This window comes from Ciceribacter lividus (assembly GCF_003337715.1).
Classification (GTDB): Bacteria; Pseudomonadota; Alphaproteobacteria; order Rhizobiales; family Rhizobiaceae; genus Allorhizobium; species Allorhizobium lividum.
Window position 1 is genome coordinate 340,837 of record NZ_QPIX01000003.1, and the last position, 103,348, is coordinate 444,184.

103 protein-coding genes and 2 pseudogenes (1 of these 105 cut by a window edge) are annotated in these 103,348 nt (G+C 64.7%); 61 read left to right on the top strand and 44 right to left on the bottom strand.

Annotated features, from left to right (window positions below; genetic code table 11):
• Window positions 1–288, top strand: partial view of a catalase/peroxidase HPI gene (katG, locus tag DFR48_RS07830; RefSeq protein WP_114362598.1) — the end only. It extends 1,884 nt beyond the left edge of the window; the window shows 288 of its 2,172 coding nt (coding positions 1,885–2,172); its start codon lies beyond the left edge, outside the window; it ends in the stop codon at window positions 286–288.
• A 170-nt stretch (window positions 289–458) separates the two neighbouring features.
• On the opposite strand, the gene DFR48_RS07835 is transcribed toward katG, so the two are convergent.
• Window positions 459–1,412, bottom strand: a complete 954-nt coding sequence (locus DFR48_RS07835; protein WP_112689173.1) for a LysR substrate-binding domain-containing protein — start codon at window positions 1,410–1,412, stop codon at window positions 459–461.
• A gap of 207 nt (window positions 1,413–1,619) precedes the next feature.
• Between DFR48_RS07835 and DFR48_RS07840 the strand changes: the two genes are divergently transcribed.
• Both DFR48_RS07840 and DFR48_RS07845 read left to right on the top strand, forming a co-directional pair.
• The gene (locus tag DFR48_RS07840; RefSeq protein ID WP_114362599.1) at window positions 1,620–1,919 is read left to right on the top strand and encodes a DUF1127 domain-containing protein; all 300 of its coding nucleotides are present in this window, start codon (window positions 1,620–1,622) and stop codon (window positions 1,917–1,919) included.
• A gap of 217 nt (window positions 1,920–2,136) precedes the next feature.
• Window positions 2,137–4,602 carry a methyl-accepting chemotaxis protein gene (locus tag DFR48_RS07845; RefSeq protein ID WP_114362600.1) on the top strand — a complete coding sequence of 822 codons (2,466 nt, stop codon included), beginning with the start codon at window positions 2,137–2,139 and terminating at the stop codon, window positions 4,600–4,602.
• Between the two features lie 49 nt (window positions 4,603–4,651).
• On the opposite strand, the gene DFR48_RS07850 is transcribed toward DFR48_RS07845, so the two are convergent.
• The 12 genes from DFR48_RS07850 to DFR48_RS07905 form a co-directional block, all read right to left on the bottom strand.
• Window positions 4,652–5,554 (bottom strand): DUF937 domain-containing protein, encoded by a 903-nt coding sequence (locus DFR48_RS07850; protein WP_114362601.1) that lies wholly within the window; start codon window positions 5,552–5,554, stop codon window positions 4,652–4,654.
• 125 nt (window positions 5,555–5,679) lie between these two features.
• On the bottom strand, window positions 5,680–7,053 hold the full coding sequence (locus tag DFR48_RS07855) for a glutamate--cysteine ligase (RefSeq protein WP_114362602.1): 1,374 nt from the start codon (window positions 7,051–7,053) through the stop codon (window positions 5,680–5,682).
• A gap of 140 nt (window positions 7,054–7,193) precedes the next feature.
• Window positions 7,194–7,931: a 16S rRNA (uracil(1498)-N(3))-methyltransferase gene (locus DFR48_RS07860; RefSeq protein ID WP_114362603.1), complete on the bottom strand. Its 738-nt coding sequence runs from the start codon at window positions 7,929–7,931 to the stop codon at window positions 7,194–7,196.
• 21 nt (window positions 7,932–7,952) lie between these two features.
• On the bottom strand, window positions 7,953–9,458 hold the full coding sequence (locus DFR48_RS07865; protein ID WP_114362604.1) for an inorganic phosphate transporter: 1,506 nt from the start codon (window positions 9,456–9,458) through the stop codon (window positions 7,953–7,955).
• A 175-nt stretch (window positions 9,459–9,633) separates the two neighbouring features.
• The gene (locus tag DFR48_RS07870) at window positions 9,634–10,134 is read right to left on the bottom strand and encodes an NUDIX hydrolase (RefSeq protein WP_374591000.1); all 501 of its coding nucleotides are present in this window, start codon (window positions 10,132–10,134) and stop codon (window positions 9,634–9,636) included.
• 164 nt (window positions 10,135–10,298) lie between these two features.
• A complete protein-coding gene (locus DFR48_RS07875) occupies window positions 10,299–11,075 on the bottom strand; it encodes an HAD-IIB family hydrolase (protein ID WP_114362606.1) in 777 nt (258 codons plus the stop codon).
• Window positions 11,057–12,397: a glycosyltransferase family 4 protein gene (locus tag DFR48_RS07880; RefSeq protein ID WP_114362607.1), complete on the bottom strand. Its 1,341-nt coding sequence runs from the start codon at window positions 12,395–12,397 to the stop codon at window positions 11,057–11,059. Before DFR48_RS07880 ends, DFR48_RS07875 begins: the two co-directional genes overlap by 19 nt.
• Before the next feature lie 142 nt (window positions 12,398–12,539).
• A complete protein-coding gene (locus DFR48_RS07885; RefSeq protein ID WP_114362608.1) occupies window positions 12,540–13,223 on the bottom strand; it encodes a LutC/YkgG family protein in 684 nt (227 codons plus the stop codon).
• A gap of 5 nt (window positions 13,224–13,228) precedes the next feature.
• Window positions 13,229–14,659, bottom strand: coding sequence for a LutB/LldF family L-lactate oxidation iron-sulfur protein (locus DFR48_RS07890; protein WP_114362609.1), 1,431 nt, complete (start codon window positions 14,657–14,659; stop codon window positions 13,229–13,231).
• A gap of 10 nt (window positions 14,660–14,669) precedes the next feature.
• A complete protein-coding gene (locus DFR48_RS07895) occupies window positions 14,670–15,449 on the bottom strand; it encodes a (Fe-S)-binding protein (RefSeq protein ID WP_114362610.1) in 780 nt (259 codons plus the stop codon).
• Complete coding sequence (locus DFR48_RS07900) at window positions 15,446–16,300, bottom strand: FadR/GntR family transcriptional regulator (protein WP_245415546.1); 855 nt, start codon at window positions 16,298–16,300, stop codon at window positions 15,446–15,448. Before DFR48_RS07900 ends, DFR48_RS07895 begins: the two co-directional genes overlap by 4 nt.
• 90 nt (window positions 16,301–16,390) lie before the next feature.
• Window positions 16,391–17,071, bottom strand: a complete 681-nt coding sequence (locus DFR48_RS07905; protein ID WP_114362612.1) for a hypothetical protein — start codon at window positions 17,069–17,071, stop codon at window positions 16,391–16,393.
• Between the two features lie 232 nt (window positions 17,072–17,303).
• On the opposite strand from DFR48_RS07905, the gene DFR48_RS07910 reads away from it, so the two are divergent.
• Window positions 17,304–18,578: a DUF3422 family protein gene (locus DFR48_RS07910; protein WP_114362613.1), complete on the top strand. Its 1,275-nt coding sequence runs from the start codon at window positions 17,304–17,306 to the stop codon at window positions 18,576–18,578.
• Window positions 18,579–18,584: 6 nt separating this feature from the next.
• On the opposite strand, the gene DFR48_RS07915 is transcribed toward DFR48_RS07910, so the two are convergent.
• Window positions 18,585–19,481, bottom strand: a complete 897-nt coding sequence (locus DFR48_RS07915) for a LysR family transcriptional regulator (RefSeq protein ID WP_114362614.1) — start codon at window positions 19,479–19,481, stop codon at window positions 18,585–18,587.
• Window positions 19,482–19,617: 136 nt separating this feature from the next.
• Here DFR48_RS07915 and DFR48_RS07920 point away from each other — a divergent pair, with 136 nt between their 5' ends.
• The 5 genes from DFR48_RS07920 to DFR48_RS07945 all read left to right on the top strand — a co-directional run bounded on the left by DFR48_RS07920 (window position 19,618) and on the right by DFR48_RS07945 (window position 24,794).
• Window positions 19,618–21,051, top strand: a complete 1,434-nt coding sequence (locus DFR48_RS07920; protein WP_114362615.1) for an FAD-linked oxidase C-terminal domain-containing protein — start codon at window positions 19,618–19,620, stop codon at window positions 21,049–21,051.
• 238 nt (window positions 21,052–21,289) lie between these two features.
• Complete coding sequence (gene glcE, locus DFR48_RS07930; RefSeq protein WP_114362616.1) at window positions 21,290–22,498, top strand: glycolate oxidase subunit GlcE; 1,209 nt, start codon at window positions 21,290–21,292, stop codon at window positions 22,496–22,498.
• Complete coding sequence (locus DFR48_RS07935; RefSeq protein ID WP_114362617.1) at window positions 22,495–22,893, top strand: DUF4870 family protein; 399 nt, start codon at window positions 22,495–22,497, stop codon at window positions 22,891–22,893. The genes glcE and DFR48_RS07935 overlap by 4 nt, the downstream gene beginning before the upstream one ends.
• A 70-nt stretch (window positions 22,894–22,963) precedes the next feature.
• The gene (glcF, locus tag DFR48_RS07940) at window positions 22,964–24,268 is read left to right on the top strand and encodes a glycolate oxidase subunit GlcF (protein WP_114362618.1); all 1,305 of its coding nucleotides are present in this window, start codon (window positions 22,964–22,966) and stop codon (window positions 24,266–24,268) included.
• A 64-nt stretch (window positions 24,269–24,332) separates the two neighbouring features.
• A complete protein-coding gene (locus DFR48_RS07945) occupies window positions 24,333–24,794 on the top strand; it encodes a hypothetical protein (protein ID WP_114362619.1) in 462 nt (153 codons plus the stop codon).
• Window positions 24,795–24,831: 37 nt separating this feature from the next.
• Here the strand turns inward: DFR48_RS07945 and DFR48_RS07950 are convergent, their stop codons facing one another.
• The 3 genes from DFR48_RS07950 to DFR48_RS07960 all read right to left on the bottom strand — a co-directional run bounded on the left by DFR48_RS07950 (window position 24,832) and on the right by DFR48_RS07960 (window position 27,298).
• Window positions 24,832–25,497, bottom strand: a complete 666-nt coding sequence (locus DFR48_RS07950) for an outer membrane protein (RefSeq protein ID WP_114362620.1) — start codon at window positions 25,495–25,497, stop codon at window positions 24,832–24,834.
• A gap of 226 nt (window positions 25,498–25,723) precedes the next feature.
• Window positions 25,724–26,416, bottom strand: a complete 693-nt coding sequence (locus DFR48_RS07955; RefSeq protein ID WP_170141823.1) for a L,D-transpeptidase — start codon at window positions 26,414–26,416, stop codon at window positions 25,724–25,726.
• 135 nt (window positions 26,417–26,551) lie between these two features.
• Window positions 26,552–27,298, bottom strand: a complete 747-nt coding sequence (locus DFR48_RS07960; RefSeq protein ID WP_114362621.1) for a L,D-transpeptidase — start codon at window positions 27,296–27,298, stop codon at window positions 26,552–26,554.
• A 217-nt stretch (window positions 27,299–27,515) separates the two neighbouring features.
• Here DFR48_RS07960 and DFR48_RS07965 point away from each other — a divergent pair, with 217 nt between their 5' ends.
• Entirely contained in the window at window positions 27,516–28,148 is a 633-nt protein-coding gene (locus DFR48_RS07965; protein WP_114362622.1) for a DNA-3-methyladenine glycosylase I, read from the top strand.
• Between the two features lie 4 nt (window positions 28,149–28,152).
• On the opposite strand, the gene DFR48_RS07970 is transcribed toward DFR48_RS07965, so the two are convergent.
• Window positions 28,153–28,857, bottom strand: coding sequence for an HAD family hydrolase (locus tag DFR48_RS07970; RefSeq protein WP_114362623.1), 705 nt, complete (start codon window positions 28,855–28,857; stop codon window positions 28,153–28,155).
• A 95-nt stretch (window positions 28,858–28,952) separates the two neighbouring features.
• A complete protein-coding gene (locus DFR48_RS07975; RefSeq protein WP_114362624.1) occupies window positions 28,953–29,960 on the bottom strand; it encodes a YeiH family protein in 1,008 nt (335 codons plus the stop codon).
• Between the two features lie 108 nt (window positions 29,961–30,068).
• Here DFR48_RS07975 and DFR48_RS07980 point away from each other — a divergent pair, with 108 nt between their 5' ends.
• Entirely contained in the window at window positions 30,069–30,974 is a 906-nt protein-coding gene (locus tag DFR48_RS07980; protein WP_114362625.1) for a LysR family transcriptional regulator, read from the top strand.
• A 21-nt stretch (window positions 30,975–30,995) separates the two neighbouring features.
• Here DFR48_RS07980 and DFR48_RS07985 read toward each other — a convergent pair whose 3' ends face one another.
• Both DFR48_RS07985 and DFR48_RS07990 read right to left on the bottom strand, forming a co-directional pair.
• A complete protein-coding gene (locus DFR48_RS07985; protein ID WP_114362626.1) occupies window positions 30,996–31,751 on the bottom strand; it encodes a hypothetical protein in 756 nt (251 codons plus the stop codon).
• The gene (locus tag DFR48_RS07990; protein ID WP_114362627.1) at window positions 31,751–32,194 is read right to left on the bottom strand and encodes a GyrI-like domain-containing protein; all 444 of its coding nucleotides are present in this window, start codon (window positions 32,192–32,194) and stop codon (window positions 31,751–31,753) included. Before DFR48_RS07990 ends, DFR48_RS07985 begins: the two co-directional genes overlap by 1 nt.
• A gap of 194 nt (window positions 32,195–32,388) precedes the next feature.
• Between DFR48_RS07990 and hisS the strand changes: the two genes are divergently transcribed.
• The 4 genes from hisS to DFR48_RS08010 all read left to right on the top strand — a co-directional run bounded on the left by hisS (window position 32,389) and on the right by DFR48_RS08010 (window position 36,537).
• A complete protein-coding gene (gene hisS / locus DFR48_RS07995) occupies window positions 32,389–33,915 on the top strand; it encodes a histidine--tRNA ligase (protein ID WP_114362628.1) in 1,527 nt (508 codons plus the stop codon).
• A gap of 198 nt (window positions 33,916–34,113) precedes the next feature.
• Window positions 34,114–35,235 (top strand): ATP phosphoribosyltransferase regulatory subunit, encoded by a 1,122-nt coding sequence (locus DFR48_RS08000; RefSeq protein WP_114362629.1) that lies wholly within the window; start codon window positions 34,114–34,116, stop codon window positions 35,233–35,235.
• Window positions 35,232–35,927 (top strand): ATP phosphoribosyltransferase, encoded by a 696-nt coding sequence (gene hisG / locus DFR48_RS08005; protein ID WP_114362630.1) that lies wholly within the window; start codon window positions 35,232–35,234, stop codon window positions 35,925–35,927. Before DFR48_RS08000 ends, hisG begins: the two co-directional genes overlap by 4 nt.
• Window positions 35,928–35,934: 7 nt before the next feature.
• The gene (locus tag DFR48_RS08010; RefSeq protein ID WP_114362713.1) at window positions 35,935–36,537 is read left to right on the top strand and encodes a class I SAM-dependent DNA methyltransferase; all 603 of its coding nucleotides are present in this window, start codon (window positions 35,935–35,937) and stop codon (window positions 36,535–36,537) included.
• Between the two features lie 64 nt (window positions 36,538–36,601).
• On the opposite strand, the gene DFR48_RS08015 is transcribed toward DFR48_RS08010, so the two are convergent.
• The 5 genes from DFR48_RS08015 to DFR48_RS08035 all read right to left on the bottom strand — a co-directional run bounded on the left by DFR48_RS08015 (window position 36,602) and on the right by DFR48_RS08035 (window position 41,072).
• The gene (locus DFR48_RS08015) at window positions 36,602–37,045 is read right to left on the bottom strand and encodes a DoxX family protein (RefSeq protein ID WP_114362714.1); all 444 of its coding nucleotides are present in this window, start codon (window positions 37,043–37,045) and stop codon (window positions 36,602–36,604) included.
• A gap of 159 nt (window positions 37,046–37,204) precedes the next feature.
• Window positions 37,205–37,648, bottom strand: coding sequence for a hypothetical protein (locus tag DFR48_RS08020; protein ID WP_210205975.1), 444 nt, complete (start codon window positions 37,646–37,648; stop codon window positions 37,205–37,207).
• An 853-nt stretch (window positions 37,649–38,501) separates the two neighbouring features.
• The gene (gene groL / locus DFR48_RS08025; protein WP_114362632.1) at window positions 38,502–40,142 is read right to left on the bottom strand and encodes a chaperonin GroEL; all 1,641 of its coding nucleotides are present in this window, start codon (window positions 40,140–40,142) and stop codon (window positions 38,502–38,504) included.
• Window positions 40,143–40,208: 66 nt separating this feature from the next.
• Window positions 40,209–40,505, bottom strand: coding sequence for a co-chaperone GroES (gene groES / locus DFR48_RS08030; RefSeq protein WP_114362633.1), 297 nt, complete (start codon window positions 40,503–40,505; stop codon window positions 40,209–40,211).
• A 225-nt stretch (window positions 40,506–40,730) separates the two neighbouring features.
• Window positions 40,731–41,072: a hypothetical protein gene (locus DFR48_RS08035; RefSeq protein ID WP_114362634.1), complete on the bottom strand. Its 342-nt coding sequence runs from the start codon at window positions 41,070–41,072 to the stop codon at window positions 40,731–40,733.
• A 257-nt stretch (window positions 41,073–41,329) separates the two neighbouring features.
• Here DFR48_RS08035 and DFR48_RS08040 point away from each other — a divergent pair, with 257 nt between their 5' ends.
• From DFR48_RS08040 to DFR48_RS08075, 8 genes are all read left to right on the top strand, one after another.
• On the top strand, window positions 41,330–42,181 hold the full coding sequence (locus tag DFR48_RS08040) for a TIGR01459 family HAD-type hydrolase (protein WP_114362635.1): 852 nt from the start codon (window positions 41,330–41,332) through the stop codon (window positions 42,179–42,181).
• Between the two features lie 27 nt (window positions 42,182–42,208).
• Complete coding sequence (locus tag DFR48_RS08045; protein WP_114362636.1) at window positions 42,209–43,189, top strand: bifunctional riboflavin kinase/FAD synthetase; 981 nt, start codon at window positions 42,209–42,211, stop codon at window positions 43,187–43,189.
• A gap of 143 nt (window positions 43,190–43,332) precedes the next feature.
• Window positions 43,333–43,749: a YeeE/YedE family protein gene (locus DFR48_RS08050; RefSeq protein WP_114362637.1), complete on the top strand. Its 417-nt coding sequence runs from the start codon at window positions 43,333–43,335 to the stop codon at window positions 43,747–43,749.
• Window positions 43,750–43,760: 11 nt separating this feature from the next.
• Window positions 43,761–44,204, top strand: a complete 444-nt coding sequence (locus DFR48_RS08055; protein ID WP_114362638.1) for a YeeE/YedE family protein — start codon at window positions 43,761–43,763, stop codon at window positions 44,202–44,204.
• A gap of 233 nt (window positions 44,205–44,437) precedes the next feature.
• On the top strand, window positions 44,438–47,452 hold the full coding sequence (gene ileS, locus DFR48_RS08060) for an isoleucine--tRNA ligase (protein ID WP_114362715.1): 3,015 nt from the start codon (window positions 44,438–44,440) through the stop codon (window positions 47,450–47,452).
• Between the two features lie 141 nt (window positions 47,453–47,593).
• Entirely contained in the window at window positions 47,594–48,223 is a 630-nt protein-coding gene (locus DFR48_RS08065) for a hypothetical protein (RefSeq protein WP_114362639.1), read from the top strand.
• A gap of 78 nt (window positions 48,224–48,301) precedes the next feature.
• Window positions 48,302–48,784 (top strand): GNAT family N-acetyltransferase, encoded by a 483-nt coding sequence (locus DFR48_RS08070; protein WP_114362640.1) that lies wholly within the window; start codon window positions 48,302–48,304, stop codon window positions 48,782–48,784.
• Between the two features lie 114 nt (window positions 48,785–48,898).
• On the top strand, window positions 48,899–49,654 hold the full coding sequence (locus DFR48_RS08075; RefSeq protein ID WP_170141824.1) for a GGDEF domain-containing protein: 756 nt from the start codon (window positions 48,899–48,901) through the stop codon (window positions 49,652–49,654).
• A 10-nt stretch (window positions 49,655–49,664) separates the two neighbouring features.
• Here DFR48_RS08075 and DFR48_RS08080 read toward each other — a convergent pair whose 3' ends face one another.
• Complete coding sequence (locus DFR48_RS08080) at window positions 49,665–50,123, bottom strand: nucleoside deaminase (RefSeq protein WP_114362642.1); 459 nt, start codon at window positions 50,121–50,123, stop codon at window positions 49,665–49,667.
• 68 nt (window positions 50,124–50,191) lie between these two features.
• Here DFR48_RS08080 and DFR48_RS08085 point away from each other — a divergent pair, with 68 nt between their 5' ends.
• The 3 genes from DFR48_RS08085 to DFR48_RS08095 are packed head-to-tail and all read left to right on the top strand — an operon-like array spanning window position 50,192 to window position 53,466.
• The gene (locus DFR48_RS08085; protein ID WP_114362643.1) at window positions 50,192–51,991 is read left to right on the top strand and encodes a pseudouridine synthase; all 1,800 of its coding nucleotides are present in this window, start codon (window positions 50,192–50,194) and stop codon (window positions 51,989–51,991) included.
• A 6-nt stretch (window positions 51,992–51,997) separates the two neighbouring features.
• Window positions 51,998–52,558, top strand: a complete 561-nt coding sequence (rsmD, locus tag DFR48_RS08090; protein WP_112689269.1) for a 16S rRNA (guanine(966)-N(2))-methyltransferase RsmD — start codon at window positions 51,998–52,000, stop codon at window positions 52,556–52,558.
• Between the two features lie 26 nt (window positions 52,559–52,584).
• Entirely contained in the window at window positions 52,585–53,466 is an 882-nt protein-coding gene (locus tag DFR48_RS08095; protein ID WP_114362716.1) for a patatin-like phospholipase family protein, read from the top strand.
• A gap of 6 nt (window positions 53,467–53,472) precedes the next feature.
• Here DFR48_RS08095 and DFR48_RS08100 read toward each other — a convergent pair whose 3' ends face one another.
• Complete coding sequence (locus DFR48_RS08100; RefSeq protein ID WP_114362644.1) at window positions 53,473–55,290, bottom strand: monovalent cation:proton antiporter-2 (CPA2) family protein; 1,818 nt, start codon at window positions 55,288–55,290, stop codon at window positions 53,473–53,475.
• Window positions 55,291–55,400: 110 nt separating this feature from the next.
• On the opposite strand from DFR48_RS08100, the gene DFR48_RS08105 reads away from it, so the two are divergent.
• The 6 genes from DFR48_RS08105 to lpxK all read left to right on the top strand — a co-directional run bounded on the left by DFR48_RS08105 (window position 55,401) and on the right by lpxK (window position 61,274).
• Window positions 55,401–56,747, top strand: coding sequence for a TldD/PmbA family protein (locus tag DFR48_RS08105; RefSeq protein WP_114362645.1), 1,347 nt, complete (start codon window positions 55,401–55,403; stop codon window positions 56,745–56,747).
• Window positions 56,748–56,780: 33 nt separating this feature from the next.
• The gene (locus DFR48_RS08110; RefSeq protein ID WP_114362646.1) at window positions 56,781–57,590 is read left to right on the top strand and encodes a 3'(2'),5'-bisphosphate nucleotidase CysQ; all 810 of its coding nucleotides are present in this window, start codon (window positions 56,781–56,783) and stop codon (window positions 57,588–57,590) included.
• A gap of 62 nt (window positions 57,591–57,652) precedes the next feature.
• Window positions 57,653–57,904: a DUF4170 domain-containing protein gene (locus DFR48_RS08115; protein ID WP_112689279.1), complete on the top strand. Its 252-nt coding sequence runs from the start codon at window positions 57,653–57,655 to the stop codon at window positions 57,902–57,904.
• 160 nt (window positions 57,905–58,064) lie between these two features.
• On the top strand, window positions 58,065–59,384 hold the full coding sequence (waaA, locus tag DFR48_RS08120) for a lipid IV(A) 3-deoxy-D-manno-octulosonic acid transferase (RefSeq protein ID WP_425359241.1): 1,320 nt from the start codon (window positions 58,065–58,067) through the stop codon (window positions 59,382–59,384).
• 20 nt (window positions 59,385–59,404) lie between these two features.
• The gene (locus DFR48_RS08125) at window positions 59,405–60,112 is read left to right on the top strand and encodes an HAD family hydrolase (protein WP_114362648.1); all 708 of its coding nucleotides are present in this window, start codon (window positions 59,405–59,407) and stop codon (window positions 60,110–60,112) included.
• A 118-nt stretch (window positions 60,113–60,230) separates the two neighbouring features.
• Window positions 60,231–61,274 (top strand): tetraacyldisaccharide 4'-kinase, encoded by a 1,044-nt coding sequence (gene lpxK / locus DFR48_RS08130; protein ID WP_114362649.1) that lies wholly within the window; start codon window positions 60,231–60,233, stop codon window positions 61,272–61,274.
• 13 nt (window positions 61,275–61,287) lie between these two features.
• Here lpxK and DFR48_RS08135 read toward each other — a convergent pair whose 3' ends face one another.
• Both DFR48_RS08135 and mutL read right to left on the bottom strand, forming a co-directional pair.
• A complete protein-coding gene (locus DFR48_RS08135) occupies window positions 61,288–61,518 on the bottom strand; it encodes a DUF2093 domain-containing protein (RefSeq protein ID WP_114362650.1) in 231 nt (76 codons plus the stop codon).
• 66 nt (window positions 61,519–61,584) lie between these two features.
• On the bottom strand, window positions 61,585–63,384 hold the full coding sequence (gene mutL, locus DFR48_RS08140; RefSeq protein ID WP_114362651.1) for a DNA mismatch repair endonuclease MutL: 1,800 nt from the start codon (window positions 63,382–63,384) through the stop codon (window positions 61,585–61,587).
• A gap of 316 nt (window positions 63,385–63,700) precedes the next feature.
• On the opposite strand from mutL, the gene DFR48_RS08145 reads away from it, so the two are divergent.
• Window positions 63,701–65,389 carry a response regulator gene (locus tag DFR48_RS08145; RefSeq protein ID WP_114362652.1) on the top strand — a complete coding sequence of 563 codons (1,689 nt, stop codon included), beginning with the start codon at window positions 63,701–63,703 and terminating at the stop codon, window positions 65,387–65,389.
• Window positions 65,390–65,514: 125 nt separating this feature from the next.
• Window positions 65,515–66,909, top strand: coding sequence for a putative bifunctional diguanylate cyclase/phosphodiesterase (locus DFR48_RS08150; RefSeq protein ID WP_114362653.1), 1,395 nt, complete (start codon window positions 65,515–65,517; stop codon window positions 66,907–66,909).
• A 104-nt stretch (window positions 66,910–67,013) separates the two neighbouring features.
• Here the strand turns inward: DFR48_RS08150 and DFR48_RS08155 are convergent, their stop codons facing one another.
• Complete coding sequence (locus DFR48_RS08155) at window positions 67,014–67,901, bottom strand: SMP-30/gluconolactonase/LRE family protein (RefSeq protein ID WP_245415547.1); 888 nt, start codon at window positions 67,899–67,901, stop codon at window positions 67,014–67,016.
• Window positions 67,902–68,315: 414 nt separating this feature from the next.
• On the opposite strand from DFR48_RS08155, the gene DFR48_RS08160 reads away from it, so the two are divergent.
• Complete coding sequence (locus DFR48_RS08160; RefSeq protein ID WP_425359238.1) at window positions 68,316–69,059, top strand: LuxR family transcriptional regulator; 744 nt, start codon at window positions 68,316–68,318, stop codon at window positions 69,057–69,059.
• A gap of 427 nt (window positions 69,060–69,486) precedes the next feature.
• Window positions 69,487–70,626: an iron-sulfur cluster carrier protein ApbC gene (gene apbC / locus DFR48_RS08165; protein WP_114362655.1), complete on the top strand. Its 1,140-nt coding sequence runs from the start codon at window positions 69,487–69,489 to the stop codon at window positions 70,624–70,626.
• A gap of 88 nt (window positions 70,627–70,714) precedes the next feature.
• Here the strand turns inward: apbC and DFR48_RS08170 are convergent, their stop codons facing one another.
• Window positions 70,715–71,188 carry an Hsp20/alpha crystallin family protein gene (locus DFR48_RS08170; RefSeq protein ID WP_114362656.1) on the bottom strand — a complete coding sequence of 158 codons (474 nt, stop codon included), beginning with the start codon at window positions 71,186–71,188 and terminating at the stop codon, window positions 70,715–70,717.
• A gap of 264 nt (window positions 71,189–71,452) precedes the next feature.
• Between DFR48_RS08170 and DFR48_RS08175 the strand changes: the two genes are divergently transcribed.
• The 8 genes from DFR48_RS08175 to DFR48_RS08210 all read left to right on the top strand — a co-directional run bounded on the left by DFR48_RS08175 (window position 71,453) and on the right by DFR48_RS08210 (window position 78,620).
• Window positions 71,453–72,427, top strand: coding sequence for a magnesium transporter CorA family protein (locus DFR48_RS08175; protein WP_425359242.1), 975 nt, complete (start codon window positions 71,453–71,455; stop codon window positions 72,425–72,427).
• Window positions 72,428–72,443: 16 nt separating this feature from the next.
• Window positions 72,444–74,342 (top strand): potassium transporter Kup, encoded by a 1,899-nt coding sequence (locus DFR48_RS08180; protein ID WP_114362658.1) that lies wholly within the window; start codon window positions 72,444–72,446, stop codon window positions 74,340–74,342.
• 162 nt (window positions 74,343–74,504) lie between these two features.
• On the top strand, window positions 74,505–75,674 hold the full coding sequence (locus tag DFR48_RS08185) for a cell wall hydrolase (protein WP_114362659.1): 1,170 nt from the start codon (window positions 74,505–74,507) through the stop codon (window positions 75,672–75,674).
• A 267-nt stretch (window positions 75,675–75,941) separates the two neighbouring features.
• Window positions 75,942–76,325, top strand: coding sequence for an AtpZ/AtpI family protein (locus tag DFR48_RS08190; RefSeq protein WP_114362660.1), 384 nt, complete (start codon window positions 75,942–75,944; stop codon window positions 76,323–76,325).
• A 44-nt stretch (window positions 76,326–76,369) separates the two neighbouring features.
• Entirely contained in the window at window positions 76,370–77,122 is a 753-nt protein-coding gene (locus tag DFR48_RS08195) for a F0F1 ATP synthase subunit A (RefSeq protein WP_114362661.1), read from the top strand.
• A gap of 68 nt (window positions 77,123–77,190) precedes the next feature.
• The gene (locus DFR48_RS08200) at window positions 77,191–77,418 is read left to right on the top strand and encodes a F0F1 ATP synthase subunit C (protein WP_046796018.1); all 228 of its coding nucleotides are present in this window, start codon (window positions 77,191–77,193) and stop codon (window positions 77,416–77,418) included.
• Between the two features lie 79 nt (window positions 77,419–77,497).
• Window positions 77,498–78,130 carry a F0F1 ATP synthase subunit B gene (locus DFR48_RS08205; protein ID WP_114362662.1) on the top strand — a complete coding sequence of 211 codons (633 nt, stop codon included), beginning with the start codon at window positions 77,498–77,500 and terminating at the stop codon, window positions 78,128–78,130.
• A gap of 4 nt (window positions 78,131–78,134) precedes the next feature.
• On the top strand, window positions 78,135–78,620 hold the full coding sequence (locus DFR48_RS08210) for a F0F1 ATP synthase subunit B (RefSeq protein WP_112689312.1): 486 nt from the start codon (window positions 78,135–78,137) through the stop codon (window positions 78,618–78,620).
• A gap of 99 nt (window positions 78,621–78,719) precedes the next feature.
• On the opposite strand, the gene DFR48_RS08215 is transcribed toward DFR48_RS08210, so the two are convergent.
• Both DFR48_RS08215 and DFR48_RS08220 read right to left on the bottom strand, forming a co-directional pair.
• Window positions 78,720–79,412: a ribonuclease HII gene (locus DFR48_RS08215; protein WP_114362663.1), complete on the bottom strand. Its 693-nt coding sequence runs from the start codon at window positions 79,410–79,412 to the stop codon at window positions 78,720–78,722.
• Between the two features lie 220 nt (window positions 79,413–79,632).
• Window positions 79,633–80,790, bottom strand: a complete 1,158-nt coding sequence (locus DFR48_RS08220; protein ID WP_114362664.1) for a PA0069 family radical SAM protein — start codon at window positions 80,788–80,790, stop codon at window positions 79,633–79,635.
• Between the two features lie 129 nt (window positions 80,791–80,919).
• Here DFR48_RS08220 and DFR48_RS08225 point away from each other — a divergent pair, with 129 nt between their 5' ends.
• On the top strand, window positions 80,920–81,444 hold the full coding sequence (locus DFR48_RS08225; RefSeq protein ID WP_114362665.1) for a glycosyltransferase family protein: 525 nt from the start codon (window positions 80,920–80,922) through the stop codon (window positions 81,442–81,444).
• Window positions 81,445–81,453: 9 nt separating this feature from the next.
• On the opposite strand, the gene DFR48_RS08230 is transcribed toward DFR48_RS08225, so the two are convergent.
• From DFR48_RS08230 to DFR48_RS08250, 5 genes are all read right to left on the bottom strand, one after another.
• Window positions 81,454–82,488, bottom strand: a complete 1,035-nt coding sequence (locus DFR48_RS08230) for a glycosyltransferase family 4 protein (protein WP_114362666.1) — start codon at window positions 82,486–82,488, stop codon at window positions 81,454–81,456.
• Window positions 82,489–82,617: 129 nt separating this feature from the next.
• Window positions 82,618–83,163 carry a molybdenum cofactor biosynthesis protein B gene (gene moaB, locus DFR48_RS08235; protein WP_114362667.1) on the bottom strand — a complete coding sequence of 182 codons (546 nt, stop codon included), beginning with the start codon at window positions 83,161–83,163 and terminating at the stop codon, window positions 82,618–82,620.
• Window positions 83,160–84,077, bottom strand: a complete 918-nt coding sequence (locus DFR48_RS08240; protein WP_114362668.1) for a 4-(cytidine 5'-diphospho)-2-C-methyl-D-erythritol kinase — start codon at window positions 84,075–84,077, stop codon at window positions 83,160–83,162. Before DFR48_RS08240 ends, moaB begins: the two co-directional genes overlap by 4 nt.
• Before the next feature lie 3 nt (window positions 84,078–84,080).
• Window positions 84,081–85,901, bottom strand: a complete 1,821-nt coding sequence (locus tag DFR48_RS08245) for a tetratricopeptide repeat protein (RefSeq protein WP_114362669.1) — start codon at window positions 85,899–85,901, stop codon at window positions 84,081–84,083.
• A gap of 120 nt (window positions 85,902–86,021) precedes the next feature.
• Window positions 86,022–87,038, bottom strand: a complete 1,017-nt coding sequence (locus DFR48_RS08250) for a polyprenyl synthetase family protein (protein ID WP_114362670.1) — start codon at window positions 87,036–87,038, stop codon at window positions 86,022–86,024.
• Window positions 87,039–87,145: 107 nt separating this feature from the next.
• Between DFR48_RS08250 and DFR48_RS08255 the strand changes: the two genes are divergently transcribed.
• Together DFR48_RS08255 and DFR48_RS08260 are read left to right on the top strand one after the other, a co-directional pair.
• A complete protein-coding gene (locus DFR48_RS08255; RefSeq protein ID WP_114362671.1) occupies window positions 87,146–87,376 on the top strand; it encodes a putative signal transducing protein in 231 nt (76 codons plus the stop codon).
• 4 nt (window positions 87,377–87,380) lie between these two features.
• Window positions 87,381–88,169 carry a tRNA1(Val) (adenine(37)-N6)-methyltransferase gene (locus tag DFR48_RS08260; RefSeq protein WP_114362672.1) on the top strand — a complete coding sequence of 263 codons (789 nt, stop codon included), beginning with the start codon at window positions 87,381–87,383 and terminating at the stop codon, window positions 88,167–88,169.
• A gap of 9 nt (window positions 88,170–88,178) precedes the next feature.
• On the opposite strand, the gene DFR48_RS08265 is transcribed toward DFR48_RS08260, so the two are convergent.
• A complete protein-coding gene (locus DFR48_RS08265) occupies window positions 88,179–89,525 on the bottom strand; it encodes an Nramp family divalent metal transporter (protein WP_114362673.1) in 1,347 nt (448 codons plus the stop codon).
• A 172-nt stretch (window positions 89,526–89,697) separates the two neighbouring features.
• On the opposite strand from DFR48_RS08265, the gene DFR48_RS08270 reads away from it, so the two are divergent.
• Complete coding sequence (locus DFR48_RS08270) at window positions 89,698–90,567, top strand: S49 family peptidase (RefSeq protein WP_114362718.1); 870 nt, start codon at window positions 89,698–89,700, stop codon at window positions 90,565–90,567.
• A 29-nt stretch (window positions 90,568–90,596) separates the two neighbouring features.
• Window positions 90,597–90,788 (top strand): hypothetical protein, encoded by a 192-nt coding sequence (locus DFR48_RS08275; RefSeq protein WP_114362674.1) that lies wholly within the window; start codon window positions 90,597–90,599, stop codon window positions 90,786–90,788.
• 12 nt (window positions 90,789–90,800) lie between these two features.
• On the opposite strand, the gene DFR48_RS08280 is transcribed toward DFR48_RS08275, so the two are convergent.
• Entirely contained in the window at window positions 90,801–91,271 is a 471-nt protein-coding gene (locus tag DFR48_RS08280) for a nuclear transport factor 2 family protein (protein ID WP_114362675.1), read from the bottom strand.
• A 75-nt stretch (window positions 91,272–91,346) separates the two neighbouring features.
• On the opposite strand from DFR48_RS08280, the gene DFR48_RS08285 reads away from it, so the two are divergent.
• Window positions 91,347–91,913 carry a TetR/AcrR family transcriptional regulator gene (locus tag DFR48_RS08285; RefSeq protein ID WP_114362676.1) on the top strand — a complete coding sequence of 189 codons (567 nt, stop codon included), beginning with the start codon at window positions 91,347–91,349 and terminating at the stop codon, window positions 91,911–91,913.
• A 38-nt stretch (window positions 91,914–91,951) separates the two neighbouring features.
• A pseudogene (locus DFR48_RS08290) lies at window positions 91,952–92,059 on the top strand (glycine--tRNA ligase subunit alpha); the annotation flags it as partial.
• A gap of 20 nt (window positions 92,060–92,079) precedes the next feature.
• Here DFR48_RS08290 and DFR48_RS08295 read toward each other — a convergent pair.
• Entirely contained in the window at window positions 92,080–92,811 is a 732-nt protein-coding gene (locus DFR48_RS08295) for a glycosyltransferase (RefSeq protein ID WP_114362677.1), read from the bottom strand.
• A 237-nt stretch (window positions 92,812–93,048) separates the two neighbouring features.
• Between DFR48_RS08295 and DFR48_RS08300 the strand changes: the two genes are divergently transcribed.
• The 9 genes from DFR48_RS08300 to DFR48_RS08340 all read left to right on the top strand — a co-directional run bounded on the left by DFR48_RS08300 (window position 93,049) and on the right by DFR48_RS08340 (window position 102,287).
• On the top strand, window positions 93,049–93,981 hold the full coding sequence (locus tag DFR48_RS08300; protein ID WP_114362719.1) for a glycine--tRNA ligase subunit alpha: 933 nt from the start codon (window positions 93,049–93,051) through the stop codon (window positions 93,979–93,981).
• Window positions 93,978–94,718, top strand: a complete 741-nt coding sequence (locus DFR48_RS08305) for a DUF4328 domain-containing protein (protein ID WP_170141825.1) — start codon at window positions 93,978–93,980, stop codon at window positions 94,716–94,718. Before DFR48_RS08300 ends, DFR48_RS08305 begins: the two co-directional genes overlap by 4 nt.
• A gap of 90 nt (window positions 94,719–94,808) precedes the next feature.
• Window positions 94,809–95,360, top strand: coding sequence for a LemA family protein (locus DFR48_RS08310; RefSeq protein WP_114362678.1), 552 nt, complete (start codon window positions 94,809–94,811; stop codon window positions 95,358–95,360).
• Between the two features lie 42 nt (window positions 95,361–95,402).
• Complete coding sequence (aroA, locus tag DFR48_RS08315) at window positions 95,403–96,659, top strand: 3-phosphoshikimate 1-carboxyvinyltransferase (RefSeq protein ID WP_114362679.1); 1,257 nt, start codon at window positions 95,403–95,405, stop codon at window positions 96,657–96,659.
• A gap of 6 nt (window positions 96,660–96,665) precedes the next feature.
• On the top strand, window positions 96,666–98,597 hold the full coding sequence (locus tag DFR48_RS08320; protein WP_425359239.1) for a DUF2207 domain-containing protein: 1,932 nt from the start codon (window positions 96,666–96,668) through the stop codon (window positions 98,595–98,597).
• A gap of 74 nt (window positions 98,598–98,671) precedes the next feature.
• Window positions 98,672–98,953: a type II toxin-antitoxin system RelE/ParE family toxin gene (locus DFR48_RS08325; RefSeq protein WP_114362680.1), complete on the top strand. Its 282-nt coding sequence runs from the start codon at window positions 98,672–98,674 to the stop codon at window positions 98,951–98,953.
• A gap of 24 nt (window positions 98,954–98,977) precedes the next feature.
• Window positions 98,978–99,274 carry a HigA family addiction module antitoxin gene (locus tag DFR48_RS08330; protein ID WP_114362681.1) on the top strand — a complete coding sequence of 99 codons (297 nt, stop codon included), beginning with the start codon at window positions 98,978–98,980 and terminating at the stop codon, window positions 99,272–99,274.
• Between the two features lie 113 nt (window positions 99,275–99,387).
• Window positions 99,388–101,655, top strand: coding sequence for a glycine--tRNA ligase subunit beta (gene glyS, locus DFR48_RS08335; RefSeq protein ID WP_114362682.1), 2,268 nt, complete (start codon window positions 99,388–99,390; stop codon window positions 101,653–101,655).
• A 137-nt stretch (window positions 101,656–101,792) separates the two neighbouring features.
• Window positions 101,793–102,287 carry a 2-thiouracil desulfurase family protein gene (locus DFR48_RS08340; protein ID WP_114362722.1) on the top strand — a complete coding sequence of 165 codons (495 nt, stop codon included), beginning with the start codon at window positions 101,793–101,795 and terminating at the stop codon, window positions 102,285–102,287.
• 88 nt (window positions 102,288–102,375) lie between these two features.
• On the opposite strand, the gene DFR48_RS08345 is transcribed toward DFR48_RS08340, so the two are convergent.
• Complete coding sequence (locus DFR48_RS08345) at window positions 102,376–102,717, bottom strand: hypothetical protein (RefSeq protein ID WP_114362683.1); 342 nt, start codon at window positions 102,715–102,717, stop codon at window positions 102,376–102,378.
• A gap of 100 nt (window positions 102,718–102,817) precedes the next feature.
• On the opposite strand from DFR48_RS08345, the pseudogene DFR48_RS08350 reads away from it, so the two are divergent.
• Window positions 102,818–102,946: pseudogene (locus DFR48_RS08350) on the top strand (2-thiouracil desulfurase family protein); the annotation flags it as partial.
• An 87-nt stretch (window positions 102,947–103,033) separates the two neighbouring features.
• Here the strand turns inward: DFR48_RS08350 and DFR48_RS08355 are convergent.
• Complete coding sequence (locus tag DFR48_RS08355) at window positions 103,034–103,327, bottom strand: hypothetical protein (RefSeq protein ID WP_114362684.1); 294 nt, start codon at window positions 103,325–103,327, stop codon at window positions 103,034–103,036.
• Window positions 103,328–103,348: the final 21 nt, after the last annotated feature.

Consider the following 103,348-nt stretch of genomic DNA (forward strand, 5'->3'; position numbering starts at 1 on the left):
GTGTTCACCGACCGTGTCGGCGCGCTGACCAACGACTTCTTCGTCACCCTCACGGACATGGCCTATTCCTGGGTGCCGACCGGCAGCAACAGCTATGACATCCGCGAGCGCAAGAGCGGTGCGACCAAGTATACGGCGACCCGTGTGGATCTCGTCCTCGGCTCAAACTCGATCCTGCGTGCCTATGCGGAGGTCTACGCCCAGGACGACAACAAGGAAAAGTTCGTGAAGGACTTCGTTGCCGCCTGGGTGAAGGTGATGAACGCCGATCGGTTCGACATCGCCTGATGGAAGCATCCCGTGCGCGGCCCGCCGCCAGGGGCGCGCACGGGCAGCCGGCCCGTGGAGAGCGGTGGCCCCCCCGCCGCACTCGGGTTGCCGGCCGGAAACGGGAACAGCCGGGGTTCGCCCCGGCTGTTCCCGTTCTGCTGTCGATGTCCGTCTATATATGTCTGCGCTTACCAGCCGGGGATCATGTGGCCGGCACGCAGCCGCGGATAGTATCGCGGATAGGTTTTCACGTCGCCGTCGAGATCGTCGTCGACTGCCGACGGCGTGATGTTGTCGAGGCAGGCGGTGATGTGGTCGGTGATGGCGTTCATCAGCGAGGTCGAAAGCCCCGGCCGCTTCATCAGGCCGATCTGCACCGGCGGTAGCGGCGGAAAACCATCAGCCTGCGTCAGCACCTTCATGCCGGTGCGCAAGGCCGACTCCGGCAGGACCGAGACCGCCATCCCGGCAAGCACGGCGGCAGCCACCACGGTCGAGGACCAGCTCGTGAACAGGATCTGGTAGTCGCGGCCATCTGCATCGAGTGCCGAGCAGGCGAGCTGGCGCCAGTTGCAGTCGCGCCGCCCGACGGCGAGCGGCACCGGCGCGTCGTCGCGCAGCGGATGGTTCGCCGACGCGACCCAGCAGAGCGGTTCCGTGCGCACCACGTCCGAGCTGCGTGCGCGCGGATTGTGGGTGACAAGCGCAATGTCGAGTTCGCCGCGGGCCATCTTTTCGGCGAGGTCCACCGAGGGTTCGCAGACGATGTATAGCTCGACGTTCGGATGCGTCTTGGCGAAGCGTCCGATGATCTCCGGCATGTAGCGGTCGGCATAGTCGTCCGGCGTGCCGATCCTCAGCGTACCCTCGAGCCGGTTGTCGTCGAAGGCGGCGATCGCCTCCGAATTCAGCCGGATGATCCGCCGGGCGTAATTGAGGAGCTTTTCCCCTTCCGCCGTAAGCCGGTTGCCGCGGCCGTCTTTCATGAAGAGCTGCTTGCCGATGCGTTCCTCGAGCCGCCGCATTTGCATGGAGACGGCCGACTGGGTCTTGAAGACACGCGCTGCGGCCTTCGTGAAGCTTCCGGTGTCCACGATCGCGATGAAGGTCTGGAGCTGGTCGATATCGAGCGGAGCTGACATGGGGGAAATTCCATCAGATGGATTGATGATAACTATTAGAAACATTCGTTGGACTGATCAATAGCTTTTCAGCATCATCGTCCTGCAAATCAACCGGGGCCGACGACATCGGCTCCCCCCAACCTCCATACCCCGCTGGTCGGCTCTACCCTTCTCCGGGTACGAGCCCGCCTCTATTCGTGCCGAAATCGAAAGGACTTTGTCGCCATGAGCACGACCGAACGGATGACAGAACTCGATCTTGCAGTCTCCCGGCCGACGCTTGCCGCGCGTCTCGCCGCAACCTGGCAAGCGATGAAATCCGTTCTGCGCGCGCTGCGGAACCGACGAGCCGCGAACCGCCTTGCCGACCTCGACGATGCGCTGCTGCGCGACATCGGGCTTTCCCGTGCCGACGTCGAGAGCATTCTTCGGACCTCCGGCATTGCGGACGATCCTTCGCGTCTCCTCGCCCGCACCGCGCGCAATCGCGCCACCCGTTCGTTGCAGCCGGTGAAGTCCGAATGACCCTCTCCCAATCCCCGCAGGGTGACTGCCAATAACCCTGCCGACTTGCCCGGTGACCATCCCAGTCCCGGGCTTTTTTTTGTGCATTGGGATCTTCGCGCCCGGCCTCCCACAGGTTTTCCGTTCGCGGTAAGAGATTTCTAACTTCCGCACGAGATTCTCTTTAGCATTGCCAGCGGACCCGGGTTCTCCGGGCACGGTCACGGAGCCTTTTCAAATGCGGATTTCCAGGAAGCTTCCTCTCGCGGCGGCGGTCTTCACCATCGTCGCCATCAGCGCATCGGTCGCCTTGACGCTCTTTCTCGAAAGCCGTGCGCTGCGCCAGCAGGTCTACCAGATGCTGGAAGCGACGGCCGACGGAAGGCGCAACGAAGCGAAGGGCTATCTCGAAAGCGTAAGCCTCGATATCGCGGCGATCGCCTCGAACGTCACCACCCAGCAGGCGCTCTACGGCTTCACCGGAGCATGGAAATTCCTGGGAGAGGACCCGGCCGCCGAGCTCCACCGCCGCTATATCGACGAGAACCCGAACCCCGTCGGCGAGAAATACAAGCTCGACAGCGCCAAGAAGGATGCCTTTGACCGCGCCCACAAGCAGTACCAAGCCTATTATCTCAACCATCTGCAGGCGCAGGGCTACGACGACATCCTGATGATCGATCTCGACGGCAACGTCGTCCATTCGGTCCAGAAGGAGAAGGACTACGGCACCAACCTGACGAAGGGACCCTACAAGGATACCGGCCTCGCGGAAGTCTTCTCGAAGATCGTCGCCGCCAAGGATCCGAACGCCGTCGCCATGTCCGGCTTTGCCGCCTATGCGCCCTCGAACGGCGCACCTGCCTCCTTCCTTGCCGTTCCGATCACCATGAATGGCCGCACGATCGGCGTCATCGCCTACCGCCTGCCGAACCACCGCCTCGATACCCTTTTTGCCAACCGCAAGGGTCTCGGCGAAACCGGCGAAACCGTTCTGGTGGACTCCACCGGCGCATTGCTGAACGACAGTGCGCTCACGTCGGAGAAGGACGTCCTTTCCGCGAAGGTCGACACGGCGATGCTGCCGGTGGTCATGGAAGGCCGGGATGCCTTCGGTACCCTCTCCGGTTATCGCGACATGACCAGCCTTGCCGCCGGCGTGCCGCTCGAATTCGCCGGCACCCGCTGGGCGGTCTTCGCTCTCATCGGCGAGGATGAAGTCGCGGCGAACCTCCGCGACACGGCACTGGTTTCCGTGCTGTTCGGCGCTCCGATCGTGCTGCTCGGCATCGTGATCGCCGTCCTCTATTCGCGTTCCCTGACCCGCCCGATCACCCGCCTCGTCGGGTCCATGGGTGCGCTTGCAAGCGGCAACACGGCGATCGCGCTCGAAGGGGAGGAGCGGCAGGACGAGATCGGCGAAATGGTCCGCTCGGTCGCAGTCTTCCGCCAGGCTGCACTCGAGAAGCGGACGCTCGAAAGCGACGCCGAGACCCGCCGGCTCGCCGACGAGAAGGAGCGCCGGGACCGCGACGCCGAACGTGCCGCCGAGCAGGCGCGCATGACCGAAGCTGTCGAAATCCTCGGCAATGCACTGCAACGGCTGGCGAGCGGCGACCTCACCGCGACGATCGACAAGCCGTTTGCGAGTGGGCTCGACCGCCTGCGTGTCGACTTCAACGCCTCGCTCGAACGCCTGTCGCGGACGATTTCCGCCGTCCACTCCAATGTTCACGAGATCAACGCCAAGAGCGTCAAGGTGCGGGCTTCGACGGAGGATCTGTCGCGCCGCACCGAGGAACAGGCGGCAGCGCTCGAAGAAACCACCAATTCGATCCGCCAGATCATGGAGGCGATCCGCCAGTCCTCAGAGCGCGCCGAGACCGCGTCCCGGCTTGCCGGGACGGCCCGCAACAATTCCGACCGTTCGGCGGGGATCGTCGGCGAGGCGGTGAACGCGATGGCGCGCATCGAGAGCGCCTCGTCGGAAATCTCGAAGATCATCAACGTCATCGACGAGATCGCCTTCCAGACCAACCTGCTCGCGCTCAATGCCGGTGTCGAGGCGGCGCGCGCGGGCGAAGCCGGCAAGGGTTTTGCCGTCGTCGCGCAGGAAGTCCGTGAACTTGCCCAGCGTTCCGCCCAGGCGGCCCGCGAGATCAAGGCGCTCATCATCAAGTCCGGTGACGAAGTCGCAAGCGGCGTCGGGCTCGTCAAGGAAAGCGGTGACCTGCTGTCCTCGATCGCCGGCCAGGTGGTCGAGATCAACGACCACATCCACTCGATCGCCACTGCGGCGCGGCAGCAGTCGGAGGGACTGAAGGAGATCAATTCGGCCGTCGCGCGGATGGAGGACGTCACCCATCAGAACGCCCGCGCCGCCGAGCAGACCGACCGCGAGATGACGACACTCTCGAACGACACCCATACGCTTTCCGATGTCGTCGGGCAGTTCAACGTCGACCGGAGCCTCGCGTCGCAGGGCGCGACCGGCCTCAGGCAGGCTACGAGTACTGGCCCTGCCGAGCCGCGGGTCTTCCAGGCGCCGTCGCCGCGTCCGCGTGTGACGCCGGCCAGCCAGACCTCCCGTCCCGTCAGTTCGCCGGCCCGTGCGCTTCTTGGAAAGATCACCAACCGGCTGAACGTGAAAACCGGCGCTTCCGGCGCCGAGGCTTCCAGTGGCGGGGACTGGGAAGAATTCTGAGACCAGCGTGGCGGCTTCCGCCACCTATGCCTGAATCGGGACGAAAGGATCAGCCTTTGCCGTTCGGCGGCACATCGCCTTGCGGCGCCGGCTCCCCTTGCGGGGTCTCATGCGTCTGGTCGAGATAGCTGTCGAAGATCTGCTCCATGCTCTTCTGGTAGCTCTTCTGCACTTCGAGCCCGCTGTCGAACATGGCGTTCACCATCGTCGTGAACTGCTCGGTCGCCTGACCCTTCGGCTTTTCGGCAGGCTTGGCGGCCTCGCCCTGTGGCGTCGGGGCCGGCCCGGCATAACCCGCCATCATCTCCTGGAAAGCCCTGGTGAAAGGATTGTCGAAGAAGGGGTTGGCGGTCGGTGCGGGTTGCGGCTGGGCGGGCTTGACGCCGAACATCGTCTGCATCGCCTGCGTGAACGGATTGTCGAAGAGGTTCGGCTCCTTCGGCTTTGCCTTCGGTGCAAAGCCCATGCCTTCGAGCCACTGCCGGGTCATCGCTCCCATCGGCGAGTTGGCGAAGGCCGTGGCGTCGAACTGGCCGGTGGTCTGCTTGGAAAGCCCGCCCATGATCGTGTCGGCCATCACCGGCATCATCTTCTTGAAGATGTCCTGGCTGATGCCGGTGAACTGCGCCGCCTGGGCGGCGATTGCGCGCGAAACCTCCTTTGAGCCGAAGAGCTGTTCGAGCACGGTGTTGCCGTCGGCGATGCCCTGCGGCGTAAACGCCGCGGTCATGTCCTCGAAGTATTTCGCATAGTTCCCGGATGCCATCGCGCTGAGGAGCGCCGTCATGTCGTAGGGATTGGTGGTGTTGCGCTTGAAGCCGGAGGAAAAGGCCGGCATCAGCGCCGCCACCGCCTGCGCAGCCTGCTCCTGGGCGAGGTTGAACTGTCTGGCCACCGCTTCCATGGCCGTCCCGTTCTGCGCCTGCAACATCATCTCGAACAGTGGTAGCATGGATGGCGGCCCTCCGGTTGCATGCAGCGCGTCGTTCCCGCACTATAACCGGAAAAAGCCGAGCGCAAACCGCTTTTTAGCGGCGCCCGGCCGGGTGGGGCGGGGTGCGGCCGATGGCGCCTGCTTCAGTACTGGTAGTCCTCGAAGACGTGGTCGATATCCCGATTCCACCGACCGCCGTAGAGCGCCAGCATGTCCTCGGCGAGCGTCGTCTTCTTGGCGAGGATTTCATCGAGCGAGGCGAGGAAGACGCTCTCGTCCTGGCCTTCGCTGTTGAGGCGCGCACGCGCCTTGAGGCCCGCGCGCGAGAGATCGACGACCTGCCGTGCGACGTCGAGCACGCTATGGCCGGCAACTTCGGCGGCCAGCGCCTTGGCCGGCACCGCGTCGCGCATGGCGATGACGTCGGCATGGGTCCAGTTACGGGTGAGGTCGTCTGCCGCTGCAAGGCTCGCATCGTCGTAGAGGAGGCCGACCCAGAAGGCAGGCAGTGCGCAGATTCGCCGCCACGGCCCGCCGTCGGCGCCGCGCATCTCGAGGAAGCGCTTCAGACGGACATCGGGGAAGAGCGTCGAGAGGTGGTTGGTCCAGTCGCCGAGCGTCGGCTCCCAATCGGCGATTTCGCCCTTCAGCGCGCCGGCCATGAACTGGCGGAAGGTGACGTGGGTGCAGTCGTGGTAACGCCCGTCGCGGACGACGAAATACATCGGAACGTCGAGTGCCCATTCGACATAATCGGCAAAGCCGAAAGTCTCGTTGAAGGCGAAGGGCAGGGCGCCGGCACGTGCATTGTCCGTATCCCGCCAGATGTCGCCGCGCCAGGAGAGCAGCCCGTTCGGCTTGCCGTCGGTAAACGGCGATGAGGCGAAGAGGGCGGTCGCGACCGACTGCAGCTTCATTGACACGCGCATCTTCCGGCGCATGTCTTCTTCGGACGAGAAGTCGAGGTTCACCTGGATGGTGCAGGTCCGGTACATCATGTCCAGTCCCTGGCTGCCCACCTTCGGCATGTAGCGCGTCATGATCTCGTAGCGCGATTTCGGCATGCGCGGCGTTTCGGCAAGCGTCCATTTCGGGCTGCCGCCGATGCCGAGAAAACGGATGCCCATCGGCTCGGCGACGTCGCGCAGCACCGAAAGATGCTGGTTCGATTCCCGGCAGGTCTCGTGAAGCGTTTCGAGCGCGCCGCCGGAGAGTTCGAACTGCCCGCCCGGCTCGATGGAGATCGCGCCTTCACCGTCGCCGCCGGCAAGTCCGATGATGTTCTCCCCGTCCATGATCGGTTCCCAGCCGAGCTTCTTCTGCATGCCGTTGAGCAGCGCCGAAATGCTCGCTTCGCCGGAATAGGGGACCGGGCTGTTGTCCGCCCGGAAGAAGGCGAACTTCTCGTGCTCCGTTCCGATCCGGAAAGCCTCCCGCGGCTTGCAACCGTCTGCGAGATAGGCGACCATTTCGTCGACCGACGTGAGCGGAGTGTGATCGGTGGTGTCGCGGGCCATGCAGTGAACCTTGTTGGCGAAGTCGGCCCAAGGAGCGGACCATCGCGTGAATGGACCGGAATGAAGCCGGTGCGCAAGTGAAATTCTCTCAAGCCTTCGTCAAAAAAATCGGAAGCTTGCGGCAGGTCAAGCCCGTCTCGTCAATGCCAGTCGCCGACGGTTGCCTGCACGACGGCAAGCGCCGCGACCGCGGCGGTATCGGCGCGAAGGATGCGCGGCCCGAGCGGGATCGCGGTGACGAAATCGAGGTCGCGCAGCAGGGCCCGTTCCTCCTCGGAAAAACCACCCTCCGGCCCGACGAGCAGGGCGAGCGAGCGCTCGCGGATACCCTGAAGGGCGGCGAGCGGGTTTTGTGTCGCGCTATCCTCGTCGCAGAAGATGATCCGCCGCGTCGCGGGCCAGCGTTCCAGCAGGTCCTTCAGCCGCTTCGGCGCCTCGACCGTCGGGATCGAAAGGACGCCGCACTGTTCGGCGGCCTCGACGGCGTTCGCCTGCAGGCGGTCGAGATTGGTGATCTTGCCCTGGACGTGCTGGGTCATCACCGGCTGCAGGAGCCCCGCACCCATTTCGACGGCCTTCTGCACGAGGTAGTCCATGCGCCCGACCTTCAGGGGCGCAAAGAGGAAGTGCAGGTCGCAGGGCTCGGGCTGCGGGCGCGTCTGTTCCGCCGCGGTCATGACGATGCGCTTGCGCGTCGGGAAGGCGAGGGTCGCCTTCCATTCGCCGTCGCGCCCGTTGAAGAGGAGGAGTTCGGAGCCTTCCGCCATTCGGAGCACGTTGGCGAGATAGTTGAACTGCTCCGGGCTGGTCTCGACCGTCGCGCCGGCAGAAAGCCCCGCGGCGACGAAAAGCCTCTGCATCCGGTAGTTGGCGCGCATGGGTTCCCCGTCTTCCCCTCGTTACACGAAGAGCTGGAACATAACCCAGTAGATCAGCGCCGCAAGCCCCGCAGCCGCCGGGACGGTGATGATCCACGCGGCGACGATCGTCATGAAGTGCGAGCGCCGGACGAGATAGCGGCGACGCATTTCGTCTGAGTTGCGGTCGGTGGCTTCCTCGACGACCCAGCGGTCCGACTTGGCGCGGATGTAGTCCACGCGCCGCTTGGAGTTGCGGGTATACCATTCGCGGAAGAAGCCGACCCCGAAGACCGCACCGACGGCGATGTGCGTCGAACTGACCGGCAGACCCAGCCAGGAGGCGACGATGACCGTGACGGCTGCCGACAGCGAAACGCAATAGGCCCGCATCGGGTTGAGCTTGGTGATCTGCTCGCCGACGAGGCGGATGAGTTTCGGGCCGAAGAGGAAGAGGCCGAGCGAGATGCCGGTTGCGCCGATCACCATCACCCAGATCGGAATCTCGACCTTGGCGGCGATCTCGTGCGCGCGGATGGCGTGAACGATTGCAGAGAGCGGACCGATCGCATTCGCCACGTCGTTCGCACCGTGGGCGAAGGAAAGGAGTGCTGCCGCGAAGATGAGCGGCAGGCGGAAGAGCTTGCGGAGCGACTGGTTGCGGTTTTCGAGCCCGACGGACTGCCGCCGGATGAGCGGCACGCTGAGCGCCCAGCCGATCGCCCCCGTCACAACGCCGACCAGCACGGCGGCGGTAAGGCTGACATGCATCAGCTGCTTCAGCCCTTTCAGCGCCAGATAGGCGCAGAAGGTTCCGATCATCAGCGCGATCAGGATCGGCACCCAGCGTCGGGCGGCCGCGATCTTGTCGTGCCGGTAGATGATGAATTCCTTGATGAAGGCGAGGAACAGGGCGGCGATGACACCGCCGAGCAGCGGCGAGATCACCCAGCTTGCGGCGATCCCGATCATCGATTCCCAGTTGACCGCACCGACCCCGGCAGCGGCAATTCCCGAACCCATCACCCCGCCGACCACGGCATGGGTCGTCGAGACCGGCGCGCCGATCCAGGTGGCGAGATTGACCCAGAGCGCCGAAGAGAGCAGAGCGGCCATCATCGCCCAGACGAAGACTTCGGCGTTCGGCACCTGTGCCGGATCGACGATCCCTTTGGAGATGGTCGAAACCACGTCGCCGCCGGCAATCAGGGCGCCGGCGGATTCGAAGATCACCGCGATGACGAGCGCCGTCGTCATCGTCATCGCCCGCGATCCGACCGCCGGGCCGACATTGTTGGTGACGTCGTTGGCGCCGATGTTCATCGCCATGTAGGCACCGATCGCGGCCGCCGCGATGACCATGACGGCGCCCGGCTGGTTGATCACATAGGCGCCGGCGAAGATCATCGTCGTCACCAGGAAGATCAGGCCGATGCCGACCGGCGCGTAGCCGCGGGAGATGTGCTGGGCTGCCTCCTCGACATAGGCGAATTTGTCGAGATCCTTGTCGAGAGTGGGCTTGACGAGGCTGGGCGGCGACTTGGCCATGACGATACTGCCTTCCTGAGGGGCACCCCCCGAGGGCCGCCCTTCCGCGAAATCCTGTAGATGACGACGAAACGCTGCTGTGACCGTCCGGTTCTGCGCGATGTTCCGAATTCGCCCTTTGCCCTAGTGGCAAAGCGGCGCAGGCGCAATATGACAGTTTTATGACAGCCCGATTTTACGAGCCTTCGACAGGATTCTTGGGCTTGGCGAGTGCACCGGCCGTCTTTTCGGCGAACGCGTGCAGCAACACCTTCAGTTCCGGCTCGCGGACCCGGGCGGCTGCTTCCTCGGGGCTCACCCATTCCAGCCGGCGCATCCCCTTCTCCGGGAAGTCCTTGGTCATTTCCTTGACCTCGAGCGCGTGCACCTGAACCCGGCACGCGACCTTGAGGCCCCCTTCCATGCCCTTGGCATAGCCGTAGTAGCCGATCGGCTCGCGGGAGACCTTGCCCCGCACGCCGGCCTCTTCCCAAGCCTCACGCTCGGCCACTGTATGGGACTTCTTGCCGGCCATCGGCCAGCCTTTCGGGATCACCCATCGGCCGGTGTCGCGGCTCGTCAGCAGAAGGATCTCGATGCCCCCCTGCTTCTTGCGCGGACGGTAGCACAGGGCGGCATATTGCTGGCGCGGCGGCCGCCGCAACATCAACTGCACGTCCGAGGCTATCCGGCTCATGATCGTCAATTCCCGCTGTCTCCCGTCTTCGAAGCTTACGCTCTGGTTGTGTTCGTTCGGTGACCTCTCCGGATTCACACGGCGAATCAGTCAAGCGACCGTTTAACCGTTGATGTTGGATCAACGGCACGTCAGGTCAAGTGTTCCGCTTGTCCACTTTTGGGCTATGCACCGATCGTGTGCCGCCCGATCTCCTGCCAGTAGCGGAGCCCCTCGATGACGCCGTCGGCCCGGGCGCGATCCGCGAGATAGACGTCGTCGCGTTCCTCAGCGAGCCGGCGCAGTACGGTGTGCCCATTCGAGGGAACGATGCCGCGCACGCCGTCGAGTAGGAACATGCCGAGGTCGTTGCCGGTGTCGCCGGCGACGACCGCCTCATGCAGGCCGATGCCGAGCTCTTCGCAAAGCCAGGTCAGCGCCTTGCCCTTGTCGGCGTTGCCGGGCAGCACGTCGAGGTCGCGTCCGCTCGAATAGACGAGTTTCACCGATAGACCCTCGGCGCGCAGTTCTTCTTCCAGTGCCTCGATGCGTTCGAGCGGGGCATCGTGGAAATACCAGCTGGACTTGTGCATGTGCTGATAGCGTTCCGGTTGGCGCCTGATGCCGGGCAGGGACTGCAGCCGCTCCGCGATCCGGAGCGGGTCATAGTCATGGTCGAGCGAAGCGGCATAGGCCGCCGCGATGTCCGGCACTGTCGCGGCGTGCATCATCGTGCCGACGCCGCCGATGAGGTAATCGGCCTCCGGCAGGCCCTCCTCGGCGATGAAAGCCAATATGTCCTCGATAAGCCGGCCGCTGTTGTAGACGAGCAGCGGGCGGCTGTCAGGATCGAGGCTCGCCCAGTAGTCGGAGAACCGCCGGGAGGCGTCACGATCTCCGGCGAGCGTGCCGTCGAGGTCGGAGGAGAAAATCCGCGCTGGGTTCAGTCGCCGTCGTTCCATGGTTCATCCCAGTCCGCGTCATCGAGCGCTTGCGCCACCGGACGGCCTTCGACAAGCGCCACGAGCTGTTGGGCGATTCCGGTCCAGGTGAAGAGGCTGCGGGCCTTGTGGGCGCCCATGCGCGACAGACGACCGTAGAGGCGCGGATGCTTCAACGGTTTCATCATCGTGATGCCGAGATCCTCCTTGTCGAAGGGATCGGCAAACAGCGCGTGCCGGCCGTAGCTGACCGCGCGGAAGAGGCCGCCGTGAACGGTGACCACGGTCGGCGTGCCGCTGGCCATGGCCTCGATCGCCGTCATGCCGAATGGCTCGTAGCGGCTCGACAGCACGAAAAGGTCGGCTGCGCGGTAATGATCCGGCAACTCCTCGTCGGGGATGAAGCCGGAGAAATCCACGCGGTCGGAGAGTCCCAGTGCTTCCACCTGCTCATGCAATTGCTTGAGAAGGGCGCTTTCCTGGGCGTCGAGATTTTCGCCACCGAGCGCCAGCCGAAGCCGTGCGTCGGGAATGCGGCTCGCGAGCACCGAAAAGCCGTCGATGAGGAGGTCGTAGCCCTTGTTGGTGGCAAGCCGCCCGAGGGCCAGCACCACGTGATCGGAAAAGCCGAGCCGCTGCCGGATCATCTGACGCGACGCCTGTGAGACCGGGAAGAACCGGTTGTCGTCGTAGCCGGGCGGGATCATGTGGACGCGGCTGCGCGCGAGCCCGTAATCGTCGAGCAGCATGTCGAGCTGGATCGGTGTGGTGGCGATCACCAGCTGGCAGCTGCGGTAGATGATCAGCTCGTGCTGGATGCGTTCGCGGAAATTGAACTCTTCCTCGAACTTGTCGGCGCGCTCGGGATAATCCGTCTCCATCTGACGCTTCTTCCACATGCCGAGCGAATGCGGCGTGTGGATGTGCGGGATCGAGAGCGCCTCGGAAAGCCGCTGGCCGGCGACGCCGCCGTCCCAATAGTGGCTGTTGACGAAGAGATAGGAAAGGTTCTCGTTCTTGATGAAGCGGAGAGCCTTCTCGCCCCACTCCGCCAGGTGCCGGTGCAGGTACTCCTTCGGGATGAAATCCGGTCCGCCACAGGGAATGCGGATCACCCGCACATTGTCGTCGACGATGTCGACCGGCGGCTGGTCCTCGAAGAGTCGGGTGTAAATGTCGACCTTGTGCCCGAGCTGGCCGAGCTTCTTGGCCAGCTCGAGGACGTAGACCACTTGCCCACCGGTATCGGCGGCGCCGAGTGGCGGATGGGCGGCGACGTAACCGTGAGTCGAGACGAGCGCGATCCGCGGCGTTTCGACCAGTTCGTTGATTGTATTCGTCATCCTGGAACAGTAGAAATTTGGTTCATAAAAGGCAAGTTTCTAATGCCGGAATAAGGAACTTTGTTCCTAAACGAGAACGAAATTTCTATTTTGTACCTGGTGGCGGCAACAAGACAGGATGGCCCGCAGGCCATCCGAAGCTTCACGCGGAAGGTTCGCCGACGATGACGATGTGCAGCGCCCGCGGCCCGTGGGCGCCGAGCAACAGCGTCTGCTCGATGTCGGCGGAGCGCGACGGACCGGTGACGAAGTTCACGGTACGCGGCATCGCGGCCTTGCCGTTTACGGCCCGCAGCCGCGACCAGATCGCTTCCATGTCGCCGGCGATGTCGCGGGCGTCGAGCGCGACGATGTGGTGCTCCGGCAGGAAGGTCAGGGTCACCGGATTGTCCGGGCCTGAAAGGAGCGCGAGCGTTCCCGTCTCGGCGATCGCGCCGAAGGCATGGCTGACGGCGGCAAGGTCGTGGCCGTCGGAGGCGCCGTGGCGGATTTCGAGCGTGCGTTCCTCGCCCCATGGTGCGACGGCGAGCCGTGGATCGTTTCCGATCCGCACGGAGGCCGGCAGGTTGCGGCCTTTCAGATAGTCCGCGACCGCGGCAGGCAGTGCCGAGAGATCGGCGATGCGGGTGGTGGTGGCGTGGTACTTTTCCGCCATCGCGACGAAGAGGTCGAGGCGTGCTGCGCCCGGCAGCTGGCCACGGGCGGGAATGATGCCGCGCGGCGTCTCGGCGAGGCGTGAGGCGACCGCAGAGCGGCGCGCGGAATCGTCCGGCGAAGCCTTCAGCGAGGCGCGGACTTTCTTAAGAATTGCCGATTTGCCGTCCATGACGCTCACGCCTCCTGCCTGTTTGCCTGCCGTTCGGCCCATTGCTGCATGAAGGTCCGGCCTTCCGGTGCGGGCAGGTCGCGGTATTTCGTCCAGCCGGAGGCGAGCGGCAGGGCGCCGATCCTCCGCTTGTCGCCGCCGAGCATCGCGAGCGTCCGGGCACCGAGCGACGCCGCCAGCCGGTAGAGAGCCGGCCGCCTGGCGAAGAAGGCCCAGAGGCCGAGGCCGTACCGGCTCGTCGCCGGCGTGAGGTGCCGCTCGAATTCCCGCTCGCGCCAGTGCCGCATCATTTTCGGCAGCGGGATGCGCATGGGGCAGACGCTCTCGCAACGCCCGCAGAAGGTCGAGGCGTTCGGCAGGTGGCCGGACTGATCGATGCCGAAGAGCGACGGCGTCAGTACGGCACCCATAGGGCCGGGATAAACCGATCCGTAGGCGTGGCCGCCGACCGCGTGATAGACCGGACAATGGTTCATGCAGGCGCCGCAGCGGATGCAGCGCAGCATCTCCTCGAACTCTGTGCCGAGCATGGCCGAGCGGCCGTTGTCGAGCAGCACGACGTGGTATTCGTCCGGACCGTCGGGATCTTCCGGGCGACGCGGGCCGGTGGAGAAGGTGGTGTAAACCGACATGTCCTGGCCGGTCGCCGAACGGGCGAGCAGGCGGAGGATCTGCGCGCAGTCCTCGAGCGTCGGGACGATCTTTTCCAGCGAGGCGACGACGACATGCACCTTGCCGAGCGTCTGGGTGAGGTCGCCGTTGCCCTCGTTGGTGACGATGACAGAAGTGCCGGTCTCCGCGACAAGGAAGTTGGCGCCGGTGATGCCGACATCCGCCTGGAAATAGCGTTTGCGCAGCACTTCGCGTGCCTCGGAGAGCAGCGTTTCCGGCGCCGTCAGGTCGCGGTCGGCCGGCAAATGGGTGTGGACGCGGCGGAAATCGGCCTCCACCTGATCCTTGTTGAGGTGCACGGCCGGCGCGATGATATGGCTCGGATGCTCGCCGCGCAGCTGGATGATGTATTCGCCAAGGTCGGTCTCGACCGGCTCGACGCCCTGGGTTTCGAGGAATTCGTTGAGGTTGATCTCCTCGGTGATCATCGACTTTCCCTTGGTGACCGTCTTCGCGTTCACCTTGCGGCAGATGTCGAGGATGATCCGGCGGGCGTCTTCCGCGCTCTCGGCCCAGTGGACGTGGCCGCCGGCCGCCTTCACCTTCGCCTCATAGGCTTCGAGATAGAGGTCAAGATGGGCGAGCGTGTGGTTCTTGATGTCGCGGGCGTTGTCGCGCAGGAGCTCGAACTCGGGCAGGGCTGCGGCGGCGGTCGCGCGCTTGGCGATGAAGCCGGTCTCGACGTTCTTCAGCGCCTTCTGCAGCTGCGGATCGTGAAGGGCGGTAACGCTGTTTTCCTTGAACTGGGGAGCGGTGAACTGCATCGGCCGACCCTCACTTGCCCGAGCCGGCGATCGGCGCCGTGTCCGTCATCCCGGCGAGAACCTCCGCCACGTGGCGGACCTCGACCTTCGAGCCCTCGCGCCGCAGCTTGCCGGCCATGTTCATGAGACAGCCCATGTCTCCGGCGAGCAGGGCATCGGCCCCGGCGGCCTCGATGTTCTCCGTTTTCTTGCCGACGATCTTGTTGGAGATGTCGGAATACTTGATGCAGAAGGTGCCGCCGAAGCCGCAGCAGACATCGCTGTCGGCCATTTCCTTGAGTTCCAGCCCTTCGACGCCCGCAAGCAGTTTGCGCGGCTGCTTGCTGATGCCGAGTTCGCGAAGACCCGAACAGCTGTCGTGATAGGTGACGCTGCCCTCGAAGGTCGCATCGACCTTCGGCACGAACATCACGTCGCTCAGGAAGGAGACGAGTTCATGAACTTTCTCGGCGAAGGCGTGGCTGCGCGCCTCCCAGGCCGGGTCGCCCTTGAAAAGCTCGGGATAGTGCCTCTTCAGCATGGCGCCGCAGGAACCGGAGGGGGCGACCACGTAGTCGAAGCCCTCGAAGAGCTCGATCACCTGTTTGGCAAGCGCGCGCGTGTCCGCCTTGTCGCCGGAGTTGTAGGCCGGCTGGCCGCAGCAGGTCTGCGCCATCGGAACATGCACCTCGCAGCCGGCATCCTCGATCAGCTTGGCGGCGGCAAACCCGACGCTCGGACGGAACAGATCGACGAGACAGGTGGCGAAGAGGCCGACGCGCGGCCGCACTTTCTGCGGTTCTGGGGTCATTTGGAAATGTCCGTTCCTTCGGTTGTCGTCTGTTTCGATGCACGGCCGGAAGCCGGCTGTGCCGAGCGGCTCAAGAGCCGCAGGCGTGCGACGCGGCCCCGCTCGTCGGCGCGGCTTGCATCCTCGACGGCCTGCATCACGAAATCGATATGGGCCTGGGCTGCCCGCTTGGCGCGCTCGCCGTCACCCGCGACGATTGCCTCGTAGATCGCCACATGCTGCTGCAACAGCCGCTCGCCGGCGTCATCGAGTGCGAACACCGCCTTCCTGTTGAAGAAGATGCCCTGCGAGAGCAGCCGGTAGCAGGCGCGCATCGTGTGCAGCAGGATGACGTTATGGGCGGCTTCGCCGATCGCGTTGTGGAATTCGATGTCGGCGGCGAGTTCACCCTCGGCCGAGCCGCTTTCGTGCGCCCGCCGCATGTCCGCGATGATGCGGGCGAGAAGCGCCTTGTCGGTCTCGGTCGCGCGTCGCGCCGCAAGCTCCGCGGTCAGGCCTTCGAGTTCGCGGCGGTATTCGAGATAGTCGCGCGCGGCGCGCTGATGGCGCGAGATGAGTTCGGTCACGGGTTTCGAGAACACCTGGCCGATGATATCCGCCACGAAGGTGCCGCCACCGTGCTGGCTGACGAGCAGTCCGCGTGCCTCAAGCTCCTTCAGGGCTTCACGAAGAATGGGACGCGAGACGTCGAAAGCCTGCGCCATGTCGCGCTCGCCGGGCAGGCGGTCGCCGTCGCGCAGCACACCGTCGAGGATCAGCTGCTCGATCTGCAGCACCACCTCGTCGGCCGTGCGGCTGTGGCTGATCTGGGTGAAAAGTCCCCGATCGCTCTCGGCATCCGTCTCGGTCACGCCATTCTCCTTCGAGCGCATGTGTAGCAAGTGCCCGAAGGATTGGTCAATTAATTTGTCCAGTTTGAAAGGGCGAGCGTCGAGGGTTCGTCAGCCGAAGGTGAGGAAGAACTTCGAGTACGGCGCCTTCAGCCCGCCGATCGCCGCCTTGGTCGCCGCGGCATCGTTGTTCGTCGCCGCTCCGCGCAGCTTGGCGACGCTCGTCTCGACGGCGCCGAGCAGGGCCTCGAAGTTGCCGCCGGCGTCCCTCGGAGGATGCGCCTTTATGTCGGAGAGGAGGTACTCCAGCACGGCGGCTTCCTCGCGCACCGCGATGGTGTCGGCGGCATCCATGCCGAGAACCTTTTCCATGCGTGCGTGGTAGGCGTTCATGCGGTCGGAAAAGCTGTAGATGTCGTTGCGCAGGTGCAGGTCGCCGATTTCGTCACGAATGCCCTCGAGCGTGGCGTGCGCCTTGGCGAGATCGCCGCCGGCGACCTGGGTCGAGGCGCTCTCTGCGATTGCCGTCACCTTTTTCATCGTGTCGGGAAATGCAGCATCGTCGACGTACTGGGGCGGCGCCGGCAACGCCGCAAGCGCCGACCATGCCTTGGTGAAGCGGTCGAGCGCGGCGGCCGATTCGGAGCTGCCGCCCGTGTTGGTCGCGAAGAGGGCCGCCCGGTAGTCGCCGTAGGCTGTCCGCAGGCTGGTCTCGAAATCCCGGACCTCTCCGGCCATTGCAGGCACGGCGAGGACAAGGGCGACCAGAAGGGCGGGCATTGAACGTTTCATCGGGTATCCTCCTTCAGGGGCATTCGTCGTCGGTGTTTCGCCGCATCGGGGGCAGCGGCGCGCGTTGCCGATATTCTTGGCAGCACTCTCGAAAAACAGCAACAACAACGATGCGCATGTCGCCTAAGTGCGACGAATGTAAGGCCCTGTGGCAAACGACCCCCTGACGGGCGGACGCGACATTTGCTAGAAGGAGCGGATTGGTCGCAGAACCTCAAGCTGGGAGTTGGGATTGGATACCGGAAGACTTGCATTTCCCGCCGCACCGGAGCGGGCAATTGCCCTCGGCGAAATCCACGCCCGGCCCTTTCCTCTCGTCAAGTCGTCACGGGTGATCCTGCAACTCGCCTTCATGATGGACGGCGGCGCAGCCGTGCACCACAGCGTGCTTGCGGAACTGTCGCGGGCCGCAGGCGTGTCGCCGCCCGATCGTGCCTCACGGCATCATGCGATGGCCTGGGGTGCGGGCACGTTGCGCTGGGAACGGCACACCGAATTCTCCGCCTGGCTCTGGGAAGGACCGGCGCCGGAAAATTTCGGCGGCGACATCACCGTCCACCCCTTCGGCAGCGCCTTTTCCGCGCCCGGCCCGCTGATCTCCGGGATCCGGCTGGAAATCCGCCCCGAGGGCAAGGAGGCGACGATGGCGATCGGCAGCTTCGATCCCGCGAGCCTCTGCTACAGTGAAGTGAAGAAGGGGCAGGCAACCGTCGTCACCGACTTCCGGCAGGATGGCGACGGATTGACACGCATCCTGGTCATCGACCGCGGGCTCAACGATGCGGGTCGCGGCGCACTGGTGCAGCGGCTTCTCGACATCGAGACCTACCGGACGCTCGCCATGCTGGGCCTGCCGCTCGCCCAGACCCTTTCGCCGGATATCCGCCGCATCGAGGACGGATTGACCGCCGTCACCCAGCGCATGAAAGGTCATGCGCGGGAGGAAGCTGACTCGATGCTCGGCGAGATCACGCGGCTCGCCGCAGAACTCGAGGCGAACGCCGCGCTCAGTCTCTACCGTTTCGGCGCGAGCAGAGCCTATGACGGCATCGTCCACGAGCGTATCAAGACACTCGACGAAAGCCCCGTGCCCGGCTTCGAGACGATCGGTTCTTTCCTCGAACGACGACTGGCGCCGGCCATGCGCACCTGCCAGTCGGTCGAGGAGCGGCAGGCCAACCTCTCGCGCAAGCTGTCACGTGCCACCGGCCTCGTCCGCAGCTGGATCGACGTGGAACTGGAGCGACAGAATTCCGATCTGCTCGCCACCATGAACCGCCGCGCCGAGATGCAGCTTCGCCTGCAGCAGACGGTCGAAGGCCTCTCCGTCGCAGCGATCTCCTACTATGTCGTCGGCCTGATCGGTTATCTGGTCAAGGCGGTGAGCCATGAGGTCATGCCCGTCGATCCGGGCATTATCACCGGGCTTTCCGTTCCCTTCGTCGTGCTCGGCGTCTGGCTGGTCGTGCGGCGGATCCGCAAGCACCATGTCGACGGTGAGGAATAGGTCGGCTCATCGCTCCCAATAGGGTATTGGCCCATAGAGTTCGGCGAGATAGTCGATGAACAGGCGCACCTTGGCCGGCAGAAACTGTCGACTCGGATAGACCGCCGAAAGCGAGACGTTGCGTGAACCCTCATAGGCCGGCAGCACCTGCACGAGCTTGCCCGCCTTCAACTCCGGCCCGACGTCCCAGGTCGAGCGCAGCGCGATGCCGAGGCCGGAGATGACTGCCTCGCGGATCACCTCGCTCGAATTGGTGACGAGCATGCCGTCCGGCCGGATGTTCAGCGCGCCGTGCGGCCCTTCCAGCCGCCAGGCGTCGTAGTTGTGGGCCGGCAGGCAACGGTGCTGCTTCAGGTCGTCGATCGTCTGCGGCATGCCGTGTTGGGCGATGTAGTCGGGCGAGGCGCAGAGGATGCGCCGCACCGGTGCGAGCCGCCGGGCGACCAGCGAGGAGTCGCTGAGGTCGGCGATGCGGATGGCGAGATCGAAGCCGCCGCCGACGATGTCGGTGAATTCGTCGGAGAGCACGAGGTGGATGGCAAGCTCCGGGTGGGCGTCCATGAACGCCTTGAGGTGCGGCGCGATATGCAATCGCCCGAAGGAGGTCGGAGCGGAGATCTTGAGGGTGCCGCGCACCTCCGACGACCTGCCGGAGGCATAGGCCTCCGCGTCTTCGATACCGGCGAGCACGGCCACGATACGCTCGTAGAAGCCCTGGCCGGCTTCGGTGAGCGAGATCTGCCGGGTGGTTCGCTGCAGGAGCCGGGTGCCGAGCCTGTCCTCGAGCCGTTTGATCCGCTTTGACACCACCGCCGGCGACAGGCCGAGCGCCCGTGCCGCCGTCGACATGCTGCCGGTGGCGATCACCCGCGAGAAGACCTCGAGATCTCCCAGATTGGTCATGCGGTCTCCATTCTTTCCGGTTTTGTCATAAGTCCATAGCATTTGCATGCATTTGGTCAAAGTGGTAAAGAAAGAATACCAGTTGAAGCCGTGGGCAGGGCGGTGTATGCCGATCTTGCCTTGCGAGGGAAGGACCATGACGGAAGCCATCAAGTTTCTTGAGCCCGATGCCGCGATCCTTGCCCGGCGCAAGGAGATCGTCGAAGACCTCGCCGAACTAGTTCCGCCGGAGCGTCTGGTGCATGAGCCGGTCGAGCTCGTCCCCTTCGAGACGGACGGTTTTCTCGCCTATCGTCGCCGGCCGCTGGCGGTCGTGCTGCCGGAGACAACCGCGCAGGTCGCGGCGGTGATGAAGTACTGCCATCGCTACGGCATTCCCGTCGTTCCACGCGGGGCGGGGACCTCGCTTTCGGGCGGTGCCATCCCGCAGGAGGATGCGGTCGTGCTCGGCCTCTCGGCAATGTCGCGCATCCTCGACATCGATTACGCCAACCGTACCGCGACCGTTCAGGCCGGCGTCACCAATCTTTCGATTTCGGACGCGGTCGGCGCCGACGGTTTCTTCTACGCGCCCGATCCGAGCTCGCAGCTTGCCTGCACGATCGGCGGCAATATCGGCATGAATTCCGGCGGCGCCCACTGCCTGAAATACGGCGTCACCACCAACAACCTGCTCGGCGTGAAGATGGTGCTGGTGGATGGCACCATTGTCGAACTCGGCGGCAAGGCGCTGGATGCGGCGGGCTACGATCTTCTCGGCCTCGTCTGCGGCTCGGAGGGCCAGCTCGGGATCGTCACGGAAGCGACGGTGCGGCTGATCGCCAAGCCGGAAGGCGCGCGTCCGGTCCTCTTCGGCTTCGACAGCGCGGAAGCCGCCGGCTCCTGCGTCGCCGACGTCATCGGCGCCGGCATCGTCCCGGTCGCGATCGAATTCATGGACAAGCCGGCGATCGAGATCTGCGAGGCCTTCGCCCATGCCGGCTATCCGCTCGACGTCGAGGCCTTGCTGATCGTCGAGGTCGAGGGTTCCGAGGCCGAGATGGAGGCGATGCTCGCCTCGATCGTCGAGATTGCCCGCCGGCACGGTGTCAAAACGGTGCGCGAGAGCCAGTCGGCGCTGGAAGCGGCGCTAATCTGGAAGGGGCGCAAGTCCGCCTTCGGTGCCACCGGCCGCATCGCCGATTATATCTGTATGGACGGCACGGTGCCGCTCGGGCAGCTCGCCTACGTGCTCAGGAAAACCTCCGAAATCGTCGACCGTTACGGACTTCGGGTCGCCAACGTCTTCCACGCCGGTGACGGCAACATGCATCCGCTGATCCTCTACAACATTAACGATCCCGAGGATGCCGCCCGCGCCGAGACGGCGGGCATGGAGATCCTGAAGCTCTGCGTCGACGCCGGCGGCTGCCTGACGGGCGAGCACGGCGTCGGGATCGAGAAGCGCGACCTGATGCGCCACCAGTATTCCGACCTCGACCTCGCCCAGCAGATGGCGGTTCGCGCAGCCTTCGACCCGGCCTGGATCCTCAACCCTTCGAAGGTTTTTCCGCTGGAGGGACGGGCGTGATGGCAATTGCTGTTGTTCACCCCCCTCTGCCCTGCCGGGCATCTCCCCGACAAGGGGGGAGATCGTCAGCGGCGAACGCTCGCTCCTTGGCGACGCTGGCTCAAGCACGAAACAGGCCCTGTACTGGTGGCCAGAACGTGGCCACTTCACCTTGGGATCGGAAGTCAGCGCGGCGGATGCCACAGCCGATCTCCCCCCTTGTGGGGGAGATGGCCGGCAGGCCAGAGGGGGGTATTTCATGCTGACTCCAGCGACCGAAACCGAAGCTGCCGAAATCATCCGCGACCATGCCGAGCGGGCGGTCCCGCTCGAGATCCGGGGCGGGGGCACGCGCGCCGGTTTCGGCAATGCTGTGCAGGCCGCTGCGACGCTCTCGTCCTCCGGGCTCTCCGGCATTCTCACCTACAATCCGGCGGAAATGGTGATGACGGCACGCGCCGGCACGTCCGTCGCCGAGATCGAGGCGGCCCTCGACGCGAACGGTCAGGCGATGGCCTTCGAACCGCCGGATCATCGGCCGGTCATGGGAACGGCAGGCGAACCGACCATCGGCGGCATCTTCGCCGTCAATGCGTCCGGGCCTCGCCGCATCACCGCGGGTGCTGCGCGCGACAGCCTGCTCGGCGTGCGCTTCGTCAACGGCCATGGCGAGATCGTCAAGGCCGGCGGGCGGGTGATGAAGAACGTGACCGGGCTTGACCTCGTCAAGCTGATGGCCGGCTCCCACGGCACGCTCGGCCTCCTGACCGAGGTCACCTTCAAGGTCCTGCCGCGGCCGAAGATGGCGGCGACCATCGTGCTTTCCGGCCTCGACGACGAGGCCGCCACGCACGCCATGGCGGCGGCGATGGCGCTGCCGGTTGAGGTCTCGGGTGCTGCCCATCTGCCGGAAAGCGTCAGGTCGCGTTTCCTCTCGGGCGGCCTGCCCGATGGCCCGGCGACCGTCCTGCGCGTGGAAGGCCTGGAGGCATCCGTCGCCGTCCGGGTGGAAAAGCTCGCGGCTGCCATGCAACGCTTCGCACCCGCGACCCGCCTCGGACCGGAGGAGACGGCGGTGCTGTGGCGCGAGATCCGCGACGTCAAGCCCTATGCCGACGGCACGATGCGGCCCCTCTGGCGTGTCTCGGTCGCGCCCTCCCAGGGAGAGAAACTCGTCGCGGCGTTGCGGCTCGCGACCGGCGTCGACGCCTTCTACGACTGGCAGGGCGGCCTCGTCTGGATGCGGATGGAGGCGGACCCGGAAGCGGAGATCCTGCGGCGCTACATCCGCGCGCTCGGCGGCGGCCACGCGACGCTCATGCGGGCCTCAGGCGCGGTGCGCGCATCCGTCGCGTCCTTCGAACCGCAGGAACCTGCGCTGGCCTTGCTTTCGCAACGGGTTAAGGCAAAATTCGACCCTGTGGGGATATTGAATCCCGGCCGCATGACGACAGGAGAATCCGCATGACCGAGCCGACCTCGCAGATGCCGCAGACGCCGCCAACGCCGCCGGCCCGCCGGACCGACAACTGGATGGACCCCGGCAAGCTGAATGTCCAGATCATCTATGTCCTTTACCTCGCGAGCTTCGTGATCGGCATCACCGCGGTCGTTGGGGTGGTTTTCGCCTATCTCAACCGCGGCAAGTCCGATCCGTGGCTCGAGAGCCACTACACCTGGGCGATCCGCACCTTCTGGATCGGCATCCTCTATGCCGCGATTTCCGTCGTGCTGACGCTCGCCCTCGTCGGCGTCATCCTGGCGATCGCCACCGCGGTCTGGGTGATCGTGCGCTGCGTTATCGGGCTGCAACGGGTGAGCAACGATCAGCCGATCGAGCGGCCGGAGAGCTGGCTGATCTGACCGGGACAGAACCCGACAAACGAAGGAGGAAGGGGACGGACCTCTTCCTCCATGCGCTGGAGTTTTGAGTTTGCAGACCAATTTCACCGCCGAGCAGCTGGCAGACCCGCGTGTGGCCGAAGCCGAGAATATCCTGCGCAAGTGCGTGCATTGCGGCTTCTGCACGGCGACCTGTCCGACCTACGTGACGCTCGGCAACGAACTCGATAGCCCGCGCGGACGCATCTACCTCATCAAGGACATGCTGGAGAACGGTCGCCCGGCGGACGAGCAGATCGTTCGTCATATCGACCGCTGTCTCTCCTGCCTCGCCTGCATGACGACCTGCCCCTCGGGCGTCGACTACATGCATCTCGTCGATCATGCCCGCATCCACATTGAAAAGACCTACCGGCGCCCTCTGGCGAACCGCCTGACCCGCGGCGTGCTCGCCATGGTGCTGCCCTATCCGGCGCGGTTCCGCTTCGCCCTGACACTCGCCCGCATCGGCAGACCTTTCGCCGGTCTCCTGAAGCGGGTGCCCCAGCTCAAACCCTTCGGCGCGATGCTCGAGCTCGCCCCGCGCGTCTTGCCCGCGAAGGCGGCATCGCCGGCGCCGGGCGAACCTTCCGCCGGGGTGCCGAAGCGTGGTCGCGTCGCGATCCTGGCAGGCTGCGCCCAGCCGGTGCTCGATCCCGGCATCAACGAGGCGACGGTGCGGCTGCTGACGCGTCTCGGCGTGGAGGTGGCATCGCCGCAAGGCGAGGGCTGCTGCGGGGCCCTTGTCCATCACATGGGGCGCGAAGAACAGGCGCTCGATTTCGCCCGCCGCAATGTCGATGCCTGGACCCGCGAGATCGAAAGGGGCGGTCTCGATGCGATCATCATCACCGCCTCCGGCTGCGGCACGACAATCAAGGACTATGGCCATATGCTGCGGCTCGATCCGGCCTATGCGGAAAAGGCCGCGCGCGTCTCGGGGCTTGCCAAGGACGTGACGGAGTATCTCTCGACGCTCGAACTTCCCCGGCTCGAAGCAAAGGGGATCGTCGTCGCCTATCACTCCGCCTGCTCCCTGCAGCACGGCCAGAAGGTAACCATGGCGCCGAAGACATTGCTGGCGAATGCGGGCTTCACCGTCCGTGAACCGGCTGAAGGCCACCTCTGCTGCGGTTCGGCCGGCACCTACAACATCCTGCAGTCGGAGATTTCCGAGATGCTCAAGGCGCGTAAAGTGAAGAACATTGCTGCGACGAAGCCGCAGGTGATCGCCGCCGGCAATATCGGTTGCATGACCCAGATCGGTTCCGGAACCGATCTGCCGGTGGTTCACACCGTCGAGCTCCTCGACTGGGCTTATGGTGGCGAGCGCCCAAGGAAATTAGCCAAATCCTAAGGATGTTTCGTTAAATTCTGCCCTCTGGCCGGGACAGTTTTCCGGTTCCGGAGGAGGTTCGGCAATGTGCGCCAGAATAGCGATTGCTCTTATCGCGGCACTCACGGGCTCGTGCGAGGCACTCGCTGCCCAGCGCATCTACTGCGTCGCCGACGATGCAAACCTGAAGATGTCGCTCGAAAGCGGCTTCAGCGCCGAAAAGCAGGGCGCTCTGGAGCATTTCCGTGGCGTGCTGACGCTGAAGGATTCGAAGGTCCCAGGCCTCGTCGAGACGATGCGTCTCACCTCGTCGATGCTGAAACAGCACTGGATGGACGGCAGCGAGCTGCGCCTGCAGGTCTACACTGAATCACAGAGCGGCCCTTTCGCCACTCTCGAACTGACCGTGGACACCGCGGTCACGCCCGACGACAAGTCCCGCTTCCAGGGCGGCTATACGGTCAAGGTACAGACGGGTACGGACGCTAGCGGCAACCTTCAGACGGCCCTTTCCCGCGACGGACGGGTCGTCTGCGAATTGAAGTAGCCGGCGCTGCCTGTCGGATGCGCCGGCCTTGACGGCTTTACCAGCGGAAGGTGATGCCGGCGTTGACCGCGTTCGTCATGATGTTGGTCTTCAGCGTCGCGCCGCTGTCGATATCCACATCGACCCACGAATAGTTGCCCTTGTATTCGACGAAGGCCTGCCAGCGGTCGGCGATGTCGTAGGCGACGCCGACCTGGGCCTGCACCGTCGCGCCGCCGAGCTGGAATTCGGAGGTGGTGCCGGAGGCGCGGGTCACTTCGACATGCGGGATGTTCACGCCGGCGCCGGCGCCGACGTAGGGCGTGAACCGGGTGCCCTCGATCGGGAAGCGATAGAGCGCGTTCAGCGTCACGAGGTTGAGGCCGTCGGTGAATTCGAAGTGGCTCCAGCCGGTATCGGCGAGCGTGCCGTCGTCGGCATAGACCTTGGCATGGCTGTAGTCGAGCGAGAGGCCGAGGTTCGGCTGGCCGATTTCCTCCATCCACCAGGTGCCGCGAATGCCGTAATAGGGCGGCATGGAGAAGGAGTTGCCTTCCCAGCCGGCGGTGAAATCCGGTCCATCGGAGACTTCGACGTCGCTGTGCGGTGCCGACTGGACGCCGCCGTAGACGGAGATCGCCATCTCGGCACGAGCCGCGGAGGTGAAAAGCAGGAGTGCGGCGATGGCCGCGGAAGAGGACAGGCAGGCGATTTTCTTCGACATGAGGCAACCTGATTCTGCTGTTTGAGCTCGCCCGCATATTAGGAGGTGTCAAAGACCAAGTCTGTTTCTATTTTGCATCACTGCCGGCTGGAATGTTGTTTCCTATAAGGAACTTCGGGATGCCGGCGCCGCCGGCTCATCACGTTTGCGTGTCCAGGCCCCTGAAAAGGAACAAGGCGCACGATTTCTCGCACGCCTTCCGAAAGCCTGATCGTGAAGCGACGCCTCAGCCGCCGAGAATCGTCCGCAGGAGGTCGATGCCGCGGTCCTCGAAGCTCACCTTGCCCTGTCTGTTGCCGGGGCCGACGACGATCACCTTGGTGCCGACCGAGGCGCGCTCGTAGAGGTGCTCGACGTCCTTGTTCATCATGCGGATGCAGCCCGACGACATGTTGAGCCCGATCGTCCAGGGCTGGTTCGTACCGTGGATGCGGAAGATCGTGTCGTGGCCGCCCTTGAAGAGATACATGGCGCGGGCGCCGAGCGGATTGTCGATACCGCCTTCCTGCACGACCGGCAGCATGTGACCCTTGGCGGCTTCACGGGCGCGCATCTGCGCCGGCGGGCGCCAGCTCGGCCACTCTTCCTTGCGACCGATCTTGACGACGCCCGACCAGCCGAAGCCCTCGCGGCCGACACCGACGCCGTAGCGGGTCGCGCGGTTGTTGCCCTCGACGTAGTAGAGGAACTTGTTGTTGGTATCGATGATGATGGTGCCGGGTTTCTCGTCGGTGACGAGCCGCACGACGCGGCGGCGGAATTTCTCGGCCGGCTGCTTCGGCTTTTGCGCCACAAGCGTGACGTCGCTTGCGGCGGCCGCAGGCCTGGCGGCACCGCCGAAGGCGTCGGCCTCGACCGGCGCCAGCATGCCGGTCGCAGCGATGGCGGCTGCGGTAAGCACGGACAAGTATTTCGACATGGTGGACTTCCCCCGTAAATTATACCGGGGAAAAGCCATAGCCGACTCGCTTTGGAATTCAAGTCCAAAGCCGTCGGCCAAAGCAGAAATGGTATGGGATACTACGATAAACTTCGTCTGAGTGGCCAAAAATGGTCAGATGACGATGACGGTCGTGCCGACGTTCACGCGTTCGTAGAGATCGACGACGTCCTCATTGCGCATGCGGATGCAGCCCGAGGAGACGGCGTTGCCGATCGTCCATGGCGCGTTGGTGCCGTGGATGCGGTAGAGGGTCGAACCGAGATACATGGCGCGTGCGCCGAGCGGATTGGCGGGACCGCCTTCCATGTGGGCCGGAATGAAGTGACCCTTCGCCGCCTCGCGGGTGATCATTTCCTGCGGCGGGTTCCAGGCCGGCCACTCGGCCTTGCGGGTGACCTTGTGCTTGCCCGCCCATTCGAAGCCCGGCTTGCCGACGCCGACGCCGTAACGGCGCGCCTTGCCGTCGCCGAGCACGAGGTAAAGGAAGCGGTTGTTGGTGTCGATGACGATGGTGCCGGCGGGTTCGGCTGTCTGGTAGTCGACCATCTGCGGCAGGTAGATCGGGTTGAATTCCTTCGGCGCCGGATTGTTCGGCCGCACCGCGACCGGCTGCGGGGCGACTGCGGCCGGCTGGTCGAAGCTTCGCCGGATCTGCCGGCGCGGGGCAGGGGCGACCGGCTGCGGACGCGGCGCATAGACGACCGGACGGACGGCGCCACCGAGCTGCATCACCCACGGCGCGGTGAGGTCGGGGCTGACGACGACCGGCGGACGATTGCCGTAACGGTCGTTGGCCTCGGCCGCGGGCGCCAGGGGCAGGATGAGGCTCGTTGCCAGGAGAAGCGTTTTCTTGATCATCGGGCGGACTCGCTACAATTAACACCGAGAACTGAAAAAGGGCCGTCCTCCGGCCCCGGATTGCCGCACGGTGCCACCCGGCCGGCGCAGAATTGGTAAATCGCCGTTCATGAAAATGCGGTCTTCTCGATAAACCTTTCGTCAGGGTTAGCAGCCGGTTTTGAGAACTGGTGAACAAATGGTAAACATCGCCGCATTGTGAGGGAGAATCACCGAGATGGACGGAACGGGACTGATCACCGGCGACGACGGGCTCGTGCGCTGCTTCTGGCACGGCAATCTGGAGGATTACCGCCGCTATCACGACGACGAGTGGGGCTATCCGGTCTCCGACGACCGCCGGCTCTTCGAGAAGATCTGCCTGGAAGGCTTCCAGTCCGGGCTCTCCTGGCTCACCATCCTGCGCAAGCGCGAGAATTTCCGCGCTGCTTTCGCGGGCTTCGATTTCGAGAAGGTCGCGCAGTTCGGCGAAGAGGACATTGCGCGATTGCTCGCCGATGCAGGCATCGTGCGCCATCGCGGCAAGATCGTCTCGACGATCAACAACGCCGCGCGCGCGATCGAACTCAAGGCGGAGTTCGGCTCGCTCGCCCGCTATTTCTGGGGCTTCGAACCGGGGGCTGACGAGCGGCCGTCGCGAGTGGATTACGCGACGCTGAGGGCGAACCCGACCTCGCCGACCTCGGTTCGGCTCTCGAAGGACCTGCGCAAGCGCGGCTGGACCTTCGTCGGCCCGACCACAGTCTATGCCTTCATGCAGGCCATGGGGCTGGTCGACGACCACATCGAAGGCTGCGTCTGTCGCGGCAAGGTCGAGGCGATGCGCGAGGCCTTCGCCCGCCCGCGCTGACGGTTCACTGCAGGCTGGCCAGGAGATCCGGCAACTCGCCGAGATGGGCGATCTCGCGGAAACGCGGCGCCTCGACCGGCTTTTCCACTTGCTCCAGCACCCAGGTGAGCTCGTGCGGCACGAAGACGCCCCAAGCGCCGGCGGCGATCGCCGGCACCACGTCGGACTTCAGCGAATTGCCGACCATCATCGCCCGCTCCGCGCTGTCGCCGTTGCGGGAGAAGACGCGGCGGTAGGTGGTCGCAGTCTTGTCGGAGACGATCTCCACCGCGTCGAAGAGTTCGCCGAGACCGGACTGCGCAAGCTTGCGTTCCTGGTCGAAGAGATCGCCCTTGCTAACGAGCATCAGGTAATAGTCGCCCGCGAGCCTCTCCAGCGTGTCGCGGGCATGCGGCAGTGTCTCGACGGGATGGCTGAGCAACTCGCGCCCGACCCGGAGGATATCGTCGATCACCCGTGCAGGCACGCAGCGGTCGGTGATTTCGAGCGCCGTTTCGATCATCGACAGCGTGAAGCCTTTGATGCCGAAACCGTAATAGGCGAGATTGCGCTTTTCCGCCTCCAGCAGCCGCCCGGAGATGTGCTCGGGCTCGGCGAAATCGGCGAGCAGAGCGGTGAAATGCTCTTCCGTCAGCCTGTAGTATTGCTCGTTCTGCCAGAGCGTGTCGTCGGCATCGAAGCCGATCGTGGCAAGGGGGCGCAGGGTCATTGTCGGTAGTCCGCCGCATCGTGTCGATCGGCCCCGAAGTTTAGCCCTCGCCTGTGGCAAAGCAATGGTTTCGCGTGGGAAACCCCCGGACACGATCAGTTGATCGCGAGAAGTGTGAGCAATACGAGGCTGAGCGCGCAGAGCACGAGGAGCGAGGCGATCGCGGCGAGGACCACCCTGCCGCCGGAGCGGGTGACGGAGCGCACGTCGACGGTCAGCCCGAGCCCGGCCATGGCGATCGTGGTGAGCAGGCCGGAGGCGGTTGTGATCGGCCCGAGGAGAACCGGCGGAATCGCGCCGGCCGAGCGTAGCGCCATCATTGCGGCGAAGCCGGCGATGAACCAGGGCGCCACGTGCCGAAGCGATGCCCTGCCGCCCGAACTGTTGCCAACGGCTCCGAGCGCCAGCAGCACCGGGCCGAGCATCAGCACGCGGATCAGCTTGACCACCGTACCGGCATGGCTGCTGATTAGGCCGGCTGAGGCGGTTGCCGCCAGCACCTGCGGCACGGCGTAGACGGTGAGGCCGGCAAAGATGCCGAACTGCAGGTCGCTGAGATGTGCGGCGGCATGCAGTGCCGGCATTAGGAGGACGGCGGCGACGCCGAGCACTGCGGTGAAGGCGATTGCGGCTGCCACGTCGTCGGCCTCCGCGCCGATCACCGGGGCGGCGGCTGCAATCGCCGAATTGCCGCAGATCGAGTTGCCGCAGGCGACCAGTGTCGCGAGCTTCGGGGTGAGGCCGAGCGCCCGTCCGATCCCGTAACTGACGGCAAGCGAGAGCACCACGACGGCGGCGATCCCCGCGACCAGCAGAACGCCGGCCGCGCCGATCTCGGCAATGCTGACCGAGGCGCCGAGCAGGACCACCGCCACTTCGAGCAGGATCTTGGCGCTGAAGGCGATCCCGGCGTCGAAGGCGGACGGGATACGGAAAGAGGAACGCAGTGCCGTCCCGAGGAGGATGGCGAGCACCAGGCTTTCAATCCAGTGCCCGCCGGAAAGCGCGACTTCGACGCGTTCGAGGAGAATGGCGAGGCCGGAAACGAGAGCCGAAAGGGCAATGCCCGGCAGGAGGCGGGGAAGTGCAGAAAGCGGGAGCATGGCGACCGAGGGAGAGTGGATGACTGGCCGCAACTTGCTCCGCGCAATCGTCGACTTCCATCGAATAGTCTCTTATGTTTCGTTCGGAAAATCAGAACGAAAGAAGCCATGACCTTCGAGCAGCTCTCCATCTTCGTCGCGGTCGCCGAACGCGAGCATCTGACCCGCGCCGCGGAAGCCCTGAGGCTGACGCCGTCGGCCGTCAGCGCCGCGATCCGCAACCTAGAAGCCTTCTATCGTGTGGCCCTGTTCCACCGGGTCGGCCGGCGGATCGAACTCACCGAAGAGGGCCGGCAGTTCCTCGAAGAGGCCCGCGCGGTGCTGCGCCGCGTGCGCTCCGCCGAACAGACGCTTGCCGAACTCGGCGGCCTGATGCGCGGCACGCTCGTGGTCGAGGCGAGCCAGACGGTCGCGAGCTACTGGCTGCCGCCGGTGCTGATGCGCTTCCATCGGGCCCATCCCGGCGTGGACCTCAAGTTCACCCTCGGCAACACGACCTCCGTCACGGCCTCGGTCGTGGAGGGAAGGGCCGATATCGGCTTCATCGAGGGCGTGGTCGACGCGCCGGCGCTCTCGGTCTCGCGCCTCATCGACGATGCGATCCTCGTCGTGACGGCGCCCGATCACCCCTGGGCGGACGGCAGGCCGCTTGCGCCGCGGGACCTCGTGGACGGCTCCGACTGGGTGATGCGCGAGGCGGGGTCCGGCACCCGTGCGGCCTTCGAAGCGGCGATCGCCGCGCGCGGAGTTGATCCGGCGGACCTGAAGGTGGTGCTGGAACTGCCCTCCAACGAGGCGGTGCTTTCGGCCGTTCGTGCCGGCGGCAGTGCGACCGTCGTCGCCGGCGTTGCCGCACGGTGCTTTGTCGATGCGGTGCGACTCGCGCCGGCGAATTTTGCGCTGCCGCCGCGCGCCTTCTCCGTCCTTCGCCACAAGGAGCGGCGCGCGAGCCGCGCGGCCGATGCGCTCGAACGGCTCGCCCGCGAAGCCGCCCTGTCCCCAGTCTCGGAATAGCGCCAGCCCTCGGGCATTCCGTCAGACGGCGATCACCTCGTGGACAATGCGATAGTCCCGGCTTTCCTCGCCGAGCGGCGCGACCGGCCATTGCCAGTGTGCCTTCGGCGCTGGTGCGGAAACGCCGTGGAGGAGGTCGGCGGTTTCGTGGAGATGTCCCGTGCGGTCGATCACCGAGAAGCTCACGTCCGTGATGAGGCAGGTCCGGCAGGGAAGCCCGGCGAACCCGTCGATATGGGCGCGGATGAGGCGCGGCAGGGCGTCCTCGGGCATGGTCCCGGAAGGCTCGGCGGCGAGCCGCCGCTTCACGCCGAGGCCGATCTGCGACAGGAGGTTCGCCGAGACGACGAAATCGAGATAGGGCACCTGCCGCAGGAAGGAGAGCGGTTCCGGTTCCTCGCCCGCGGCGAGCTGGTTGTATCCCGAGAGGTCACGCTCGATCAGACGGACGTTGCGGCGGCCCTTGAGCGCCAACCGGAGCCGGACACTCGCCAGATGCACGAGATCGACGAGGACGATGGTATCGAAGCTTGCGGCGAGCGCATCGATCGGCACGTCGCGCAGCAGGCCGGAACCGAGCACCACCGCGGTGCGGCGTTGCCGCAGGTCTTGCATCGCGTCGAGGATGAAGGTCCGGCTGTTCTCCTCGTGCGGTGCCCAGTCGCGCGCGCAGCGCCGCGCCCGCGCCCAGAGCCGCACCGAGGAGTTGATCTCTCCTCCGCGCCGCCTGCTGGAGAGGGCATAGGTCGCAGCGAAGTTCAGTGCTTCGGCGAGCATCAGGCGAGCGAAAGCGCGGCCGGCGCCAGTGCCACATGCAGCTCGTGCGGCGTGTCCGGAAGGCCGGGGGCATAGCCGAAGTCGAGCTTGAACTCGGTGGTCCTCAAGCCCCTGCGGTCGGCATGGGCATAGAGCATGGAAAAACCCTTGTAGATTTCGGCGAGCGGCCCGGTGTGGACGAGCCGGAGATAGCGTTGCGCCGGCACCACGAGCCGGGTCATGCCTTCGGGCACTTCCGTCGCCGTGGCGGCCATGAAGCCGACGAGTTCGCGGTAGACGCCGTCTTCGCTGCCGGTCGAGACCTCCAGGAAGGCCGTCGCCCCGGTTTCAGCCTCGAACAGGCGGGTCCAGGCATCCGGCACCACCCGCGAAAGGTCCTCGAAGCGTCCTTCGACGGCGATACCGACGACAACCAGTTCCGGCAATTCGACAAGCTCGATCATGGTGGCCTCCTGCGGTGTTGCGGGCGATCGATGGCCTGCCAAGGCCAAGGTGCAAGTCGGGGCGAAGCTAGTGCCGCGCCTAAAGCCGGTCAAGCGCCGTGAGAGGGTGCGCGGATCATTCCGCTTGCCGGTTTTTCCCCAATCCGTTAGAGCAGGCCGCAGCCCAAATCCCGCAATGTCCGGACACGCCCGCCATGAATGAAAAGCCCAGGAAACCGCAGAAGCTGAAGGCCCGCCTGCCGCGAGGCTTCGTCGATCGCGAGGCCGCCGACATCCGCGCCGTCAACGAGATGGTGGGCAAGATCCGCGAGGTGTACGAGCGCTACGGTTTCGATCCGGTCGAGACGCCGCTTTTCGAATACACCGATGCGCTCGGCAAGTTCCTGCCCGATGCCGACCGCCCGAACGAGGGCGTGTTCTCGCTGCAGGACGACGACGATCAGTGGATGAGCTTGCGCTATGACCTGACGGCGCCGCTCGCCCGCCATGTGGCGGAGAATTTCCAGGAAATCCAGCTTCCCTACCGCACCTATCGCGCCGGCTACGTCTTCCGCAACGAGAAGCCGGGTCCGGGCCGCTTCCGCCAGTTCATGCAGTTCGATGCCGACACCGTCGGCGCGCCGGGCGTGCAGGCGGATGCCGAGATGTGCATGATGATGGCCGACACACTGGAAGCCCTCGGCATCAAGCGCGGCGACTACGTGATCCGGGTGAACAACCGCAAGGTTCTCGATGGCGTGATGGAAGCGATCGGCGTCGGCGGCGACGAGAATGCCGCCCGCCGGCTGACCGTGTTGCGTGCGATCGACAAGCTCGACAAGTTCGGCACTGAAGGTGTCACGCTGCTGCTCGGCGAAGGTCGCAAGGACGAGTCTGGCGATTTCACCAAGGGCGCGGGGCTCAATGCCGACCAGATCGAAAAGGTCCTCTTCTTCGTCTCGATCACCGACTACGCCGAGAGCGCGGTTCATCTCGCCGAACTCGTTGCCGGGACGGAAAAGGGTGCCGAAGGCGTCGACGAACTGAACCTCATCCGCAGCCTTGTCATGGGAGCCGGCTACGGCCCCGACCGCATCAAGATCGACCCCTCCGTCGTCCGCGGCCTCGAATACTACACCGGCCCTGTCTACGAAGCCGAGCTCACCTTCGACGTCACCAACGAGAAGGGCGAGAAGGTCGTCTTCGGCTCGGTCGGCGGCGGCGGGCGTTACGATGGGCTCGTCTCGCGCTTCATGGGCCAGCCGGTGCCGGCGACCGGCTTCTCCATCGGCGTGTCGCGCCTGATGACGGCCTTGAAGAACCTCGGCAAGCTCGGCGCCGACGAGGTGGTGGCTCCGGTCCTCGTCACCGTCATGGACGGCGACGTCGAGAGCATGGGCCGCTATCAGCAGTTCACGCAGGATCTCCGCAATGCCGGCATCCGCGCCGAGATGTACCAGGGCAACTGGAAGAAATTCGGCAACCAGCTGAAATACGCCGACCGCCGCGGCGCGCCCATCGCCATCATCCAGGGTGGCGACGAGCGGGCCGAAGGCGTCGTGCAGATCAAGGACCTCATCGAGGGCAAGCGCCTCTCCGGCGAGATCACCGACAATGCCGAATGGCGCGAGGCCCGCGTGGCGCAGGAGGTCGTGCCGGAAGCCGACCTCGTCGCCAAGGTTCGGGAAATCCTCGACGCCCAGGCGGAGGACCGCCGGCGGGCGAAGCAGGCCGATGCTTGAGCTCTGCGGCTATCCCCTCCCCAACCCTCCCCACAAGGGGGAGGGGGCAGGTCAGCGCGTGCAGTTGGCCTCGGGGATAACCTCCCCGCTGAGCCAGGCTGGGGGAGCAGGCATCTTCCCCGAGTCCTCTCCCCCCTTGTGGGGGAGATGGGCGGTAGCCCAGAGGGGGTCTTTTTCCTCTACTGCAGGAGCCGTCCCATGCCCCTGATCAACATGCCGGACTTCGCCGCCGACATCCTTGACGAGTTCGCCGGTCGCGGCACGGTGCGGGTCGACACACCGGTCATCCAGCCGGCCGAGCCCTTCCTCGACATGGCCGGCGAGGATCTGCGCCGGCGTATCTTCCTGACCGAGAACGAGCGGGGGACGAGCCTCTGCCTGCGGCCGGAATTCACCATTCCCGTCTGTCTCCGCCATATCGAGACGGCGACCGGCACGCCGAAGCGCTACGCCTATCTCGGCGAGGTCTTCCGCCAGCGTCGCGAGGGCGGCAACGAATTCTACCAGGCCGGCATCGAGGACCTCGGCGACACCGCGATCGCCCGCGCCGACGCCCGCGCGATCGGCGATGCCTGGGGCGTGCTCGCCCGCCTCCTGCCGCAGCGGCGCCTTTCGGTCGTGCTCGGAGACCAGGCGGTGTTCGAGGCGGTCGTCGAGGCGCTCGGCTTGCCAGCCGGCTGGCAGAAGCGGCTGATCCACGCCTTCGGCAACAGCGAGCAGATCGAACAGCTCCTGCGCAAGCTTGCGAGCCCCAACCATGTGCAGGGTCTCGATCCGGTCGTCGCGAACCTCCTTGCTGCCGGCGACGAGGCCGCGCTGATCGCCCACATCGACGCCACCATGCAGGCGACCGGCTACTCCACCAATGCCAGCCGCTCGCCGGTCGAGATCGCCGCGCGGCTGAAGGAGAAGCTGGCGCTCGCCGAGACGAGGCTCGACGGCGCGGCACTGCTGCTCCTGCGCGAGTTCCTGTCGCTCGAATTGCCGCTTTCGGAAGCCTCCGGCGCGCTCGCCGGTTTCGCCGATGCGGCGGGGCTGTCGCTCGGGCCGGCGCTGTCGCGCTTCGACGAGCGGGTGGCGGCGCTGGCCGAGGCCGGACTGGACCTGACGACGATCACCTATCGCGCGGCCTTCGGGCGTCCGCTCGATTATTACACCGGCCTCGTCTTCGAGATTTCCGCCGAGGGTTCGCCGGCCGTTCTTGCCGGCGGCGGTCGCTTCGATCGGCTGCTGACCCTTCTCGGCGCGAAGGAACCCATTCCGGCTGTCGGCTTCTCGTTGTGGCTTGACCGGATCGAGGCGGCGAGGGCCTCCAGATGACCATCACGATCGCACTCCCCTCCAAGGGCCGGATGAAGGATGACGCCTCGGCGATCTTCGAAAAGGCCGGCATGAAGATCGTCGCCGTCGGCAACGATCGTTCCTATCGCGGCCGTGTCGAAGGCTGGGACGACGTCGAGGTCGCCTTCCTCTCGGCCTCGGAGATTTCCCGCGAGATCGGCAACGGCACCGTCGATTTCGGCATCACCGGCGAGGACCTGATCCGCGAGGGTCTGGCGGAGGCTGACCGGCGCGTCGAGATCTGCGCCCGCCTCGGCTTCGGTCATGCCGATGTCGTGGTCGCCGTGCCCGAGATCTGGCTCGATGTCGACAGCATGGCCGATCTCGGCGACGTCGCTGCCGATTTCCGCACCCGCCACGGCCGGCGGCTCACGATCGCGACGAAATACTGGCGGCTGACGCAGCAGTTCTTCTCAAGCCAGCACGGCATCCAGCTCTACCGGATCGTTGAAAGCCTCGGCGCGACGGAGGGGGCTCCCGCGGCCGGCCAGGCGGATATCATCGTCGACATCACTTCGACGGGTTCGACGCTCAGGGCCAACCACCTGAAGATTCTCTCGGACGGCGTGATCCTCAAATCCGAGGCCTGCCTCGTCAGGGCGAGAAAGCCCGTGCACGAAGGGGATGCCCGGATCGCCGAGATCGTCGCCGCCGTCCGCGCGGTCCTGTGAAGTGGCGATGAGCGACGCGGAGCGGGTGATCAGTCTCTATGAGCGCCACGCCCGCGCCTTCGATGCGCTCCGCTCGAAACATCTGTTTGAAAAGCGCTGGCTCGACCGTTTCGCCGGAGAATTGGCGGCCGGTGCTTCGGTGCTCGACATTGGCTGCGGTTCCGGCGAGCCGATGGCGGCCGATCTTGTCTCTCGCGGCCTCCTCGTCACGGGTGTCGACAGTTCGCCGACGCTGATCGGTCTCTGCCGGGCGCGCTTTCCTGTGGGAGAATGGCACGTCGCCGATATGCGCCGTCTGGGGCTCGGGCGGGTGTTCGATGCACTTCTCGCCTGGCACAGCTTCTTTCATCTGACGCCTGACGAGCAGCGCGACATGTTTCCGATCTTTGCCCAACATGCGGACGAAGGCGCGATGCTGATGTTCACCTCCGGTCCGCGCGAGGGCATATCCGTCGGCACCTTCGAGGGCGAACCGCTCTACCATGCCAGCCTCGCGCCCGAGGAATACCGCCGGCTTCTCGGCGCGAACGGGTTCGCCGTCATCGGTCACATGGCGGAAGATCCGGACTGCGGTGGCGCGACGATCTGGCTGGCGCGACAGGGCCTCTGAATGCAAAGAACCCGCCGGATTGCTCCGGCGGGCTCTTTCATTCAGGGCAGGGGTGCCTGAAATGTCAGGCGATCGCGTAGGCGCCGCGGCGGGCGTCGAGCGAATAGGCGCCCGGGCCGAAGGTGGCGAGCACGATATAGGCGCCGGCGAGCGTGATGTTCTTCATCATCATGATCTGGTTCAGCACGGTCAGCCAGCCGTTGGCGGCGTCCGGGAAGTCCGGAACGTTGATCGCCGAGCCGTGGAAGACGACGCCGGTGAAAACGCAGAAGGCGGCGAGCAGCCAGCCGGCAATCCGGGTCTGGTAGCCGACGAGGACGGCAAGGCCGGCGACGAATTCGAAGAAACCGGCGAGGTAGGCGAGTGCGCTGGCGGCGGGCAGGCCGGCGCCGGCGATCATGCCGGCGGTGGCGCTCGGGTCAGCAAGCTTGCCGAAGCCGGAATAGATGAAGATGAAGGACAAGAGGACGCGGCCGAGAAGGATGGCCAGGTTGTTGGCGTTCGACATGAAAGGCTCCTGTTTGCGTGTGCCTGCATGCAGGCGGTCAATGACGATTTCGCAAACCTTTTCCCACGCGACCACTGTTGCGGATAGATGCACAATTCTTGACTATTCGTTCAAGAATAGGAAACGACAGCCGTCGGGGCCGGCCGGTGTTTCCCGTCCTCAGGCGTAGATGCTGGCCTCGAGCGCCGGCCTCAGCCTAAACCGCGGGAACATGAAGACGCCGCAGATGCTGCCGGCTGCCCCGCCATCGAGCCCCGTCGTCTCGGCAATACAGAAGACCGGCTGCCGATACTCCCGCCCGGAGACGATCGTGGTGGAATAGCAGAAGGTCGAGGAGGCGGTCGCCGCCTGCTCGAAGAGATCAAGCACGAGCGCCCGGTCATGAGGATCGTAGCAGCGGGTCATGTTGAGAAGGCCGCATTCAGGGCCGTCGAGACCGTGCAGGAGGGTCGCACATTCTCCGAGACGGATGATTCCGTTGGCGAGATCGCCGGTCCAGGATTCCGAAACGGTGAACCGCGATAAGCCGTCGGCATCGTCGTCGTCCGTCGGCAGGTGCTGCATGGGATGCGCGGCGAGGGTAGTTCTGGCAATCTTAAACAAGGCATTCCCCAAAGTCGAAGCCGATGGCCAGGGCCGTCCGGGTTCCGTTTCGGTCAGTGTGGTTTAAGCTACGCGTCGGTCGGGACCGGCAGGTCGCCGCGCCCTTCCATGGCACCAGAACGAAGACGTCCGGAACTAACGCTTCCGGCGAATCCGTGGTGTATATTATCTCTTTCTTAATGACAGGCAATGTCGAAGCGGGAGCCGCGTACCTACTCCGGGTAGTGCAAAGTCTCCAGACCGTCTGTCCGGGGCGGAATAGTAAAATCGAAGTAGGGATGCGGCAAAACTGTCCCGTCATGGGACAGTTCTCAGGAAGCGATATAAAGTTTGCAGAATGCCTGCAATTGAAATTTTCGACACGAGGAAGTTCTTTTGCGACTTTTTTGCGGGAAACATCGAAGGCGGCGAAAGTTATCTCGGGCGGTTGCGCACTTCTTCGCGCGAAATCGGTCGAGGCGGAGCGTAGTGCCGCAGCCCCGTTGATCGGGCGAGGGAACAGTGAGGCCCCCTGTGTCGGTGATTCGTGCAACGAAAATGGGGCGGACCTTGCGGCCCGCCCTTTCGTTATCCGTCAATGCGGATCGGCTTAGGTCATGTTCGCTGATCGTAATCGGCTATGCCGATCGCATCATGTCGATGCCGTCTCTTCAGGCCGCTTGACGGCCTGAAGCAGCAAGGAGGCATGGGTGGCAAACACAAAAGGGCGACCCGAAGGCCGCCCTTTCGTCAAATCCCGGTGAGGGGATGGATCACATCATGTCCATACCGCCTCTTCAGGCCGCTTGACGGCCTGAAGCACTTTTGGTGATGGGCGGCTCTTATGGACGATGATCGCGATCGGCTAGGCCGATCACATCATGTCCATGCCGCCCATGCCGCCCATGCCGCCCGGCATGCCGGCCGGAGCGTCCTTCTTCGGCAGCTCGGCGATCATGGCTTCGGTGGTGACCAGCAGGCCGGCAACCGAGGCTGCGTCCTGCAGGGCGGTGCGAACGACCTTGACCGGGTCGACGATGCCCATGGAGATCATGTCGCCATATTCGCCGGTCTGGGCGTTGTAGCCGTAGTTGTCGTTGTCCTTTTCAAGGATCTTGCCGACCACGATGGAGGCTTCGTCACCAGCATTCTCGGCGATCTGGCGGGCCGGAGCCTGCAGAGCGCGACGAACGATGTTGATGCCGGCTTCCTGGTCCTGGTTGACACCCTTGACCGTGATCTTCGCCGACGAACGCAGCAGAGCCACGCCACCGCCGGGCACAATGCCTTCCTGAACGGCAGCGCGCGTCGCGTTGAGCGCGTCGTCGATGCGGTCCTTCTTTTCCTTCACTTCGACTTCCGTCGAGCCGCCGACGCGGATCACGGCAACACCGCCAGCGAGCTTGGCAAGGCGTTCCTGCAGCTTCTCGCGGTCGTAGTCGGAGGTGGTTTCCTCGATCTGGGCCTTGATCTGGCCGACGCGGCCTTCAATGTCGGACTTTGCGCCGGCGCCGTCGACGATCGTGGTGTTTTCCTTGGAGATCGAAACCTTCTTGGCGCGGCCGAGCATGTCGAGGGTGACGTTCTCGAGCTTGATGCCGAGGTCTTCGGAGATGACCGTACCGCCGGTGAGGATCGCGATGTCTTCCAGCATGGCCTTGCGGCGATCGCCGAAGCCCGGAGCCTTGACGGCGGCGATCTTCAGGCCGCCACGCAGCTTGTTGACGACGAGGGTGGCGAGAGCTTCGCCTTCGACGTCTTCAGCGATGATGACGAGCGGCTTGCCGGTCTGAACGACGGCTTCGAGAACCGGCAGCATGGCCTGGAGGTTCGAGAGCTTCTTCTCGTGCAGGAGAATGTAAGCGTCTTCGAGGTCGGCGATCATCTTTTCCGGGTTGGTGACGAAGTACGGCGACAGGTAGCCGCGGTCGAACTGCATGCCTTCGACGACTTCGAGTTCGGTTTCGGCGGTCTTGGCTTCTTCGACCGTGATCACGCCTTCATTGCCGACCTTCTGCATCGCTTCGGCGATGTCGAGACCAATCTGGCGCTCGCCGTTGGCGGAAATGGTGCCGACCTGGGCGACTTCTTCGGACGTGTTGATCTTCTTGGCCTTGGCCTGGAGATCCTTGACGACTTCGGCGACGGCGAGATCGATGCCGCGCTTCAGGTCCATCGGGTTCATGCCGGCGGCAACGGCCTTGGCACCTTCGCGAACGATGGCCTGGGCGAGAACGGTTGCCGTGGTGGTGCCGTCACCGGCGATGTCGTTGGTCTTCGAAGCAACTTCGCGGACCATCTGGGCGCCCATGTTCTCGAACTTGTCTTCCAGTTCGATTTCCTTGGCAACCGAAACGCCGTCCTTGGTGATGCGCGGAGCGCCGAAGGACTTGTCGATGATGACGTTGCGGCCCTTCGGACCGAGGGTGACCTTCACTGCATCGGCGAGGATGTCGACGCCGCGCAGCATCTTTTCGCGCGCAGTACGACCGAATTTGATTTCTTTAGCTGCCATTTTCAAAACTCCCGGGCGTCAGCCCACTGGTGAATTGGTAATTTTGGGAAGAGGTGACCGGCTGGATCAGCCGATGACGCCCATGATGTCGGCTTCCTTCATGATGAGGAGGTCGACGCCATCGAGCTTGACTTCGGTGCCGGACCACTTGCCGAACAGGACGCGGTCGCCGACCTTGACGTCGAGCGCAACGACCTTGCCGTGTTCGTCGCGGGCGCCGGGACCGACGGCGACAACTTCGCCTTCAGCGGGCTTTTCCTTGGCGGTGTCGGGAATGATGATCCCGCCCTTGGTCTTTTCTTCGGATTCCACGCGGCGAACGACGACGCGATCATGAAGTGGACGGAATTTGGTGTTTGCCATTGTCTAATCCCTCGATCAAATGACATCTACGGGACGAGAGCCGTCCCGCATCGAAATGATTAGCACTCGCCTTTGATGAGTGCTAGCGCGATCGATTTAGGGAGCGCGCGGAGGGGAGTCAAGAACCGCGTCGAAAAATGCGGCTTGGCCTGAGAAAGTACTTTCGGAACCAGTTAATAGGTGCGGGTAAGCCGGGCGGGTGAGCCCGGCTTCGCGATGTCGGCCTCAGATTGCGAGGCCGGCATAGGTGCCGAACTCGGCGACGATGCCGCGCTCGGCCATGAAAGCCTTCGGATCGAAGCCGATCGCGCCGTAGAAGTCGGCAACCTTCGCCTTGGCATCGTTGAGCGCCTTCTGGCTTTCCCACTCGACGACGGTGACGATGTGCACGGCCTCGCCGCCATCGGCAATGGCGACCTTGTTGTAGAGGCAGCCGGGCAACGTGTCGAAATAGCCGTGGATGATGGCCAGGCGATCCTCGAGTGCGAGGCGATGATCCGCAGGGCACGTCATACGGTCGACGCGGAAGATGGAGGTGCGGCTCTTGGTGAGGGTCATGACGTTCATTTTCGGAATCCTGAATATTGTTTTGCTGACAACGGTGGGAGAATCGGACCTCAACCAATGTTGAGGTCAATAGGGTCGCGAGATTTTTCCGGGGTGTACCCGTCGTTGCCGTCGTAACGGGGGAACTCAAGTCGCCCGAGCCGGCTTGAACAGCGGTCCCCTCGGGCATATTTCCGCAAACGGCTGCAAATCCCCTTGCCTTGCAGGCTCTCCTTTGCGATGTCAGCCGGGACCGTTTTCCATGACAGGACCGAGGAATGCCCGAACACATTTCCAGCTTGAACGACGTCTGCGACCGTTACGACGTGATCCTCTGCGACGTCTGGGGCGTGCTGCACAACGGCGTCGACGCCTTTTCCTCGGCCTCGGATGCGCTGACAGAAGCCCGCGGCAAGGGCTTGTCCGTCGTGCTGATCACCAATTCCCCGCGTCCGTCGCCCGGCGTCATCAGCCAGTTGAAGACCATCGGCGTCGCCGACACCGCCTATGACCGGATCGTGACGTCCGGCGACGTGACCCGCAAGCTGATCGCCGAGGGACCATCGAAGGTCTTCTTTCTCGGACCGGACCGCGATCTCTCGCTCCTCGACGGCCTGCATGTCCAGGCGGTCGCACAGGACGCCGCGGAAGCGATCGTCTGCACCGGCTTCTTCGACGATGAGACGGAGGTGCCGGAAGACTATCACGACATGCTCACCGCCTTCTCCGCCCGTGGGGTCCCGCTCATCTGCGCCAATCCGGACCTGATCGTCGAGCGCGGGGCGCGGATGATCCCGTGCGCCGGCGCGGTCGCCGCCTATTACGAACAGCTCGGCGGCACGACGCGGATCGCCGGCAAGCCGCACCGGCCGATCTACGAGGCCGCCCTTGCCGCCGCCCGCGAGCAGCGCGGTGCCGACTTCCCGGTCTCGCGCGTGCTGGCGATCGGCGACGGCCTGCCGACCGACGTGCGCGGCGCACTCGATGCCGGGCTCGATCTCCTCTATGTGAGCGGCGGTATCCATGCCGGCGAATACACCGTCAACGGCCGCACCGACGAGGCGATTCTGAAGGCCTATCTCGCCCGCGAGCGGGTGGCGCCGAAGTGGTGGATGCAGAGGCTCGCCTGACGCGAGGGTAGTTCGCAGGGACAACGCATGACCGTCTTTCACCGCAACGAGAAAAAGAAGCCCCTGCCGGAAAAGCTGAAGGGCGGCGTCATCGCCATCGGCAATTTCGACGGCGTGCATCGCGGCCACCAGAGCGTCCTGAGCCGCGCGCTCGACCTGGCGAAGAGCCGCCACGTGCCGGCGCTGGTGCTCACCTTCGAACCGCATCCGCGCACCGTGTTCAACCCGGAGAAACCGGTCTTCCGGCTGACGCCCGCGCCGCTGCGCGCCCGTATCCTCGAAGCCATGGGCTTCCACTCGGTCATCGAATATCCCTTCGACCGCGAGTTTTCCCAGCGATCCGCCGACGATTTCGTGCACGCGGTCCTGATCGGCTGGCTCGGCGCGAGCGAGGTCGTGACCGGCTTCGATTTCCACTTCGGCAAAGGCAGGGAAGGCGGCCCGGCCTTCCTGATGGAGGCGGGGCGAACGAACGGTTTCGGCGTCACCCTGATCGATGCCTTTCGCGACGAGAGTGCCGAGGTCGTCTCTTCGAGCCGCATCCGCGCGCGTCTCGGCGAGGGTGATGTTACCGAGGCGGCGGCGCTTCTCGGCTATCGCTACACCGTCGAGGCCGAGGTGATCGGTGGCCAGAAGCTCGGCCGCACGCTCGGCTATCCGACCGCCAACATGGCGCTCCCGCCGGAAACCGAGCTGAAGCCCGGCATCTATGCCGTCCGTCTGCGCCGCGCCGACGGCTCGCTGCACGACGGCGTGGCGAGCTTCGGCTTCCGTCCGACCGTCACCGAGGACGGCGCGCCGTTGCTCGAAACCTTCGTCTTCGATTTCTCCGCCGATCTCTATGGCGAAGTCTGCGCCGTCTCCTTCTTCGGGCGCTTGCGCGACGAACTGAAGTTCGCGGGCCTCGAACCGCTGGTCGCGCAGATCCGCCGCGACGAGGAGGAGGCGAGGGCACTGCTTGCCGGCGTCCAGCCGATCAGCGCGCTCGACCGCAAGATCGCCTTCTGAGCCTGTTGTTTTCTGCATTTTGCCCGGGAGCCGCAAAAGCGTTTCCGTGTGGGCGACGGAAATATAAGGAAATTTCTATATCACGGCGACCGCGACCGATAGAGTCCGGCCATTCTCGCCGCCAGCCTCCCAGGATCGATTGTATGACCGAATTCACCCCCTTTCTCTCCTTTGCCGGCGGCCTGCTGATCGGGCTTGCCGCCGTGCTGCTGATGGCGTTCTGGGGGCGGATCGCCGGCATGTCGGCGATCGTCATCGGCGTCTTCCCGCCGCTTGCCGCCGACTGGGGCTGGAGGGCCGCCTTCCTTGCCGGTGCGATCGGCGCACCGGCGCTCCTCCAGGCGTCCGGTCACACGGTGAGCTTCTCGGCGCCGCTCTCGCTTGCAGCCCTCGTCGTCGGCGGTGTGGTAACCGGTCTCGGCGTCACCTTCGGCTCCGGCTGCACCTCCGGGCACGGCGTCTGCGGGCTGGCCAGGCTGTCGCCGCGCTCGATCGCCGCGACGGCGAGCTTCATGGCCGCCGCCTTCGTCACCGTCTTCCTGCTTCGCCACGTGTTCTGAGGGTCGCCGCCATGAAATATCTCGCCGCACTCCTCATCGGCGCCGTCTTCGGCCTCGGCATCGTGCTGTCCGGCATGGCCGACCCGTCCAAGGTCATGAATTTCTTCGACATCGCCGGCACCTGGGATCCGAGCCTCGCCTTCGTCATGGCGGGGGCTCTCCTCGTCACCGCTCCCGGCTATGCGCTCCTGCAGCGCCGGCGCAAGAAGCCGGTCTTCGACGCGCGCTTCCATATCCCGGTCCGCGGCCGCATCGACGGGCGGCTGGTCGGAGGCTCCGTCCTCTTCGGTATCGGCTGGGGGATCGCCGGCTTCTGCCCCGGCGGCTCCATTCCGGCGCTCGGCCTCGGCCATCGGGAAGCCTACATCTTCCTTGCCGCGATGGTCGCCGGCATGCTGATTGCGCGCCGTCTCCTCGACATGAAGGTCTTCACGCTCGCCGAACGGCCGGTGTGAAGCATTTGCCGCGGCGGGCCTCTTCCTTTTCTCGGCAAAAACGCTTAAACAGCGCCCCATGACCAGGGTACGGCTGACCATGTCCCTTCGAATTATTGGCCCGGCCTTCCGCGCGCTTTGAAAGCTGCCGGAGGGTCCGGGTTTTCGGCGCTTGCAAAAGCGCCTTTTTCGTTTCCGCCTTTTCCAGGAACTTGGCGCCGCCCTTCGCCGGCGCATCTCTCGATGGCAAGATCATGACCGATACCGCAGAAAAGCAAGACTATTCCTCGACCCTCTACCTCCCCCAGACCGAATTCCCGATGCGCGCAGGCCTGCCGCAGAAGGAGCCGGAGATGGTGGCACGCTGGCAGGAAATGGGCCTCTACAAACGGCTCCGCGCCTCCGCCGCCGGCCGCGAGAAGTTCGTCCTCCACGACGGCCCGCCCTATGCCAACGGCAACATCCACATCGGCCACGCGCTCAACAAGATCCTGAAGGACGTCATCACCCGCTCCTTCCAGATGCGCGGCTACGACGCCAACTACGTTCCGGGCTGGGACTGCCACGGCCTGCCGATCGAATGGAAGATCGAGGAAGAGAACTATCGCGCCAAGGGCAAGGAAAAGCCGGATCTCAAGCAGCCCTCGGCGATGATCGAATTTCGCAAGGAATGCCGTGCCTATGCCGAAAAGTGGATCGGCGTGCAGTCCGGTGAGTTCAAGCGGCTCGGCATCGAGGGTGACTTCGACAATCCCTACACCACGATGAACTTCCACGCCGAAGCCCGCATCGCCGGCGAGCTTCTGAAATTCGCCACATCCGGCCAGCTTTACCGCGGCTCGAAGCCGGTCATGTGGTCGGTCGTCGAGCGTACGGCGCTTGCGGAAGCGGAAGTCGAGTATCACGAGGTCGAGAGCGACACGATCTGGGTCAAGTTCCCGGTGCAGCATGTCGACCGGGAACGGGAGAAGGCTTGCATAAGCCAGTACTTTGACTTCGTGCAGATGAATTCTGAATTGGCCGCCTCCGAACGAGCGACCGCGGAAGCGGCTGCGAAGATTGATGGCGCATCGATTGTAATCTGGACGACGACTCCGTGGACAATCCCCGGGAACAGGGCAATCTCATTTTCAAGTCGCATTGAATACGGACTTTATGAGGTTGTTTCTGCAGTCAACGATTATGGTCCACAGCCAGGAGAAAAGCTGGTTTTGGCCGAGACTCTTCACCGAGATTGCGCAAGCAAGGCGAAAATCGAACTGAGACCAATCCGAAAAGTATTCTCGGATGAACTCGCCACGATCATCTGCGCGCATCCGCTCGAAGCCCTCGGCTACACCTTCCCGGTTCCGCTCCTCGACGGCGACCACGTCACCGACGATGCCGGTACCGGCTTCGTGCACACCGCACCGTCCCATGGCCGCGAGGACTTCGACGCCTGGATGGACAACGTGCGCGCACTGGAAGCCCGCGGCATCTCGACGAAGATCCCGTTCACGGTCGGCGACGACGGCTATTACACCGACGAGGCGCCGGGCTTCGGTCCGTCCGCAGAAGGTGGCGCGGCCCGCGTCATGGACGACAACGGCAAGAAGGGCGACGCCAACAAGCGCGTCATCGAGGCGCTGATCGCGGCGAACCATCTCTTTGCCCGCGGCCGTATCAAGCACGACTATCCGCATTCCTGGCGTTCCAAGAAGCCGGTCATCTTCCGCAACACGCCGCAGTGGTTCGTCTACATGGACAGGGACCTCGGTGACGGTTCGACGCTGCGTTCGCGTGCGCTCAAAGCCATCGACGAGACCCGCTTCGTGCCGGCCATGGGCCAGAACCGCCTGCGCGGCATGATCGAACAGCGTCCCGACTGGGTGCTGTCGCGCCAGCGCGCCTGGGGCGTGCCGATCTGCGTCTTCGCCGACAAGGACGGAAACGTGCTGGTCGATGACGAGGTCAACGCCCGCATCCTCGAGGCCTTCGAAAAGGAAGGCGCCGATGCCTGGTTTGCGCCGGGCGCCAAGGAGCGCTTCCTCGGCGACGCCCACAATCCGGACATCTGGAACCAGGTCATGGACATCCTCGACGTCTGGTTCGACTCGGGTTGCACCCACGCCTTCACGCTGGAGGACCGCCCGGATCTGAAATGGCCGGCCGACGTCTACCTCGAAGGCTCCGACCAGCACCGCGGCTGGTTCCACTCGTCCCTGCTCGAAAGCTGCGGCACGCGCGGCCGTGCGCCCTACAACGCCGTCATCACCCATGGCTTCACCATGGCGGAAGACGGCCGCAAGATGTCGAAGTCGCTCGGCAACCAGGTCTTCCCGCAGGACGTGATGAAGGAATCGGGCGCCGATATCCTGCGCCTCTGGGTCATGACCACCGACTACTGGGAAGACCAGCGTCTCGGCAAGTCGATCATCCAGACCAACATCGACGCCTATCGCAAGCTCAGGAACACCCTCCGCTGGATGCTCGGCACGCTCGCCCACGACAAGGGCGAGGAGATTGCCTATGCCGACATGCCGGAGCTGGAAAAGCTGATGCTGCATCGCCTCGCCGAACTCGACAAGGTCGTGCGCGAGGGCTACGACGCCTTCGACTTCAAGAAGATCACCCGTTCGCTGATCGACTTCTCCAACATCGAGCTTTCGGCCTTCTACTTCGACGTCCGCAAGGATGCGCTCTATTGCGACGCGCCGTCCTCGCTGCGCCGCCGTGCGTCGCTCGCGGTCATCCGCAAGCTCTTCGACTGCCTCGTCACGTGGATGGCGCCGATGCTGCCCTTCACCACCGAGGAAGCCTGGCTGTCGCGCAATCCCTCGGCCGATTCCGTGCATCTCGAACAGTTCTCGGAAATTCCGGCCGAATGGCTGAACCCGGCGCTCGATGAGAAGTGGGGCAAAATCAGGCAGGTTCGCACCGTCGTCACCGGCGCGCTTGAAATCGAGCGCAAGGACAAGCGCATCGGCTCGTCGCTCGAAGCCGCCCCGGTCGTCCATGTCGGCGATCCGGCGCTCTTCCAGGCGCTCGAGGGGCAGGACTTTGCCGAAATCTGCATCACCTCCGACATCACGGTCGTTGCCGACGAAGGACCGGCGGACGCCTTCCGCTTGCCGGAGGTCGGCAAGGTTTCGGTCGAACCGAAGCTCGCCGAGGGCCGCAAGTGCGCCCGTTCCTGGCGCATCACAAAGGATGTCGGGTCTGATCCGGACTATCCGGAGGTTTCGGCCCGCGACGCCGCGGCGCTACGGGAGCTCGCGGCGCTTCGTTAAGCAAAAGTTACCGGGTGATTTGCGCTTTTGCCTGTCATCCGGTAAAACCTGCCTGAAATTGGCCGAAATCCTCGTTCAGGCGAAGGTTGAATGGGTGTTGTCGGCCGGATAGACTGTGCCGGCGAGGCTGGAAGGGCGTTTATGAAAGCGGCTGATGTGTTCAGAGTGGGTGCCGGGGTGACGGGCATCATTGCGGTTTGCTTGAGCCTGACGGGTTGCGTCGGCAGCCCGACATACGGCACCGACAAGACGGCGATGGAACAGCTCGTCGATGACGTCGGGTCGGCGGTGTCGATCGGGGCGAGCCAGAACAAGAACGCCGGTACCAAGTACAATCCGCGTCCTGCGCTGGTCATGCCGCCGGAGACCGCCAGGAACACGCTTGCCGAGCCGCAGCAGTCGCTGGCCAGCAAGGAAAATCCCGAATGGCTGGAATCGCCGGAAGATGCGCGTCAACGCCTGGTCGCCGAGGCCGATGCCAACAAGGACAATCCGCGTTACCGCTCGCCGCTGCTCGCCGGCTACGGCACGGCCGGCACGATGACCGAAAGCCAGAAGTGGGCCGCCTTCCGCGAGGCGCGCCAGCTGCAGAAGGGCGCCTATCTCGACCAGCGCCGTTTCCTCTCCGATCCGCCGACGCAGTACCGTCAGGTCGCGTCTGCGGGAAACCTCGACGACCTCGGCGAGCCGGAACTCAAGAAGGAAAAGCGCCGCAAGAAGGAGGCCAAGGCCGCCCGCCAGACCTCTTCCTGGTGGATGCCCTTCCAATAAGCGTGCATTCCCCCTTAGTCTCGTAACATGTCGCAGGCCGGAAACGGCCTGCACGTCTGTTTGGCCCCTGGGATATCCATGACCAGCTTCACCATCCGCAATGCGACGCCGGACGATGTCGGCGCGATCCTGCGTTTCATCACCGAGCTTGCCATCTACGAGAAGGCCGAGCACGAGGTCGAAGCGACGGAAGAAAGCCTGACCCGGACGCTCTTCGGGCCCGGGGCGGTGACGGGCGCCGCGATTCTTGAGGCTGACGGCGTTCCGGTGGGTCACGCGATCTGGTTCTACAGCTATTCCACCTGGCAGGCGCGCAAGGGCCTCTATCTCGAGGACCTCTACGTCTCCCCCGACTACCGCGGTTCGGGTGCCGGCAAGCTCTTGCTGCGCTACCTCGCGAAGACTGCCGTCGACGAGGGTTGCGGACGCTTCGAATGGAGCGTGCTCGACTGGAACACCCCGGCGATCCGCGTCTACGAGGCTGTCGGCGCCGAACCGCAGTCGGAGTGGATTCGCTACCGCCTCTCCGGCGACCGGCTCAGGGATTTCGCGGCCGGTTGACAGGCTCCTATCCGGGATTTTGCCTCCCCGGCGTCACAGCCCGTTAACCGGACCGATCATAGTGTCCGGCCCATGTTCGGAATCAGCAGGAAAACGGCGACGAAGGCGGCGATCGTGACGGCATTGTCCGTCGCGGCCTCGGTTTCGATCGTGCTGTTGCTCGTGCCGCTGCTCGGCGGCCATCCCGACGGACCCGGCTTCTGGATGAGCGTCCTGTGCCCGCTCGTCATCGCCGCACCGGCGAGCGCCTGGCAGTTCCATCAGAAAGAGACGATCGAGCGCCAGCGTGACGAGATCGCGCGCATGCACGTCGAACTGGAGGACATGCATGCGGAACTCTCCGTGTTGCATGCGGACCTGAAGCAGCGGTCGCGGATCGATTCCCTGACCGGCGGATTGAACCGTGAAACCTTCTTCGCCGCCCTCGACTCGGCGGCATTCGGGCCGCAGCCGTCCGCGCTGTTGATCGCAGACGCCGATCACTTCAAGAAGATCAACGATACCTTCGGCCATCTCGTCGGTGACGACGCATTGCGCATGATCGGCCGCACGATCGCCGCCACAGTCGGGCCGCGGGACTTCTGGGGCCGGATCGGCGGCGAGGAGTTCGTATTGTTCCTGGAAGGGGCGGATCGCGTGAAGGCGCTTGCGATCGCCGAGGCTCTTCGCCGCGCGGTGGCCGGCAGCGAGCTCGTCGCCGAGGGCATGCGCGTGCCGTTGTCCGTCAGCATCGGCGGACGTTGTGCAAAAGGTGTGTTCGATCCGACGGCACTTTTCCGGCAGGCCGACGAGGACCTCTACCGGGCGAAGAGGGCGGGCCGTAACCGCATCGTCATGGATGGCGAGGAGGCAGGAACGGTCGTCGCCTGAGAGGTGCCGCTCAGAGCTCCTCGCGCCGCTCGCGGAAAAAGGTCTTGAGAATATCGGCCGCACGGCTCTCGCCGATACCGGAATAGACCTCCGGCGCGTGGTGGCAGGTCGGCTGGGCGTAGAAGCGCACGCCGTTGTCGACGCCGCCGCCCTTCGGGTCCTCGGCGCCGTAGTAGAGCCGCCGGATGCGGGCGAAGGAGATCGCGGCCGCGCACATCGTGCAGGGCTCCAGGGTCACGTAGAGATCGGCGCCGGAGAGCCGTTCGTCGCCGACTCGCTCCGCGGCGAGCCGGATCGCGGCGATTTCGGCGTGCGCCGTCACGTCATGCAGCTCGCGGGTGCGGTTCCCGGCGCTCGCGATCACCTCGCCGTCGAGCACGACCACGGCACCGATGGGCACTTCACCGCGTTTCCCGGCCGCTTCGGCTTCCGCCAGCGCAAGCTCCATGAAACGATTCGCCGGCCGCATGTGACATTTCCTCTTAACCAAGGCCCCGCGACCTGATAGGACACGGCCAAACCACAGGCAAACAACAAATGACATCCAAAGACAAGCCTAAGCGTCCCGGCGCCAAATCGTCCGAACGCGGCGCAAAGCCGTCGCCCCGCAAATTCACCCGTTCCGCCGAGAAGGGCGCGCCGAAATCCGCCGCCAAGGCGGCACCGAAGGCCGCAGCCAAACCCGGCAAGCCGGCGCCTGTCGTGGCGGCCGCCACCGAGGCCGTCGTTCCGGAGCGCATCTCCAAGCTTCTCGCCCGCGCGGGCGTCGCCTCGCGCCGCGACGTCGAGCGCATGATCATGGAGGGTCGCGTCAGCCTCAACGGCAAGGTGCTCGACACGCCGGTCGTCAATGCCACGCTCGCCGACAAGATCGAGGTGGATGGCGAGCCGATCCGCGGCATTGAGCGCACCCGTCTCTGGCTCTATCACAAGCCGGCGGGGCTGGTGACCACCAATTCCGATCCGGAAGGCCGCCCGACGGTGTTCGAGAACCTGCCGGACGACCTGCCGCGCGTCATGTCCATCGGCCGCCTCGACATCAACACCGAAGGCCTGCTGCTTCTGACCAATGACGGCGGCCTCGCCCGCGTGCTCGAATTGCCGACCACCGGCTGGTTGCGCCGCTACCGCGTCCGTGCCCATGGCGACATCGACCAGGACCGTCTCGACAAGCTGAAGGAAGGGATCGCCGTCGAAGGCGTGCTCTACGGTGCGATCGATGCCACCCTCGATCGCAAGCAGGGCCACAACGTCTGGCTGACCATGGGCCTGCGCGAAGGAAAGAACCGCGAGATCAAGAACGTGCTCGGCGCGCTCGGCCTCGAGGTGAACCGCCTGATCCGCATCTCCTATGGCCCCTTCCAGCTCGGTGACCTGCCCGAAGGCCAGGTCCAGGAGGTCCGCGGCCGGATGCTGCGCGACCAGCTCGGGCCGCGCCTCATCGAGGATGCCAAGGCCAACTTCGACGCGCCGATCTATTCCCGCGAACGTGACGAAGACGAGGGCGAGGCGGCCGAGAAGCCATCCGAAAAACCCCAGCGCGGCAAGCGCGAAAAGCCCGAGGATCGCCGCGAACGTGCTCTCGACAGGCTCGACACCCGCCGCTCCGGCCCGGCGCCCAAGGCCGGGCGTGGCGATCATAAGAGGGAGGACGGCGACTTTGCCGACCGCCCGAAGCGCAAGCCGATGGGACAGAGCCGAACCGCCAATGTCTGGATGGCGCCGGGTGCGCGTCCGCTCGGCGAAAAGGCAGCCGCCCGCAAGGCGGCTTCCGGCGCCGGCAAGCCAGGCGGCCGCCCGCGCTTCGAGGAAGCTCCGCGGGGCGGAAAGCCCGCTTTCGGCCAGCCCGACGCCCGCTCGCGCGTGACGATCAGCAAGACCCGCGACGAGGAAGGCGAGTGGATCCGCGCCGAGGCGCCGCCCCGCCGCAAGGACGAGGACGAGGGTTTCGGCGGCAGACGGAGTGCCGGTGGCCGGCCGGATCGCGGCGATCGTCCCCGCGAAGGGCGTTCCTTCGAAGGCAGGTCTTTCGAGGATAGGCCCCGTCGCGAGCGTCCGCAGGAGGCGCGTGACCGCAGCGATCGGCCTCGTGGCGACAGACCCTACGGCGATCGCCCGCGCAGCGGCGAAAAGCCCGCCGGCGACCGGCCGTTCTCCGGCAAGCCCGAGCGCAAGGGCGGCAAGAGCTTCGGTGGCAAGAGTTTCGGCGGGAAGACCGGCGGCGGCAAGCCTGCCGGGGGAGCCGACAAACCGCGGGGTGGCCGTCCGGGTGGCGGCAAGCCTTTCGGGGGCAAGCCTTCCGGCGGTGGCCGGGGTCCTTCGAAGGGCAGGAGGTAACCGGCGGTGCGGATCGTCGGCGGTGAGTTTCGCGGTCGCAATCTGGCGACGCCGAAATCGAACGCGATCCGGCCGACCATCGACCGGACGCGCGAGAGCCTGTTCAACATCCTGACCCACGCGCATCCCGGCTGTCTCGACGGCACGCGCGTGCTCGACCTCTTCGCCGGGACCGGCGCAGTTGGCCTCGAGGCGCTGTCGCGCGGCTGCCGTGCCGCGCTCTTCGTCGAAAACAGTGTCGAAGGCCGCAGCCTTCTCTGGGAGAACATCGACGCGCTCGGCCTGCACGGGCGGGCGAAGATCCTGCGGCGCGATGCGACCCTGCTCGGTCCCGCCGCCAATATCGAGCCCTTTCATCTGATGTTCGCAGACCCGCCCTACAACAAGGGTCTCGGCGAGAAGGCCTTCGCCGCCGCCCACGAGGGTGGCTGGCTGGTGCCGGGGGCGCTCGCGATCCTGGAGGAGAAGGCCGAGGCGGTGATCAACATGCACCCGGCCTTCCGCCTGATCGAGGAGCGGACGTTCGGCGACACGAAGATGTATTTCTACGAATACCGGCCCGCCTGACGGTGACGGGCGAACGAGGGCTGCCGGTGGAAAGCGAAACGACGCCAGCGACGATACCGGCTCCGGCCGCCGCCAGCGGGCCGACGCTGGCACTCGCGCTCGGAGCAGGCGGAGCCCGTGGGCTTGCCCATATTCCGGTCATTGAGGCGCTCGACGAAATGGGCATCCGTCCGGCGGCGATCGCCGGCTCTTCGATCGGCGCGATCATCGGCGCGGGAATGGCCGCCGGCATGACGGGTCGCGAGATTCGCGACTATACGCTGGAGACCGTCGGCAAGCGTTCGGTGCTCGCCAACCGCCTCTGGAGTCTCGGGCCGGCCACCATGCGCGACGCCCTCGGCGGGTTCCGGCTCGGTCAGTTCAATCTCGAACGTATCCTGGGGGCCTTTCTGCCGGAGCGCCTGCCGGAGGTTTTTTCCGGCCTCTCCATCCCGCTGAAGGTCGTCGCGACCGACTATTTCGGCCAGACCGAAGTCGTCTGCGAGAGCGGCGATCTCCTGAATGCACTCGCGGCGTCGGCGGCAATCCCCGCGCTCTTCATGCCGGTGCGCCTCGGCGGCCGCTTCATGATCGACGGCGGCATTTACAATCCCGTTCCCTATGACCACCTCGCCGGCACGGCCGACATCGTCATCGGCGTCGATGTGATCGGCGGGCCGGTCGCCGGCGACGGCGAGCCGCCGAACCGCATCGACAGCCTGTTCGGCGCGAGCCAGCTGATGATGCAGGCCAATCTGGCGCTCAAGCAGAAGCTCTCGCCACCCGACATCCTGCTGAGGCCGGACGTCAATTCCTACCGCGTGCTCGATTTCCTGAAGGCGCGGCAGATCCTCGACGCGGCGGAAGCCCTGAAGGACGATCTCAAACGCCGGATCGAGGTGCGGCTGGAGGATGTCGTCCGCTGCTGACGGACTTCAGGAGTTCTCCGAGCCGGTATGGGCGCGAACGGCGGCCTCGACATCATCCGGCGTCGTGCGCTTCGGCTTCACCAGGGGTTCCGGCCGGACGGGACGGTTGTGCAGCATGTGCCGACCGGCATGCAGGCCGCCCGTCAGCTGGATGCGCAGCCGCTCCTCGTCGCGACGGCGGATATCCTCGCCGATCGCGAGGGCTTCCTCCTCGCTCATGCCGAGGGCTTCCAGCGTCTTGCGGCCGAAGAGCAGGCCCGATTCCAGTGTCTCGCGCAGCTCGTATTCGACGTTCCGCGCCCTGAGCGACAGGCTGTGGATACGGTCGTAGGAGCGGACGAAGAGCCGCACGTCGGGGCATTCGGCGAGAATGAGATCGACGATCCGGTCGGTCGTCTCCTTCTTCTGCGTGCAGACCGCGACGATCTTCGCCCGCTTCAGCCCCGCCGCGCGCAGCACGTCGAGCCGGTTGCCGTCGCCGTAGTAGATGCGGAAACCGAAGGAGGCCGCCTGGCGGATGCGGTCGGCGGAATCGTCGATGATCGTCACGTCGCGCCCGCTTGCGAGCAGGATCTGTGCGGCGATCTGGGCGAAACGCGAAAACCCGATGATCAGTACGTCGGAGCCCGCACCTTCGAAGTCCTCGTCGAGTTCCTCGCGGCTGTCGCCTGTGAGCAGGCGGCGCGAGAGCGTCGCGCCGATCGGCGTCAGCGCCATGGTCAGCGTGACAATCGAGATCAGCAGCGAGGCGGTGCCGTTCGAAAGAAGCTGTTGCGTGGTCGCGGTCGTGAACAGCACGAAGCCGAACTCGCCGCCCTGCGGCAGCAGAAAGGCGATCCGCACCGCATCGTCGTGCGAGGAACCGGATGTCCGGCAAAGGCCGTAGAGGATCGCGGCCTTGATCGCCATCACTGCCGGCACGGCGACAAGCACGAGAGCGAGATTGTCCAGGATGACCTTCAGGTCGAGCGATAGGCCGACGGCCATGAAGAACAGCCCGAGCAGCACTCCGCGGAAAGGCTCGATGTCGGCTTCGAGTTCGTGGCGGTAGGAGGATTCGGCGAGCATCACGCCGGACAGGAAGGCGCCCATCGCCATGGAAAGGCCGGCGAGCTGCATCAGCACCGCCGATCCGAGCACCACCAGCAGCGCCGCGGCGATCATCACCTCCCGCGCGCCGGTGCGGGCGATGATCTGGAAGAGAGGCGTCAGAAGGTAGCGTCCGGCCATCACCATCGCGACGATGGCGAGCACGGCGACGACCGAGTCGACGAGCACGGATCCGTTGGCCGCCTCCTGGCGGCTGGACAGGATGGAAATCATCGCGAGCAGCGGGACGATCGCAAGGTCCTGCAGCAGCAGGATCGAGAACGAGCGCTGGCCGTAGCGGGTGTTCATGTCGCCGGCGTCGTTCAGCAGCTGCAGGGCGAAGGCGGTCGAGGAAAGCGCGAGCCCGAAGCCGGCGACCAGACCGCCGCGCCAGTCGACGAGACCGGAGAAGACGGCGGCGCCCGTGAGCGCGAGACCGGTCAGCAGCACCTGCGCCGTTCCGAGCCCGAAGATGTCGGCGCGCATGCGCCAGAGCCGCGAGGGATTGAGTTCGAGGCCGATGATGAAGAGCAGGAACACCACGCCGAGTTCGGCGACGGCGAGAATTTCGCCCGCACCCGTCAGCAGGTGAAGAATGGGGCCGATGACAACACCGGCGGCAAGATAGCCGAGCACGGTCCCGAGGCCGAGCTTGCGGAAGATCGGGGCCGCCACGACAGCCCCGCCGAGCAGAAGCAGGGTTTCGGTAAAGAGCGCGTCGGGTGCCGTCGTCAAGCTGTCATTCTCCTTCTCTGTCTATCGTGACGGCTCTCGGGAATCGGCGCCGCGGCCCTTGATGCCTACTGGAATGCACAATACATGGAGCCCTAATGAAAGGCCAAGTCATGACCCCTGAAATCGATTCCGCCACTCTCCTTTCCCGCGCCGGCCAGCTCGTCGATCTCGCCCTGAAGGCGGGAGCCGACAGTGCGGACGCGGTCATCGTCCGGTCGCGCTCGAAATCGGTCGGCGTTCGGTTGGGTAAGGTGGAGACGACGGAGTCGTCCGAAAGCGACGACTTCTCGCTGCGGGTCTTCATCGGCAGGCAGGTCGCGAGCGTTTCGGCCAATCCCGGCTTCGATCTGAAGGTGCTTGCCGAGCGGGCGGTCGCGATGGCGAAGGTGTCGCCGGAAGACCCCTTCGCCGGTCTCGCCGACGCGGCTGATCTCGCACGCTCCTATCCCGACCTCGATCTCTTCGATCCGGCCGAGGTATCGAGTGACGAATTGCGCGATGCGGCCCTTTCGGCGGAAGAGGCGGCGCTTGCGGTCAAGGGGGTCTCCAACTCGGTCGGAGCGGGAGCCTCGGCCGGCATGGGCGGTCTCGTGCTCGTTACATCGCACGGCTTTTCCGGCAGCTTCCAGTCCTCGCGCTTCGGCTGCTCCGTCGGCGTCATCGCCGGCGAGGGCACGCGGATGGAGCGCGACCACGACTTCGACAGCCGGCTCTTCCATGCCGATCTTGATCCTGCTTCCGAAATCGGGCGACGGGCCGGCGAGCGGGCGGTCCGCCGCCTCGATCCCCGCCAGGTCGAAACCGGCCAGAACGTCACCGTCGTCTTCGACCCGCGCGTGGCGCGCGGCTTCGTCGGCCATATCGCCGGCGCGATCAATGGTGCGGCGGTCGCCCGCAAGACTTCCTTCCTGCGCGATCGCATGGGAACGGAGGTGCTGAAGCCCGGGTTGAACATCACGGACGATCCGCTGAAGGTGCGCGGCTCCGGCTCGCGGCCCTTCGACGGCGAGGGTGTGAAGGGCGAGAAGCTGGTGATGATCGAGGACGGCGTCCTGAAGCACTGGTTCCTGTCTTCCTCCGCGGCCCGCGAACTCGGCCTCCATACCAACGGCCGTGGCTCGCGCGGTGGAACGGCCGTTTCCCCGACCTCGACCAACCTGGCGCTCGAGCCGGGCAGCGTTGCGCCGGAGGATCTGATCCGCTCCGTCGGTACCGGCTTCTACGTCACCGAGCTGATCGGCCAGGGCGTCAACATGGTGACCGGCGAGTACAGCCGCGGCGCCACCGGTTTCTGGATCGAGAACGGCGAGCTTGCCTATCCCGTTTCCGGCGTGACGATCGCGTCGAACCTGAAAGACATGTTCATGCGGCTGACCGCGGCGAGCGATATCGACCGCAAGTTTGCCGTCGCGTCGCCGACCATCGCCATCGAGGGCATGACGATCGCCGGCCGCTGACGTGACCCGCAAAACGCAGAGGATGGTGCCATTATGACCACCGCTCTCATTTCCGACTGGCAGGCGGATATCGACCTGATCGCCGCCGCGGCACGGGAGGCGGCCGCCGTCGCGCTGACCTTCTTCGGCCAGTCGCCGCAGGTCTGGTGGAAGAACGAGGGCCGCTCGCCGGTCAGCGCCGCCGACCACGCCGCAAACGAATGCCTCGAAGAGCGGTTGCGCACCGCCCGTCCGTCCTACGGCTGGCTTTCGGAGGAAACCGACGACGATCTCGGCCGGTTGAAATCGGACACCCTGTTCGTCGTCGACCCGATCGACGGTACGCGCGCCTTCATCGGCAACAAACCGACCTGGTGCGTCAGCGTCGCCGTCGTTCATCGCGGCAAGCCGGTGGCCGGCGTTCTCGTCGCGCCGGCGCTCGGCGAGGAGTATTCGGCGGTCGAAGGCGGACCGGCGCTGAAGAACGGCAAGCCGATCACGGTCGCCGCCTTCGATCCGGTGAAGAAACTGCGCGTCGCAACCCCGATGGACATTGTCGATGTGTTCGACGCGCCGCTGAAGGGCCGCATCGAACGCGTCGAACACGTCCCTTCGCTCGCCTACCGGATCGCGATGGTCGCCGAAGGCCGCATCGACGCCACGTTCGTCAAGCCGAACTCCCATGACTGGGACATCGCAGCCGCCGATCTCATCCTGCGGCAGGCCGGAGGGCGGCTCACCGATCTCGGTGGAAACGCACTCACCTACAATCGTCCGGAGGTCACCCACGGCGTCCTGTGCGCGGCGGTTGAAGGCGAGCTTCCGGATCTCCTCGAGAGGCTTGCCGCCTTCCCGCGCGGTTGACGTTTCCGTCGAAATCGATCACAGGAAAAGGGGAGGCGAACACGAATGGAAAGAAACGTAGAATGACCGAATCCAGCGATCAGAAGCAGCTCCTCCACCTCGTCTTCGGCGGTGAGCTGACCAGCCTCAAGGACGTGCATTTCAAGGACCTGAACGATCTCGACATCGTCGGTATCTTCCCCGATTATGCAAGCGCGCTGGCGGCGTGGAAGGGTAAGGCCCAGGCCACTGTCGACAACGCCCACATGCGCTATTTCATCGTGCACATGCACCGCCTGTTGACCCCGGGTGAGAAGGTCGCGGGTCAGGACTGATGAATTCGACCGTGCCGCATCCGGTCTTTAGATCGGGTGCGGTGGCGGGACGTCAATTTTTGAACGCAGTTTTGCAGCATCGACAGTTTCAGTTTGGCCAGCCTGATCGAAAGGGCGCCATGGCACCGAAAGCTAAGAGAAGCGGTCTTTATTGATGGCGATGATTGACGGTTTCGCATCGATGGCGATTACCGGCTACAGCTGGGCGGGCATTGCTGCCTACCCGCTCGCCGGACCGCTGCTGGCGTTGCGGGCCGCCAAGGGCAAGGAAGACCGCGCGCGTCGGCTGGAGCGCTTCGGCTATCCCTCGATAGACCGTCCGCACGGACCGCTCGTCTGGATTCATGCCGCGAGCGTGGGCGAGACGCTTGCCGTCATCGGCCTCATGCGCGAGTTGCGCCGCCGCGACATCAACGTCTTGCTGACCACCGGAACCGTCACCTCCGCCGAACTCGTGCGGCTGCGCCTCGACGGGGAAATCATCCACCAGTATGTGCCCCTCGACTTGAGGCCGGCGGTGCGCCGTTTCCTCGACTACTGGGGACCGGATATCGCCATCTCAGTCGAGTCCGAGATATGGCCGACGACGCTCGGCGAGCTCGACCGGCGCCACATTCCGCAGATCCTCGTCAACGCCCGCATGTCGGACCGCTCCTTCGAGCGCTGGCATCGCCACAATTCGATCGCCGAGGCGCTGTTTTCCAGGCTTTCACTGGTGATTGCGCAATCGGATGTCGATGCCGAGCGCTTCCGTGATCTCGGCGCATGGCCGGTCGCCGTCTCCGGCAACCTCAAGGTCGATGGCGACGCGCCGCCCTGCGACATGACGGTGCTTGCCCGTTATCGGGAGCAGATCGGCCATCGCAAGACCTGGGCGGCCATCTCCACCTTCGAGGGCGAGGAAAAGATCGCCGTCATGGTGCATCGGGCGCTGAAGGCCCATGTCGGATTGTTGACCATCATCGTGCCGCGCCATCCCGAACGCTGCGACGAACTCGAGGCGATGATGGTCGAGAAGGGGCTGAAGGTCGCGCGCCGCACCCGCGAGGACGCGATCACCCCTGATACGGACGTCTTTCTCGGGGATACGATCGGCGAGATGGGGCTCTATCTGCGGTTGACGGAGATCGCCTTCGTCGGTCGCTCGATCACCGGACAGGGCGGACAGAATCCGCTTGAGCCGGCGATGCTGGGCTGCGCCGTGCTGACCGGACCGAATGTCGAGAACTTCCGTGACAGCTATCAGCGGCTGGTGCGCAACGGCAATGCCCGGATCGTGCGCGACGCCGAAATGCTGGCGAAGGCCGTGCACTTCCTCTCGGTCAACGACCTCGCCCGCCACAAGATGATCGATGCGGGCACCGAGACGCTGCAGGAGATGCGCGGCGCGCTCGTCGCGACCATCAAGGGGCTGGAGCCCTATATCAACCCTCTCACCGTCAAGGCGCGGCTGGAGCCGCGCGCCGCACGGCAGCGCTGAAGAAGAAAAGAGTACAGGACATGGACCGGGGTGCGGGGATCGCAGGGATCCTCTTCGACAAGGACGGAACGCTTCTCGATTTCGATGCGAGCTGGGCACCGGTCAACCGCAAGCTGGCACTGCTGGCGGCCGGAGGCGACCCGTCGCTCGCCGATCGCCTGTTGCTCGCCTGTGGCATGGATCCAGTGAGCGGCCATATCGTGCCGGACAGTCTGTTTGCCGCCGGCAACACCCGCGAGATCGCCGAGGGTCTCGTGGCTGCAGGTTCTCCGATCTCCAGCGAGGAGCTGGTCCCGGTCCTCGACGAACTCTTCGCCGATGCCGCCGACCTCTCGGTTCCCGTCATCGAGCTGGCGCCGCTCTTCTCACGCCTGCATGGACGCGGCCTGAAACTCGGCATTGCGTCGAGCGACAACGAAAAGTCCATCCGCCGCATCGTCGAGCGTTTCGGCATCACCGAGTACGTCGATTTCGTCGCCGGCTACGACAGCGGTCACGGTTCGAAGCCCGAGGCCGGCATGGTGCTCGGCTTCTGCCGGGCGACGGGGCTCGTGCCCGGTGCGGTCGCCGTCGTCGGCGACAACAATCACGACATGCATATGGGACACAACGCCGGCGCGGGGCTCAAGGTCGCGGTGCTGAGCGGGACCGGCTCGCAGGCGACGCTCGCCGAGGCCTGCGACGTCTGCCTGAACGACATCAGCGAGCTCGAAGCCCTGCTCGCCTGAAGGCGGCTGGAGGCATCGCCCACGAGACGGGTTGACGAAGGCCATCCGCCTGCGGTCTGTTGCATCATCGTAAACAAAGGCTTTCCGGCGGAGCCGCGACGAGCAGGGGGAGGACGTGATGGTATCGGAAGCCCCACCCTTCTGGTGGACGAAGCCGGATTGGCGCGCCTGGGCGCTGTCGCCGTTCTCGTTTCTCTACGGCCAGATCGCCGGCCGGCGGATGGCGAACGGCAAGCGCCTGTCCTCGCCCGTTCCGGTCATCTGCGTCGGCAATTTCACCGTCGGCGGTGCCGGCAAGACGCCGACCGTCCTGGCGCTGGTGCGCGCGGCCCGTGCGCAGGGCCTGAAGCCCGGCATCTTGAGCCGCGGCTATGGCGGCTCGCTCGACGTGACGACCGTCGTCGATCCGGAGCACCATCGTTCGACCGACGTCGGCGACGAGCCGCTGCTGCTTGCCCGCCACGCGCTCACCGTCATTTCCCGCAAGCGCTTCGCCGGCGCCCGGCGCCTCGTCGACGAGGGGGTGGACCTGATCATCATGGATGACGGTTTCCAGAGCGCACGTCTGGCGGTCGATTTTGCCCTGATCGTCATCGACAGCATCCGCGGCATCGGCAACGGCCATCTCGTGCCCGGCGGACCCGTTCGGGCACCGATCCGCGTGCAGATGCGTTATGTCGACGGCTTGCTGAAGGTCGGCAACGGCACCGCCGCCGATCGCCTGGTGCGCCAGGCGGCGCGGGCCGGCAAGCCGATCTATGTCGCCTCGCTCTCGCCGCGGGGCGATGCCGGTATCTCCGGCAAGCGCGTGCTCGCCTTTGCCGGCATTGCCGATCCGGGGAAGTTCTTCCGCACCGTGGAGGAGCTGGGCGCAGAGATCGTCGAGCGCCGCGCCTTGCCCGACCATCACCACATGGGCGAGGACGAGATTGCCGAACTGCTCGACAAGGCTGCCGCGAGCGATCTGGAACTGGTGACCACGGCGAAGGACTTCGTGCGGTTGCGCTCCGGGCCGGGGCGTGCCGAGGAACTCGCACGCAGGTGCAAGGTCGTGGACGTCGAGATGATGTTCGACGATCCCAATGCGCCGGGAAAGATCATCGACCGGGCGATCGAGGTGCATCGCGCGCGCCGGCTGAAGGAAGGACGCTACGGCGTCTAGCGGATATGCAGCCTCAGCGGTTCTGGACGGGAAGGGCGCCCGCCCGCTTTTCGGCCTCGAACGATGCGGCGGCATCCACATAGGGTTCCTGCCGGGCGACGCTCCAGTAACGCAGCTCGTCGATGAGGATCGGCTTGCCGGTGACGGCGCAGACCACGTAGGAGCCGGGGGACAGGATCTGGAAGTCGGCGTCCAAGTACCGGATCTTGGCTTCCCGGTTGCCGCTGCCTTCGAAACGGTTCATGTCACACTGCTCCTTCGCACGTCATTGCCCTGCCATACTCCGCGACGCGCGAAAATTCCAGAAATATCAGCTGCGGCCGAATAGCCTTTCTATGTCGGAGAGCTTGAGCTCGACATAGGTCGGCCGGCCGTGATTGCACTGGCCCGAACCCGGCGTCGCCTCCATCTGGCGCAGCAGCGCGTTCATCTCCTCGACGCGCAGAACCCGGCCCGACCGCACCGAGCCGTGGCAGGCCATGGTCGCGGCGACGTGTTCCAGCCGCGCGGCGAGCCCGCCGGCCGTGTCCCATTCGGCGATCTCGTCGGCAAGCTCGCGAACGAGCGCCTGCACATCCATTTCGCCGAGCATGGCCGGCGTCTCGCGCACGGCGACGGCGCCGGGACCGAAGCGCTCGACCGAAAGGCCGAGTTGTTCCAGCGCCTCGGCATGGACCATCAGGCGGTCGCAGTCTTCTTCCGGCAGGTCGACGATCTCGGGGATGAGCAGTCCCTGGGACGGCAGCCGCCTTCCGGAAAGCGCCTTGCGCATCTGCTCGAAGACGAGACGCTCGTGGGCGGCATGCTGGTCGACGATGACGAGGCCGTCCTCCGTCTGCGCGACGATGTAGTTGGCGTGGACCTGTGCGCGGGCCGCACCGAGCGGATGGCTCTCGACCGGGGGAGCGGACGGCGGAACGACAACCGGCGCTTCGGCGCGGGCTGTCGGCACGGCAACGGTGTCGAACCGGGCCTGTTGCGGTTCGGCGAACCCGAACGGGGCCGCGGCGGGCCGGTAGGGTGACGTTTCAGGGCTCCAGCTGTAGCCACCGGCGGGGTTCGGTGGACGGAAACCGGGGCGGAAGGCGCGGAGCATGCCGCCGGCGCCCGTGGTCGAGGCGCGGTCGCCCTCGCGCTGCAAGGCCTCGCGGATCGCGCCGACGATCAGGCCGCGCACCAGTCCGGGGTCACGGAAGCGGACGTCGGATTTCGCCGGGTGGACGTTGACGTCGACGAGTGCCGGGTCGATGTCGATCGACAGTACCGCCACCGGATAGCGCCCGTGCGGCACGGTTTCGGCATAGGCACCGCGGATCGCCGAGAGGATCTGCTTGTCCTGCACCGGACGGCCGTTGACGAAGGCATATTGATGAGCCGAGTTGCCGCGATTGAAGGTCGGGACGCCGGCAAAACCGGTGAGGCGCACCTCTTCCCGTTCGGCATCGAGCGAGATCGCATTGTCGCGGAAGTCGCTGCCGAGCACCTGGGCGATGCGGGCGAGAGGATCGCCAGTCGTTGCCGGGAATTCCAGCATCGAGCGGTCGCTGCCGGAAAGCACGAAGCGGACGTGCGGGAAGGCGATGGCCATCCGCTTGACGACTTCGGTGATGGCACCTGCCTCGGCCTTTTCCGTCTTCAGGAATTTCAGCCGCGCCGGGGTCGCGAAGAAGAGGTCGCGGACCTCGACGACGGTTCCCGGATTGGCGGCGACCGGACGAACGGCCGAAACCCTGCCGCCGGCGACGCTGATCTCCGCACCTTCCGCGCTGCCGGGCACGCGGCTCGCGATCGAGAGCTTTGCGACCGAGCCGATCGAGGGCAGCGCTTCGCCGCGGAAGCCGAGGCTGCGGATGTCGAAGAGCGATTCGGAAATCTTCGAGGTGCAGTGCCGGCGAATCGCAAGTTCGAGATCGGCGGGATCCATGCCGCCGCCGTTGTCCGCCACGCGCAGCAGGCTCTTGCCGCCGCCGGCGGTCGCGACCTCGATTCGTGTGGCGCCGGCGTCGATCGCATTCTCGATCAGTTCTTTCGCCGCGCTTGCGGGACGCTCGATGACCTCACCGGCGGCGATCTGGTTGATGAGCGTTTCGGAGAGCTGTTTGATAGCCATTTTGTCATTTTCCCGGATTCGGACAGGTGAGGAAAGCCTGAAAGCGCCGGAAACGGTGGAAATCCGTGTGCAGCGGCGAAAACGTTGCCACTCATCATTAAGTCCTCGTTAAGGACCAGCAACTAACGTCGGTTGTGCCCCAATACGTTCAAAGCGGGGCGGATGGTTGTTGCTGTCGACGAGGCAACCGGCCCTGCCGGACCGAGTCGGAAGCATCCATCCGGGCGTCACCCCGGCGCCGGCGAGTTTTTCATGCGGAATGAAAGTGAAGGTTTTTGGATCGGTGCCCAGGCATTCAGTTCCTTGAGGCGGTAATGTGAAGAATTTTCCAGCGGTGCCCGTCGAGAGCGGGTCGAAGGGGAAGCACGTGACGGGCGAAATGGCAGCGCGGGACGCGCAGTTGCATACGGCCGCGCTCGACGCAGCGTCCGAGGCCCTTTCTGCCGCGATCATGATCTACGACCGCAACGACGAACTGATCTATGCGAGCCGCCAGATGGCAGGCTACGTACCGGTTTCCCCTCACTTCTTCTCTCCCGGAACACGTCTTCGTGAGTTTCTCGGCGCCGCCTATGATGCGGGCATGCATAGCTGCACGCCGGCCGGCGGCGCGGCGATCGGCAGCCGTGAGGAATGGATCGCCGAGAGCATCGCCGCCCATTGGCGGGAGCGGTTCGATTACCAGATGCGCGACGCTCAGCGTGGCTGGACGAAAATGTCGATGCGCCGTCTTTCTTCCGGTCACGGCCTCTGTGTCATCACCGATATTTCCGAACAGAAGAAGCGGGAGGAGCAGTGGCATGCCGATCTCGAACGCGTGCAGCTGACCGAGGAAATCCTCGACAACCTGCCGCATCCCGTTTTCGTCCAGGACCGCAGTCTGATGATCGTGGCCGTCAACAAGGCGTTCTGCGCCCTGTTCGGCGCAAGAACGGACGTCATGCTCGGCAGTTCGCTGAACAGCCTTTTCGATAAGGCTCTCGCGGCGAGCCTCGGCGACACCGCGCGCCATGTCCTCGATACCGGCGCACCGTCGCTCGTGTCGGTGACGGTTCCGCAACCGTCCGGGCCGGTGGCTCTCGCTGTGCGCAGCCGGCGCGTCGGCAAACCGGGTCGCTATTTCGTTGTCACCAGCCTCGATCATCCGGCGGACATGACGCTTGCCACGGAGCGAACGGCGACGGTTGCTTTCGGGGCGGAACAACAGGCCCTTGTCGAGGATGCCTCCGACGGGCACGCCCGTGCACTCGATCTATCCGGACGCCGCGTCTTGCTGGTGACCGCCGACAGCGCCTTTGCCGACGCCGCGCTCGAAACGCTGTCGGAATTGCGTCTCGATGCGTGCTCCGTCCAGAATGCCGGCGAGGAGGAAGCCTTCCTCGATGTCGCCAGGTCGGCGGGGGTCGCGATCGATCTCGTGGTCGTCGACACCAACATGGACGTGCGGTGCCTTGAACTCGCACATCAACATGGCGTGGAAGCCTTGCCGATCGACAGCTTCCAGATCAGGAACGAGCTCGCCGCTCTTGCCGCCGAACGCCTGAGCCGCAGCCCCTCCGTCGAAGACGACGACTGGGAGATCACTACCGGCGATGCCGTGCCGATGAGCAGCGATCCGCTGGTGCTGGTTGCGGAGGACAATGCGATCAACCAGATCGTCTTCGCCCAGATACTCGAGGGGCTCGGCTTTCGCTTCACCATCGCGTCGAGCGGCGAGGAAGCAGTCCGCCTCTGGCAGAATCTCGAACCGCAGATCGTGCTGATGGATGTCACCTTGCCGGGAATTTCAGGATACGACGCCTGCCGGCGCATCCGCGACCTCGATCGCGCATCCGGACGCACGACGCCGGTGATCGGAGTCCTCGCCCACGCCTTCGAACGTGACCGCGAAGACTGCCTCTCGGCAGGCATGGACGACATCCTGCAGAAGCCCCTGTGCTCTGACGCGATCGAGGCGATCTTCCAGCGGTTCATTCCCGGCTACATCGCTTTTTCGCCGGCCTGAACGGCCGTGAAGCCTCCCCAAAGTTGGGGAGGTGGAAGCGCCCAAGATCGCGAAAATGCTATTATTTTTTTAATCATTCGGACACATCCTGATATTCGAAACAAGAGGTTCTCAGGATATCGTCGATGCCGCCGGCCGATCCGACATTGCCGCAGGTAAGCCAGAACGAGCTTCAGGCAATGGCCTATACCGACCAGCTCACCGGGCTCGGAAACCGCTATCGCCTGCGGGACAAGGTGCGGATGCTCGCAGCCGAACGTGCCGACGATCCTGCGCCCTTTACCGTCGCGCTCGTCAATCTGGACGGTTTCAAGCCGATCAACGACCTGTTCGGAACCGTCGCGGGTGACGAAATTCTCTGCCAGGCGGCCCACCGTCTGAAGGCCTGCATTCCTGATGGAGCGACGGTCACCCGGCACGATGGAGACGAGTTCGCCGTCATCCTGCCGCTGGTCTTCGAGAGGGTCGCCGCCGAGCGGGTGGGGCAGATGATCAAGGACGTGCTGTCCGCGCCTTACGATCTCGGCGACCGTAACGTCCGGCTCTCGGCATCCCTCGGCTTTGCCATCTATCCCTTCGCCGGTGCAGATTTCGAAGAGCTGATGAAGAGCGCGGAGACGGCGCTCTACCGTTCAAAACGGCGGGGCCGCGGCCAGATCACCGTCTATTCGAGCGAGATCGCCCAGGAGATGCGGCGTTCCACTCAACTCGAACAGGCGCTGCGCAACGCGATCATTTCCGACAACGTCGACGTCCACTTCCAGCCGATCGTCAACCTTGCAGATGGTCGGGTGAAGGGCTTTGAAGCGCTGGCGCGCTGGATCGATCCCGATCTCGGCTTCGTCTCGCCGGCGGTCTTCGTGCCGCTTGCCGAAGAGCGTGGTTTCATCGACATGCTTTCCGAGACGCTGCTGCGCAAGGCGGCGGAGGCGACGCTCGCCTGGCCTCGCGACCTCTTCCTCTCCTTCAACCTGTCCTCGGCGCAGTTGATGGACCCGCGCACGACCTACAACACGCTTTCGATCCTCAACAGCGTCGGGTTCGATCCGCGCCGGCTGGAGCTCGAGATCACCGAGACGGCCGTGATGACCTCGGCCGACACGGCCGCGCGCATCATCAACGAACTGCGCGAACTCGGCATCCGGATATCTCTCGATGATTTCGGCACCGGCCAGTCGAGCCTCGGGCGGCTGCGGGATTTCACCTTCGACAAGGTGAAGATCGACCGGGCCTTCGTTTCCGCGATCATGACGGACCGCACTTCCGAGCATATCATCAAGGCGATCGTCACCATGTGCGAAGGTCTGGACCTCGCCGTCGTGGCCGAGGGTATCGAGACGGTCGCCGAGGCGAAGAAGCTGCGCGACCTCGGCTGCGGCATGGGGCAGGGCTATCACTTCGGCAAGCCGATGGATCAGGCGGCAACCCTGCGTTACCTCCACGATCACTATCATGAGTTCGCGATGCTGGATCGCGAGCGGCTCGGAGCAACAGGGCCGCGCGTCGACCACGACGCCTGACCTCTCCCACACGGACCGCCGAAGGGCGGCATTGCCGCCGCCCTTGCCCGTCAGAGAAGAAAAGGCGCCCGCGAGAGTGTGCGGGCGCCCCCCCGCATGTTCCATCAGAGACGGAAGAGCGGCTCGTGACGTCCGGCGACGGTGATGCCCAGGTCGAAGGTCGCGCCGGAGAGCGGGTCGTCGGCGCGCGCGGCGGCATCCAGTCCCTCGTGGCAGGAGGTCACGAGCAGGCGGTCTGCGGTTTTGCCGAAGAAAGCGGGGCAGGTGACTCGCCGCGTCGGCATTTCATAGCGCGCGAGATGTGTGCCGTCCGGGGCGTAGCGGTCGACGCAGGCTCCGTCCCATCGGGCATTCCAGATCGTGCCTTCGCTGTCGCAGACCGATCCGTCGAAGACGCCGCGCATCGACGTGCCGTCGATCAGCACGCTCGCGGGGCCGACCGGCAGGCCGGTTGCCGGGTCGAGCGGCACACGCATCAGGTGGTTCACCTTCGAATCCGTGTAGTAACCGATCGCGCCGTCCGGCGAGAAGCAGATGGCGTTCGGTATGCCGATCCTGTCGATGATCCGGGTGACCGTCGTGCCGACGACGTGATAGATCGCCCCGGCTTCGGGCTCGGCCTTCTTGCTCATCGTGCCGATCCAGAGCGCGCCGGACGGATGCACGCGGCCGTCGTTGGAGCGGTTTCCCGGCTTTTCGGGCTCCAGTTCCGCGTGGCGGGTCAGCGTTCCCGTCGCGACGTCGCGCAGGAAGAGCCCTTCGTCGGAGGCAATCAGTTGCCGCTTCTCGTCGATGAGCGCCAGCACGCTGCCCATGAAGGGGAGCGGATGTGAGCGGCAGTTGCCGGTCTCCGGATCGTATTCCCAGAGCCGCTTGCCGAGAATGTCGAACCACCAGGCGCGCTGCTGCAGGAAGTCCCATGTCGGACCTTCGCCCAGTTCGTGGCACTCGTCGCAGAGGACTCTGCCTTGGAAAGAGTGTGTGTCCGTCACGTTGCTGTTCCTCTGTGTGCGCTTGCATGATCGCTCGGGCTTCATGCGTTTCTTGTCATTTTCGAAAACAGTTGCGGCAAAATTGATCGCCGTGCTGGACTGGCGATGCCTTCTGCGCTTATTCTGCGCGCGGGGGACAGTCAATCGACATCGCAGTCCCCGACGCGGGAGCGTTCCCGCCATCCGCCAAATCGTAGTCGCTAAATCTGCATGGCTTTAGAAGGGGTGTAAGGCTAGCCGCGGGGGATCGACGCGTTTCCCAAAGCAAATTCTTGATAAGCGTCAATATGTTCGGCACTGGGGTGCAGAACCTGGAGTTTCGTGGGAGAGCTCTGAACTCGGATCTTGCCGCGTTTGTGGGGATGAGGATCGGCTACCGCCCGGGTCCTTCTATTTCGTGCTCGAAGAAGACAAATGATGACAACATTGGAATCCGTAACGAGAGCGGAAAGGGTTGCCGGCTTTGTCAGTGAACTGACGGGCTTCAAGGCACAGTTCGATCTCTTCCGTTTCATGAAGCGTCTTACCGAAAGCTACGGTGCGCGCGCCTTCATGGTCATGAACATGCCGGGGGCGACGTCGCTCGACCTCGCCAACAGTTCCATCATCACCAATTGGCCCGCTGAACTGATCAGCGAATATGATCAGGTTCCGCTCTTGGTGAACAGTCCGATCGTGCGTCGACTGCGTAATTCCGCGACGCCTTTCAGTTTCGACATCGATGGCGTTGTGCATGAACGCGATCCCCGAACGACCATGGCAGCGAAGGAACTCTTCGAGCGTTTCCGGATGACGCGGGGCGCCTATTTCCCCGTGCACGATGCACAGGGCGCGCGTGGCGCCATCTCGTTTTCCGGAGACCGGGCGCCGTTTTCCTTCCTGGAGATGATGGAGCTCACGTATCTCTCCGTCCACGTCTTCAACCGGCTGGCCGAAATTCGCGATCTCGACAATCGCGCGACGGGAGCATTGACCGACCGCGAGATCGACTGCCTGAACTGGACGGCAGCCGGCAAGACCAGCGTCGAGATCGCCGAGATTCTCAGTCTCTCCGAGCATACGATCAATCATTACCTGAACCGGGCGGCGAAGAAGCTCGACACGGTCAACCGGACGCAGGCCGTTGCCAAGGCCCTGCGGCTCGGGTTGATCAAATAGCCGGCAAAGGCGGGCGGTGCCGGTAAATTGTGCAGGGCACAATAGTCGGGACGAAAATTTGGGCGCTGCACGCCCGTCCCGGACGCATGTGACGGCCGTCGAAGCCCGAATGCCGCGATTTCAGGGGTTCTGCCGCATCTGGCACGCCGTATGCATTCAATCTGGCAGGTCCAGAGGGGACTGACAAAGGCACCCGAGGAGAGGATGCCTTGGAAAGCGAAGCCGCCGGTTCGGGGAAGCAGCGCCGAAGAGAGCGCGCCGAACGTTCCGGCGGCTTTTCCGTCTCTACGAGTACGAAACGCCGGTGCCGAATATGTCCGTAAGCCGCGTTCCGGCGTCGCGGTTTCATCTGATTCCCGCACTTTGCGGTTGGCGGCGGGCTGTCGCTCGACTATCTACGCAGGAGGCTAGTTAGAGCGAGGCAGGCATGGCGGAGTTCACGCGCGAACAGGTTCTTGAGACTCTGAAGTCGGTCCGCGGACCGGGTTTCGATCGCAACATCGTCGACCTCGGCATGGTGTCGGACATCTTCATTTCCGACGGCAAGGTCTATTTCTCGATCACCGTTCCGGCCGACCGCGCCCAGGAACTCGAGCCTCTGCGCGTTGCCGCCGAGCGGGCGGTCAAGGCGATGCCGGGTGTCAAAGGCGCGCTGGTGAGCCTCACGGCCGAGCGCAAGGCCGGGTCGGCGCCTTCGACACCCCCGCAGGGCGCGGGCCACGCCCATCATGCGTCCGGACAGGCACAGCCCCAGCGTCCCGCAAAGGCCGGCATTCCGGGCATCAAGTCGATCGTCGCGGTCGCCTCCGGCAAGGGTGGCGTCGGCAAGTCGACGACCGCAGTCAATCTCGCGCTCGCGCTCAAGGCGAACGGCCTGAAGGTCGGCATTCTCGACGCCGACGTCTACGGCCCGTCGATGCCGCGGCTGCTCGGCATTACGGGCAAGCCGAAGCAGATCGAAGGCCGGATGATCATGCCGATGGAGAATTACGGCCTGAAGGCGATGTCGATGGGCTTTCTCGTGGACGAGGGAACGGCGATGATCTGGCGCGGTCCGATGGTCCAGTCGGCGCTGATGCAGATGCTGCGCGAAGTCGCCTGGGGCGAACTCGACGTTCTTGTCGTCGACATGCCGCCCGGCACCGGCGACGCCCAGCTAACCATGGCCCAGCAGGTGCCGCTCTCGGGTGCGGTGATTGTCTCGACGCCGCAGGATCTCGCGCTCATCGATGCGCGCAAGGGCCTCAACATGTTCAACAAGGTCGAGGTGCCGGTGCTCGGCATCGTCGAGAACATGAGCTATTTCATCGCGCCGGATACCGGGGCCCGCTACGACATCTTCGGCCACGGCGGTGCGAAGGCCGAGGCCGAGAAGATCGGTGTGCCCTTCCTCGGAGAAGTGCCGCTGACGATCGAGATCCGCGAGACTTCGGACGCCGGCACGCCGGTCGTCGTATCCCATCCCGACGAGCCGCAGGCGAAGGTCTATCGCGACATTGCCGAAAAGGTCTGGCGGCAGGTCGGCATCGGAGCCCGGCGGCAGGCACCCTCGATCGTCTTCGAATAGGGGCGAGGCAAGGTCCGGCATGTGGTACGCGAACTCTGGGCTGCCGCCGCCCCGGGGGGAGAAGGGGCGGCGACAGGTGCGAAGACCGCTATTTCTCGATGGCGATCTTGCGCTCCTTGGGAGCTGAACCGGGTTTCTTCGGCATGGTGACAGTCAGAACGCCCTTGTCGAATTTTGCGCTGACCGCCGCTTCGTCCACGCTCGCGGGCAGGCTCATCGAACGCTGGAAGCTGCCGTAGCGCCGTTCGATCAGGCGGTAATTGTCCTTCTCGTCCTTCTTTTCGAACTTCTTTTCGCCCTTCAGCGTCAGTACGCCATTCTGGATGGATACGTCGACATCGCTTTCGGAAATGCCCGGCAGTTCCGCCGTCAGCGTGATCGCGGTGTCGTTCTCGGCAACATCGATCGACGGCGCCATGAAGCTCTCGGTCTTGCCGGTTCCCTTCACGAGACCGCTGCGACCGAAGAAGCCGTCGAACACCTTGTCCATTTCCTTGCGGAATTCGGCGAAGGGATTGTCCGACCAGAGACTTGGAAGAGAACCAGAAGACTTTTCGTTCATTGCATCCTCCTTTGGCTTTTCACCGACAGACAGAATACTAGAGAACGTGTTTCAGTAATCCTTGATTTAGGTCAAGCTGAAGAATGGCGAAGCAGTCCGCCGATCGGCCCCGCTGCCGCTGCGCTCTTCGAACGCCGCTCTTCGAACGCCTGTTCCACAAGGCCGTGGGCCTGACAACATGGCTCTTGCCATCCGGGGGGCAGTTGTGATTGTCTCCGCCGTCGGAGCGGCCCGACCCTCCGGAGCTGAAAGGCGTCTCGATTGATCAGAGCGTGCCGCAACCGCGGAGATGCGGAAATTATCCTGCCGGGCAATGCCCCGCAGAGTCTCGACCCCGACATTCTCTGGCTCGACCTGGTGAACCCCGACCGCGAGGAGGAGTTGCTGGTCGAGGGACTGCTCGGCATTCCGTTGCCGACGCGGGAAGAGTTGAAGGACATCGAACCGTCCAGTCGACTCTACGTGGAAGAAGGCGGCGTTTATATGACCGCGTCCCTGGTCTGGAAGGTCGAAACAGGTCTCCCGGAGCTCACGGACGTGGCCTTCATCCTCTGCGGCAACCGTCTGGTCACGATCCGCTACGCCGAGCCGAAGTCCTTCGTGCTGTTCACCGCCGCCCTGCATCGTACGGCGGTCAAGTACCGCACCGGTGCCGAGCTCATGGCGCGTCTCCTCGAGACGATCGCCGACCGCACGGCCGAGATCCTCGAAGTGACCGTCGCGCGCATCGACGCCCTTGCGGCGGATGTCTTCGTCGATCAGAAGACCGCCAGACGCCGGCCGCCGCGCTACCTCGAAGACAAACTGATCGATATCGCCGGCCACCAGCGCCTCGTCAGCAAGACCCGCGACAGCCTCGTCTCGCTTTCGCGCCTCGTCTCGTTCTTCCGGGCCCTTCCCCTGATCCGTCACGACCAGGAGGCGGGCGAACTCCTGCGGATCGTCAGCCGTGACGTCCAGTCGCTGTCCGAGCACGCGGCGTTCGTATCGAGCAACATCACCTTCATGCTCGATGCATCGCTCGGGCTCATCAATGTCGAACAGAATGCCATCATCAAGATCTTCTCGATCGCCTCGGTCGTCTTCCTCCCCCCGACCCTGGTCGCATCCGTCTACGGGATGAACTTTCAATTCATGCCCGAATTGAGCTGGAACTACGGCTACGCCCTTGCTCTTCTGCTGATGCTGTTGTCGGCCGTAATTCCGTTCCTGTTTTTCCGCTGGAAAGGCTGGCTCTGAGGAGCCTGTGTCACTCATGCCTCATACCCATTCGACTCTGCCCGCCGAGGGCAAGGACTTTCGTCGCCTCCTCGGTCTCGCAATCGGTTCCGTCGGCGTCGTTTACGGCGACATCGGCACCAGCCCGCTATACGCATTCCGCGAGGCGCTGAAGCCGGTCGCCCACGACGGCATCACGCGCGTCGAGATCATCGGTATCATTTCGCTGATGATCTGGGCGCTGACGATCATCGTGACACTCAAATACGTGCTGTTCCTCCTACGGGCCGACAACGACGGCGAAGGCGGCACGCTGTCGCTGCTGGCACTGCTGATGAAGCATGCCGGCCGCCATTCGACCGTGCTGATGTTCCTGGGGCTGATCGGCGCGGCACTCTTCCTGGGCGACGCGATGATCACGCCGGCGCTTTCGGTCCTCTCCGCCGTCGAAGGTCTCAAACTCGCCGTGCCGCAATCGGCGGATTACATCGTCCTCATCTCCGTCGGCATCCTGTTCGGCCTCTTCACCGTTCAATCGCGTGGCACCGGCGTCGTGGCGAAGTTCTTCGGGCCGATCACCGTGCTCTGGTTCGTCGCCATGGCGCTCGGCGGGCTGCTGCACATCTCCGACGACCTCGGCATCTTTGCCGCCTTCAACCCCTGGCATGCCGTCACCTTCCTCTGGCGGGAGCAGTTTCTCGGTATCGTCGTGCTCGGTGCGGTCTTCCTGACGGTCACGGGGGCGGAAGCCCTTTATGCCGACCTTGGCCATTTCGGCCGTCAGCCGATCCAGCTCGCCTGGTTCGTGCTCGTCTTCCCGGCGCTGGTATTGAACTATCTCGGGCAGGGCGCGCTGGTGCTCAAGCATCCCGAAACGGCGTCTGATCCCTTTTTCCTGATGTTCCCCGAGTGGGCACTGCTGCCGATGGTCATCCTGGCGACGGCCGCGACCATCATCGCCAGCCAGGCGGTGATCACCGGCGCCTTCTCGCTGGTGCGCCAGGCGATCCACCTCGGGTTCCTGCCGCGGATGCAGATCCTCTTCACCTCGGAGACCCATACCGGCCAGATCTACCTGCCTTCCGTCAATGCGTTGCTTCTGATCGGCGTGCTCGGCCTCGTCCTGCTCTTCGAAAGCTCGGAAGCGCTCGCCACCGCCTACGGCATCTCGGTCACCGGTGCGATGGTCGTGACCACGATCATGGCCTTCGAATTCGTCCGCATCCGGTGGAACTGGTCGCGGCTGGTCGCCACCGTCGTCCTGTTGCCGCTGCTCTCCCTCGAGCTGGTCTTCCTCGGCGCCAACATGTTCAAGATTCACGACGGCGGCTATGTGCCGGTGCTGTTCGCTGCCGGCTTCACCGTCGTGATGTGGACCTGGCGGCGCGGCACGGCGATCCTGTTCGCGAAGACCCGCCACACCGACGTGCCGCTCCAGCCCTTCGTCACCTCGCTCGAGAAGAGCGAGCACCCGCCGGTCGCCGTCGCCGGCACTGCCGTCTTCCTGACTAGCGATCCCGAGACGGCGCCTGCAGCCCTTCTGCACAATCTGAAGCACAACCACGTGCTCCACGAGCGCAACATCATCCTGACGATCAAGACGGTGAGCCGTCCGCGGGCGGGCGAAGCCGAGCGTTTCGTCGTGGAGCCGATTTCGGACCGGTTCTCGCGTGTGGAAATCCGTTTCGGCTTCATGGAGACGCAGAATGTCTCCAAGGCGCTCGCGAGCCTGCGTCGCGGCGGGCTGAAGTTCGACATCATGTCGACCTCCTTCTACCTCGGCCGCCGCAAACTGGTGCCGGATGCGAAGTCGGGGATGCCCTATTGGCAGGACCGGCTCTATATCGCGCTCGCCAACACCGCTGCCGACCCATCGGACTATTTCCGCCTGCCGGCGAACCGCGTGGTCGAGCTCGGCGCCCACGTCATCATCTGAGCCCCGTACCGCAGACTTTGCCAGATGTGGCGTGCGAAAACCCGGCTCTGCCGGGCTTTCGCACCGTTGTCGCACGGGCCCGGCCCGGCCATTAACCGATCATCAAGGTTAATATGAGAGGTTTCTCTAATGTAAACCGATGTCGCGTATGGAGTTCCGGTCTTGCGTGCCACAAGCCAGATTCGCCACAAAACCGCTTCCCGCTTCGAAAAATGGAAGTCCCCGGCCGTGCTCGGTGTCATCGCCTGGCTGGTCTTTCCCTCCGTTGCCGCCAGGGCCGACCTTGCGGGGCTCATCGCCGGAACCGATTTCGGCGGTAGCCAGTGGCGGATGGTGCTGACGGCCTCGCCAGCGGGTTCGGTCCATCAGGCGGAGCTGAGCTTCGGCGAGACGCCGCAGGTGGCGGCGATCACATCCGACGCCGGCATCCTGCTCCCCGACGGCCGCAAGATCGCGATCGACGGCGGGACGAAGGGGAAGGAGGGCCTTCCCGACGAGGCGCGCGTAACCCGCAGCCTCAAGAAGGGCCGCATCGTCGCCGTCGAGCCGATGCTGCCGCTGAAGGCCTTCACCGCCGGCTCTATTCTCCAGCGCACGAGTTTCCTGTTCTCCCCGAAGGACGCTCCGGGCGACCTCACGGCCTTTGCCCGTTCGAAGCCGAAGAAGGTCGATCTCGCGAGCTTCTACTTCAAGAAGGAACCGAAGACCGATCCGGCCGTACCGTCGATGCTCGCAGACCTCGTTACCAACCGCAATGCCGACGTGCTCGCGACGGCCTATGCGCCGGCCGAGCCGGACTTTGCCCGTGTCTCGCCCTTCGATGCCATTCTTACCGAAAAGCAGGAGGCCGGGCGCTTCCGGCCGGAGATCGGCCCGGACGACCATGCCTGGGCCGCCTCGGTGCTGTCACCCTCCGTCTTCTCCGCCCGCGAACAGCAGTGCCTCGCCTCCGGCATCTATTTCGAGGCGCGCGGCGAGTCGGTGAAGGGGCAGGCAGCCGTCGCTCAGGTGATCCTGAACCGCGTGCGCAATCCGGCCTATCCCGATACCATCTGCGGCGTCGTCTACCAGAACGAGGACTGGCGCAACCGCTGCCAGTTCTCCTTCGCCTGTGACAATATCCGCGACCGCGTGAATTCGAAGTACCACTGGAAGGTCGCACGCGAAGTCGCCATGGCCGTGACAGCCGGCAAGATCTGGCTGCCGGAGGTGGGGTCCGCCACCCACTATCACGCGCTTTACGTCCGTCCGGCCTGGGCGAAGACGATGAAGAAGGTCGGCCGTATCGGTCTCCATGTCTTCTACCGCACCTACGGCGGCGGGTGGAGCTGACCCCCCGAAGACGCGGCCGGCTTGGGCCGCCGCGGAGCGATTCCCGGCCGGAATGATGGGCGGATTCGTCGCGTTCAACTTAAGTCTATGATTTTTCGACGTTAATTTGTGGTGAAACAAGCGCCGTCAGTGCCTTGACTATGCGGACACCTAAAATTATGGTGCGCGCGACTTCAAAACGGGTCGGAAGGGTATAAATCCCACCGTTTCTACATTCGTGACAGGCCCGAAACGGCCTGCTGAGGCTGAAATGGAGGCGAGGAGACCATGACTGACAACCGGGGAGAGGGTCTGGAACAGCGTCGCAAGCGCCTGGCTGCCGAATTGGCGGAGAGGAAGCGCGATACGGGGATCGAAGAGGCAGCGGAGAAGAGCGCCGAGCAGAGCCGTAAGGGATATGCTCAGGCGATGAAGCTCTCCAGCGAATTCATTTCCGCGATCGTCGTCGGTGCAATTCTCGGCTATCTTTTCGACCGTTTTGTCGGCACGGCACCGTGGGGCATGATCGTGTTCCTGCTGCTCGGTTTCTGTGCCGGTGTACTGAACGTCCTTCGTTCGGCGGGCATGGTTTCGGCGCCGCATCCGGCCGATCGTGCTGCGCGGGCGAAAAACGAGCGTCAGGACGGCGACAGCCGTTCAGATCAAAGGTAAGGAAATGCCCGTCATAGGCGGGCCAGAGCGAAAGAGACCCGAAGGTGTCAAACGATCCGACCCATCAGTTCCTGGTTCAGAAGATTGTACCGATCGAGATCGGCGGGATTGACTTTTCCTTTACCAACGCCTCGCTGTTCATGGTTGCGACGGTCGCTGCCGCGTCCGGCTTCCTCTACTTCTCGACCTCGAGCCGTGGCCTGATCCCGAACCGCATGCAGTCGGTCGCCGAGATGTCCTACGAGTTCATTGCCTCGATGCTTCGGGAAGGTGCCGGCAGCCACGGCATGAAGTTCTTCCCGATGGTTTTCTCGCTGTTCATCTTCGTGCTCACCGCGAACCTGCTCGGCATGATGCCCTACTTCTTCACCGTGACGAGTCAAATCATCGTGACCTTCGCGCTCGCGGTCTTCGTCATCGGCACCGTGCTGGTCTACGGCTTCTACAAGCACGGCCTGCACTTCCTCAATCTCTTCGTCCCGAGCGGTGTGCCGGGTGCGCTTCTCCCGCTGGTCGTGGCGATCGAAATCATCTCGTTCCTGTCCCGCCCGATTTCGCTTTCCGTGCGTCTGTTCGCCAACATGCTGGCAGGCCACATCACGCTCAAGGTGTTCGCGGGCTTCGTCGCCTCGCTCGGAACCCTTGGCGCCCTTGGCATCGGCGGCGCCATCCTGCCGCTGATCATGACCGTCGCGTTGACCGGTCTCGAGTTCCTCGTCGCCTTCCTGCAGGCTTACGTCTTTGCGGTGCTGACTTGCATGTACCTCAACGACGCAATTCACCCGGGCGGGCACTAAGGATAACCACATTGGTGCTCTCGGGCGCCAGTCATTCGCCGCAACAACCCATTCGAAGGAGTTCATTCATGGAAGCGGAAGCAGCAAAGTTCATCGGCGCAGGTTTGGCTTGCTTTGGCATGGCCGGCACGGCTCTGGGCCTCGGCAACATCTTCGGCAACTACCTGTCCGGCGCGCTGCGCAACCCGTCTGCCGCTGACAGCCAGTTCGGCCGTCTGGTATTCGGCTTCGCCGTTACGGAAGCTCTGGGCATCTTCTCGCTGCTCATCGCTCTCCTCCTCCTGTTCGCCGTCTGATATCGGCAGAGGTTCGGGATCACGGCACGCCATGCGGCGGCCGTGATCCTTCGCATTCGTAGTACACCTGGAGGTGAGCATGTTTGTGACCCCCGCCTATGCCGAGGAAGCTCCGGCAGAGGGCCAGACCCACACGGAGACCGGCGGCGCCCCTCAGACGGGCGAACTCCACACGGAGACTGGCGTCCCCTCCGAAGCGGGCCACGGCGGCGGCGTTTTCCCGCCATTCGACCAGACCACCTATCCGTCACAGCTTCTGTGGCTGGTGATCACGTTCGGCCTTTTCTACATGCTCATGCAGAAGGTCATCGTGCCGCGCGTCGGCGGCATCCTGGAAAACCGGCACGACCGGATCGCCCAGGACCTTGACGAGGCTGCCCGCCTGAAGTCCGAAGCCGATGCGGCGATCGAGACCTACGAACGGGAGCTCAGCGCTGCGAAGGCAAAAGCCGGACAGATCGCATCCGAAGCTCGTGATGCCGCCAAGGCCAAGGCCGATGCCGAACGGACCGCCATCGAGGCGGAACTCGCCGGCAAGGTCGCAGCCGCAGAAGCCCGGATCTCCGACATCAAGGCGAAAGCCTTCGCCGAAGTCGACGCCATCGCAGGCGAGACGGTGACCGCCATCGTCGAAAAGCTGATCGGTGCCAAGGTCACCAAGACCGAGGTCAAGTCGGCCGTTGCATCGCTCACCGGCAAGCAGGAGGGCTGATCCCATGCAATTCGACGCAACATTCTTCGCCTTCGTCGGCCTCGTCCTGTTCTTTGCCCTGATCATCTATCTCAAGGTGCCGGGCATGGTCGCCAAGTCGCTCGACGAACGCGCCGACAAGATCCGCGGGGAGCTCGCCGAAGCCAAGCGCCTGCGCGAGGAGGCCCAGCACGTGCTGGCCGAATACCAGCGCAAGCGCAAGGAAGCGGAAGCGGAAGCCGCAAGCATCGTCGCTGCCGCCGAGCGCGAGGCCGCCATGCTGACCGCGGAGGCCAAGCAGAAGACCGAGGAGTTCGTGGCGCGCCGCAATGCGCTCTCCGAACAGAAGATCAAGCAGGCTGAAACGGACGCGATCAACGCCGTCCGTGCCGCCGCCGTCGATCTCGCGGTTGCCGCGGCCGAGACGATCCTCGTCAAGAAGGTCGACGCCGCCGTCCAGGACGACCTGATCAAGGGCGCCGTGGGCGAGGTCAAGGCCCGCCTTCAGTAAGGCACTCGAATACGACATCGGGAAAGCCGGGCTCAGTCCCGGCTTTTTTCATGCGCGAAATTTGAAGGACGGCATCGTGGCTCCGGCCGCGCCCCGAGCTCAGAGAGCGATCTCGGCATCGAGTTCCGTTTCCTCGTCGCCGTCGACGCGGAAGGGCCGGAAGCTCATCCGGTGCAGAAGGCAGGGGCCGTGGAGCGCGATCGCCATACGGTGCTTTTCCGTGCCGTAACCGGCATGTGCCTCGAAGCCGTAATGGGGAAACACGTCCGCAGCGCGCGCCATCATGCGGTCGCGCGTGACCTTGGCGACGATCGAGGCGGCGGCAATCGAGAACGACCGCGCATCGCCCTTGACGACGGCCTTGCCACGGCAGGAAAGCCCCTCCGGCACGTCACGCCCGTCGGTGAGCACGAAGCCGGCCGGCAGCGCGAGCCCCGCGACGGCCCGCCGCATCGCGTCGAGGCTCGCTTTGCGGATGTCGCGGCTGTCGATGTGACGCGAACAGGACGAGGCGATGGAGACCGTCGCGCAGGCGAGGATCGTCTCGAACAGGGCTTCGCGCTGCGTGGCGGTCAGCTTCTTCGAATCGTTGAGACCGGACGGAATGTTGTCAGGGTCGAGAATCACCGCCGCCGCGACAACCGGCCCGGCCAAAGGTCCGCGGCCCGCCTCGTCGGTGCCGGCAATGCCGGAATAGCCCTCGCGGACGGCGAGCCGCTCCAGCTCGAAATCGGGTCCGGCTGGCAGGTCGGCGAAAAGGCCTGGAGAATCGGGCGGCGTGCGACGCTTCATGGCGGCACTGATCGCACGCCGACCCGACTTCCTGCAAGTCCCCGGCCCGGATAAGGGACACTAGGTCCCGTATCCGGTGCGGCTCCGGGGACTTATCCGGCGCGTGGGGATAGGGGGCAACCCGCGCCGGAAAGCAAATGGCTGGCCCCAGGCGACGCGGAGGCGGCGTCGTCCGGGGCAGGGCACGACGAGAAGGTCTCCCGCCATGCCGGACACTGTTTCAGAGCAGCGAGAGCTGCACGCCGCTGCCGTTCGGCGGCACGAAGAGGTCGTCGCGCAGCTGCATACTGCGACGTCCGAGCCCCAGCCGTTTCGTCGCCATCTCGAAGCGTCGGCTGATCTGCCAGGCATAGGGGCCGGCGCCCTTCATCCGCTTGCCGAACTCGGCGTCGTAGTCCTTGCCACCGCGCATCGAGCGGATCAGCGACATCACGTGCCGGTAGCGGTCGGGATAGTTCTGCAGCAGCCAGTCGCGGAAGAGCGGGCTTACTTCAAGAGGAAGACGGAGCAGCACGTAGTTTGCCTCGCTCGCGCCCGCGGCCTTGCCGGAATCAAGCACCCGTTCGATCTCGTGGTCGTTGAGCGCCGGGATCACCGGCGCCATCATCACGGCCGTCGGAATACCGGCTTCCGACAGCTTGCGGATTGCCTCGAGCCGTCGCGTCGGCGTGGAAGCGCGCGGCTCCATGGAACGCGCGAGCTTTCGGTCGAGGGTCGTCACCGAAATCGCCACCTTCGCCAGCCCTTTCTCCGCCATCGCCGCGAGGATGTCGATGTCGCGGGTGATCAGCGCCGACTTGGTGACGATCACGACCGGATGATTCGCCTTCTGCAAGACTTCGAGAACCTGTCGCATGATGCGCCATTCGCGCTCGATCGGCTGGTAGGGATCGGTATTGGTGCCGATCGCGATCGTCCGCGGCTTGTAGCCGGGCTTGGCGAGTTCCCGTTCCAGGAGTCGCGGGGCGTCCGGCTTGGCAAAGAGCTTGCTTTCGAAATCCAAGCCCGCCGAGAGCCCCATATAGGCGTGGGTCGGACGTGCGAAGCAGTAGATGCACCCATGCTCGCAGCCGCGATAGGGGTTCACCGAACGATCGAAGGGAATGTCGGGGGATTCGTTGCGGGTGATCGCCGTGCGCGGCTTTTCCACCTGCACTTCCGTCCGGAACGGCGGCATGTCCTCCAGCGTCGTCCAGCCGTCGTCGTAGGCGACCCGCTCGGTCGGCTCGAACCTGCCGCCGGGGTTCATGCCCGCGCCGCGGCCACGCCGCCGCTGGATGTCGACCCGAAGGCCCGAGGCGTTCACCAGAGCATCGGCAATATCCGCCGTATTGGCAGGCTGGAAGGCAGCCTGCGCCACAAGAGACAGTTCGTTCATTGTAGGCTCCAGAGGGGTCCGAACCCCATTCGATGAATAGATTCCTAGCGCGGAAATGAGAACATTACAAGAACAAAAATGCGAAATGTCACAGTGGCAATATTTTGTGCAAGGCGATAATGTCATGCCATGTTGACTGTCATTATGGAATGCCGGGACCAGGAACCGGAGCTTGCGCAGACGCTTGCCGTACTCGTCGCGGGCGCGATCGACGGGCTCGTCAGCGATGTGGTCGTACTCGACCATGGTTCGAGCGACGGAACGGCGCGATTGGCGGAGGCGGCGGGTTGCCGGTTTTATAGGCAGTGGAGCATGGCGGAGATTCTGAATGCCGCCCGCGGCGACTGGATTCTGCTGGTCGAGCCGGGTGCGCGGCCGCAGAACGGCTGGATCGAGGAGATCTGTGAGTATGTCGCCTCGTCCCGCAAGCCGGCACAGTTCTCGGCGTCGCGTCTTCACCGCCGGCCGTTCTTGAAGCGGATCGGCCGTCGCCCGCCCCTGGAGCAGGGCCTGCTGATGACCAAGGGCGAGGCGCTCGCGGCGGCCACCGCCGGAGGCGACCTCGACCATATCGCCCGCGGCCGGAAGGCGCAACGGCTGTCGAGCGAACTCGTGCCGTCTTGGGTCGCAAGGCAGAATCGTGTGACTGCGTGAAAGGTGTAGTCAGAGCGTCGCGCCGAGTTCCGCGAACAGGCGCCTGTACTTGAGCGCCACCGTATCCCACGAATATTTCGCGGCGACGCCGATGCCGCGTCCGACGAGGCTCTCGCGCAGGGCGGCGTCGCTTGCGAGCGTGACGATTCCACGCGCGATGTCTTCGCTCGAGTAGGGATCGACCAAGAGGGCCGCGTCCTCCGCGATCTCCTTGGTCGCCGTCGCTGCCGAAGTCAGCACCGGCGTGCGGCAACTCATCGCCTCGACGATCGGAATGCCGAAGCCTTCATAAAGCGACGGAAAGAGGAATACTTCCGCGCCCGCCATCAACGGTCCCATGTGGGCCTCGTCGACATAGCCTATGAAACGGGTACGGCCAGTCTCGGGCAGGGCCTCCGGAGTGCCGAAGACGTGGCTGCGGTCGGGATTGCCGGAAACCACAAGCTCGATCTCGTGAGGTAGCGATTTCTGCGCCTCGTCCCAGGCGAGCAGGGCACGGGTGAGATTCTTGCGCTTGTCGGCGGTCGCCTGCAACAGAATGTATCGTTCCGGCAGTTCGAGCGCGATGCGGGTCCTGGCGATGTCATCGGCGCAGTAGGGCCGGAACTGCGTGCTCACGCCGTTTTCGATCACCGTGATGCGCTCGGCGTCGAGGCCGAGCGTCGCCGCGATCCTGTGGCGCGAGAACTGCGAGACCGTGACCACCTTGGCGACCCGCTTGACCAGCATCGGCAGCAGCCGCTCGTAGAAGGCCACGAACTTCGGCGCGAAGAATTGCGGCAGGTCGAGAAATGCCGTGTCGTGCAGTGTCACGACTTGATTGTGTTTGATCACCGGCCCCGTAGCCGAAGGCGACCAGAGCAGTTGCCCCATCGTCCTCAGCGGCAACGCCGCCTGTTCCCAAAGGTGGCCTTTCATTCCTCCGAGCGGCTTCCCGGGCGTCACCCTATTGACGGAAGGGACGCGCTTCAGCACTTCCATCGCGGCACGCTGCTGGCCGCCGATCTTGAAATCCGTGGCGCGGGCATTCACGGCAACTTTCATCGGCTCTTCTCCTTGGGGCGCGAATAGCGGATGCCTCGACCGGCGTGGGCGAAATGTCGGGCGCCGGAAGGATAAGGCGGTGGCCGTTAAGAAATCGATCTATGGCGTGTTGCGGGAATCTCCCCGGCGTCAGCCGCCGCGACGCAGGTGCTCGTCGAGCCGTGGCATGATTTCCACAAAATTGCAGGGCATGTGGCGGTAGTCGAGCTGCCATTTCAGGATGCCGTCCCAGGCATCCTTGCAGGCGCCGGGCGAACCGGGCAGCACGAAGACATAGGTGGCGTTGGCAACGCCGCCGGTCGCCCGCGACTGGATGGTCGAGGTGCCGATCTTGTCGTAGGAGAGCCGGTGGAAGACCTCGGAGAAGCCGTCCATCCGCTTCTCGAACAGCGGTTCCAGCGCCTCCGGCGTCACGTCGCGGCCGGTGAAGCCGGTTCCGCCCGTGGTGATGACGACGTCGATCTCCTGCGACAGCGTCCAGGCCTGCACCTGGTTGTAGATACGGTCGCGGTCGTCGGGGACGATTGCCCGGTCGACCAGCCGGTGGCCGGCCTCGGTGATCCGCGAAACGAGCGTGTCGCCCGACTTGTCATCGGCCAGCGTGCGCGTATCCGAAACCGTGAGGACCGCGATCCCGACGGGGATGAAGGGGCGCGTCTCGTCGAGCCGGGTCATGAAGTCTCTCCTGCAAAGGTCCTAGTCGCAGCAAGGTACCAGTGCGGCCGCTGCTGCGAAAGGTGGCGGACGGCGGCTTCGGCCGCGGCATAATCGCCGTAGAGGCCGAAGCAGGTTGCCCCCGAGCCGGACATCCGGACGAGATCGGCGCCACTCTCCGCGAGCATGTCGCAAAGCGTGCCGATCTCGGGAATAAGCGCGCGCGCCGGCGCTTCGAGATCGTTGCGGAGCGTGGAGAGCCACGCGATCCAGGCTTCGCGGTCCGCGACCTGCGACGGCGAGGAAATCGGCGGATTGTCCCTCCTGTCGAGCCGGCGGAAGACCTCCGGCGTCGAGACCGCTTTCAGCGGATTGGCGAGCACCATTGCGAAGGACGGCATTGCGGGAAGGGGCGTGATCGCCTCGCCGACGCCGCCCGCGCGAAGCGGCCGCGACTTCAGGCACATCGGAACGTCCGCCCCGAGACGCAGCGCGATCGTCGCCAGTTCGTCCGCCGGCAGCTCCGCATCCCACAGCCGGAGAAGGCCGCGCAGCGTCGCCGCTGCGTCCGCCGAGCCGCCGCCGATGCCGGAAGCGATCGGCAGGTTCTTTTCGAGAGCGATCGCGACGGGAGGGGTTTGCAGGCCGCGGGCCCGCAACGCCTCTCGCAGGAGGTCGCGCGCCTTCGTGACGAGATTGTCGCCTGTTCCTTTCGGATCGGCAGCAAGCGTCGCACCGAAGCGGCCGGAGAGCGCAAGACTATCCTCGCATGCGGCGGCAACGGTCAGCAGGTCGCCCGCTTCGGCAAAGGTCACGATGCTGTCGAGCAGGTGGTAGCCGTCATCGCGCCGCCCGGTGACGTGCAGCGCGAGGTTGATCTTGGCCGGGGCCTTTTCGACGATCCCGGCGGAGATCACAGGTCCGGCGGACGGCATGGATTACGACTTCTTGTCGGTTTCCGTCCGCGGCGGTTCGGGATCGGCTTCCGGGGCTGCCTTCGCCGCGTCCTCGGCGAGGGGCGGCAAGCCCTTGTCGATCTTCGCCTGGATCTTGGCGATCTGGTCCTTTTCCGGATTGGAGGCGAGCGCCCGCTTCCACTGGTAGGTGGCTTCGAGCTTGCGCCCGACGCGCCAGTAGGCGTCGCCGAGATGGTCGTTGATCGTTGCGTCGCCGGCCTTCAGTTCGGCCGCCCGCTCCAGCTCGGTCACCGCCTCGTCGAACCGGCTCATGCGGAAATAGGCCCAGCCGAGCGAATCGACGATGTAGCCGTCGTCAGGCCTGAGATCGACCGCCTTGCGGATCATCTCGAGGCCTTCGCCGAGATTGCGGTTCATGTCGACCCAGGAGTAGCCGAGATAGTTGAGCACCTGCGGCTGGTCAGGGTTGAGCTCGAGCGCCTTGCGGAAATTGGGCTCCGCCTTCTCCCACTGTTTCAGCCGCTCATAGGCGATGCCGCGCTGGAAGAAGACCGACCAGTCGCCGCGGCCGGGCTTCGGGCCGATCGCCGCGACCGCCTTGTCGTAATTGTCGGCCATGGCGGCGTAGTCCTTCGCTTCGGAAAGCACGCTGCCGTAGGCGAGATAGCTGCGGATGTCGCTCGGATCGGAATCGATCAGCGACTTCAAGTGCTTGCGTGCCTCGTCCACCTTGCCGGTCTCGGCGAGCGTCAGGCCGAGCTGCAGTTCGGAGATCCGCCGCATCGGCGAGGTTTCCGGGACCTGGCGGTAAAAGCCGATCGCCCGTTCCGGCCGTTCGAGCTTTTCGGCGAGGCCGCCGAGCAGGATCAGCGTGTCGGCGCTCTTCGGCTCCAGCGCATGCGCGAGCTGCAGGTAAAGCGTCACCGTCTCCTCGGCGCCGTCGCGGTTCAGTGCGCCGCCGATCGAAAAGAGAACGCCAGCCGCACCTTCGGTGGCGTTCGTCACCACCGGTTCGATGGGCTCTCCCTTGGAGATATGGTCGCGCAGCGCCTTGAAGGGCGCGAAATTCCCGACGAGAGCGTCACCGGCGGCGATCGCGTCGAGCGCCTTCTGCTTGTTGCCCTGCTTGGCTTCGAGTGCCGCGAGCGACATGACCGCCCGGACGAAGGTGTCGGGCGCGGTGGCACCACCCTCGCGGTCGGTCACCGCCTCGTTGAGGTTGCGCCGCGCGGCGTCGGTATCCCCGGTCAGGAGCGCGATCACGCCGGCATTGTAGCGCTTGAAGATGCCGTACCAGTCGGGGCCTTCGAGGCCTTCCACCATGGCGAGCGCCTTCTTGCCCTCGCCGGCGCCGACCTTCGTCCAGGCGACCAGAAGCGAATTCATCAGCCGGTCCAGATCGTTCGGACCCTGGTATTTCAGGATTTTTTCCGCGGTGGTGAATTCGCGGCTGCGGATCGCGTCGAGGCCGCGGGCGACCGTCGTCACCCGTTCGACGGCAACGTCGTTCTTCAGGTCGTTGGCGAATTTCACGCCCTCGTCGAAATCGCCGTTCATGAACAGCGCGATCATCAGCCGTTCACGGATCTCGACGTCGCCGGGAGCGAGTGCGAGTGCCTTCTTGTAGAGCGGGATGGCGACGTCATAGTCCCGTTCCGCGTCGGCCACCCGACCCGCGAGGAACGCGCCGGAGAAGGTGTCGACGATACCGGGATCGAATGTCTCCCCCTCGGCAGCGGGAGCGGGTTCCGTCTGCGCGTTCGCGACCATACCGGGCGACAGCGACAGCAGGAGCGCAACGGCGGTCCCGGAAATGAGACGAAGGGCAAGACTTTGCCGCATGAACGAGCCTTTCAACAAAGATAGCCGGAACGATCCGGCCGAAAACTGTCATCCGTCGAGACGATTCACGCACAGAATGGCTTTTTTGGAGCAGAGCCGCAAGGCAATGCCGGTCGCCCGTCAGTTGACCCGTGCGATGCAGAAATCGATCACGTCGAGCAGTGCCGATTTCCATGCGGTGTCCGGCAGCGGCGCCAGAGCGTCACGGGCGATCGTGCCGTAGTGCAGGGCGCGCGTGATGGTGTCGTTGAGGCCGCCGTACTTGGAAATGAGGCCGAGCGCCTTTTCGAGACGCGCATCGTCGTTCTGTCCGCCCTCGATCGCCTCGCGCCAGAACTCGCGTTCCGACTGCGTGCCGCGACGGTAGGCGAGGATGACCGGCAGGGTGATCTTGCCCTCGCGGAAATCGTCACCGACGTTCTTGCCGAGTTCGGAGGCCTTGCCGCCGTAGTCGAGCGCGTCGTCGACGAGCTGGAAGGCGAGGCCGAGATTCATGCCGTAGGATTTCAGCGCGTTTCGGCCCGCACGGTCGGCACCGGCGATGATCGGGCCGACTTCGGCCGCGGCCGCAAAGAGCGCCGCCGTCTTGGCACGGATCACCTGGAGATAGTCGTCTTCGGTCGTCTCCATGTTCTTGGCGACGGAAAGCTGCAGCACCTCGCCCTCGGCGATGATCGATGCTGCGGCGGAGAGCACGTCGAGGGCTTCCAGCGAGCCGACCTCGACCATCATGCGGAAGGCCTGTCCGAGCAGGAAGTCGCCGACGAGCACGCTCGCCTGGTTCCCCCAGATCATGCGCGCCGTGGACTTTCCGCGGCGCAGGTCACTCTCGTCGACCACGTCGTCGTGCAGCAGCGTTGCCGTGTGCATGAATTCGACGCTGGTCGCGAGCTTTACGTCGCCGTCGCCGGCATAATCGAACATCGCCGCGGAGGCGAGCGTCAGCATCGGGCGCAGACGCTTTCCACCGGACGAGATCAGGTGGTTTGCGACTTCGGGAATCATCTGTACGTCGGAACCGGCCTTCGAGAGGATCAACTGGTTGACCCGTTCCATGCCGGCCTTGGTGAGGTCGACCAGCGGCTTGACGGACGCCTGTTTGTTTTTGCTTTCCTCAAGCGGTATGACTACGCCCAACGCACCGGACTCCTGTTTCAAAGCTGGCCGACCATAAAAAGTGGCGCCTGCGACGGCAAGAGGCGAAATGGCCCCACGCGCTCTAATCGGCGAGGTTTTTTAGCAAAATGTACGAGATGATCCGTAGCAACGATCCGGTCCTGCTGTCCTTCGCCGAAAGCCTGATGAAGGATGCCGGAATCACCTGCATGGTCGCTGACCAGTCGATGAGCGTGCTCGAAGGATCGCTCGGCATGCTGCCGCGCCGGCTGCTGGTCGAGGAGGGCAGGGCGGACGAGGCGCGTGAGATCCTCGTCGGCGCCGGTCTCGCAGACGAGCTGCGCGAAGAGAAGGATTGATCCGATGACGGTTGCCACAGAGGTGATCGAAACCGTCGACGCCTTCCATCGCGGCCGCTTTCATCTCGTGCAGCCGAAGGGACGCGGCCATCGCGCAGGCATGGATGCGATGCTGCTGGCATCCTTGGTCGATCATGCCGGCCCGTTCCGGCTTGCCGACCTCGGCGCCGGCGCCGGCGCCGCGGGCCTTGCGGTCGCCGCCCGGCTTGCGGAGGCGCGGGTCACGCTCGTCGAACGTTCGGCGGAAATGCTCGCCTATGCCGCAAAGAGCCTCGCGCTGCCGGAAAATGCCTCGATTTCCCCGCGCGTCGACCTCGTCGAGGCCGACGTCACGCTGGCGGGAAGGGCGAGGGTCGCGGCGGGCCTTGCCGACGACAGCTTCCACCACGTCATCATGAACCCGCCCTTCAACGACGGGCGCGACCGCCGTACGCCGGACGCCTTGAAGGCAGAGGCCCATGCCATGACCGGCGGGCTCTTCGAAGCCTGGATTCGCACGGCCGGTGCGATCATGGTGCCCGGCGGGCAGTTATCGCTGATCGCCCGTCCGGAATCGGTTGCCGAGATCATCGATGCCTGCGGCCGTCGCTTCGGCGGCATCGAAATCACGCCGGTCTATCCACGCACCGGCGAGAATGCAGTGCGGATCCTGGTCACGGCGATCAAGGGATCGCGGGCACGCCTTGCGTTCCGCTCGCCGCTCCTCATGCACGACGATCCTGAGAGCCACGCCTTCGCGGCCTATGTCGACGACCTGAACAACGGCCGCAGGGCTTACCCGCGCAAGGACTAGAGCCGGTCCTCACCCGATGAGGAAGTCGGAGGCGAGCTTCAGGTTCAGCACGGTGATGAGGAACGCCATCGCCAGCGCGACCATGGTCAGCCAGCGGGGCGCCACGAGTTCGCCCATCTTGCGCCGGTTGGCCGTGATCAGCACCAGCGGGAAGACGGCGAACGGCAATTGCAGGCTGAGCACGACCTGGCTCAGGATCAGCAGCTCGCCGGTGCCGCGCTCGCCGTACCAGATGGCGACGAACGCCGCCGGCACGATCGCCAGTGCACGGGTGGCGAGTCTTCGGATCCACGGCTTCAGCCGCATCCGCACGAAGCCTTCCATGACGATCTGGCCGGCGAGCGTCGCCGTCGCCGTCGAGTTGAGGCCACTGCACAGAAGCGCGATGCCGAAGAGGAGAGGCGCCACGGTCGACCCGAGGAGCGGGGCGAGCAGTGCATGCGCGTCGCCGAGTTCGGCGATCCCGAAATTGCCGGAGGTGTGGAAGGCGGCCGCGGAGAGGATGAGGATCGCCGCATTGACGAGGAGCGCGAAGAACAGCGCCAGCGTGGAATCGATGGTGGCGAAGGAGAGCGCCTCGCGCCGGCCTTTCGGGCTCGAATCGTATTTGCGTGTCTGCACGATCCCGGAGTGGAGATAGAGATTGTGCGGCATGACGGTCGCGCCGAGAATGCCGATGGCGATATAGAGCATCTGCGGATCGGCGACGATCTGCGCGGAGGGCAGCAAACCGCGGGCGACCGCACCGACATCCGGTTCGGCGAGCCAGAGCTGGATGGCGAAGCTCGCTCCGATGACGGCGGTGAGCGTGATGACGAAGGCTTCGACCCACCGGAAGCCGAGCCGCTGAAGCAAGAGGACCAGGAAGACGTCGCTCGCCGTCACGACGACGCCGATCTCGATCGGCATGCCGAAGATGAGCTTGAGGCCGATCGCGGTGCCGATCACCTCGGCGAGGTCCGTGGCGATGATGGCGATCTCGGCGAGGACCCACAGACTGTGGGATACCCATCGTGGATAGGAGTCGCGGCAGGCGCGCGCAAGGTCGCGGTCGGTGGCGATGGCGAGCCGCGCGGCCAGCGATTGCAGGAACATCGCCATGACGCTGGAGAGGAGGACGACCACCAGCAGCGTGTAGCCGTAGCGGGCGCCGCCGGAAAGGGATGTTGCCCAGTTGCCCGGATCCATGTAGCCGACCGCGACCAGGTATCCGGGACCGAGGAACGCGAGTGCCCGCCGCCAGAACGGCCGGCTGCTGCGGACTTCGATCGAGCCGTGGATCTCCGAAAGCGCCGGTTCGCCGCGCTCGCTACGCCATCCGGGCGACTGCGTCGGTCGCGCTGCCGTTTCAGTCATCCCGTTTCCTTCTTGCCATGCGTCAATTCTTTGATTGAGACTAATTTGCAAGAACCTAATGAGCCAATCGAAGCCTGACAAGGGGCGGCGGGAGCCGGGCCATTGTTGTTTTTCATCGGAAGACTTACATGGACGGCCTGACGATTTGTAAGCGTATATGAAGGGCTGCCCGATGCCGAATTTTCTCGATCGCCTGTTGCCGAAACGGTTCCGCAAGAAGGGAACGGTGATCCCGGTCGTCCGCCTGCACGGGGCGATCGCCGCAGGCGGTTCCAGGTTCAAGCCGGCGCTCAATCTCGCAAGTGTGGCGCCGATGCTCGAAAAGGCGTTTTCCAGGAAGGATGCGCCGGCCGTCGCCATTGCCGTCAATTCGCCGGGCGGCTCGCCCGTCCAGTCGCGGATGATCTTCGAGCGCATTCGGGCGCTGGCCGAGGAGAAGGGCAAGACGGTGCTCGTCTATGTTGAGGATGTCGCAGCCTCCGGCGGCTACATGATCGCCCTTGCCGGCGACGAGATCGTCGCCGACCCGTCCTCGATCGTCGGTTCGATCGGCGTCGTGTCCGGCGGCTTCGGTTTCCCTGAACTTCTGAAGAAGATCGGTGTCGAGCGCCGCGTCTATACCGCCGGCGAGAACAAGGTGATCCTCGATCCGTTCCAGCCGGAGAAGGAAAGCGACATCGAATACCTCAAAAGCCTGCAGGTGGAGATCCACACCATCTTCATCGACATGGTGAAGGCGCGCCGCGAAAGCCGCCTCGCGGACGAGTCGGGCATCTTCTCCGGGCTCTTCTGGACGGGCCGCCGCGGTCTGGAACTCGGTCTCGTCGACCGCCTCGGCGGTATGCGCGAGGATATCAAGCGCCGCTACGGCAAGGATGCGAAGCTGGAACTCATCAGCGGCGCGAAGGATTTCTTCGGCCGGCGGCTTCCGGGCGTTTCGGCCTTCGCCGCGCCGGATGCGGAACAGATCGCCGCAGCCGCCGTCGGTGGGCTTGCCGAAGTGCTGGAAGAAAAGGCATTGTGGGGTCGCTACGGCCTCTGAGGCCGCGACACGATACGGGAACCGAACGCATGGCGCAGTTGATCCTCCTGCTTCTGCTGGTCGGCGGCGGAATGCTGCTCTACCGCCGCTTCGTCGCGGATGCGGAAAAGCTCTCCGCCCGCTCGAAGCAGGCGGAGCGCGAGCGCGAGACCGGCGCCACGGGGACGCTGGTCAAGGATCCTGAAACCGGCGAGTACCGCGTCAAGCGGGAAGGGGAATAGGGGCGTCGCCCCTTACAGTCCGAGATCGGACAGCGACGGATGGTCGTCCGGCCTCTGTCCGAGCGGCCAGTGAAACAGGCGGTCGGCTTCCTTGATCGGGAGATCGTTGATCGATGCATGACGGTGGGTCATCAGCCCGTCCGCATCGAACTGCCAGTTCTCGTTGCCGTAGGAGCGATACCAGTTCCGTGCGTCGTCGTGCCATTCATAGGCGAAGCGCACCGCAATGCGGTTCTCCCGGAAGGCCCAGATTTCCTTGATCAGCCGGTAGTCGAGTTCGCGTATCCATTTCCGCGTGAGAAAGGCCACGATGTCCGCGCGACCGGTCAGGAAGTCGGCGCGGTTGCGCCAGCGGCTGTCGAGGCTATAGGCGAGCGAGACGCGTTCGGGATCGCGGCTGTTCCACGCATCTTCGGCAGCTCTGACCTTCTGGCGCGCGGTTTCCTCATCGAAGGGCGGGAGGGGAGGGCGTTGGTTCGACATGATGGTTCCTTTTTATAGATAGACAGGTCTGTCTATTAGCTTGACCTGCACAGATCTGTCTGTCAAGAACGGCTTATGACAAAAGCGAAGACGAAATCGGTGGTGCCTGCGCGGGAGCGGATCCTGGAAGCGGCAAAGCGCCTGTTCTACCGGAATGGCATCCGTGCCACCGGCATCGACACGATCATCGCCGAAGCCGGCGTTGCCAAGATGTCGTTCTACAACAACTTCCCGTCCAAGGACGATCTGGTGCGAGCCTTCCTCACCGCGCGTCACGAGGCCTGGATGGTGATGTTCAGCGGTCGGGTGGAAGGGCATCTCGGCGAGCGTGGACTTACCGCGCTCGCCTTCGCGCTCGACGAATGGTTCGCCGAGCCGGATTTTCGCGGCTGCGCCTTCATCAACACCGTCGCGGAGTTCGGGCAAGAATTCGAGGGCGCCATGCGCCACAAACTCGAGCTGGAGGCGTATGTGCAGGACATCGCCGCCCGTCTCGGCTTCTCAGCGCCCGGGCGCGTCGCCGGCGAGGCGATGATCGTCATCGAAGGCGCGATCGTTCGCGCGCAGATGGGTTTCCGTGAAGGGCTGCGGGATCAGGCGGTCTCGCTGCTGCAATCGATCGAACGGGGCGCGACGGGCTGACCTCGCCGCGGCGCAGACTCTTGGCCCGACCGACCGGTCTGCAGCCCTACGACATGGAAGTCGGCGCCGGCACCTTCCATCCGGCGACGACGCTTCGCGCGCTCGGTCCGAAGCCGTGGAAGGCGGCCTATGTCCAGCTTTCGCGCTTCCTCCATCCGGCACGTGTCTATTGCGCCGCGTCCTTCTTGTAGGGCGTTGCGATCTCATCCTCGAAGGGGCCGTTGACGACGCGCTGCAGGCTGTAGTCGACAAGCAGCTTCTCGCGGTGCCACTCGCCGGCCATCGGCGCGGTTGCGTATTCGTGGAAGCAGGGCGTCCCTAGCGTCCAGTGCAGGAGCTTTGCCTCGGGGTTGGGCCCGAATTCGTCGGGTAGCCAGTTCCAGACCTTCGGGATCTCGCCGATAAGGTCGTCGGAAAGCCAGGTAAAGCGATGCAGTTGCGCGCCGGTCGCATTCATCACGAAGTCCGGCGTGACGACCTTGTTGGCCGGATGGCCGCAGTTCCAGAGGACGACGCTCGACCAGTTCTTGCGCGGATAGTCGGCGTTTGCCGAGCCGAGATATTTGGTCGTCGCCTTGGTCTTGTAGTCGTGATGGACACACATGACCGCCTTGGACTCGTCACGCAATGCCCAGAGCTTTGCGAGATCGTCGCGCACCAGCATGTCGCCGTCCACGAACAGGGCCCAGCCCGCGTAGTTCATCAGATGCGGCAGCAGGAAACGGCTGTAGATGAACTGATTGGAGCCGTCGCTGTGGGTTTCGGTGTAGGTCTTGAGATTGTTGAGTGCCAGCGGCGTAAATGAAATGACCTCGCTGGAATGGCGGATCATGCTGTTGGCGCAGACATGATAGGCGATCGCCTCGCGCGGATCGTAACCGATAAAGACATTGATCATGACAGGAACCTCCGGATATCTCTCATTAATGCGTCGGCGCTCATCGGCTTTGATCGAAGTCAATAGCCGCATCGAACGCACTCCTGCGCCATGCCCGGCAGCCTGTGATGAAGGTGGAGGCTGACGGGCCTTCTGCCGTGTCGTGCTTGACCGATGGGAAGGCTTGTGGCACCTCACCGCCAGTTCTCCGATCAGAAGGCCGGCCCCGTCATGTCTCAAGCAAGCCTCGCGCCCCACATGGACCCCAAGCGCTCGTTCCAGGCGCTCATCCTGACGCTGCATAACTACTGGGCCGACAAGGGCTGTGCCGTTCTGCAGCCGTATGACATGGAAGTCGGCGCCGGCACCTTCCATCCGGCGACGACGCTCCGCGCGCTCGGTCCGAAGCCGTGGAAGGCGGCCTATGTCCAGCCTTCTCGCCGCCCCTCCGACGGCCGCTACGGCGAAAACCCGAACCGCCTGCAGCACTACTACCAGTACCAGGTGATCCTGAAGCCGAACCCGTCCAACCTGCAGGAGCTCTATCTCGGCTCCCTGAAGGCGATCGGGCTCGATCCGCTGCTGCACGACATCCGCTTCGTCGAGGACGACTGGGAAAGCCCCACCCTCGGTGCCTGGGGTCTCGGCTGGGAGTGCTGGTGCGACGGCATGGAAGTCTCGCAGTTCACCTATTTCCAGCAGGTCTGCGGCATCGAGTGCTCGCCGGTCGCCGGCGAACTCACCTACGGCCTCGAGCGCCTCGCCATGTATGTGCAGGGCGTCGACAACGTCTATGATCTCAACTTCAACGGACGTGAAGGCGAGGAGAAGATCTCCTACGGCGACGTCTTCCTGCAGGCCGAGCAGGAGTATTCGAGGCACAATTTCGAATACGCCAACACCGAAATGCTGCACCGCCATTTCGAAGACGCGGAAAAGGAATGCCAGGCGCTTCTCGCCGCCGGCGCGCCGGGCGAGAGCGACAACCAGCGCCTGCACAAATGCGTCTTTCCTGCCTACGACCAGTGCATCAAGGCGAGCCACGTCTTCAACCTGCTGGATGCCCGCGGCGTGATCTCGGTGACCGAGCGCCAGAGCTACATCCTCAGGGTGCGCACCCTCGCGAAGGCCTGCGGCGAAGCCTTCCTGCTGACAGATGCCGGCGGGGCCAATCTCGGCAAGGCCGCGTGACGACGAGCCGGTCCCTTCCGGCTCCTGCCTTTGCCCGGCGGCTCAACCGGGCGCGCCGCCTCTGGGAGTGGCTTGCCCTCGCCACCGGCGTGCTGATCGCCGTCAAGGTCGTCTCCTATCTCTACCTTGCGTTTGCGAGCTACGTGGTCGAACGCACCGGCTCGCGGGTCACCGCGGGCATCGACAGCCCAGCCGTACAGGCCTGGTTTCAGATCGAGATCTGGTGGGACATCACGGTGATCCTGCTGGGCGCCGTGCTGCTGATCGTCTGGCTCCGGCTGATCTGGCTTTCCGCCGTCCTTGCCGAGCGTATTTCGCCTGGCAGCGTGCGCTACGCGCCGTGGGTGGCGGTCGCCGGCTTTCTGGTGCCGATCGTCAGCCTCTGGATGCCGGTCTATACGATGAGCGACCTCGGTAACGTCTTTGCGCGGGAAGAGGGACGGTCGACGGACGCGTTTCCGTGGATTCCCGCCTTGATCGTCACGCTTGCGCTGGTCTCGTTCGGGTTGGATGCCGCCAGTTTCGATATCTCCGGGTCCGCGCCGATCGATATGGCGAGCGCACGGACGGCCTTGCATCTCGCCGCCGCCGGAGGCGCCGGCAAGCTCCTGCTGCTGCTTGCCTGCGACGGCTTCCTGCGGGCGATCCGCCCCGGGCAGGAGATCGCCCTTGCCGATCTTTCCAGCCGCGAACGGGCATGGGGTCGGCCGGACGGGGATCGCGCAGATTCTCGATGACACCGGTCGCAAGGCCCTAGAATGGCTGGTGACTTTCCGCGCCGGGACGCATAAGGTCCGGCATTGTTCGCCTTCGCCGGAGCATGGAAGATGTTTACTATTCTCGCGATACTTGCCGCCCTCGTTCTTTACGTGGTTTTCATCTACAACGGCCTCGTCAAGTCCCGGCAGATGGCCGAGGAGGCCTGGTCCGGCATCGACGTGCAACTGAAGCGTCGTGCCGACCTCATCCCGAACCTCATCGAGACGGTCAAGGGCTATGCCGGCCATGAGAAGTCGACGCTCGAGGAAGTCGTCGCGCTGCGCAACAAGGCGCAGGCCGTGCCCGCCGGTGACGTCGAGGGGCGTGCGGTCGCCGAAGGCCTGCTCGGCCAGGCGCTCGGTCGCGTGATCGCGCTCGCGGAAGCCTATCCGGACCTCAAGGCCAACCAGAACTTCCTGGAACTGCAGCGTTCGCTCGAAACCATCGAAGGCGAGATCCAGATGTCGCGCCGCTACTACAACGGTGCCGCGCGCGACCTGAACGTCAAGGTGGAGAGCTTCCCTTCCAATCTGGTGGCCGGCCAGTTCGGCTTTGCCAAGAAGCCCTATTTCGAGATTGCCAACGAGGCTGACCGCGCCGTTCCGACGGTGAAGTTCTAAGTTGAGCGTTCCCGTAAACGGAACGCGACCGAGACAAGACGTATGACCACAGACAGACTGACCATCATTCCGCCCGGCCATCCGCTCACCGGACGGGTGAGCCCTCCGGGCTCGAAATCGATCACCAATCGTGCACTGCTGCTTGCCGGACTGGCGAAGGGGACGAGCCGTCTCACCGGCGCGCTGAAGAGCGACGACACCCGCTATATGGCCGAAGCGCTGCGGGCGATGGGCGTGACCGTCGAGGAGCCCGATGCGACGACCTTCGTCGTCACGAGTTCCGGCGAGCTGACGCCGCCGGACGCGCCGCTCTTCCTCGGCAATGCCGGCACCGCAACACGCTTCCTGACGGCTGCGCTGGCGCTCGGCCGCGGGCGCTATGTGGTCGACGGCGACGAGCACATGCGCAAGCGTCCGATCAAGCCGCTTGTCGATGCACTCCGTTCGCTCGGCGTCGCGATCGATGCCCCGACCGGCTGCCCGCCGGTCACCATCGATGCCACCGGCGCCTTCGCGGAGAACCGCGTGGTGATCGATGCCGGCCTGTCGAGCCAGTATGTCTCTGCGCTGCTGATGGCCGCGGCCTGCGCCGATGCCCCCTTCGAGATCGCCTTGGCCGGTGCCGATATCGGCGCGCGCGGCTATATCGACCTGACGCTTGCCGCCATGCGCGCCTTCGGTGCACGCGTCGAGCAGCCGACGCCCGCCTCCTGGCGGATCGAGCCGACCGGCTATACGGCGACCGACTTCCACATCGAGCCCGACGCGTCGGCCGCCACCTATCTCTGGGCGGCGGAAGTACTGACGGGTGGGACAATCGACATCGGCACGCCGGCCGGCGCATTCACCCAGCCGGATGCCAAGGCTCACGACGTGATCGCCGCCTTCCCGTCCATGCCGGCGGTGATCGACGGGTCGCAGATGCAGGATGCGATCCCGACGATCGCGGTGCTCGCGGCCTTCAACGACAAGCCGGTGCGCTTCACCGGCATCGCCAACCTCCGCGTCAAGGAATGTGACCGGGTGCGGGCGCTGTCGACGGGCCTGAACAATATCCGCCCCGGGCTCGCGACGGAGGAGGGCGACGACCTTCTGGTCTTCGCCGATCCGGCGCTTGCGGGCCAGAACCTGCCGGCGGCGATCGACACCTTCGCCGACCACCGCATCGCCATGAGTTTTGCGCTCGCCGGGCTGAAGATTTCCGGCATCACCATTCTCGACCCCGGCTGCGTCGCCAAGACCTATCCCGATTACTGGGATGCGCTGGCCTCGCTCGGCGTCGAATACAAGGCGGGATAATCGACCGTGAAAACGCTCTTCGGCCTCCTCTTCACGATGTTCCTCTCGCTGGCCCTCGTGAGGGGAGCTGCGGCCGAAGAGGTCATCCGCTCCTACCATGCCGATATCGAGGTCGCGGCCGACGCGACGCTGACGGTGACGGAAACGATCACCGTCAATGCCGAGGGCAACGAGATCCGGCGCGGCATCTTCCGCGACTTCCCGCTCTATGCCGTCGATGACGCCGGCCGCCGAACGAAGGTCGACTTCGAGCTCCTTTCGGTCGAACGCGACGGCGAGCCCGAGGCGAACCATACCGAGACCATTTCCGGCGGTATCCGTATCTATGCCGGCTCGGCCGACGTCTTCCTCTCGCCGGGGGAATATACCTACCGCTTCACCTACAGGACCGGTCGGCAGATCCGCTATTTCGAGGATCATGACGAGCTCTACTGGAACGTCACCGGCAACGGCTGGCAGTTTCCGATCGAGGAGGCGAGCGCCACGGTCTCGCTTCCGGACGGTGCGAAGCCGACGAAGACGGCGGTCTATACCGGCCCGCAGGGCTCGACGGAGAGCAACGCCCGCGCGGTGCCCGGCAGCGGCGGGCTGCAGTTCGAGACGACCCGCCCGCTCGGCCCTGAGGAGGGATTGACCATCGTCCTCGCTTTGCCGAAAGGCGTCGTCGCCGCGCCATCGGCCGAACAGACACGCTGGTGGTTCCTGCGCGACAACATCAACGCGATCCTCGGCTTCGGCGGGCTCTTCCTGGTCTTTGCCTATTACCTGCGTTCGTGGCTAGCCGTCGGACGCGACCCGGACGGAGGCGTGATCGTGCCGCGCTGGGACCCGCCGGAGGGCATTTCGCCGGCGCTGGTCAACTACATCGACAACAAGGGCTTTTCCGGCGCGGGCTGGACGGCGCTCTCCGCCTCGCTGATCGATCTCGCCGTCCACGGCTATGTCGAGCTCGACGACCTCGAAAAGTCGATCGTCGTGCGGCGCACCGGCAAGGCCGCGCCGACGACGCTTCCGGGCGGGCAGGCGAGCCTGCTTGCGGAACTCGGTGAGGCCGGCAGCACGTTCACCATCGACAAGAAGAACGGAAAGCGGGTCGAGAGCGCCGGACGCAAGTTCCGCAGCGCCATCGAGAAGGAGCATCGCGGCAAGTACTACCGCGCCAATTCCGGCTATTTCGCCGGCGGCGTGGTGCTCAGCATCGCAGCACTCGCCGCGCTCTTCGTCTTCGGGACGCTCGAGGAGGACACGATCGGGCTGATGTTCATCCCGACCTTCTTCTCGGTGTTCTTCGGCGCCTTCGGGGTGGCGATCGGCAAAGGCTTCAGCCGCAGCTCCTCGCTGCTCTCAAAGATCGTCTCGATCGTGGTGCTGACGGTGATCGGTTTCGCCGCCTTCACCATCTTCTCGCTGGTCGTCGTGACGGCCGTCTTCGAGCTTGCCGATGCGAGCCAGACGGAAGTGGTGGTCGCCGTCGGCGCCATCGTGCTGCTCAACGTGCTCTTCTTCTTCCTGATGGGCGCGCCGACGCCGATCGGCCGCAAGATGATGGACGGCATCGAGGGCCTGCGCACCTATATGACGCTCGCCGAGAAGGACCGGCTCAACATGCAGGGCGTGCCGGTAATGTCGCCGAGCCACTTCGAAACCCTGCTGCCCTACGCCGTCGCGCTCGGGGTCGAAAAGCCATGGACCCGCACCTTCGAGACCTGGCTCGCCTCGGCCGCAGCCGGTGCTGCTGCGGCGAGCTACCAGCCGGCCTGGTATCACGGCGATCTTTCGCGCGGCGTCGGCGATCGCATCGGCGGCTTCTCCTCGGCGATGGCCTCCACCATGGCCTCGACCATCCCGCAACCAGTCAAGAGCTCGTCCTCCGGCTTCTCCTCGGGCGGCGGCTTTTCCGGCGGCGGCGGCGGTGGCGGCGGCGGCGGAGGGTGGTGAGGGGACGTCCCGCGCCGAATCATATTGCGATATGTATCATGATGTGATACATATGAGAAACTCGGGAAGATGCGATGATAAGGTCCTACGCCTCGGCGATGACCGAGATGATCGCCGCCGGCGAGGCGCCGAAGGGGTTTCCGGCCGATCTGCTGCGCCGCGCCGTCGTCAAGCTGACATTGATCGACAACGCCGTCAGCCTGCACGATCTGGCGAGCCCTCCCGGCAATCGGCTGGAAGCGCTGAAGGGCAATCGGCAGGGGCAGCATTCGATCCGCATCAACGACCAATGGCGGATCTGCTTCGTCTGGGTGAACGGCAACGCGGAGAAAGTCGAGATCGTCGACTATCATTGAGGCCGGCGAAAAAGGATGAGAGATATGGTCGTGGCACTGCCTCCGGTTCATCCGGGTGAGATCTTGCGGGACGAGTTTCTTCAGCCCTTGGGCATGAGCGCCGGCGCCCTCGCGAAGAAGCTGAACGTTCCGCGCACGCGCATCGAGCGGCTGGTTGCCGAACAGACGGCGCTGACGCCCGACACCGCCCTGCGCCTCGCCCGCTTCTTCGACACCTCGCCGCAATTCTGGATGAACCTGCAGACCAGTTATGACCTCAAGGTGGAGGCAGCCGCCAAGGCGGAGGAAATCGCCGCTATCCCCGTCATGAGTGCCGCATAGCCGGGCGACAACCTCCTCGCAACATCGCGCAATTTCCCGTATTGCCGGATGACTTTTCGCGCCGGGCTTGCTAAGTCCGCGGCAACCCAGGCAACAAACAAAAAGTCAGTTCCATGCCCGATCTTCTGCTTGAACTCCGCTCCGAGGAAATTCCTGCCCGCATGCAGCGCAAGGCCGCGGGCGACCTGAAGAAGCTCGTGACCGACGCGCTGGTCGAGGCGGGGCTGACCTACGAGGGCGCGCGCGAATACTGGACGCCGCGCCGCCTTGCCCTCGACATCCGCGGGCTCACCGGCCGCTCCGCCGATGTCCGCGAGGAGAAGAAGGGGCCGCGCGTCGACGCGCCGGAAAAGGCGATCGAGGGCTTTCTGCGCGGCGCCGGCCTTTCCGATGTCTCTCAGGCGCAGGTGGTCAGCGATCCGAAGAAGGGCGATTTCTACGTCGCTTTCATCGAGAAGCCCGGCCGTCCCGCAGAAGAGATCATCGCCGCGGTCATGCCGGGCATCATCCGCGATTTCCCCTGGCCGAAGTCGATGCGGTCGGGTTCCGCATCCATGCCGAGGGGCATGTCCTATGGCGGCATCGAGGGCAAGGGCAGCGAAAGCCTGCGCTGGGTGCGCCCGCTGCAGTCGATCGTCTGCACCTTCGGCACCGAGAATGATGAAGTTGCCGTCATCCCCTTCGAGATCGACGGCATCGTGGCAAGCAACATCACCTACGGCCACCGCTTCCACGCGCCGGAGGCGATCACCGTCCGGCGCTTCGGCGATTACGTCGCGAGCCTCGAAAAGGCGAAGGTTGTGCTCGACGCCGAGCGCCGCCGTCAGATCATCGTGCAGGATGCCGCCAACCTCGCCTTTGCGAACGGCCTCGACTTGGTCGAGGATGCCGACCTCCTGGAAGAGGTCTCCGGCCTCGTCGAATACCCGCACGTGCTGCTCGGTACCTTCGAGGAAGACTTCCTCTCGATCCCGGCGGAAATCATCCGGCTGACGATCAAGACCAATCAGAAGTGCTTCGTCACCCGCCCGCATGGCGTCCACCTCCCCCTTGAGGGGGGAGGTCGCGCGGAACGCGCGGGTGGGGGTGATACGGCGTCGGTCGCGAGCGATCACCCCACCCCGGCCCTTCGGTCCGACCCTCCCCCTCAAGGGGAGGGTGTGCTCTCCAACCATTTCATCCTCGTCTCCAACATCGAGGCGAAGGACGGCGGCAAGGAGATCATGCACGGCAACGGCAAGGTCGTGCGCGCGCGCCTTTCCGACGCGCTGCATTTCTGGAAGCGCGACCAGGGCGACCTGCCGGACCTCGACACGCTGAAGGCGTCTGCCGCGAAATTCGGCCTCGACCTCAAGAAGCCGCTCGACCAGCGCATGGCCAAGCTCGATGCGCTGAACGTCACCTTCCACGCCAAGCTCGGCACACAGGGCGAGCGCGTTGCCCGCATCCGGGCGCTCGCCAGGGAACTGGCGCCGATCGTCGGCGCCGATGCCGCCCTCGTCGACCGCGCCGTTGTGCTGGCGAAAGCCGACCTGCGCACCGAGGCGGTCGGCGAATTCCCCGAACTGCAGGGCGTCATGGGCCGCAAATATGCGCTGCTGCAAGGCGAGCACGAGAGCGTCGCCGCAGCGATCGAGGATCACTACAAGCCACAGGGGCCCTCCGACCGCGTGCCGGACGACAAGGTGGCGATCACGGTGGCGCTCGCCGACAAGCTGGATACGCTGACTGGCTTCTGGGCGATCGACGAAAAGCCGACCGGCTCGAAGGACCCCTATGCGCTGCGCCGTGCGGCGCTGGGTGTGGTGCGGATCATTCTGGAGCGGGGGATTCGCATCGGGCTTTCGAGTGTTGCCAGAGATTCTGACCTCCTTTCCTTCTTCCACGACCGCCTGAAGGTCTATCTGCGTGATCAGGGTGCCCGCCACGACATCATCGATGCGGTGCTCACCCCCGAAGCCGACGACTTGCTGATGGTCGCCCGCCGCGCGGAAGCGCTGACGGCCTTCATCACCTCCGAGGATGGCATCAACCTGCTCGCCGGCACCAAGCGGGCGACGCAGCTTCTCGCCGCGGAAGAGAAGAAGGGCACCGTCGTCGCCGACGCGGTTTCCGATGCGCTGCTGACGCTCGACGCGGAAAAGGCGCTCTACGCCGCGATCAGGGTCGCGACCGCGGAAGCTGCCGAAGCGGTGGCGAAGGAAGACTTCCGCTCCGCCATGCAGGCGCTGTCGAAGCTTCGCGCGCCGGTCGACACCTTCTTCGACGACGTGCTGGTGAACGACGAGGATGCCGCGATCCGCGCCAACCGCCTGGCGCTGCTGAAGGCGATCCGCGAGGCGACCGGCACCGTCGCCGACTTCTCGAAGATTTCGGGCTAGCCTCTCCCCTCGTGGAAGAGGAAAAAAATCGGCATCTTGGCTTTGGCCAAGTGCCAGATTTTTCAGGGGAGGGGGAAGGTCTGACGCAGGACGTTCGCCTTCTCGGCGGGCTGCCCGCAAGGGGAAGAGGAGTGAAAGTGCCGAAAATCCTCATCAGCGCCTGTCTTCTCGGCCGCCCGGTCCGCTACGACGGCAAGGGCAAGCCGCTCGTCCACCCGGCGATCGACCGCTGGAAGGCCGAGGGCCGGCTCGTCGCCTTCTGCCCGGAACAGGCGGGCGGACTTTCGACGCCGCGCCCCCCGGCCGAGATCGAGGGCGGCGCGAGCGGCGAGGACGTGATCGAGGGGCGCGCAAGGGTCATCGAGAAGACCGGCCGCGACGTCACGAAAGCGTTCGTCGAGGGTGGACGGAAGGCCGTCGACTTCGCCCGCGCCAATGGCTGTGCCTACGCGCTCCTGATCGACGGCAGCCCGTCCTGCGGGTCGGGTTTCATCTATGACGGAAGCTTTTCCGGTGTTCGCCATCCGGGCCTTGGGGTAACCGCGGCGCTCTTGCGCCAAGCCGGCATCGCGGTCTTTTCCGATCGCGAAATAGAGGCGCTCGTGGCGCGCATCGCCGAAGGGATGGAATAGTTCCGTCCTGCGGTCGGTGTGCTGCAGGCAGGGCAAAAACACGAAGGGCGGCGTTGCCGCCGCCCTGATCAGCTCCGGGGTGTCCGGATCAATCGTCGTTGTCGCTGCCACCGTTGTGGTCGCTGCCGCCGTCATGGCCGCCACCGTGGTCGCTGTCGTTGCCGCTGTCATGGCCGGCACCGTGGTCGTTCTCGCCACGGCCGTTGTCGTCATTGCCGTTGCGCTCGTTGCGTTCGTTGCGCTCGCGGTTGCGTTCGGTATGGCCCATGCCGTTGTCGTCGTTCGAACGGTCGCTCCGTGCGGACGAGGAATCGTGGCCGAGGCACTGAGCAACGGTGGAGCAACCTTCGCTCGCCATGGCAGGCGCGGAAAGCAGCGAGGAAGTGGACGCGGCGAGAAGGGCGGCGAATACTGCGATGTAGGTCTTCATTGGTCAGTCCTCCGTGTTGAATATGGGATCATGTATACTCAACGCTGACTGACGGATGCCTGACCGGTACCTGACGGTGAGCTGACAGGGGAAGAAAAGTGGAAGAAGGAAAGGTCGGCGCCACGATGGCGCAGGCGTGACAGCGGCACTTCTGCGACGGGCCGGCATCGCGGTCTTTTCCGATCGCGAAATAGAGGCGCTCGTGGCGCGCATCGCCGAAGGCACTTGATCGCCCGTCGGCGGCCATATCAAAGACATGCCAGACATGCGAAGGGCGGCGTTGCCGCCGCCCTGATCAGCTCCGGGGGTGTCCGGATCAATCGTCGTTGTCGCTGCCACCGTTGTGGTCGCTGCCGCCGTCATGGCCGGCACCGTGGTCGCTCTCGCCGCGGCCGTTGTCGTCATTGCCGTTGCGCTCGTTGCGTTCGTTGCGCTCGGTATGGCCCATGCCGTTGTCGTCGTTCGAACGGTCGCTCCGTACAGACGACGAATCATGGCCGAGGCACTGAGCAACGGTGGAGCAACCTTCGCTCGCCATGGCAGGCGCGGAAAGCAGCGAGGAAGTGGAAGCGGCGAGAAGGGCGGCGAATACTGCGATGTAGGTCTTCATTGGTCAGTCCTCCGTGTTGAA

What these genes read in the sequence shown, in the direction of transcription:
- DFR48_RS07920 (WP_114362615.1), top strand. Translation starts at nt 19,618, where the DNA reads ATGACGGAAGCCATCAAGTTTCTTGAGCCCGATGCCGCGATCCTTGCC.
- moaB (WP_114362667.1), bottom strand. Translation starts at nt 83,163, where the DNA reads ATGACCCGGCTCGACGAGACGCGCCCCTTCATCCCCGTCGGGATCGCG.
- DFR48_RS08035 (WP_114362634.1), bottom strand. Translation starts at nt 41,072, where the DNA reads ATGAACGTCATGACCCTCACCAAGAGCCGCACCTCCATCTTCCGCGTC.
- DFR48_RS07990 (WP_114362627.1), bottom strand. Translation starts at nt 32,194, where the DNA reads ATGATCGAGCTTGTCGAATTGCCGGAACTGGTTGTCGTCGGTATCGCC.
- waaA (WP_425359241.1), top strand. Translation starts at nt 58,065, where the DNA reads ATGATTGACGGTTTCGCATCGATGGCGATTACCGGCTACAGCTGGGCG.
- DFR48_RS08300 (WP_114362719.1), top strand. Translation starts at nt 93,049, where the DNA reads ATGGACCCCAAGCGCTCGTTCCAGGCGCTCATCCTGACGCTGCATAAC.
- DFR48_RS07985 (WP_114362626.1), bottom strand. Translation starts at nt 31,751, where the DNA reads ATGCTCGCCGAAGCACTGAACTTCGCTGCGACCTATGCCCTCTCCAGC.
- aroA (WP_114362679.1), top strand. Translation starts at nt 95,403, where the DNA reads ATGACCACAGACAGACTGACCATCATTCCGCCCGGCCATCCGCTCACC.
- hisS (WP_114362628.1), top strand. Translation starts at nt 32,389, where the DNA reads ATGAATGAAAAGCCCAGGAAACCGCAGAAGCTGAAGGCCCGCCTGCCG.
- DFR48_RS08015 (WP_114362714.1), bottom strand. Translation starts at nt 37,045, where the DNA reads ATGTCGAACGCCAACAACCTGGCCATCCTTCTCGGCCGCGTCCTCTTG.
- DFR48_RS08200 (WP_046796018.1), top strand. Translation starts at nt 77,191, where the DNA reads ATGGAAGCGGAAGCAGCAAAGTTCATCGGCGCAGGTTTGGCTTGCTTT.
- DFR48_RS08190 (WP_114362660.1), top strand. Translation starts at nt 75,942, where the DNA reads ATGACTGACAACCGGGGAGAGGGTCTGGAACAGCGTCGCAAGCGCCTG.
- DFR48_RS08275 (WP_114362674.1), top strand. Translation starts at nt 90,597, where the DNA reads ATGGCGCAGTTGATCCTCCTGCTTCTGCTGGTCGGCGGCGGAATGCTG.
- ileS (WP_114362715.1), top strand. Translation starts at nt 44,438, where the DNA reads ATGACCGATACCGCAGAAAAGCAAGACTATTCCTCGACCCTCTACCTC.
- DFR48_RS07895 (WP_114362610.1), bottom strand. Translation starts at nt 15,449, where the DNA reads ATGACCCCAGAACCGCAGAAAGTGCGGCCGCGCGTCGGCCTCTTCGCC.
- DFR48_RS08170 (WP_114362656.1), bottom strand. Translation starts at nt 71,188, where the DNA reads ATGAACGAAAAGTCTTCTGGTTCTCTTCCAAGTCTCTGGTCGGACAAT.
- DFR48_RS08105 (WP_114362645.1), top strand. Translation starts at nt 55,401, where the DNA reads ATGACCCCTGAAATCGATTCCGCCACTCTCCTTTCCCGCGCCGGCCAG.
- DFR48_RS07870 (WP_374591000.1), bottom strand. Translation starts at nt 10,134, where the DNA reads ATGAGCCGGATAGCCTCGGACGTGCAGTTGATGTTGCGGCGGCCGCCG.
- DFR48_RS08310 (WP_114362678.1), top strand. Translation starts at nt 94,809, where the DNA reads ATGTTTACTATTCTCGCGATACTTGCCGCCCTCGTTCTTTACGTGGTT.
- DFR48_RS08255 (WP_114362671.1), top strand. Translation starts at nt 87,146, where the DNA reads ATGTACGAGATGATCCGTAGCAACGATCCGGTCCTGCTGTCCTTCGCC.
- DFR48_RS08285 (WP_114362676.1), top strand. Translation starts at nt 91,347, where the DNA reads ATGACAAAAGCGAAGACGAAATCGGTGGTGCCTGCGCGGGAGCGGATC.
- DFR48_RS08210 (WP_112689312.1), top strand. Translation starts at nt 78,135, where the DNA reads ATGCAATTCGACGCAACATTCTTCGCCTTCGTCGGCCTCGTCCTGTTC.
- DFR48_RS08000 (WP_114362629.1), top strand. Translation starts at nt 34,114, where the DNA reads ATGCCCCTGATCAACATGCCGGACTTCGCCGCCGACATCCTTGACGAG.
- DFR48_RS08245 (WP_114362669.1), bottom strand. Translation starts at nt 85,901, where the DNA reads ATGCGGCAAAGTCTTGCCCTTCGTCTCATTTCCGGGACCGCCGTTGCG.
- DFR48_RS08280 (WP_114362675.1), bottom strand. Translation starts at nt 91,271, where the DNA reads ATGTCGAACCAACGCCCTCCCCTCCCGCCCTTCGATGAGGAAACCGCG.
- groES (WP_114362633.1), bottom strand. Translation starts at nt 40,505, where the DNA reads ATGGCAAACACCAAATTCCGTCCACTTCATGATCGCGTCGTCGTTCGC.
- DFR48_RS07955 (WP_170141823.1), bottom strand. Translation starts at nt 26,416, where the DNA reads ATGTCGAAATACTTGTCCGTGCTTACCGCAGCCGCCATCGCTGCGACC.
- DFR48_RS08115 (WP_112689279.1), top strand. Translation starts at nt 57,653, where the DNA reads ATGACCGAATCCAGCGATCAGAAGCAGCTCCTCCACCTCGTCTTCGGC.
- DFR48_RS07890 (WP_114362609.1), bottom strand. Translation starts at nt 14,659, where the DNA reads ATGCAGTTCACCGCTCCCCAGTTCAAGGAAAACAGCGTTACCGCCCTT.
- DFR48_RS07960 (WP_114362621.1), bottom strand. Translation starts at nt 27,298, where the DNA reads ATGATCAAGAAAACGCTTCTCCTGGCAACGAGCCTCATCCTGCCCCTG.
- DFR48_RS08295 (WP_114362677.1), bottom strand. Translation starts at nt 92,811, where the DNA reads ATGATCAATGTCTTTATCGGTTACGATCCGCGCGAGGCGATCGCCTAT.
- DFR48_RS07850 (WP_114362601.1), bottom strand. Translation starts at nt 5,554, where the DNA reads ATGCTACCACTGTTCGAGATGATGTTGCAGGCGCAGAACGGGACGGCC.
- DFR48_RS08205 (WP_114362662.1), top strand. Translation starts at nt 77,498, where the DNA reads ATGTTTGTGACCCCCGCCTATGCCGAGGAAGCTCCGGCAGAGGGCCAG.
- DFR48_RS08070 (WP_114362640.1), top strand. Translation starts at nt 48,302, where the DNA reads ATGACCAGCTTCACCATCCGCAATGCGACGCCGGACGATGTCGGCGCG.
- DFR48_RS08225 (WP_114362665.1), top strand. Translation starts at nt 80,920, where the DNA reads ATGTTGACTGTCATTATGGAATGCCGGGACCAGGAACCGGAGCTTGCG.
- DFR48_RS07915 (WP_114362614.1), bottom strand. Translation starts at nt 19,481, where the DNA reads ATGACCAATCTGGGAGATCTCGAGGTCTTCTCGCGGGTGATCGCCACC.
- lpxK (WP_114362649.1), top strand. Translation starts at nt 60,231, where the DNA reads ATGGTATCGGAAGCCCCACCCTTCTGGTGGACGAAGCCGGATTGGCGC.
- DFR48_RS07935 (WP_114362617.1), top strand. Translation starts at nt 22,495, where the DNA reads ATGACCGAGCCGACCTCGCAGATGCCGCAGACGCCGCCAACGCCGCCG.
- DFR48_RS07950 (WP_114362620.1), bottom strand. Translation starts at nt 25,497, where the DNA reads ATGTCGAAGAAAATCGCCTGCCTGTCCTCTTCCGCGGCCATCGCCGCA.
- glcE (WP_114362616.1), top strand. Translation starts at nt 21,290, where the DNA reads ATGCTGACTCCAGCGACCGAAACCGAAGCTGCCGAAATCATCCGCGAC.
- DFR48_RS07875 (WP_114362606.1), bottom strand. Translation starts at nt 11,075, where the DNA reads ATGGAACGACGGCGACTGAACCCAGCGCGGATTTTCTCCTCCGACCTC.
- DFR48_RS07835 (WP_112689173.1), bottom strand. Translation starts at nt 1,412, where the DNA reads ATGTCAGCTCCGCTCGATATCGACCAGCTCCAGACCTTCATCGCGATC.
- DFR48_RS08160 (WP_425359238.1), top strand. Translation starts at nt 68,316, where the DNA reads ATGATGACAACATTGGAATCCGTAACGAGAGCGGAAAGGGTTGCCGGC.
- DFR48_RS08110 (WP_114362646.1), top strand. Translation starts at nt 56,781, where the DNA reads ATGACCACCGCTCTCATTTCCGACTGGCAGGCGGATATCGACCTGATC.
- DFR48_RS08265 (WP_114362673.1), bottom strand. Translation starts at nt 89,525, where the DNA reads ATGACTGAAACGGCAGCGCGACCGACGCAGTCGCCCGGATGGCGTAGC.
- DFR48_RS08260 (WP_114362672.1), top strand. Translation starts at nt 87,381, where the DNA reads ATGACGGTTGCCACAGAGGTGATCGAAACCGTCGACGCCTTCCATCGC.
- DFR48_RS08080 (WP_114362642.1), bottom strand. Translation starts at nt 50,123, where the DNA reads ATGCGGCCGGCGAATCGTTTCATGGAGCTTGCGCTGGCGGAAGCCGAA.
- apbC (WP_114362655.1), top strand. Translation starts at nt 69,487, where the DNA reads ATGGCGGAGTTCACGCGCGAACAGGTTCTTGAGACTCTGAAGTCGGTC.
- DFR48_RS07945 (WP_114362619.1), top strand. Translation starts at nt 24,333, where the DNA reads ATGTGCGCCAGAATAGCGATTGCTCTTATCGCGGCACTCACGGGCTCG.
- glyS (WP_114362682.1), top strand. Translation starts at nt 99,388, where the DNA reads ATGCCCGATCTTCTGCTTGAACTCCGCTCCGAGGAAATTCCTGCCCGC.
- DFR48_RS08230 (WP_114362666.1), bottom strand. Translation starts at nt 82,488, where the DNA reads ATGAAAGTTGCCGTGAATGCCCGCGCCACGGATTTCAAGATCGGCGGC.
- DFR48_RS08045 (WP_114362636.1), top strand. Translation starts at nt 42,209, where the DNA reads ATGACCGTCTTTCACCGCAACGAGAAAAAGAAGCCCCTGCCGGAAAAG.
- DFR48_RS07845 (WP_114362600.1), top strand. Translation starts at nt 2,137, where the DNA reads ATGCGGATTTCCAGGAAGCTTCCTCTCGCGGCGGCGGTCTTCACCATC.
- DFR48_RS08010 (WP_114362713.1), top strand. Translation starts at nt 35,935, where the DNA reads ATGAGCGACGCGGAGCGGGTGATCAGTCTCTATGAGCGCCACGCCCGC.
- DFR48_RS08125 (WP_114362648.1), top strand. Translation starts at nt 59,405, where the DNA reads ATGGACCGGGGTGCGGGGATCGCAGGGATCCTCTTCGACAAGGACGGA.
- DFR48_RS08150 (WP_114362653.1), top strand. Translation starts at nt 65,515, where the DNA reads ATGCCGCCGGCCGATCCGACATTGCCGCAGGTAAGCCAGAACGAGCTT.
- DFR48_RS08330 (WP_114362681.1), top strand. Translation starts at nt 98,978, where the DNA reads ATGGTCGTGGCACTGCCTCCGGTTCATCCGGGTGAGATCTTGCGGGAC.
- groL (WP_114362632.1), bottom strand. Translation starts at nt 40,142, where the DNA reads ATGGCAGCTAAAGAAATCAAATTCGGTCGTACTGCGCGCGAAAAGATG.
- DFR48_RS08220 (WP_114362664.1), bottom strand. Translation starts at nt 80,790, where the DNA reads ATGAACGAACTGTCTCTTGTGGCGCAGGCTGCCTTCCAGCCTGCCAAT.
- DFR48_RS08355 (WP_114362684.1), bottom strand. Translation starts at nt 103,327, where the DNA reads ATGAAGACCTACATCGCAGTATTCGCCGCCCTTCTCGCCGCTTCCACT.
- DFR48_RS07905 (WP_114362612.1), bottom strand. Translation starts at nt 17,071, where the DNA reads ATGAAACGTTCAATGCCCGCCCTTCTGGTCGCCCTTGTCCTCGCCGTG.
- DFR48_RS08085 (WP_114362643.1), top strand. Translation starts at nt 50,192, where the DNA reads ATGACATCCAAAGACAAGCCTAAGCGTCCCGGCGCCAAATCGTCCGAA.
- DFR48_RS08325 (WP_114362680.1), top strand. Translation starts at nt 98,672, where the DNA reads ATGATAAGGTCCTACGCCTCGGCGATGACCGAGATGATCGCCGCCGGC.
- DFR48_RS08270 (WP_114362718.1), top strand. Translation starts at nt 89,698, where the DNA reads ATGCCGAATTTTCTCGATCGCCTGTTGCCGAAACGGTTCCGCAAGAAG.
- DFR48_RS08040 (WP_114362635.1), top strand. Translation starts at nt 41,330, where the DNA reads ATGCCCGAACACATTTCCAGCTTGAACGACGTCTGCGACCGTTACGAC.
- DFR48_RS08215 (WP_114362663.1), bottom strand. Translation starts at nt 79,412, where the DNA reads ATGAAGCGTCGCACGCCGCCCGATTCTCCAGGCCTTTTCGCCGACCTG.
- DFR48_RS07840 (WP_114362599.1), top strand. Translation starts at nt 1,620, where the DNA reads ATGAGCACGACCGAACGGATGACAGAACTCGATCTTGCAGTCTCCCGG.
- DFR48_RS07970 (WP_114362623.1), bottom strand. Translation starts at nt 28,857, where the DNA reads ATGACCCTGCGCCCCCTTGCCACGATCGGCTTCGATGCCGACGACACG.
- DFR48_RS07865 (WP_114362604.1), bottom strand. Translation starts at nt 9,458, where the DNA reads ATGGCCAAGTCGCCGCCCAGCCTCGTCAAGCCCACTCTCGACAAGGAT.
- DFR48_RS07860 (WP_114362603.1), bottom strand. Translation starts at nt 7,931, where the DNA reads ATGCGCGCCAACTACCGGATGCAGAGGCTTTTCGTCGCCGCGGGGCTT.
- DFR48_RS08180 (WP_114362658.1), top strand. Translation starts at nt 72,444, where the DNA reads ATGCCTCATACCCATTCGACTCTGCCCGCCGAGGGCAAGGACTTTCGT.
- DFR48_RS07880 (WP_114362607.1), bottom strand. Translation starts at nt 12,397, where the DNA reads ATGACGAATACAATCAACGAACTGGTCGAAACGCCGCGGATCGCGCTC.
- DFR48_RS07965 (WP_114362622.1), top strand. Translation starts at nt 27,516, where the DNA reads ATGGACGGAACGGGACTGATCACCGGCGACGACGGGCTCGTGCGCTGC.
- DFR48_RS07975 (WP_114362624.1), bottom strand. Translation starts at nt 29,960, where the DNA reads ATGCTCCCGCTTTCTGCACTTCCCCGCCTCCTGCCGGGCATTGCCCTT.
- mutL (WP_114362651.1), bottom strand. Translation starts at nt 63,384, where the DNA reads ATGGCTATCAAACAGCTCTCCGAAACGCTCATCAACCAGATCGCCGCC.
- hisG (WP_114362630.1), top strand. Translation starts at nt 35,232, where the DNA reads ATGACCATCACGATCGCACTCCCCTCCAAGGGCCGGATGAAGGATGAC.
- DFR48_RS07885 (WP_114362608.1), bottom strand. Translation starts at nt 13,223, where the DNA reads ATGGACGGCAAATCGGCAATTCTTAAGAAAGTCCGCGCCTCGCTGAAG.
- DFR48_RS07855 (WP_114362602.1), bottom strand. Translation starts at nt 7,053, where the DNA reads ATGGCCCGCGACACCACCGATCACACTCCGCTCACGTCGGTCGACGAA.
- DFR48_RS08055 (WP_114362638.1), top strand. Translation starts at nt 43,761, where the DNA reads ATGAAATATCTCGCCGCACTCCTCATCGGCGCCGTCTTCGGCCTCGGC.
- DFR48_RS07980 (WP_114362625.1), top strand. Translation starts at nt 30,069, where the DNA reads ATGACCTTCGAGCAGCTCTCCATCTTCGTCGCGGTCGCCGAACGCGAG.
- DFR48_RS08050 (WP_114362637.1), top strand. Translation starts at nt 43,333, where the DNA reads ATGACCGAATTCACCCCCTTTCTCTCCTTTGCCGGCGGCCTGCTGATC.
- DFR48_RS08065 (WP_114362639.1), top strand. Translation starts at nt 47,594, where the DNA reads ATGAAAGCGGCTGATGTGTTCAGAGTGGGTGCCGGGGTGACGGGCATC.
- DFR48_RS08240 (WP_114362668.1), bottom strand. Translation starts at nt 84,077, where the DNA reads ATGCCGTCCGCCGGACCTGTGATCTCCGCCGGGATCGTCGAAAAGGCC.
- DFR48_RS08345 (WP_114362683.1), bottom strand. Translation starts at nt 102,717, where the DNA reads ATGAAGACCTACATCGCAGTATTCGCCGCCCTTCTCGCCGCGTCCACT.
- DFR48_RS08135 (WP_114362650.1), bottom strand. Translation starts at nt 61,518, where the DNA reads ATGAACCGTTTCGAAGGCAGCGGCAACCGGGAAGCCAAGATCCGGTAC.